The sequence below is a fragment of the Winogradskyella sp. HaHa_3_26 genome (assembly GCF_019278425.1).
Taxonomy (GTDB): Bacteria; Bacteroidota; Bacteroidia; order Flavobacteriales; family Flavobacteriaceae; genus Winogradskyella; species Winogradskyella undariae.
Genome location: NZ_CP058981.1, coordinates 1,564,214 through 1,679,556, shown reverse-complemented (window position 1 = coordinate 1,679,556; position 115,343 = coordinate 1,564,214). Strand labels below are relative to the sequence as shown.

Sequence of the window (115,343 nt, the reverse complement as noted above, 5' to 3'; positions counted from 1 at the left end):
AAAGTATTAGAGCCTTATGGTTTTTATGAATTTGATTATGTAGATGATGATGGTTGGCCACACTACAAAGTATTGGCGCAATTGCCACACCTTAGAGCTGGTGAACAAAGTGTACTGATGAAAGAAGCTATTGTCAATTACTTTGTAGAATCAGAGTATATAAAATAACAATTTATAATTTTATGAGGTTTTAGTTTTTAATATTGATTAGAGTTGCTCTTAATAGGGTAAAAGAAGTATTATTAAATATAAATATTCAATAAGGTTTTTACATAAAATCACTAAATTTGCCTCCTACTTTTACATACTATGATAGACAAGATAAAAGAACTTATAGCAGAAGCAGAAGCTTTTAAAGCACAGTCAAAAGAAGAAGTTGAAGCTTTTAGAATTAAATATTTAGGCTCAAAAGGACATTTGAAAGCGTTTTATGGCGAATTAAAAAATGTGGCGAATGATCAAAAAAGAGAATTCGGGCAAATTATTAATGAGCTTAAAACTACGGCAGAAGCTAAAGTAAACACTTTAAAAGAAGCTTTAGAAAGTGCAGATGAAGACAAAGGAATCTATGGTGATTTATCTCGACCTAGTGAACCTATTGCTTTAGGTGCACGTCACCCAATTTCTATTGTGAAAAATGAAATTATAGATATATTTTCTCGTGTTGGTTTTAATGTAAGTGAAGGACCAGAGATTGAAGATGATTGGCATAATTTTACAGCATTGAATTTGCCAGAATACCATCCGGCAAGAGATATGCAGGATACGTTCTTTATTCAAACGGATCCAGATATTTTATTACGTACGCATACCAGTTCGGTACAAGTACGTTATATGGAAAACAATCAGCCTCCAATTAGAACAATTTCTCCAGGTCGTGTATTTAGAAATGAAGCTATCTCTGCACGTGCACATTGTTTCTTTCATCAAGTAGAAGGTTTATACATTGATAAGGATGTCAGTTTTGCAGATTTAAAGCAAACACTTCAATATTTTACAACTGAAATGTTTGGGAAATCTAAAATTAGATTGCGTCCATCATATTTTCCATTTACAGAACCTAGTGCAGAAGTTGATGTGTATTGGGGACTAGAAACTGAGACTGATTACAAAATTACTAAGGGTACAGGTTGGTTAGAAATTATGGGATGCGGTATGGTAGACCCTAATGTTTTAGAAAATTGTGGTATTGATTCAAAAGTATACTCTGGATTTGCATTCGGAATGGGAATTGATCGTATAGCAATGTTATTAAACCAAATTAGTGACATTCGTTTACTAAGCGAAAACGATGTTCGCTTCTTAGAACAGTTTAAAAGTTCACTTTAACCGTTAAATATCTTATCGGTAGCTTGTTTTGCGATGTTTAAAGGTCGTAAAGCATTCTTTCTTTTAAAAGAATTAGATTCCATTCTAATCAAAATATTCTCAAGGGTTTTTATAGCATTATTGATATAAGAACCCTTGTTTAGCATTACACATTCTGCATAAGCACCTTGTGTAGCATCGCTAATTTCTGCTCTGGTTGGAATTCCGGTTTTTGCTAAATTTTCAAGTACTTGAGTAGCCCAAATTACAGGAATATGTGCCGCTTCACAAATCCATAATATTTGGTTCTGTACTTCAGAAATTCGTTCAAATCCAACTTCAACAGCAAGATCTCCACGAGCAATCATTACTCCAATTCTGTGGTGTTTCATGCCTTCTAATAATATTTCTGGTAAGTTTTCAAAAGCTTCAGCATTTTCAATTTTAAAGACAACGCCTATATCTTTTGCTTTTTGTTTTTTTAACTGTTCAAATAAACATTCTACATCTTCTTTGTTTCGTACAAAAGAGTAGCCTAGTAAATCTGCATTTTCGCAAGCAAAAGGTAAGTTTTTAATATCCTGCTCGGTAAGCGCAGGTAATTTGTATTTGGTATGTGGCAGATTGATACCTTTTTCTGATGATAATTTAGATTTATAGCAATCTGTAATTAAAAGTTCAACATCTTTTTTAGATTTAGAAAGCACTTGAGCTTTTATCATTCCGTCATCAAAAAACACAACATCGTCTACTTTAATTTCATCAACGATTTCATGTAGCATGACTCCAATTTCCGCTTTTTCAATTTGTGTATTGCTATTATCAAATTTAGAGGCTTTGCCTTTGGTTCTTCGTTTTGTTAGAATGATATGATCTCCTTTTTTTATAGGAATACTTTTTCCTATTTTTCCATTATCATTTCTAATTTCAATAGTTGATGTTCTAAATTTTGGACCTGCTAAGTCCATATAAATTTTAATATTAAAATTGGTCTGGTTGTTAATTTCCTTAATGTAAGTGACCATTTGTGTCCATTCTTCTATTGTATCATGACCTAGATTTATTCGGGCTATTTCCATGCCGTTTTCGGCCATTTCTCTAATGATAGATTTGTCCTTTGCTGCCGTATTAGGTAAAGTGACCATAATTTCAGCAAAATGCTTTGTGCGTGGTCTTTTAAATAAAACATTAGCATTTTTTTTAACTAGTTTTTTACTCTTTTTATAACCGATTAATTCCATTTTAGGAGATTCTGGCTGTGGCAACCCTTGGAGTAGTTTTAGATTTCTTACAACGTTAAAAATGTTGCTATAAACGTAGCCTTCAGATGTTCTTATTGAAGAGACACCAACTTCAGATAAGTTATCTTGGTATTTTCTTAAATCGAAAGTTCTAAGGATTAAGTAACGACACAGGTTTTTTGCACTAAGCTTATAGTTGTCGTGAATTTTCTCTGTGATTTTATTAATATTATCTTCATTTTCTTCTATAGTGTGAAGAATATTTTCTAGTCCGTTGGTTAATTTACCCAATTTCATAAGACGCAAATTTTAATATTTTATTTATCTGAAATATAAGACATAAAGGTAGTCATGATGTTGAAGGTATTTCATGATTTCCATCATAAACAAAGGCCATATCTTTGTGGATATGGCCTTTGTTTTCTTTCAATTATATTTAAAATATTCAGCGATTAAAACTCAACTGTATCTGGGGTTAATCCTGATGCTCCAATATTTTCCATGGCATCAATTGCAATCATATCTGCTTCTGAAATTTCAAAATCAAACACATTAAAATTTTCTTCTATGCGATGCGGTGTTACAGATTTTGGTAAAGGAATTACATGGTTTTGTAAAGCCCAACGAATACAAACCTGAGCCACTGATTTATTGTATTTCTTAGCAATGTTTTTCAATATTTTATTATCTAATACGTCGCCACGACCAAGTGGGCTCCAACCTTCAACTTGAATATTGTTATCTGTACAAAACTTTACGCAGTCTGGTTGTGTAAATCCTGGGTGATATTCTATCTGATTTATAGAAGGTTGAATTTTAGCTGTTTTCATTAAAGGTTCTAAATGATGCGGCATAAAATTACTTACACCAAGGCTTTTAATTTTTCCTTCATTGTATAGTTTTTCCATGGCTCTCCATGTTTCTGCATTTATCTCTTGCCAATTTTCAAACTGATGTGCTGCAGCTGGCCAATGTATAAGATACAGGTCTAAATAATCGAGTTGTAAATCTGTTAAGGTTTTTTCAAAAGCTTTTAATGTGCTTTCGTACCCACGTTCAGCATTCCATAATTTACTGGTTATAAAAAGATCTTTGCGTTCAACATCACAGGCTTTAATCCCTGCGCCAACACCTTCTTCATTTGCATAAATTGCTGCTGCATCAATATGTTTATAACCAATTTCTACAGCTGTTTTTATTGATTTTATAGCTGTTTCTCCATCGGGTGTTTTCCAGGTTCCGAAACCTAAAGATGGAATTTTAATACCGTTGTTAAGTGTGAAATATGTTTTCATTAGTAATCTATTTTTATCTAATTCCTTTTATTTTTAATTCTGTATGAACATCTTGAGCTCCGTGAATTTCTTTTCCAAACATCACCTGAATATCATATGTAATATTGTATTCTTTTAGAACTTCATCAATGTTATCTTTTTTGCTTTTAGCGATCTCAATGTCTTGTCGGTATGTGTTTAATGTTCCAAATGCTTTTCCGAGTAAGGTAATCCCGATAACTATAATCGTTATTGTTACTGAGGATATAATTCTGCTTTCTAAGGTGAATTTACCAAATAAAAATCCTCCGATTATTACTGCGATTCCCATTACGGCAAATACAACAAAATAGGTGTAGGTTAAAAGCTTTTTTCGCTTATAATTTTGGTAATCTATGTTAACATATTCTAGTTGATCTTCAAACTTTTTATTTAGTTCGATTTTAGAACAAGTTTTATTAAATTCTGGTTTTAGATTGTTTAAACTGCAAGTTGTACCAATTTTTAGACTTGTTATTTTGTGGTCGCATAAACGACAATGTCTTGCTAAATCCATTAAATGATAAGTTGAATTTTTATATGGATAGAATTAAATAGTATTCATCATCATGTTCTCCAAAAACGAAATGAAAATTCTCGTTTTTGTTTATTTTATCAAAAGCATTTTTGTCATTTAGTTCATTAAATACTTCATGAATGGCTATAATTCCTTTGAGTTGAAAACATTTTGCTAGCTCTCTGTCTTCGGTAATTAAAACCCCATTTTCATAATAAGATTTCCCTAATTTCTTTTTTACAAATGGATTAAAGAATTGAGTTTTTATACCTTTAATTTGTTCTAATCCGTCAGCGAAATCATAAGAGAATCCCATTTTAACCTTTACATGTTTAATGGTTTCTTTCTTCCAATTAATAATTCCGTATAGTTTGGTTTTTTGATCTTTTTCTTGCGGAAATTCGTGCTCAAATAAGATGGCATCTAATTTTTGTTCTGGGTTTATCCCTTCTTTAGGATTTGTCCATCTCTTTTTAATTTTCTTTACAACCTTCTTTTTTAAGTCGCTTTTGTATTCATCAAAATCATAAGACATTAATTTATTAAAGACTTTTTCAGTTTTTTTAAATTTATTGGATGACTGATATTCAGAAATAGCGATTTCTAATTCACTTTTTAATTGGTTACCAATTTCTTCATTAGACAACATAAGCAAGGTAAGTTTAAATTAGGATTAATACGCTTTAACGTGTTGAAGACCTAATTTAGTAAATAAATATTGAATAGAAAATATATAGTTCACTTCTATTGGTACCAAAGACTAGTTAATGAACTACTTCTGATTTTTAAATAAATTTAAAAACTATACATTATTAGTTATGAGTTAAACATATTTATGCCCCTGTTTTCAGGGGTTTTCGTTTTACTAAATTAAGGGTTTTGCTGAAGAGTTAAGTTCTATATATTTGCATCGAAATGTAAGAAACATAATTAATTATGTTAAACATTACAAGCTTATAAATTAGCTGTTGTTTTAAATTAAAACCATTACGAATGTCTATAAATTAACTAAAATCACTTAAACAAATATGAAAATTAAATTACTAGTATTATCAGTATTCGCTTTCTGTTGTGTATTTAACGCAGAAGCTCAAAAATTAAAAAAGTTTGGAAGTTCAGTTGAAAAGAAAATTGGACCAAAAACAGTTAAAGTACCTTACACAGATGTGATCTCTTATTTAGGATATGCTTCTGAAGGAAATGAAGATGAAGTAGTTGATGGTAAAAAATTCTATTACATTTATTTATGGGTTCCTGCTGTTGCACCAGAATTGGGTGTAAGAATGCTTTCTCCTGTTGCTAAAACTAAAGTTAAAGATGCTATTAAGTCTGAGGCTTACGAAGCAAACGAATCTTCTAGTGATTATTTTGATACTTACATTACTTTAGAGCGTTCTACTATTTTGAAAAAAGAAGATATTACAGAAGAAGCTGCTAAAAGTGCAACTTGGACTACACTTGCTAAGAATGATGATAGTAGTGAAATGCCAAAGCAACCAAGTGGAAGCAGCTACAACTCTTTATTAAGATATGAAAGTGAAGTAGGTAGCCCTACAAAAGCTTTAACAGCTGGTTTATACCGTATTGGTTTTACAACTTATAAAACAGGTGAAGTTAAAGGAACATTTTTAGCAGAAGTTGCGGCTCCGGTAAAATTACCAGGTGTTGTAATGGCTAAAACTATAGAAGAACTTTTAAAAGGACTATAATACAAAAGCAGACATTCGTATTTTGTAAAACACCTCTTTATTTTTATAAAGAGGTGTTTTTAATTCTAACCATTTTTTATGTTACTGTAATTATTTTTTAGTCTTTTAGTTCTGTTATATCTCCAATTGAAATGTTATTCTCTTTAAATTTATTTATTCAATTCGCTCATTTATTTTTTCTAACCACAAATCTCTTTCGTTCACCACAAAATCATATTTATTTCCGTCATTGGTTATTATTCTAATTCCATTGTTTATTAGTTTTATCGTTTTTCTTTTACTGATTTTATCTATGTTTTTATATTCAATGTTTGTTTGCCTTATTTGAATATTGATTTTATGAGATTTAAATATCAGTTTTTTATCTGTTAGAAAAATTTTTCCACCAACGCCTTCGATTCCTTGATACAAATTTGCAGGTCCTTCAATTTCAATATTTTCATTTTCTTCTAAATCGGGTTTTATTTTTACTCCAATTTTATTAGTGAATTTACCAGCAAGCTTTTCATTTATATATGGAAATCCGATTCCGAAAAATAGTCCAAATAAGATTCCTTGAATGATTAAACTATTTACTGAATACAGTTTTTCTTCAGAAAAATAATCAAATAACCAAAGCGTCATAGAATACATAATTGTAGTTATGATTACGAATAGTATTCGGAATTTTAAGCTTGGTTTGGTTAATTTAGTACCTATTTCCATGATGTTTTTATTAATTTCTAAATTTGCGTGTCTTTATGCTTTTCTTGTACATTTGTTTTAATTACACATTAGCTTTTTCTATTATTTCAGTCATTACTTCTTTAGGGATGCTCCAGTTTAATTGCTTAAAAGGTGTAAGGTTTAGTTTCTCTGTTAACTCTCTAATAACAGAAGAATTAAAAATATCATATTCATATTTAAGGTAATCTATTTTTGAAATATTATAGTTGATGATTCCTGTAATTTTTCTATCGTTATCCGTTGGGTAGAATTTTAACTCTCCAACACTGCTAACAAGAAATTCGGCATCAACCTTAATTTTTTCAAAATCTAATTGGGCGTAAAAACTTTCAAGAAATAATAAATGAATTTTATCTAATTCATTAGTTGAGAATCTTGGAATAATAACAGAGTAGAAACTTTTTGAATTTACAAAAATCAGACATTTTTTTCTGGCAATATATAAGACTGAAGCGTTCCATTTTCCAAAAATATTTTCAACAGTTATGGTCTTATTTTCAACTCTTTTTTTTATTATTTTTTCTAGTTTTTTTGTTGTGAATATTTCTGTCATCAGTTTTTGTAAGATTTTTATGCGTAATTAAGCAGGTAAATTACAGATGGCATTAGGTATCATTTTTATTTGATTTTTTTAAGTTCTTCTGAAATTTCCCAAACTGTTTGTTTACCAAATTCGCCATAGTTGGCAATAAAATTTCCTTTAGAGTCAATAACTACACAACTAAAACAAGGGTAATGATATTTAAAAAACATTTTTTCAACAAATTGCTTACTATCCTTTTTCCATCCTTTCTTTCTTTTATAATAATATTTTAAGTTTTCATCATCTTTATAAATCCAATGATGACTGATATCACTAATTTTTTCTAAGTTTTTTAAATAGTCTTTGTCAAAAATATTCCACGTAGAGTATTCTTCCATACCATTACAATTGTCTTTACCTGGATAATAAATTATTACAATTAGTTTATTATCAATACTATCTTTGATAGCTAAATTGTCTTTTAATTCATTAAGCTGATTTTTATTCAATTTCCCAATAGGTTTTCTTCTTACTAGTAAGCATTGAACTAAAGAATCATTTTCAAAATATAAGTCAAGATATTCTCTAGAACTTTTTCCTTTTACAAATTCGCTTTTATCTATTTCTTGATGACTATCATTGAGATAAACAACTTTTTTGTCTTGTGAAAAAAGTTTAAAAGAGATTAGTAAACAAATTATAATTAGATTTTTCATTTATTTAAAATTATAGTTGATAGCGAGTCAATATACTGTTTGTTTCATTAGCTAATTTAGCAATAAATTATCTATAGTTTTGCGTCTGTAACTTTCTAATAGACTTCATAGAAATCTTTCTCTTTAGGTTTTCATTTTGGAGGTGGTGGAGGTGGTGGAATTTGCCTTAAATAATCAAAATATATTCTCAATTCAATAGTGTCGTTTACTTCTTCTTTTATCTCGTCAAATACCTGTGTTAATTTACTCAAAACCTTTTTGAGTTCCTTTCCAGTTTTATTTGTATTAATAGTAATTTCTACAAGACCATTTTTAGGGGAGTCTGGATAGTATGGAACTTTATCTTTATTTAAATAATGTCTTTTTAAAATGCGTTTCAGTTCGTTAATTGAGTATTTGTTATCTATTAGAATTGAATCAGATTTTATACGCAATATATTTTTAGACTTAATTAGTCCGTTATCATAAACGTATGGAGTAACTCTTTTTTTTATTTTTCCATCATCGAATTCTACAACCAATTTCCCATAATCTTTATCGAATGTTCCAACCTTATTTGTTATTTCTCTAAAATTTAATTGAGTAGTATCAAGTCCGATTACTTCTTTAGTTTCAACAGAAAAATTTCGATCGGTCGGATAATATCGAATTTCTGTTGTTTTGTTTTCACAACTTAAAATCAGTAAAATAGACAGTATGGACAGTGTTTTTCTCAAAATGTATGTCTAGTGTGTTTGTGGATAGAATATTGTTTGGGAAAGTAACTAAGTTCGTAATTAAATACATTCCGATTATTCCTCCTAAAAGCATTAAGGAAAAAATAATTTAACCTGTTTTGCTGTTGTGTCAGTAATTCCATTTAAGCTTGAAATTCTAAGTTGTCAATTTTGTTGATATACCTTTTAATTATTTTTAATTCAATTTCTGCCTTTTCACATTCTCCCTTTCTAATTAAGCTGAATGATTTATGAATTCTTGCACTAATTTCCTCATATTTATTTTAATTAGTAGTTGGTGTTGAATTGCTGATTTTCATTTTGTTTAATTCGGTTATATCACCTATAAAATCATTGCCATCTACTGTTGTTATAATACCTTTAATTTTAGTTTGCTCAGTGAATTGATGGAATTTCCAGTCAACATTTTTTAAACGATGTTTACCAGAATAAGCAGCAATCCATAAAGGGTAGTCATCAACATGGCCTTTTAAAACATGTTTGTAAAAGGTTAAACCTGTGTATATCATTGGTTTTCTTCCATATTCTTTTTCTGCTAGTTGTAACCAATTTAATACACCTTTTCTGAGGTTGTCTCTCCCAAATTTGCTGTCTTTTTCTATATCAAGTATGGGGATAAAATCACCCTCTTCTAATTTTACTACAGATTTGAAATTTTCAAATTGTTGTGTTGAGTTTTCGTTAGGTCTGTAGTAATGATATGCACCACGTAAATAATTGTGCTTTTTTGCGTTTTCCCAATTTCTGTCAAACTGTATGTCCTCTCCATTCTGTCCCATTGTTGCTCGTATAAAAATATACTCAATTGGGTGATGTGATGTTCTTAGTTCACTCCAATTAATTTTACTCTGATAATGAGAAATGTCAATTCCGAAAAGATATTCTGAGTTCGAGATTGCTAAGTTTTCTGGTCTTTTAGTTGTTGACTTAGCATAATTGTAGAAAATAACAGATGCTATTATTAGAAATTGAATTAGAATAACACTAATTAAGAATCTTGAATCTTTTAAAATACTTCTCTTTTCTTTTTTTACATTGGGTGTTTTTCTATTCTTTTTTGAAGTTACTATAGTCTCTTTTTTCTGGATATTTAATATCTTAGTTATAAGAGGTAGGAAGTTTTTATAAAGAATAAAAATTATTGCAATAAATAGGAGTGTTATGCCTACAAGTATTATCCAGAATCTAAGAGGATGAATTTCTTTATAATTTATTAAATAATAGTAAACGTCATTCATTTATCTGTAGTTTCTTTTGTCTTGAGAGCTCGAAAGTTAGCAAATAAAAACTGAATATAAAATCCGGTTGGATTTTTGTAATAAATATAAATACAGTGAATTATATGTGTTTTATGTTGGTTTTTAGCTGTGTTTAAGTTGTTTCGTTCATTAATTTCCTAACGGTTTGGTTAAATACCCACATTTTAATTTTCTGTTTTTTCTTATTTTGAAATTTCTTCTTCTTTTAAAGCGTATGATTTAATAATCATTACCGTTATAACAGCTAATGGGATTCCTATTATTGATAATATTATATCTCCAGTTGTACTGTTTATATAGTTTTCTATTGTTTCTGCTTTAAAAGCACTTTTTAGAGCATAATTTCCAATATAATTAGATACAATCCATAAAGTCCACCAAAGACCAATTGTCATTGTGTTGCTCTCTAAATAATCTGAATTTTTAGATTTTATTAATTGGGTTGTTTTAGTCGACATCTCTTTCATTATTTGATATGGTCTGTACAATGAAATTATTGGCACAAACCAACTTCCGGATGCCCAACCCTCAGAATGGTTGCAATTTGTTCTAATATTCAGGTTATAATAAGCTCTTCTAAACCATTGTATAAAAGTTACCGCAGAAATTATAAAAACTATAAAATATAAAATCCCTATAATTTGTTGTCTTGTGTCATTTGAGTTTAACATTTGATCCGTTACCTCTTCATTGTTTTGTAATGACTTAAGAAGGTTGTATTGTGAGTAAGAAGAAAATATTGAAACAACATCTAAAGCCATGACTATCCAAATGAATAATTGGGCGATTTTTGCTCTCTTAAAATTTGGTCTAATGGCATTGATTTTATTTTCTTTTCCTAAAACAACACGATTATCAAGGTTAAAGTCTGTACAAGTATTTTCGAATTCTATACTTTTTCCTTTTAGATTACAGATGTTTTCTTTTTCAATTACTCCTTTTTTTCGATTTAAACATTGTTTGCAATTTTCGAATTGTTCTACTGTCATTTTAGAGTTTAATATTTTATTTGTGGTAACGTATTTTTTGTTAAGCAACTAATTTAGTGAACAAACACGAGCAAAATAATATTTCGAAGTACTTTTCTAAGTAAGCAATTGTACAAGCCATAAATAAATATGGTGTTTGTAAAATCATTTTTTATTCATTTTTAGTTTTTTTTTTGAATATTTGATTTCTCATCCAAAAGAGCCAAAAATTCAGCGAGAGGTAATTTATCAGTATTTTTTTTAGAAATTAAAATTTTAATAATAGAAAAATAACCAATACCTTCTAATTGGGTTAGATAATAACGGTTAAATATATTCTCGTTGTTTGTTTTAAATAGATAGAAAGGTCTATTCTGAATTTCGAATATTTTTAAATCAATTATTGATTTGTATTCAACTCTTTTATTATCAAAATAAACAGCACTTTTTGAAAATTCTACTTTTTTTAAAGTGATAAATAAAGTGAACGTCAGTAATGCTATAGCCCAAGTTCCATAATCCCATAATCGACTTAAATTAAAAAATTGAGTAATTAAATAAGCTATTAACATCACAAACCAAGAAAGGAAGTATTTTCTGAATTTAATGTTAGATGATATTTTCTTTCTTTGTTCCATTCAAATGTTTGCTAACGTGTGTATGTATTGTTACGTGTTTAAGTAATTAATTATACACGGTGTTACAAGCTGGCTTTTCATTGTTAAATTAATTTATTTTTTTATTTCTTCGTCTTCTAGCATTTTTAAATGTAATTCAGATTCGGATACTTTTAATAATTTATACTTCTTTTTATAAATTGTTGTTTTATAATTTTTTGTAATAGTTAATATTGAATCAACCGAGATGTTCCATTCACTTGTTTCATTTCCATAAAAAGCTTTTTTATCTCCATGTAAAACAGCTGCCCAACGCTCAAACAAGATTCCGTCTTTCTTAAATTGATATGCTTGGTCTTTGCGTTTTATTCTTTTTATCTTCTTTAAAACCCAAACTCCTTGATGAAACTCTTTTTTTATCCAAATTCCTAAAAGTTTCTTATTCAGATTTTCGGTTTGGGTTGAAAAAGAAGAAAACAGAAATGAAATCAGTATTAATTGAATGATGTTCTTCATTTTTAGCTTGGTTGTAACGTGTTTCTATATGGTTAGTTGCGTGATTTAGCAATTAATTATACATGGTGTTGTGCAACGTATTTTATTATTCGTAATACTCAATTTGTCTTTCCCATATCATTTTTAAAATTCCATCAGAATAACGTTTTTTAATTATCCAATTACCGTTCTGGTCATATTCATATTTGAAGGTCAGTTCTTTTGTTTTGTTTCCTTTTTCATCAAACCAATTTTCAGTAACTGTATTACCCAACTTATCGTCTTCTGATATAATTTTTGTAATACTTTCATCAGAATTAGTTATAATTTTTTCAAGCTCTTTACCTTCATCATCATATTTGTAATTGCGTCTATGATATACACTGCTATCGGATTTATATATTATACGCTCCAATAGTTGTCTTCTATCATAAAAAGAAACTATTCTAAAAGTCCTATTTGTTTTAATTTCAGAAATTTTCATTTCTATTACGTCGCCATTATTATTAAATTTACTTTGTTGAAGTTTTAATAAATCCTTATAATTATCGTACGTTTTTATTGACACTAAGTTATTTTTAGAGTCATATTCGTAAATCATATTATTTATTTCACCATCTGACTTAAATATTTCTGCATTAACCCAATCTCCATTTTTATTTAATTTGTATTTATGAAATTGTTCAGTCATTAATAAATGATTTGAACTTTGCTTTTCTATTAGCTTGCCTTTACGGTTGAAGAACCTTTTATCAGTTCTAATTAAATATGTTGTATCTGTTTTATATCTTTCAAATTCAATTTCATAATTTTCATCTACTACGCCAATTAAAATTTCTTTTATTATTTTAATTTTAGGTTTAAGAGTATCAGGATTTGATTGAGAAAAAAGCTTTATACTAAAATTTAGAAGTATAAAGCTAAATATAAATGTTCTTTTCATTCGTTTGTTTTATGTTGCACAACGTGTTTGTGTATGATTAGTGGCGTGTTTAAGCACCTAATTTAGCAAATAAAAACCGAATAGAAAATCCGCGAGGATTTTCGTAAACAAGCTCGAACTAGCCATTAATTATACACGTTGTTCTACGCAGTTTTTATTTTATTATTAATGTCCATAATTCAGTGAGTATTGATTTTTGATTCGCTACAAACCATATCAAAGTAAATGTCATTAAGACTATTGCTCCAATACTACCAAATAAAACATTGTAACTATTCGAGTCATTCTTTTTAGGATAGTTTTTGATAATATAAACTAACCAAATTATAACGAGTATTTGAAGAATTATAAATTCTAATAGATACATAAATAAACTTCTATTTAATTCTTAATTATTAGTTTAAAGTCCGAATTTTCAATTCTCTTTTCCAATTCAGAGTATGTAATTCCGTTCAGTTCAGTTTCTCCGTTTTTTGCTCGATAAATTTCAGATTTAGTTTCTGTTCCGTTTTGATAAACCCAATTATATAAATCAGTCGAATCTTTTTGTTGTGTTCTAATATTAATTCGTTTCCAGTTTTTTTCAATTATTCCAAATTGGGATGTTGTTTTATTTACAATTAAATCTCCATTTTGTGAATCATAATATAATTCCTTTAAGTCTCCATAATGGTCTTCAATTTCCATTGAATAAAGTCCAAATCCAATAAATCCGACGACTGTAATTATTACAATACAGAAAATCAGAAGTCCATATTTTAATGCTTTGTTCATTGGTTGGTCAAATTGCGTAGAACGTGTAATAAGTTCACTATTTCCAATAAATCTAAAAATACAATAAAACTCAATATCAATAAGTGATTATAAGTTTTCAAACGGTAACAAGTAATTACAAACGGATGTAAATAGGTAACTACCGAATATTATTTGTCAGTCAGCACATCTTTGCAGTGTTGAATCGATGTAGGTTCAATAGTATTAACTGTTTAACCATTAAAATTTAGAATTATGAACACATTAAGAAACAAAGTACAGTTGATTGGTAACTTAGGAAATGACCCAGAAATCACCAATTTTGAATCCGGAAAAACATTAGCAAAATTCTCTGTTGCTACTAATGAAACGTATAAAAACCCTAAAGGAGAAAAAGTAACCGATACGCAATGGCATAATGTTGTAGCTTGGGGTAAAACGGCTCAGGTAGTAGAGAAATTTATTACAAAGGGAAAAGAAGTTGCTATTGAAGGTCGTTTAACTACCAGGTCTTGGGAAGATAAAGATGGTGTTAAGCGCTATACGACAGAGGTTGTTTGTAGCGAACTTTTAATGTTAGGCAAATAGTAGAAATATAAAAACCCAAAGAGCAATAATTACAATTGTCCTTTGGGTTTATTAGTTATGCTACTTTTTTAAGTAAATCAAAACAAGGGCATTTTTTACAACGCTTATTTTCTGATTTTTTAAATTTTTTGCAACATTTAGATTTTACATTATCTAAAGTATCTAATCCAGTAGCTTCAAGAACTTTAATACGTTCTTTCTTTAGCTTCTTATTTTTCTTTTTTTTGCCCATTGGATAAAAATCAATAGTACAAAAGTAGTTATTTATATTTAATCTAAATAATTTTTAACGTTTTAAGCTACAGGTGTTTCCGCAGCAGAATTTACAGTGAGTTGCTGAATATCTCTATCAAACAAATACAAACCACCTTTATCATCTCCAATCATTTTTACTTTATCAAGAATGGTTCTTGCTGTTGCTTCTTCTTCAATTTGTTCTGCAACATACCATTGTAAAAAGTTATGTGTGGCATAATCTTTTTCTTGTAACGATATGTGAACAAGTTCGTTAATGCTTTCAGAAACAAAAATTTCATGTTCTAAAAGTTTTTCAAACATTGATTTATAAGATTCAAAAGTCACATTAGGAGCTGTTAATTCCGAAACGTGTGCGTGTCCACCACGTTCGTTAACAAACTTTACAAGTTTTAGCATGTGCGCACGTTCTTCGTCTGATTGATCGTACATAAAATTAGAAATACCTTCTAATCCTTTAACTTCTGCCCAAATTGCCATGGCTAAATAAGCTTGAGAAGATTCTGCTTCGATTCTAATTTGTTTGTTTAATGCGGCTTCGATAGATTTTGATAACATAGTCTGGTGTTTTAATTCAAATATAAGGATTGTTCATCCCGCGATAAAATATTTGTGATAAATCGCTTTTAATATTCTCTAATATATGTGATTTTTTTTAGCACTATTAACTCTAAAAGTAAATATCTTGAGCTAAACGAAACGTATTAGCGTGTGCGGTAATAATATTTTTTATATCTCGGGAATAAGCACCTCCCATACTACACATTACAGGAATTTGGTTTTGTTTGCACTGCCCTAAAACAAAACGATCTCTAGATTTACAACCATCAATAGATAAGCTGATTTGACCTAATTTATCAGAGGCTAAAACGTCTACACCAGACAGGTAGTATATAAAATCGGGTTGCTGTTCTTCTATTAACTTTGGAAGCGTCGCTTTTAATAACTTTAAATACGTTTTATCATCGGTATTGTTTTCTAGTTCGATATCTAAATCACTTTTCTCTTTTTCAAAAGGATAATTATTTTTACCGTGCATAGAAAAGGTGAATACCGATGTGTCAGTCCTAAATATTTCTGCTGTCCCATTTCCCTGGTGCACATCTAAATCTACAATTAAAATCTTTTTAGCAAGTCCATTACTTTGAAGGTATCGTGCAGCAATAGCTTGGTCGTGTAGTAGACAAAAAGCTTCACCTCGGTCTGTAAAAGCATGATGTGTACCACCAGAAATATTCATGCCGATACCATATTTTAAAGCAAATTCACTAGCTTTTATGGTTCCGTCTGCAATAATAACTTCTCGCTTAATTAAATTTCTACTCAATGGAAATCCGATTTTACGAGCCGCTCTTTGGTTTAATGTTAAATTTATTAAATCGTAATAATATTCTGGTGTATGAACAGCCAGAATGTGTTTGTCATTTGGTTCTTCTGGTTGAAAAAAATTATCTTCATTGCAAGTCCCTTCATACAAAAGTTGTTGTGGTAACAGCTCGTACTTTTCCATAGGAAAGCGATGACCTTCGGGTATATGGTGTCTGTATATTGGGTGAAATGCTATTTTCAGCATTATTTAATACGTTTTAATTGAATTCAATTTTCATCATAACAAGCTCTAAAGTGTTAGCGATAACTAGCTTTCATAATTTCATTTGTTATTTTTAGTTAACATCTATTATTTTTTCTTCAGAAATAAATTGTGTGTCGTTAGCTATGCCTTCTATGTAAAGTTTAACTGTTTTTAGGTTTGTATTATAGATATTGAAATTGAGATTGCCTTGAGCATCTGTGCTTAAATTAGGAAACCAATCAATAACACCATATTCTTTGTAAAAGTTAGAATGATAGCTTTCGTATACAGGGGTATAAAACCTTTTGTGTGTGGTGAATGATAAAGGTATTTTGTAGGTTCTAAAAGATTTCCCATACTTTTTGTATGCTCCTATAAGAGGATCGGTATAAATTTTAATAACCCCGCTACTACCTCTTACTCCCATTCCAAATCCGGTTTTATCTACAAATATATAATCAACATTATCTAAGCGGAAGTTGTAAAAATAATCTAAATCCGAAATAAGCATATCATCTAAATAGATTTGAGGTGCGGTTTTTGGGGCTTGTATTGAAACGCTTCGTTGTGGTAAAATTGAAAGTTGACCATCAATTTGCTGCACGGTATAACCTTGACTTTGTACGAAGGCTGCAAAGTCAAAATATTGATTTCTTTTAGCATCATCGAATATTGTTATATTTCCAGGTGCGCTTCCTTTTAGTTTTTGGAGTTTTGTTGATTTTGTTTCCCCAGTAATAAGCACTTCATCTAAGATTTGGGTTTTGTCAAAAGCGGGTTGAAATCCTTTCTGAGAATAATCCATAAATACCTGTTCTTTTACAACTAACGGATCTTTTTTTAGTTTTAAATTTGGAATAATTGATGGTGTAAACTGTATATATAAACCAGGGATTTCTACTTTTCCTTTCCTGGAGAGTTCTCCAATTTTTAAGGTTTCATCGTCAAAGAAGAAAAATTCACTACGTATAAATGTTGTTTCCTCTTTAGCTAGTGAAATTACATTTGAGGGACTGTATTTTGAAGGGAATACTAAATACTGCCCCGTTTTCTTTTTATTAGCATTGGCATTGATTTTAATTCCTATTTCAAAATCATAAAGTACTTTTGGAGGGGTATTAAAAATGTTGTGCCAATCATAGCTGCTCCAACCTTGAGTAAGTAACAATTGATCTAACTCGTATTTTTTCTTGTTATTAATATTAACAAAATAATAAGCTGCATTTTCAATACTACCTTTTACATAAGGTTGTAAATAGGTGTAAGAAATAATGTTGTGATGCTGCATATTAGCTTTTGTTTCTGCAGGCAAAACGGAAATACTAAAATTATTAATTTTGGATGTGTCAATTGCTTTTATTGGTAATTTGATATGTATAGAGTCTAGGTGAGTTTTTGTAAGTACATTTCTAGATTCTATAGTATTTAAACCTTCATACTTAAAAAATAAACGTTCTAAAAGCGGATTATTCTGTGAATCAAAAAGGGTAAAAATGTTAATACCTGTAGATAGGTTATCATATTTAATAAATTTAATAACTTCTGTAGTCTCACTAAATGAAAATTCAGTGGTTTTTATGTTTTTTCCGTTATGAAAACTCAGTGTGTAGGTTTTGTTTTTTATTTGTTGAAGTGTTTCTATATTGGTTCTAAATGTGATGGCTACTTTTGATCCAAGATCAGATAGTATAAGGTTAATTCCTGTATGTTCTACAGGAGGAAAAGGGAATGTTTGTGTTTTTTTATTAACCGTTGTATGTGCTGTATAATTTGTGTTTTTATGTGGTGTAAATAAAAATTTACCAATTCCTAAAGCATTGGTTTTAAAAGATGTTAATTGATTTACAGAACCATCAGAAATATAACCTTCTAACTCAATACCAAATCCTAAACTGTCTTTTGCTACAATTCCAATCGAGTTTTCTGTGTCTGAAACAAGATGTCCGCCTTCGGGTAAAAGCTGTACATCAATGGTGTTTGTGATGGTTTTTGATGCTATTGTCGTTTCTAAATCAGTGTCAATAATTCGTATTTTTTGAGCGTAATAGTTTTGCTCATCAAAATTCCGCATCCAATTGGTATAGGCTTTAAAAGTGTAATTTCCAGAAGTAAATAAACTGTCAACAAAAAACTCACCTGGTGCTATACCTCCAAGAACTTTAATGAGTTTACTTTTTATAACTTTTTTATTTTCATCTATAATTTCACAATACAAATTTGTGGTGAGCAAAGACAGTTGTTTACTGTCTTTGTCTAAAATATATGCGTTAAAAGCAAGAACCTCTCCTTTTATAAAAGTTGATTTGTTAAGGTGAACATAAGCTAACTCTCTGGGTGCTTCAGTGTAACTATCAAATTTTGAATATAAGCTATCATTTTGAGCGTGAATTATTGTGAGTGATGACAAAAAAAGTAGAATGAATAGGCTTCTTACTGTTAACGATAAATTCATATATAAGATTTAGGATTAAAAATAGTATTTAAAAAAAAAGATATATTTTAATTTGTTAAAATACAAGAGATTATATGAAATAATTACTTTTCTAGTTTTAATTGAATTCGTTTTCTAGTCACATCAACCTCTAAAACCTTCACAATAATCTGCTGATGTAAATGCACATGTTCATTAACATCTTTTACAAAACTATCGGACAAATTAGATACATGTATTAAACCACTCTCCTTAATACCAACATCTACAAAACAACCAAAATTAGTGATGTTATTCACGATTCCGGGTAGTAATTGTCCTTCGTGTAAATCGGTAATTGTTTTTATGTTTTGATCAAAAGTGAAAACCTTAGCTTTTTCTCTAATGTCTAAACCTGGCTTTTCTAATTCTTTAATAATATCTTGAAGCGTTAACAAACCAACCTCTTGAGATACATATTTTTTTAAATCAATATTTTGAAGCTTAGATTTATTACCAATTAATTCTTGAAGTGAAACACCTTCATCTTTAGCCATTTTTTTTATAATAGCATAACTTTCAGGGTGTACAGCAGAATCATCTAACGGATTTTTAGCGCCTTTAATTCTTAAAAATGCAGCACTTTGTTCAAAAGCTTTTCCTCCTAAACGCGGTACTTTTAAAATGTCTTTTCGTGATTTAAAAACACCGTGCTCTGCTCTGTAATCAAAAATATTCTCAGCTAATTTAGAACCAATTCCAGAGACATGGCTTAATAAAGGTTTACTAGCAGAATTGATGTTTACACCAACAGCATTTACGCAGTTTTCTATAACTGTATCCAATTGTTTTTGAAGTTTGGTTTGGTCAACATCGTGCTGGTATTGCCCAACACCAATAGATTTTGCATCAATTTTTACCAATTCTGCCAGCGGATCTTGCAATCTTCTTCCAATAGAAACTGAACCACGAACGGTAACATCATAATTAGGGAATTCTTCGCGAGCAATTGGTGATGCCGAATAAATACTAGCACCAGCTTCGCTAACCACAAAAACTTCTAAATCATTTTTAAAATGAATTTTACGAATCAAAGCTTCAGTTTCTCTAGATGCTGTTCCGTTTCCTATAGCAATGGCTTCAATTTTGTGAGCTTCCGCTAAAGACGAAATCTTTTTAATAGCACCAATACTATCATTTTGGGGTGGATGTGGAAATATGGTTTCATTATGTTTTAAATTCCCTTGAGCATCTAAACAAACGACTTTACAACCACTTTTAAAACCCGGATCTATAGCTAAAACCCGCTTTTCTCCTATAGGTGATCCTAATAATAATTGTTTCAGATTTTTTGCAAAAACCGTAATCGCAGATTCGTCTGCTTTGTCTTTGGCATTATTTAAAGTTTCTTTGCTCAACGACGGAAATAATAAACGTTTATAAGCATCTGATATCGCTAATTCTATTTGATCTGCACAAGCATTCTGACTCTTTATAATTCTATTATCAATAAGTTCTAAGGCTCTAACTTCGTCAATTTCAATTTTAACACGAATAAAACCTTCGCTTTCTGCTCTTAGGATAGCGAGTAGTCTATGGGAAGGAATACGAGATAAGGACTCCGACCAATCAAAATAATCTCTAAATTTCTGTGCCTTCTCATCTTCCTTTTTCGTCTTTATAACTTTAGTAGAAATTTGAGCTTGTCGTTCTAATTGATTTCTTAAACTATTTCTAATATCTGCACGTTCATTAATCCATTCGGCAATAATGTGTCTTGCACCTTCTAAAGCTTCATCTGTCGTTTTAATATCTCCTTTAACATACTTGTATGCGATAGATTCGATATCATTTGCTTTTTGACTCATGATGATTTTTGCCAAAGGCTCTAAACCATTTTTACGAGCTGTTTCTGCTTTTGTTTTTCGTTTTTTCTTGTAGGGTAAATAGAGGTCTTCAAGCACTGTGAGATCTTGAGCTTTTTCAATTTTTTGTTTTAAATCTTCTGTTAAGACATCTTGTTCTTCTAAAACTTTTAAAATGGCTGTTTTTCGTTTCTCTAAAGCTTCAAATTGTTCTTTATATTTAACGATGTCTCCAATCTGTACTTCGTCTAAATTTCCTGTCGCTTCTTTTCTATAACGGGAAATAAAGGGAATTGTGCAGTCTTCATTTAATAGATTTATGGTATTCTTAACGGAAGTCTCTTTTAATTGCGTTTTTGATATTATAAATTGTAATAATTGTGTCATTAAAACCTGTTTTTAAGAATAAGTAAACCTAATTTATTTAAATTTAATGCTTATTCTATTTCTACAAAATTATTAAAAATACTTATGGGTAAAGAATTACAGAAACTCCCTTATACTATTACCGAAAAAGGATCGCTAGGTATCCTTGCATTAGGTGATATAGGATTGAGAGCATGGAGAAAAGTAAAGAACGAAGCACAACAAAAGAGGAAAAATGAAGAAAAAAAGTAAAGTGCTATTAATTGGTTGGGATGCTGCGGATTGGAAAATTATAGGACCATTATTAGCAAAAGGACAAATGCCTTCCTTAAAAAAACTTATTGACAAAGGTGTTTATGGTAATATGGCAACAATGAATCCACCATACTCCCCTATGCTTTGGTCTACCGTTGCAACAGGGAAAACACCAGACAAACATGGAGTTTTAGGGTTTTTAGAGTTAATGCCAGATTTAAAAGGGGTTAGGCCTGTAACTGTAAAATCAAGAAAATCTAGAGCATTATGGAATATTTTTCATAATCAAGGTTTAAAAAGTAATCTAGTAGGTTGGTGGCCAAGTTTTCCTGCCGAACCTATAAATGGCGTGGTGGTTACTGATAAATTTCAGAAGGTTAATATCAATCCCAATAAAAAAAGTCCTATTGTAGAAGGTACAATTCACCCAGAAAGTTTGGTGGAAAGTTTGCATGATTTACGTGTGCATCCTTCTGAAATAACCGAAGCCCATATTTTACCTTTTATACCTAAAGCAGGAGAAATAGACCAAGATAAAGACCAAAGTTTACAAACGTTTTCTAAAATTATGGCTGAAAATGTGTCTTTACACGCAGCTGCTACTAATTTAATGCGGACTACCGATTGGGATTTTATGGGGGTTTATTATGATTTTATAGATCATTTTTGTCATGCATTTATGAAATTTCATCCACCTAAATTAGGGCCTATTCCTAAAAAAATATTTGAACTTTATAACGATTGTGTTTTAAGTGCTTACCGATTTCAGGATATGATGTTGGGGAGAATGTTAGAGTTAACAGATGATGATACTACCATTATTGTAATGTCTGATCATGGCTATGAATCTGGTAATAAACGTATTCTTGAAATGCCAAAATATCAAGCCGCTCCTTCTTTAGAGCATCGGCAATTTGGAATGTTTGTTGCAGCAGGACCCAATATAAAGAAGAATGAAAAGATTTTTGGATTAGGTCTTGTAGATGTTGCGCCTACTATTTTGCATATGTTCAATTTGCCTATCGGTAAAGATATGGATGGTAAAATTGCTTTAGATATTTTTGAAAATATAAAACCACCTAAATTTATAGACAGTTGGGAAACGGTTGCAGGTGATTTTGGAGAACATTCAAAAAATCATAATACGGATTCCTTAAGTGATCAGGAAGCAATGCAACAATTAATTGATTTAGGCTACATTGATCGTCCTGATGAAAAACTAGAGGTTTCTATTTTGAAGACAAAATGCGATTTAAAACATAATCTCGCACGTGTTTATCTAGGTAAAAAAGATTATGAAAATGCAAAATTGATATTGTTAGAACTAATTGAAGAAAAGGAACCTGTAGATGTTATTCCGTATTACATGGATTTATTGACAATTAGTATTAATGAAGAGGAATTTGATAAAGCAGAAATCTATCTTAATGAATTAAGAGTCAGGGAAAAGAAGTTTGAAATTAACACCTATTTTTCTGAAGCTAAAATTTTATTATCAAAAAATAAGGTGAATGCAGCGCTTGAGCTTTTAGTTAAAGCAAAAAACAACAAGCCTAATGGCGAAGTTTGGTTTCAAATAGGAAAAATATATACGCGCTTAGATCAGTTAGAGGATGCTAAAGCTGCTTTTGAAAATGCGCTTACGTTTGAAATTGATAATGCGCATTATCACCAAGCATTTGCTGTGGTATTAATAAGACTTGAGGATTATGAAGAAGCGGCAGAACATGCACTTACGGCTATTGAATTGATAAAATATTTTCCAGATGCACATTATACATTAGGAGAAGCGCTTGAGAAATTGGGAGATACTGAAAATGCAAAAAAAGCGTATGAAACGGCTGCTAAACTAAAAGTTAAAACGTACCATAGAGCAGAAAAGGCTATAGAGAATATTCAAGATAAAATAACAGATTCAATAGCGTTTAAAGATAAAAGCGATTTTAAGTATCGAAAAGATCAAATTGTAATAGTCTCTGGTTTGCCAAGGTCAGGAACTTCTTTAATGATGCAAATGCTTGATAAAGGAGGGATAAATGCTTTAACGGATACCAATAGAAAAGCTGATGCTTCTAACCCAAAGGGCTATTTAGAGTATGCACCCGTAATGGCTTTACACCATGACAATAGTTGGCTCGGTGAGGCACAAAATAAGTCCTTAAAAGTGGTTGCTCCTTTACTTAAATTTTTAGATCCTAAGTATCGCTACAAAGTTGTTTTTATGACTAGAGATTTAAATGAAGTTATAAAATCGCAACAAAAAATGATTGGAAAAGATGTAGATGTATTTCCAGTAAAATTATATGAAACCTATAAAAAACATTTAAAGCAAGTAGAAACATGGAAAGATAGAGAGCCAAGTGTGGAACTTATTTATGTAGATTATAAAGAGGCATTATATGATACGGTGGATGTAGTGAAAAAAGTAATTTCCTTTATTGGTGAAGAAGCTATGAATGAAGAGCAAATGAAGTCTTGCGTTGATAAGACGTTATATAGAAATAAGGTATAAAACAAAAAAAGCGTTTACTATTTAAGGTAAACGCTTTTACTTATATGTTTTGTTTAAAGTACAAGTTTCTTTTTTAAAGTAGCTTTTGTGTTAGAATCTGTTAACTCTAGTATGTAGATTCCTGTAGCTAAGGAGTTGGCTTCAATAATAAAATCATCACTAGTAGTTAAGCCGTCCATAACTTGTTTACCAGTCATATTAATTAATCGGTAATTAGTAGCTTCTGTTAAATTATATAACCCTATGCTTTTGTTTAGTGTTACAATTTTAATATCATTTAAAACACTATCTTCTATGGATAAAGTTTGTTGTCCTGCGGTAATTGGAGTATCTGGAGTATCATGATAAGCAAAATCTTTAACGGTCCAAACACTACCATCACCATCTACATCAAGGCGAGCCCATCCATAATGTGTGTTTCCAGCAATATTAAATCGTAGTCCTAAGTATCCATCGGTAATAGAGCACCAATTTCCAAAACTGCACGAGCCAAAATTTAAAGATTGAAATCCGGATGAAAATCCATTGTTACTCCAACTACTAGCACCACTTGAAATGGCTGCTCCATTACTCAACGCAAAAGGATATCTAAAATCAATACCGCCAGATCCTAAAACTTCATTACTTGCAGTTAAGGGTTCGATAAATAAATTAGCGGAACCAAATAACCCTGATTCACTATTTATTTGAAAGTCATTAGTTCCATTGTTATCTATATCCAATTGGAAAGTGTCACCAACTCCGCCTGTGAAGTCTGTAATATCATTATAAATAATAGATTGCCCATTAATATCATTAACACCAACAATGGCAGCTGTTAAAGCACCGTATTTAGCTAGTTGTTTAGATAATTTTAAAGAAGTAGTTTTTTTCATATTTATAATGTATTAAGTTTTTTAGCAAATTACATTATTTTTAAAAAATAGACACTAATAGCTGTTTTAATTTGTTTTTTTAGGTATATTTTTTAAATTTATCTTATTTAATTGTTGTTTTTTTTTGATTTTCATTAAAAAATATGCTTCTAATTATGAATCCGTTTATTGAAACCATGTTAATATTAATTGAAATAAGAGATAATGAGGGTTCTGGTTCTAAAAAGATTAAATAGTTTATTTTGTGTTGCTACGGAATTTAAAATTTTTTATAAAAAAATGAGTTTTTATTTTAGTTGTAAATTCTAAAATAAAACGCATAAATTATAATAAAGCAGGTATGCTATTGCAACTAATTTAGTTGTAAAATATAATTTTGTTATTAATTCGCATTCGCTTCTTTTTTAGCAGCATTAACCATAGCTTCATTAGGTACAATGGCAATGTTTACACGTCTGTTTTTAGAATGGCCATCTGTAGTACTATTATCGTAGATAGGTTGTTCTTCTTCAAACTAATGTGTTGTAAATCTGTCTTTACCTAAGCCTTTACTTATTAAATGATTAGTTTTCAACTTCTGCTCTATTTTTATATAAGGTTATGTTATAAGCATGGTTACCAGAGCTATCTGTATGGTCAACAACTAAAGTATTAGCCAAACTATTCAGCATTTCTTGAGATTTGGTGTTACAACTTCTCAGTATCAAAATAAACACTGTTTTGCTCATCAAAAGTTAACACAATTCCATCATCCACATGTTCTACCATTGCTCCAGGAATTTCTTCTTCAATTGTTGGGTTTGCTTATCCATTATTATTGCCAATAAGTATTCCAATTCCACCTCTTTTTTGTTTATAATATAATTTTCTTTTTTAAAGTAGCTTTTGTGTTAGAATCTGTTAACTCTAGTATGTAGATTCCTGTAGCTAAGGAGTTGGCTTCAATAATAAAATCATCACTAGTAGTTAAGCCGTCCATAACTTGTTTACCAGTCATATTAATTAATCGGTAATTAGTAGCTTCTGTTAAATTATATAACCCTATGCTTTTGTTTAGTGTTACAATTTTAATATCATTTAAAACACTATCATCTATGGATAAAGTTTGTTGTCCTGCGGTAATTGGAGTATCTGGAGTATCATGATAAGCAAAATCTTTAACGGTCCAAACACTACCATCACCATCTACATCAAGGCGTGCCCATCCATAATGTGTGTTTCCAGCAATGTTAAATCGTAGACCTAAGTATCCATCGGTAACAGAGCACCAATTTCCAAAATCGCACGAACCATAATTTAATGATTGAAATCCGGAAGAAAAGCCATTGTTAAACCAACTATTAGCTCCACTAGAAATGGCTGCTCCATTACTCAAAGCAAATGGATATGCGAAAGTAGCACCACCAGATCCTAAAACTTCATTACTTGCTGTTAAGGGCTCTATAAATAAATTTATATAAGAAGAAGAAGAGCTTACTCTTACTTCACTATTTATTTGAAAGTCATTAGTTCCATTGTTATCTATATCCAATTGAAAAATGTCACCAACTCCTCCTGTGAAGTCTGTAATATCATTATAAATAATAGATTGCCCATTAATATCATTAACACCAACAATGGCAGCTGTTAAAGCACCGTATTTAGCTAGTTGTTTAGATAATTTTAAAGAAGTAGTTTTTTTCATATTTATAATGTATTAAGTTTTTAGCAAATTACATTATTTTTAAAAAAAACACATGAATAGCTGTTTTGATTTGTTTTTTTAGTATATTTTTTAAGCTTATCTTATTTAATTGTTGGTTTTTTTTGATTTTCATTAAAAAATATGCTTCTAATTATGAATCCGTTTATTGAAACCATGTTAATATTAATTGAAATAAGAGATAATGAGGGTTCTGGTTCTTAAAAGATTAAATAGTTTCTTTTGTGTTGCTACGGAATTTAAAATTTTTTATAAAAAAAATGCGTTTTTATTTTAGTTGTAAATTCTAAAATAAAACGCATAAATTATAATAAAGCAGGTATGCTATTGCAACTAATTTAGTTGTAAAATATAATTTTGTTATTAATTCGCATTCGCTTCTTTTTTAGCAGCATTAACCATAGCTTCATTAGGTACAATGGCAATGTTTACACGTCTGTTTTTAGAACGTCCTTCTGCGGTACTATTGTCGTTTGTAGGTTGTTCTTCACCATACCAGTGTGTTGTAAATCGTCCACTACTTAAATCTTTTCCAGTTAGGTAATTGGTTACAGCTTCAGCTCTATTTTTAGATAAAGTCATATTGTAATCAGCATTACCAGAGCTATCTGTATGACCAACAACTAAAATGTTGGTATCTGGATATTCTGAAAACACACGCGCTAATTTATTAAGTGTTTCTTGGGATTTTTCGTTAATATTATATTTTTCGGTTGCAAAATAAACACCGCTTTGCTCATCAAAAGTTAATACAATTCCATCATCCACACGTTCTACTGTTGCTCCAGGAATTTCTTCTTCAATTTTTTGGGCTTGCTTATCCATTTTATTACCAATAAGCACTCCAGCTCCACCACCAACTACACCTCCAATAACAGCACCTAATTCGCTGTTATTACCGTTGCCTACATTATTTCCTATAATGGCACCTAAAAGGGCACCGCCTGCAGCACCAATTACACCTCCTTTTTGTTTGTTGTTTGCATTATCTACAGCCTTACAACCTGTAATTAGTACGAAAACTAATGATAAGGTTAAGGCTATATTCGATTTATAATTTTTCATGTGTTTATCTTTTTTTATGATTGATGTTCATTATCATTGTTTCTTTTAATGATAATTTTTTGAACATTTTGTTTTATGCTTTTGTGAAATTCATGGTAATGGTAATGGGTTTTCCATCTAGAGTCAATACTTGTTCCCATTGCATTGAAGTTTCAGAAAGTGCTGTTAAATCCATTCGGTAGCCTATATTGGTTTCCGATTTTCCTTTTTTAGTAGTGGGTTTTAATAGGAAATTATACAAGCCAGTATCCTCATCAACCTCGTCTATTGTAAACGAGAAATTACGTTGATCTGTATCGCAGTTCATTCCAGACAGTGTATAAGTTCCGGTATTGTTATTGGGTATAAATTGCCATTTACTATTTTCGAAACAGGCTTTTTCAGCATCGTTAAGAAGCGTGATTTTAAAATCTCCAATAGCAGAATATTTTACGGATGTTAATGACCAATCTCCTTTAATTGTTTTTTTGGATTGACGTACTGTTTTTGATGTGCCACAAGCCAAAAAACAGACTGTTAAGCACAATATTGCTAGTTTTTTCATAGTCTTTTAAATAATGATTTTGGTCAAAATTAGTTTAAAGACAAAGGTTTTCTTACTTGTAAAGAAAAAAATATTGATGCATTAGCAAAAATAGGAATATAAAAATAGGTTCCATTTTGTAGTCTTTACAAAATGAAACCTATATAAATTTAATACCTATGGTAAATGTAATTAGCTTATTTGAAGTCCATTATTTACACCATCGGTGTCTGGATTAACAAAGACTAAATTTCCACCTTCGTCTTCGGTCATTAAAATCATTCCTTGACTTTCTACACCTCTTAATTTTCGAGGTGCTAAGTTCACTAAAACAGTAACGCGTTTGCCAATAACATCTTCTGGTGAAAAGCTTTCGGCAATTCCAGAAACAATAGTTCGTTTATCAATACCTGTATCTACTTTTAAGACTAAAAGTTTTTTGGTTTTAGGCATTTTTTCAGCTTCAATAATGGTTCCGACACGTAAATCTAATTTTGTAAAATCTTCAAATACAATTTCGTCTTTTTGTGGCTCAATCACTTTATTTGCTGCTTCGTTCGCTTTTTTGCTAGCAATTAATTTTTCTAATTGCGCTTCTATTTGTTCGTCTTCAATTTTAGAGAATAACAATTCTGCTTTTCCTATGTGATGTAATTCAGGAATAAGAATGTCTTTAGTAGAAACATCTTCCCAACCATTGTCATTCATGTTTAAAATACCTTTTAACTTATCTGAAGTAAATGGTAAAAAGGGCTCGGATAAAACAGCTAAAGCAGAAGCAATTTGTAAAGCCACAAACATTACGGTTTTGGTACGTGCTTCGTCTGTTTTAATAGTTTTCCAAGGTTCTTCGTCTGCTAAGTATTTATTTCCTAGTCGTGCTAAGTTCATTAATTCCTGGCTCGCTTCTCTAAAACGGTAACGTTCAATTGAGCTAGAAATTACAGCAGGATATGCTTTTACAGCAGCCAAAGTTTCTTCGTCAATTTCTAAATAATCAGAAGGTGCAGGAATAATGCCATCGTAATATTTATTACTTAAAACAACCACGCGATTAATAAAGTTTCCGAAGATTGCTACCAATTCATTATTATTTCTTGCCTGAAAATCTTTCCAAGTGAAATCGTTATCCTTAGTTTCTGGCGCGTTTGCCGTTAATGCATAACGCAATACATCTTGCTGATTTGGGAAATCTATTAAATAATCTGGTAACCAAACGGCCCAATTTTTAGAAGTCGATAATTTTTGACTTTCTAAGTTTAAAAACTCATTTGCAGGGACATTTTCGGGTAAAATATAAGAGCCTTCAGCTTTTAACATAGAAGGGAAAATGATACAGTGAAATACAATATTATCTTTTCCTATAAAATGCACCAATTTAGTGTCTTCGTCTTTCCAGTAATCTTCCCAGTTTTTACCTTCGCGTTCTGCCCATTCTTTGGTAGAAGAGATGTACCCAATAGGAGCATCGAACCAAACATAAAGGACTTTTCCTTCGCCACCTTCAACAGGTACCGGAATTCCCCAGTCTAAATCTCTAGTTACGGCACGTGGACGTAAACCATCATCGATCCAAGATTTAACCTGACCGTAAACATTAGGTTTCCAGTCTTTTTTATGCCCTTTTAAAATCCATTCACGAAGAAATTCTTCATGCTTATTTAAAGGTAAGAACCAGTGCTTAGTTTCTTTTAAACTTGGTACATTTCCTGTTATTGCTGATTTAGGGTTTATTAAATCCGTAGCATTTAAACTCGATCCACAGCTTTCACATTGATCACCATAAGCTTCTTCATTCCCACACTTAGGGCAAGTTCCTGTTACAAAACGGTCTGCTAAAAACTGATTGGCTTCTGCATCGTATAATTGTTCAGTAACCTCTTCTACAAACTCATTTTTGTTGTAAAGTGTTTTAAAGAACTCTTGAGCTGTATCATGGTGGATTTTAGCAGAGGTACGTGAGTAATTGTCAAATGAAATACCAAAATCTAGAAAAGATTGTTTGATAATAGCATGATATTTATCCACAATATCCTGTGGTGTTACGCCTTCTTTTTTTGCTTTAATGGTGATGGGCACACCATGCTCGTCACTTCCGCAAATAAAGGCAACATCATTACCTGTTAATCTTAAGTATCTAGAATAAATATCGGCAGGCACATAAACACCGGCTAAATGACCAATATGTATTGGGCCGTTGGTATAGGGTAATGCTGCTGTTATGGTATATCTTTTAGACATGTTTTTCTTGTTTTTTGAAGCTACAAAAGTACGCAATATATAAGGGATTTAGAAAAAAAATGTACTTTTACCAAAAGCAGAATTTATGACTTTTAGACCACACTTAATGGCTCTTGTTTTTGTCGTTATTTTAATGACATCATCGAAAATACAAGCCCAAATAGAAACTAATAAATCTATTGAAATGACTTCAGAATTAATTCAACCACCATATTTAAAAGCAGGAGATACAGTTGCTATTGTAGCGCCCTCTGGAATTTTAAAAAATAGAGAAGGTGAAGTACAACATGCGATACAACTTTTAAAAAGTTGGGGATTACATGCCGTTGTTGGAGAACATGTGTTTAGTAAAGCCAATCATTTTGCGGGAACCGATGATGAACGTTGTGCCGATTTACAAAAAGCTATGGACGATCCTAAAATTAGTGCGATTTGGTGTGCCCGTGGTGGTTATGGAACGGTTCGTATTTTAGATAAGTTGAATTATACCAAATTTAAAGAAAACCCTAAATGGCTTATTGGCTATTCAGATATAACAGCTTTGCACAATCAAATGCATAAGGAAGGTTTTCAGTCGTTACATGCTTTAATGTGTGTGAGTTTACCAAACGATATAAGCACCATTAAAGAAACAGTTGCTACATTTAAATCTACCATTTTTGGTCAGCCTGTAGATTATACTTTAAAAGGCTCGGAATATAATAGGGTAGGCGAAGCATCGGGTGAATTAATAGGAGGGAATCTTACCATTTTACATACCATGTTAGGTTCTGAAGAAAGTTTAGATACGGATGGTAAAATTCTTTTTATTGAAGAAATAGGAGAATATAAATATCATGTAGATCGTATGTTACAAAGTATGAAACGTGCGGGTTACTTTGATAATTTAAGCGGACTTGTAGTTGGTGACATGACGAGAATGCGAAAAAACACAACGCTTTGGGGAACTTCTGTAGAGCAGTTGATTTTAGATGCTTTATCGGAATATGATTTTCCGATTACGTTTCATATGCCTGCGGGTCACGAAAAAGACAATCGTGCGTTGATATTAGGAAAAGAAGTAAAATTAGTTGTGGGTAAAGGACAGTCGACTATAAAATATTTAAAATAACTTTTTTTGAAATTTATAAAATAAAAACGCGCCTAAAAAATAGAGTACAACATCTATAAGGTCACTTGTATAACGTGCGTTTGTTTTTGGTAGGAATACTTCAAAATACAAAGCGAAAAAAGTGGTTAATAGCATAATGATTACTAATGGCACGTAAAGTATTTCTGTTTTTTTATAGATGCGTAAAACAGCCAAGCATAGACTTAAGACAATAGGCATACATAGAAAGTCATTCACGTAAAAATAGATCCAATTTGGTAGCGGTGTTTCAAATCGATTTGCAATATAGATAGCAGAAGCGATGCCAATACTGATTAAGAATAAAGGCTGTTTTAATATTTTCAAAGTCTTATTGTTTTCTAAAGCTCACACAGAATTTATTTAATCATTTCTTGATCTTTATGCTGCAATTGCTGTAATGAGCCAAGCGATAAATACACCAATAGCCATAAAACCTAGCCAAATAGAATGTGTGATTTTCACAAAAACGCGCACGATTAAAAATTTATGGTCTTTGTACTTTTCATAGAAAGAAGGGGAAGCTTCATTTTGAAGACGTTCGCGTTCTAAACGGTCTTTTTTGTCTTGAGCAAAGGTTAATTCGCGTCTTTTTTTATAAGACAAAAGCGTATTACATTGGGTACAATATTCTTCATTTGTATTGTAGACACCACAATTAGGACACTTAACATGACTCGCCATTTTATCAATTTTGAAATTAAATTAAAGATAGGACTAATTGTATTATTTTATGTGCTTGAAAGAAAGAGGTTTTGACTCAAACTATTTAATTGCTTATCTTTAAGAACATATAAGCGTAGTACAAGGTTTTAATTTTGAATCTAAAATTTGCGAAATTTAGATTCTTACTTTCTCAGGAATAATGGCAGAACACAATGAACTTGGTCAACTAGGAGAGCAATTGGCAACGGATTATCTTATTAAAAAAGGATATGAAATTGTGGAGCGAAATTATGTGTTTCAAAAAGCAGAGATAGATATTATAGCAAAACACAATGGTTTTATGGTTTGTGTAGAGGTTAAAACTCGAAATTCTGATTTTTTTGGAGATCCACAAGAGTTTGTAACACCAAGTAAGATTAAGTTGTTGGTAAAAGCAATGGATGAATATATTACAAGCAATGCTATTGATCTAGAAACTCGTTTTGATATTACAGCCGTATTAAAGAATAAAACAACTGAAAAAATAACGCATTATGAAGATGCTTTTTATCATTTTTAATGGCTGTTATTCTGTTTAGAATGACATTATACTAACGATAAAACCCCATTTCATCTATAAGTTTCCAAACGTCATTAGGGAGCATTGGTCTAATATTGTTTCCTGCTTTAATTTCATTTCTAATAAAAGTAGAGGAAAGTTCCATAATTGGCGCTTCAACTTTTATAACCTTAGGATGATCTTTTAATTCGTTAACAACCTTGCCTTCCGATAATCTAGGATACACATAAATACTATGATTTTCTAAAATTATTTCGTTGTTTTTCCACTTATGAAAACTCTTTAAATTGTCTTCTCCCATAATGAGAGAAAACTCATAGTTTGGGTGTTTCTCAAAAAGATATGTTAAAGTGTCAATGGTATAGTTGGGTTGTTTTAATCCAAATTCTATATCACTCGGGCGTAGTTTATCATAGTCTTTTGTAGCCAAGTGAACCATATCTAAACGTTGGTAATTGTCTAGTAAGCTACTTTTCTTTTTAAAAGGACTTAAAGGCGTTACCACAAACCAAATTTCATCTAGATCGCTATGCTCAACTAAATGATTGGCAATAGTGAGATGCCCAATATGAATAGGGTTAAACGTACCAAAATATAAACCGACCTTCATTCTTATTTCGCTATAAAATCTGCAACTAGTTTATGAGCATTTGCTAAAGCTTCATCTAAATTAGAGTTGATGACAATTTCATCGAAAAGTGGAGCAGTTGCTAATTCTGCAGGTGCTTTAGAAACACGCATGCTTATTTTGTCTTCACTTTCTTCACCACGTTCTTTTAAGCGTCTTACCAATTCATTTAAATCTGGTGGCTTAACAAAAATAGCAATTGTTTGATCTGGAAATTTTCTTTTAATACGAAGTCCGCCTGAAACATCAATATCAAAAATAACGTGTTTTCCTTGTGCCCAAATACGAGCGATTTCAGTTTTTAAGGTACCATAGAAATTGTCTCTATAAACCTCTTCCCATTCTAGAAAATCATCGTTTTTTATTCGGTTTTTAAACTCTTCTAAAGATAAATAGTAGTAGTCTTTACCGTGAATTTCGTTACCGCGCTTTTCTCTAGATGTTGCTGAAATAGAAAACTCTAAATTTAGGTCTTGCTGTTTTAATAAATGACGAACTATGGTTGTTTTTCCAGATCCTGAAGGTGCTGAAAAGACGATAAGCTTGCCTTGTTTTTCGTTTTTAATGTCTGACAAAGTGTAATGTTTTTTTGCTTACTAATGTTAAAGAACATTTAATAGCTGTTCCTTAATTTTTTCAAGTTCATCTTTCATCTGAACTACTAATTTTTGCATTGGAGCATAATTAGATTTTGAACCGATGGTGTTAATTTCTCTTCCCATTTCTTGAGAAATAAATCCTAATTTTTTTCCGTTAGAATCCTCAGAATTTAAAGTTTTTATAAAATACTCTAAGTGATTATCTAAACGTACTTTTTCTTCGGTAATATCAAATTTTTCAATGTAATAAACCAATTCTTGTTCAAAACGGTTTTCATCTACTTTTTCTTTAAGGTCAGAAACGCCTTTTTCTAAACGCGCTCTTACACCTTCAATACGTTCTGGGTCTATGGCAATTACTTCTTCAAGTAAACGTTTTAAAGTTGCAACTCTTTCTGTAAAATCTTGGTTTAAGGTTGCGCCTTCATCTTTACGGTATTCTACGATATTGGCAATGGCCTTATTAATTTCGTCACTAATAAGTGTCCATTCATCTTCATCAATATCGTCACGCTCTGTAGTGATAGCATCTGGCATACGAATGGCCATTTTCAATAGCTCTGTAGCATCACCATCTACAACTTCTTTAAGTTGCTTAATGTATTCCTTAACTACGGTTTGGTTAATTTTTGAACTTGTGTCTTCGCCTGTGATTTCAACAAAAAGAGAAAAGTCGACTTTACCTCTAACAAGATGGTTTGCAATAAGTTTTCTTATTCCTAATTCTTTTGCTCTGTACATAGAAGGCATGCGAGCGTTGAGGTCTAAACTTTTACTATTTAAAGATTTTAATTCTATTGAAATCTTTTTTGTTGGGAGCTGAAGAACAGATTTCCCATAACCAGTCATGGATTGTATCATTAAAGCATTGCAATTAAAGTTGCGCAAAGGTACAAAATTGAATGGTTTTATTATTTGATTAAATAGTTTAGCGAGAATTAAGGCGAACTAATGTAGTTTTATAACTTTGTAATTCACAACAGAAACAAAATTTATGTACAAAAAACAGTTCGAAATTCGCTGGAGCGATGTAGATGCTAATGGTCATTTAGCAAATTCTGCCTACACCAATTTTATGAGTCATGCAAGGATGTCTTTCTTTACGGAGCAAGGTTTTTCCATGCCAGAAATTATGAAACATAATGTGGGTCCTGTAGTGTTCTATGAACATATGTATTATTTTAAAGAATCTTTTTTAGGCACTCCAATTACAGTTACAATTGAAGTTTCGGGTATTAGTGAAGATGGTATGTATTTTATGTTTGAACATAATTTTTACAACCATAAAGGAGACCATTTGGCGTATTGCGAAATGCAAGGTGGTTGGATAGATCTTAAGGCTAGAAAATTATCGGGTTTACCTGAGGTTTTGTTAGATTTAGCTCATAAATTTCCTAAATCAGACAGTTTTAAGGTATTAACAAAAGAAGATACGCGTAAGCATGGCGTGAGACCAAAGCCATTAAAAATGTAAGATTTCTTAATTTATAAATATAAAACCTATGCGATTTTTTATAATTTCATAGGTTTTGTTTTTACTTAAAAACCGAATGTTGCTTAAAAGATTTTATCTGCACATTTTTAATAAACGGTTTTAAAACTTGGTTAGGTAAATATCTTTTATGTTTGCAATAACAGGTTAAATCTTCGGGTTGTGCGCCAAGTGTGCTTTTTATTTCAGAAGCGGTTCTTCCTAGATTAATTTTTGTCGATTTTGTAGTAATTCCTAATCTAACGTAATCATTTAAAATACGAGGATAAATAGCAAATTCTTTATTTTTATCGTAGTCGATACCAATAAAATGGGCATCGAGATGTCTGTCGTTTTGCATTGCTGATAAAAAACCGACTAATTTTTGGTCTAGAAAATATCCTTTGACTATAAACTGGTCTTTAAAGGCTTTTTTAAGGTGAATGTAAGTTTCTAAATTTAGAATTTGAGCATTAAAATCAGCGTTAGCAATAGTATTTTGGTAAAGTTCTTGAAGCTCGTTTTTATGTTCTATAATATCTTCTTCAGTAAAAAGAAGCTCTTCTAAATTTTTACTTTTAGCATCTGCTCTATTGGCTTTAACGCGGTATTTCGATTTTAAAGCTTTAGTGTAATCTTCAAAAGAATACCATTCTGGTTTTAAAGTAATAATCATATTAGGCTCCACTTGCATGGCGGCGTAATCTAAAGTTTTAAGTTGGTTGGTTATAGGGAGCGATTCATTTTTAAAATCTTTAATAAAAGTTGCACTCAGCTTTTTTGTGTTTTTAGCCCGTAGTTTCACGCCATCAGCCAAAGCTTTAAAGGTTGAAATTTTATCCTCACCATCTTTTAAAAACGTACCATATTCACCACTTAAAAATACATTCCCGCAGAATAGAACTTTAATGTGATTATTACAAAACATGTTATTAACCGTACATCTCAATTTATTAGACATACTAATGTTTTTAGTGATGGTTTTAATACCGATGGTTACAATTTGCGTATTTGCAAAGGCAATGGCTTGCTTATTTTTTAAAATGAAAATATAATTAAAAGAAATATCTGTGTTGGCAGACTCAAAAGCTTTTAAAAACTCAGGTGAATAGTAAATATTGGTACAGCATTTAACGCTATCCCAATAAGATTGAGGAATAGCGTTTACCGTTGTAAAAACTTCAGATGTTATTTGCAAATTAGTTTCAATTTTTGATGAAGCTGATATTATTGTGAAAAAAGATTACACTTTGTTTTATCCGTGTATCGCTACTTTGGCAGCTTCTACAGTTTTTTTAGCATTACCGATAAAAATAGAATCTTTAAATAAAATTACAGGACGTTTTAAAAATGTATAATGTTCTAAAATGTAGTTTTTATAGTCTTCTTCCGTTAGAGATTTATTTTTTAAATCTAATTCTTTGTATAGCATAGCGCGTTTGCTAAATAAGCTTTCGTAGCTATCGGTTAAAGCTCGCATCTGTTCTATTTGCTCCTTTGTAATGGGTTCTTTCTTTATATCTTGAAGTTGAAAATCTTCAGGTAAATTAAGTTCCTTAATAATTCGGCTACAAGTGCTACAGCTGCTGAGGTAAAATATTTTATTCATAATAGTGAATTTCTAATTTTTCAAAATGCAAATTAACCTTAATTATAATGAAATTTAATTACATTTAAAAAAATTATCAATTTATGGATTGGACCTTCGGCATAACTCTTAAAACCAAAGAAGATTATACCAAAGGTGTTTTTAAAACCTATTATGAATATACGGTTGGCATGAAAAGTACATTGCATAATGTGGAAGAAGCCATTGAATTCAATAATTTTCATGAAGGTATGCATTTAGGTTATATTTTAGCACTCAGAAAATCACTATAGTTTTATGGATTACTATTCAATTACCACTATTTTAATCGTTTTGTCGGCTCTTTTTGGTTACATAAATGAGCGTTTTTTAAAACTACCAATCACTATTGGCTTAATGGTAATCACCATTGCGTTTACAGTGGTTGTCGTTGTTATTGGGCAATTTGATGATACATTGTTACTACAAGAAAAAGAATTTATCTCAATGATAGATTTTGAAACGGTCTTGCTTGATGTAATGCTAAGTTTCCTCTTGTTCGCAGGTGCTTTACATACTAATTTTAATCAGCTTAAAGTACAGCGATGGCCCATTTTAGCTTTTGCAACTTTAGGTGTTTTGGTCTCTACATTTTTAGTCGGAATTGCAATGTTTTATGTGCTGCAAATAATGGGTTTAAATATTGATTTTATTTACTGCTTGTTATTTGGTGCATTAATATCTCCAACAGATCCAATTGCGGTTTTGGGTATTTTGAAAAAAGCAGGAGCACCAAAAAAATTGGAAACTAAAATTGTTGGAGAATCATTGTTTAATGATGGTGTTGGTGTTGTGGTGTTTCTAACCATTTTTGCGATTGCAGCTAAACCAGATGCGGCTATTGAGTTATCAGATATCGCAACTTTATTTGGGCAAGAAGTTATAGGAGGAATTGTTTTAGGTTTATTGTTGGGGTGGATTACTTATCAACTCATGCGTTCTATTGATAGTTATGAAATTGAAGTTATTGTAACACTTGCGGCAGTAATGGGAGGAACAATGTTAGCACATCAATTTCATTTATCTGCACCTTTAGCTATGGTTACAGCAGGTTTAATTGTAGGTAATGATACGGTTCGTAATTCAGCCATGTCTGAAACAACAGAGCTTTATGTAGATAAATTTTGGGAACTTGTAGATGTTTTACTTAATACTATTTTGTTTGTAATGATAGGTATGGAAATGTTAGTTTTAACCTTAGATGGTAAATTTATCTATGCCGGTTTATTAGCGATACCTATTATATTAATGTGTCGTTATATTTCGTTATTTATACCCATAAAGTTTTTCTCAAGACGTTTAGATTTTGTGCCTAAAACAAACTTAATTATGACTTGGGGCGGATTACGAGGTGGAATCTCTATAGCATTAGCCTTAAGTTTAACTGAAAATATGCATAGAGAATTATTCCTCGTTATAACTTACGTTGTGGTTGTGGTGTCAATTATAGGTCAGGGTTTAACTGTTGGGCCTTTAATTAGACGATTAACACGCGGTAAAAATTAATGAAGTTTTAAATACGATTCTACTTTTTCAAACGGAATCATAAACTCTGTATAACCTAAATCATAAGAAGTAACTTCGTAAACGTTGTAAATTAATATTAAACCTTCTTCACTGAATCCTATGTTTTCTGGGAGTTGAAAAGGTTTTCCAAAGAAGAAATTTTCAATAGTAATGTTGTCGTCATCTTCTTTTAAAGAGGCTATAAATTCAGATTCGGAAAGCTTTGTAAAACCATCAATATCGTTGATTATTGCATTTATGTCTAAAACTTGACCTGTTTTAGTGTCAATGTTTAATAATTTTACCTGGTCATTACCATGAGCACCACCTTTAAATTCGTAAGTGCTAATTGCTATTGTAATAACATCTTCAGACTGGTAGGTTAATTCTGTTTCGATATTTAATTCCCATACTGGTTCAGTTACATCTGGGTAATCAGAGGTGAACTTTAAGTATTCATCATTAAAGTTTTTTAATACTGTTTCTAGATCAGAATCCTTGTCTGATGAATTTACAGTTTCAACTATTGCGTTTTCTATTGTTTTATTTACAGTTTCACTTAGCGCTTTATTCTTTTCAGCTTCGTCAAAAGCCACAGTGATATTAGCTTCGTATGCTGTATCAATATTGTGCGTCTTAAACTCTAATGGTTTTACCGCTTCGTCACAAGCACTAAAAAGTACTAAGACAATTATAAAAGGGAATATGTATTTCAAGGTCATTTTCGTTTTGTTAAACATGATATAAAGGTATTGTTTACTTTTTAATACAGCGAATTATCTTTTAATTTTGTGTGGCTTCATTCATTATTTTTTTAACTTGATTAAAAAGGTTGAAGCATTTAAAATTTTTAATATACAAGTATGAAATTCAATACAAAAACAATACATGGAGGTCAAGAGCTAGATGCAGCTTATGGTTCTGTAATGCCTCCTATTTATCAGACATCAACTTTTGCGCAATCTACACCTGGAGGTCACAAAGGGTTTGAATACGCGCGTTCTGGTAATCCTACGCGTCATGCTTTAGAGCAATCTTTAGCGAGTATTGAAAATGGGACTTATGGCTTAGCTTTTGGATCGGGATTAGCAGCGATAGATGCAATTTTAAAATTGTTAAAACCAGGTGATGAGGTGGTTTCTACAAGTGATTTATATGGAGGAACCTACAGGTTATTCACTAAGATATTTGAAGATTTTGGTATTGTTTTTCATCTCGTGAATATGAATAACGTTGAAGCTATTGAAGATTATATCAATTCTAATACAAAATTAATTTGGGTAGAAACGCCAACCAACCCAATGTTAAATATTATAGATATTAAAGGTGCTGCTAAAATTGCAAAAAAGCATAAAATATGGTTTGCTGTAGATAATACATTTGCTACGCCTTATTTACAACAGCCTTTAGATTTGGGGGCTGATATTGTAATGCACTCAGCGACCAAATATCTTGGTGGTCATAGTGATTTGGTAATGGGAGCTTTAATTGTTAAGGACAAAGATTTGGCAGACCGTTTATATTTTATTCAAAATGCAAGTGGTGCTATTTGTGGGCCTCAAGATGCTTTTTTGGCTTTAAGAGGAATAAAAACGTTGCATGTCCGTATGCAACGTCATTGTGAAAACGCTAAAGCTGTTGCTGAATATTTAGCGAATCATCCTAAAATTGAAAATGTGTATTGGCCAGGGTTTACAAATCACCCGAACCATAATATTGCAAAATTACAAATGAAAGGTTTTGGTGGTATGGTGTCATTTACTACCAAAGGAAATAACTATGAAGAAGCTATTAAGATTGTTGAGAACTTGAAGATTTTTACTTTAGCAGAATCTTTAGGTGGTGTAGAATCTTTAGCGGGGCATCCGGCAAGTATGACGCATGCTGGTGTTCCTAAGGCAGAACGTGAAAAAGCAGGTATTGTAGATTCTATGATTCGGTTAAGTGTAGGTATTGAAGATGAAGACGATTTGCTTAGTGATTTAGGGCAAGCTATCGGAAGTTAATTTCTACAACCAGTTATAAAAATGAAAAAAGCCAAATCATATGATTTGGCTTTTTTAATATTGTAAAGTGAGTTTTTAGTTCAAGTAAATAATATACCCAAAGTTTAACCAAACAAGCCAGTCATTCGTTTTGTTAGATGCTAATTGATGATCTAAACCATCTGTTTTATCATCAAAAAAGCTTTGAACTCTAAAATCAATCATTAAATCTGAAAGTGTAGTCAGTTTATATCTTACACCAACACTACCTACGATAGAAAGTGTAGATCCGTTTTCGTCAGTTATCGATCCAGGTTCCCAACCAGGATAGAAATTATCTGCATTATATATGTTTTGATCTCCGTAAGTTGTTGTAACACTAGGGCTAAATGCTACATATTGTGCTCCCAAACTTATAAAAGGAGCAAATTTATCACCACCTCTACGTCCGTATGCGAAAGATTTAAGACTCCTAGGGTAAAATTCTAATTGTGCGCCTAAATTCAAATTTTGTGCTTCTCCAGAATGTGCTCTTAATTTTTCACCGGCAACACTATTCTTATCTGCCCACTGTCCGTAATGATCAAGTGTTGTTTTGTTCCAAGATAATTCTGCACGTACTTTAAAGTGATCTCTAAAATAACTATTTCTGAATGATCGGCTGTAGTTGGCGATATAATCAAAGTTCATGTAGTAAACAATACCAATACCAAAACCAACGTTACCTGAATTTGTGCCGAAATCGTAACGTTCTCCAAAGTCAGATTGGTAAGCTACAGGACCAGCTATAATACCAATCTCACTAGAAAAGCCTATCTGCGAATAGCTAAATTGCACAGATAATATTAGTGCTAAAGCAAAGAGTAATTGTTTTATTCTTAGTGTCATGTAATTCTAAAATTGAAGCGCTTACCAAGCAAATATATGTAAACCCGATAAATTAGCAAGCAAACCCGATTAAATGTTTATTTTTTCGGTTTTTTGATAAAATTTGATCTTGTTTCATTAGGAATAAATATCTTTAGAAGATTATAATAATAAAATTGATATTTGTCTTGTTCTAAAAGAATAAGGGTACAATATATTAAAATATTCTTAGAATAATTTATCCTAAATATTTTGCCAAATATAGATTAATATTTAGAAATGTTCAATGTTATAGTTAATTTCAAAATTAAATTATAGTTAAATGAAAAAAGAAATAGACGATTTTTTAGCTAAAGTAGAGGTGAGAAATAGTCATGAGCCTGAATTTTTACAAGCTGTTCATGAAGTTGCAGAATCTTTAATCCCTTACATATCAAATAATCAAGTGTATAACGGTAAAAATATTCTTTTACGAATGGTTGAGCCTGAAAGGTTAATTTCTTTTAGGATTACCTGGGTAGATGATAAAGGCGAAATACAAGTTAATAGAGGTTATAGGATTCAAATGAATTCTGCAATCGGACCTTATAAAGGAGGTCTACGTTTTCATCCTTCTGTAAATGCAAGTATTTTAAAGTTTTTAGCATTTGAACAAGTGTTTAAAAATGCTTTAACAACACTTCCTATGGGTGGAGGAAAAGGAGGAGCTGATTTTGATCCTAAGGGAAAGTCAGATGCAGAAATAATGCGTTTTTGTCAAGCATTTATGAGTGAATTATACAGGCATATAGGTCCAAATACTGATGTTCCGGCAGGTGATATTGGTGTTGGTGGAAGAGAGATTGGTTATATGTTTGGAATTTATAAAAAACTAAAAAATGAGTTTACCGGGATTCTAACAGGGAAAGGACCAACTTGGGGAGGTTCATTAATGCGACCAGAATCTACGGGTTATGGAGTGGTTTATTTTACTCAAAATATGCTGAAGCTTAAAAAAGAAACATTAGAAGGTAAAAGTATAGTTATGTCTGGTTCTGGTAATGTCGCACAGTTTGCTGCAGAAAAAGCCATTGAATTAGGTGCTAAGGTGCTTACATTATCGGATTCTGGTGGGTATATTTTAGATGAAGAAGGTATTGATACAGAAAAATTAGGTTATATAAAAGAACTGAAAAATGTAAAACGTGGTCGTATTAGTGATTATGTTGAAGAATTCCCTAAAGCAAAGTATTTTGTAGGGGAAAGACCCTGGTCTGTAAAATGTGATATTGCTTTACCGTGTGCGACTCAAAATGAATTAAATGGAGATGAAGCAAAACAGTTAGTAAGTCATGGCTGTATTTGTGTTGTAGAAGGTGCTAATATGCCTTCAACACCAGAAGCTATTCAAGTATTTCAAGAAGCTAAATTGTTATTTGCGCCAGGTAAGGCTTCAAATGCAGGAGGCGTTGCTACTTCTGGCTTAGAGATGAGTCAAAATTCACTTCGTTTAAGCTGGTCTAAAGAAGAAGTTGATACACGTTTAAAAGCTATTATGGAAGCTATTCATCAATCTTGTGTTTCATACGGAGAAAATAAAGACGGTTCTATAGATTATATAAAAGGAGCAAATATTGCTGCTTTTGTTAAAATTGCAGATGCTATGTTAGCGCAAGGTGTTGTCTAATAAAATCGGTCTCATAATTAAAAGCTTCTGTTTTCGCAGAAGCTTTTTTTTATATATAATATATGAATCAGACAAAATTATCGTTAGTATTAAATATATTTGAGCAAACCTTAATATACTAATGTCTAACACTTATTTAAAAATCTTAATCCTTGTATTTGGACTTACGGCTTCAAGTTATAGTCAAGATTATTCATCGTTATGGCAAAGCCATTATTCTTATAATGCTATTGTTGATGTTGTTAGTGGTGAAAATAAAATATTTGCAGCGGCACAAAATGCTGTTTTCGAATATAATACACTAACTCATGAGCTTAAGACTATTTCTTCCGTAGAAGGTCTATCGGGTGAGCAAATTACCACAATTTATTACAGTGAGTTTTATCAGTATTTACTTATTGGTTATGAAACGGGATTAATAGAATTGTATTCTGAAACAGATAATTCTGTATTTACTGTGGTAGATATCTTAGATAAACAAAATATTACACCAGCAAATAAAGGTATTAATCATTTTTTTGAAAACGAAGGTCTAATCTATATTTCTACAGATTATGGAATTTCTATTTATGATTTAGAGCGTTTAGAATTTGGTGATACTTATTTTATAGGGAGTGGAGGTTCTCAGGTTACAGTTAAGCAAGTTTCAATTTTAAATAATGAAATTTATGCGGCTTGTATTGATGGGAATGGTTTAAAAAAAGCAGATTTAACGAGTCCTAACTTAATAGATTATAATCAATGGGAAACTGTTTTTGCAGGAAGTTTTTATACCGCGAATGCCATTAATAATAAGATGTATTCTGTTGGAAGTAATAAAATGATTTATGAAATTAATGGAGCTTCAGTAATAGGGTTATTTAGTTTGCCTTTGTTACCTGTAGATGCAGATGTGACAGACTCCAATCTTGTTTATTCAACAACAGGAGGTGTGCGTTTATATGATGAAAATTTACAGCTTGTACAAAATTTTGAACCCTCAGAAGATTTTGATACTGATTTTACCTCAGCTACAGTTTTAGAAGATGAGGTGTTTATTGGTACGGCAGCTTTTGGGGTTTTAACTAATAGTATTTCTACCCCCTCTATTTATACCCAAATTAAACCTAGTGGTCCTATAGATAATAATATTTTTAAATTAAATGCAACGACTCATACGGTTTGGGCTACTTATGGAGAATACTCTGATGTACTTAATCCATATCCTTTAACCTCTATGGGGGTTAGTTATCTTTATAACGATGTTTGGGATGACATACCCGTTGATAGTCTTTTTAATGCTGTAGAATTAAATGAGATTACACCTAGTATATTTAATCCTAATCAGGTGTTTATTAGTTCTTTTTTTAATGGTTTGGTAGAAATTAATGATTTTGAAGCTACCAATTTGTATAATGAAGCTAATAGTGGATTAGAGTCTTTATTGGTGTCGGGAGATCCTGATTATGTAGATGTAAGAGTTTCTGCAACCGACTTTGATAGCAGTGGGTTGTTGTGGGTAATATCTAGTAGAATTGAAAGTCCGTTAAAATCTTACGACCCTAGTTCTGGAACTTGGAGGTCTTACGATTTTTCGAATTTGATTGATCCGCCAAGTGAAGAAGAAGGTTTTTTTGATATGGAGATTGATAATAATGGGACCAAATGGATTGGGTCTTACGATAATGGATTAATTGCTTATAATGAAAATATAACAACAAACCCGCTACGTAATATTAATTCTGAATCTCAAAATGTAGATCCATATTCTCGTTTTTTAAGTTTGGCTATAGATAATAGTAATCAATTATGGACAGGTTCTACAAATGGACTGAGAGTGTTATATAATACATCTGGGTTTTACGATAATACCAATCCTAGTTTAAGTTCTATCATTATTTTAGAGGATGGTATTGCAAAAGAATTGTTAGAGGGTGAATCTATAATCGATATTAAAGTTGATGCTTCTAATAATAAATGGATAGGGACTTTAGATTCTGGTGTTTTCTATTTGTCTCCAGACGGGCAAACGACTATTTATCACTTTACGAATGATAATTCTCCGTTGCCATCTAATCAGATTAGAGATATTTCTATAAATGAAGATGATGGTATTGTTTATATCGCTACAGCAAAAGGTTTATTGTCTTTTAAAGCTGGTGGTTCTGCGGTACAATCTAGTTTAGAAGATGCTTTTGTTTATCCAAATCCTGTACGTCCAGAATACAATATTCTTGGTTTTAGTGATCTTAACGATGTTACTAAAGGCGTAAAAATTAAAGGACTTACAGAGCGTGTAAATATTAAGATTACGGATATTGAAGGTAATTTAGTTGCAGAAGCTCAGTCTAGTGTTAATTTAAGATCGTCTAATGCTAATTATAATTTTGCTATCGATGGTGGGACAGCGATATGGAATGGTAAAAACCTCGCTAATAATGTGGTTAGAACGGGTGTTTATGTCATCTTAATTTCAGATTTAGATACTTTTGAAACCAAAGTGCTTAAGGTGCTTATAGTTAAGTAAAAGATGCTTTCAAAAAACAACAGCATTGTCCTTTCAAAATTAAAATTTAGAGATCACGATCTTATTGTAAAGTGCTATACCGAACAACGTGGTGTGGTAAGTTATTTGTTAAGAGGTGTTTTAAAATCTAAAAAAGGACTATCTAAAACCGTATATTATCAAGTTTTATCACAGCTTCAACTCGATGAAACTTATAAACCTAATCAGTCTCTTCATTATATAAAGGACGTTAAGTTTAATTACATCTATAAAACTCTTCACACTAATATTTATAAAAGTTCTATCGTATTATTTTTATCCGAAATACTTTCAAATGTGTTAAAAGAGGAAGAAAAAAATGAAGACTTATTTGGCTTTATAGCAGCAGCACTTCAATATTTAGATAATGAAGATCAGTTCTCAAACTTCCACCTCTTATTTCTTTTAAAATTAACACGTTATTTAGGGTTTCAGCCTGAAAACATCAATAATAATTATCCTTTCTTCAATTTAGAATCTGGTATTTTTGAAGCTACTAATCATGGTATTTACTCTGTTTCTGGTGAAAATTTAATACTGCTAAAACGCTTATTAGGCACAAATTTTGATGCTTTAAATACCGTAAAAATTAATGCAACGCAAAGGCAAACATTTTTAAATATGTTATTGCATTATTTTGAATTACAATTAGGGAGTTTTAAAAAACCGAAGTCCCTTCAGATCCTTAACGAGGTATTTCATTAGGCTATTTATTTCTGATTTTTATATGAATTATGAGTTTGCAAGTGAGGCACAAAATTACTTATAGTATTTTTTTATTCTTTTTGTTACAGTTGACTTTTGGGCAAACTGTAACTATTTTAGAGGAAGGAAGTCATACTCCAATTCCAGGCATTACGATATACAATATTGATCAAAGTAAAATTGTATTAACGGATATAAATGGGGAAGCTTCACTGTTGGTTTTCGATGCTAATGAAATTCTGTTTTTAAAGGATTTTTTATATGAAAGTCAGCAATTAAGCAAATCAGAAATTATTAAAAATAAAGGGGTTGTATATCTTAAGTCAAAAGTAGAGGGCTTAAATGAGATTGTAATTTCGGCCTCAAAGTTTGAACAAAATAAGCGAGATATACCGCAGACAATCGTTAGTGTTAATGCTAAAAGCATAGCATTTGCTAACCCGCAAACAGGTGCAGACGTTTTAGAAAACACAGGTCATATCTATATTCAGAAAAGTCAAATGGGAGGAGGAAGTCCTATGATTAGAGGTTTTTCTACCAATCGACTTTTAATTACAGTTGATGGCGTCCGTATGAATAATGCCATTTTTAGAGGTGGTAACCTTCAAAATGTGATTGCGATAGACCCTTTTGCTTTACATCATACCGAAGTAACACTTGGTGCAGGTTCTGTGGTTTACGGAAGTGATGCCATAGGTGGTGTAATGAGTTTTTATACCAAAAAACCACAATTATCTAATTCTGATGCGCTAGAATTTAGTGCCAATGTATTAACCCGATATGCTTCTGCAAATAAAGAAAAGACAGGACATTTAGATTTTAATCTGGGTTACAAAAAATGGGCATTTTTAAGTAGCGTGAGTTATACTGATTTTGATGATTTACGGATGGGATCTCATGGACCGGATGATTATTTAAGGCCCGAATATATTACACAACAAAACGGAGAGGATGTTATTGTAGCAAATTCAAATCCCAATGTGCAAACGCCAACGGGTTACTATCAAATAAACTTAATGCAAAAGGTACGTTATAAGCCCTCAAATACTTTAGATTTCGATTTAGGACTTTATTATTCAACAACTTCAGATTTTTCAAGATATGATAGGTTGCTTCGTTATAAAGATGATCATTTGCGTTCTGCAGAATGGAATTATGGACCACAACAATGGTTTATGGGGAATTTTCAGTTGACTAAATTAAGCAGTCGTTCTAATTTGTATGATAAGATTCAGACCACATTAGCTTATCAAAATTTTAAAGAAAGTCGTATGGATCGTGATTTCGGATCTAGCACACGATATGTAAGTGAAGAAAATGTTGATGCTATTTCCATTAATTTAGATTTAGAAAAGCGTTTCAATTCTAAAACATCGTTGTTTTATGGGGTAGAATATTTATATAATAAGGTAGGTTCTGAGGCTGAAGCTCAAAATATAGACACTAATTCTACAGTTTTAGATGTTACGCGTTATCCAGATGGTGCTACATGGCAATCTTTTGCTGCTTATACCAGTTTTAAATATAAACCAAACTCCAAATTTGTGTTTCAGTCGGGTTTACGTTACAATCAAGTTTGGTCTAAAGCCAATTTTACGGCGAATAATGTTTTTTTAGATCTTCCGTTTAATGAGGCTAAAGTGAATACAGGTGCACTAACGGGTACGGCAGGGATTACATGGTCTCCGAGTGCTATGATTCAATGGAAGTTAAATGCATCTACAGCATTTAGAGCTCCGAATATTGATGATATTGGTAAGGTATTTGATTCTGAACCTGGATCGGTAGTTGTGCCAAACAAAGATTTAAAAGCTGAATATGCCTACGGAGGAGAATTAGGTTTGAAACTAGATTTTAACAACAAAGTTATTTTAGACTTAGCGACGTATTATACCTTTTTAGATAATGCTTTGATTCGAAGAGATTATGAATTAAACGGAGAAACAGAAATCGTATATAATGGCGAATTAAGTACGGTTCAAGCCATGCAAAATGCTTCTAAAGCTTGGATTTATGGTTTTGAAGCTGCTCTGGAAATTAATTTTGCAAAGGATTTAAAATTACGTTCGCAGTATAATATTATTGGGGGTACAGAAGATAATAATGGAATTGAAGAACCAATACGACATGTGGCTCCAAGTTTTGGACGCACGCATTTAATTTGGGAAAGAAAAAAGTTACTCTTTGATGCTTTTTTAGTTTATAATAATGAATTATCATTTAATCAATTATCGCCATCAGAAATTGAAAAAGATTATTTGTATGCTTTAGATGCTGATGGAGATCCTTATTCGCCTTCTTGGTACACGCTAAATTTACGAACACAATATCAGTACAATACTCAGCTTAGTTTTACGGCAAGTTTAGAAAATATAACAGATCAGCGTTATAGACCTTATTCTTCAGGGTTATCGGCTGCTGGTAGAAATTTAATTTTGGCTTTAAAGTATCGTTTTTAGGATTTGTTTGAGAAGTAATGATTAGTGTTTCTGTATTGGATTCCTGCTTTCGCAGGAATGACAAAAGGGATGAATTATTTAGTTCAAACTTATATAATGTAATCGTTTTTTTTATTTTGGCATGGGTACGGACTGACTACGGCTTATGTACGGAGTATCTACGGACTATCTATGGAGTGTCTGCGATATACTTAAAATTAGTGTTTTTAATTTAAAGTTATGGTGTTACTGTGTATTCCTGCCTTCAGAGGAATGACAGGAGGTGTCATGTTTTCTTTATGTGATTCCTTATACTTCGGAATGACAAATATGTGAATTTTCTTATTCTGGGGTTTCTTTTGTTTTGAGTTTTATCGAATAGATGTTTTTGATTTGTCTTAAAACGAAGAAAGCGGTTGTGTTGGTTGATTGTTTTGGTGTAGTGGATTCCTGATTTCTCAGGAATGACAAAGGAAATGACAGAAGAATATGAGTTTTCTATTCTCGTAAGATTGGATTGGTTCTCGCTATTTAATTGCTTTTATTATGGTAACAAAAAAAAAGAGGTTTCAATTGTGATTTGAAACCTCTTTTGGTATTTTCTGTTGTTATATTTTCTTGCTTCTTACAGGAATGTAGTTAGTGTTGTTTAATGGCTTTTTTACTAATGACTTGTCCGTTAGATAAGGTAATTTTAGCGATATAAGCTGCTTGGCTTAGTTTAGATAAATCATAAACTTCAGTTGCGTTATTACCTTGTAAATTATAGATGATCCGTCCTGTAACATCCATAATGTCTACGTGTTTTATGGTGTGTGGGTTTCCAACTCTAAACTCCACATTACCATTTTGTAGTTCTGTAATAGTAATGTTATTTGCGTTAATAAAATTATCATCGATAGATAATGTTGTTGGTGTAAATACAATTTCGAAACGCTCATTAAATGTACCGGCATCTAAGCTAAAAGTATAGGGCTGTGTACTTAAGTTGTGTGTAAATCCTAAGGTGTTGTCTTTTAGATATATGTTTTGGTTATCCGTTTCAAATAAACCATCGGCCGCATGTATTCCAAGTGTGTAGTTAGACGCCATTGTTGTCTTTATACCTAAAGGAATGACGTCTGTAATTTGAAAAGGTAACTGAAGCCCTTGAATTTTGTAAGCCTTGTTTTCTATCATAGTATAGAAGTTATTTGTGTTACTTAATTCAGTATCGGCGTCATACATTCTGTCTGCTTCATCTGTTGCATTTTCTATATAACCCACTAAAATACGTTCTAGTGATTCTCCTTCTGGTATTAGGTCTAGCCATATTCTGTGTTTTTCAGTGTTTGCATTTCTATAAAAACCATCGTTGCTTAATCCTGTTCCTCGCATTGCATTATTAAAAATTACATTCTCAGTAGCTTCAGATCCATCTACCATGTTAACCATGAACCCTTGTGCAGCAGCTATATTTCCGTCAAATGTGTTAGGGCCTAATCCAGAACCGCTACTATTGTAAGTTAAATAATCATCTCCATAATTTATAGCGAAATTCTCATAATAGGGGTCTGTATTGGTTGTGCTAGGTAGTGATCCATGTGTCCAGATATTAACATAGCCATTTAGGTTGGTATTAGTCAATAAGAAATCTTCCGCACTTATTGCTGAAGGGTATGGGTTACCTAGTAGATTCCAGTTGTCATCAATTGCGTCTGAATCATCGTAAGTGGGATTAGTACCTCTTGAAATAGGTACATTATACGTTCCGTTTAAAGGTATACCATTATTGAAAGTCGCTGTGTAATCCGTAAGTGTTGTGCCAAAAGCATCTGGACCTCTAATGATATAACCTACGCCAGGATCCATTGTGTTATTAGCTGCGGATTCCCAATTTCCTTGGCTACCGTTTGTGTTAGTTGTTGTTGGGTTCCATTTGTAAATTTTATTAGTGGGTGAATCTGGTGATACATCATCGGTGTTAAATCCTTCCACAGGAGAAGACCAATACACATAATCTAGTTTGCGTATTGATGTTGTGCGCTCCATGCTTATGTTTCCTGTGTTGGTGTTGGTGTTGTCTATTTGTATTAACGATCCATTGTTTTCTATGTTAAAGGTTCCGTTGTTAGTGACGTTGTAATAGACTTCGGCATATTCGTTATCTGTAATTGTTAGTGTTTTTCCACTGTTAATGATTAAACGACATGCGCTGAAGCTGCCTTGTATAGAAGTGTCATAGTTTCCATTAAGAATAACGGCGCTGTTAATTGTTGGTATTGTTGACCAGTTTGTACCATCCCATTCAGAAACGAAGACCTCAAGTTTAACTGCGTTAGACGCTGTGAAACAGGTAGCGCTATTTTCTCTTAACTGACAATAGTATTGGTAACCATTTAAACTAGAGCTGTCTATGACGTTTAGTGTTGCTGATTGTTGCCCTGTGTAGTTTGTGTTACCAGAAAGTATTTCTATCCATGTAGATGTTCCTGGAGTATTATAGTACCATTGGTAGGCTAATTCTTGTGTGTCATCTGATTCGTTGTAGCTTTCTGTACCATTAATTGTAAAACTGGCAGAAAATTCACAAGCAAAGTCAGCGTCTAATGGTTGTAAGGTTATTGTTGGTGCTTCGCCAGTAGAAAAGTCGTAAATACCAACATCTGTATAACTTATAGGTGTAAAACCATCCCAATCATTAGTGTCCCAGGTGGTGCTAGGTGCTGTAATGCCTGAGTTCTTTCTTCTGTAAACATAATCATTGGATGCTACTGTAAACGGGTTTCCTGTTGTTTCTCCCCATAAATCTACCCAAACTTCAGGATTAACGCCATCATCAAAATATAATCTAATATTATCATCTTCGTTAATTCCACCTACACCACTAGTTTGGTTTGCTGTATGCCCCCCTTCTGGATCGGTAGCATTAGTCCCTCCTACAGCCAATAGATATATACTGTTGTTGTTTAACGTATAGGTATTTAGTAACACTGTTGATGATGCTATGGGATCCCCATTATTATGAATACGTATCTCATAATTACTTAGATCTATATTAGTGCCTGTACCATTGTATATTTCAATATAAGTATGTCCTCCACTTCCTGCATCTGTTATTTCGCTGATAAAAAGATCGGTAGGTATGGTACCTGTGCTTCCTTCACAATTTTCAATCAATTGATCAATGACTGTAAATGTTTCTGTACTTAAACAGCCTAAATCATCAGTTATTTCAATACTTCCTGAGGCTGCGCCTACAGGGATGGTGATTTCTAGTTCAGAAGTAGAAATTACGGTTACAGTTGCTGACACACCATTTACAGTAGCTGTGGTTGCGCCTCCAAAATTAGCTGTGCTCGATGTTATGTCTACTACTGTGCCTACAGGTCCGTTATCAGGTAAAAATGTTAGCGTTCCAGAAGGGCAATCTCCATTTCCTTGCACATTAAACGTGTATGGATCTTCGTCTGCATCGTTACTTCTAATGGTTATGACTGCGGTTCTTAAGTTAACACCTGTAGGTGAAAATGAAATCTCGAAATCTATCTCGTTTCCTGATGCTATTGTAGAAACGCCTGGATTTAATGTAATAGCAAATTCTGCCGCATTAGAGGATGTGATGCTTGTTACATTTAGATCTGCAGTACCTTCGTTATGTACATGGTATGTTTTTGGAGCCGAAGTATCGCCCATTACAGTCGCCGCAAAAACGGTATTCCTTCCTGTACTTGCGGCAGCTCCATTTACTATTGATGCACTTGTGTTACGTTCGATATCAATTTCTGGCGCTGGTGTGAATCCAAAACCTGTAAGATTAACAGAACAAGGATTTTCATCAGCATCATTGTTATTAATTGTTAATGTTCCATTTCTTGTTCCGTTTGTAGATGGTGTAAATCTAATTGTAACGGTTTGTGAGTTTCCAGTTGTTAAAGTGAATGGAGTACTTAGCGGAGATACAATAGTATAATCGCCTGTAATGCCCAAAGAGGAAATTGTTAAGTCTAATTCGCCACTATTTTCAATATCAAATGTTATATCAGAAGTGGTAGCAATTGCAATATTTCCGTAATCTATAATAAATCCGCAGTCTTGGTTGGTTGCGGTGTTATCTACTAATTGTAATTCTGGTTTTGGGACGTTACAATTAACAACACCCGGAGTTCCATTTCCTGTACCTAAATTATCCCAATTTGCAGTAGGTTTATTATCGTTAGAGCAATCTGTAAATTCATAGTTTTTATTGTCAGCAAATTTATTAGAGCTACTTCCTGCTTCATCTATTATAGTTGAACCTTGTTTTAAAACTACATATCCTGTTGAATTTAAACTAAAACTTGTTGAAGGAACGAAATCTGGAGTAATAGTAGAATATGAAGTTCTTACTGCTATTACATAAGCTGAGTTAGCGGCTATGCTTCCTGTTAAATTTAAAGTTCTTTCTAAAGTTGAAGCATTATAATATAATAACGTCCAGCCGGATAAATCGACAGATGTTGATCCAAAATTAGCTAATTCGATATATTCATTATTGAAACTTCCGCCATAACCACTTCCTGCAAATTCAGTAATAACAATTTGAGGAGCTACATAAACAGTAAAACTCACGCTTATGGTATGCGCAGCAGTGACATTGTTAAAAGTATAAGAAGTTAAAGCTCCAACTGAGACTCCATCAACTAAAACATCATCTACGGCATAACCACTATCAGCAGTTATAGTAAAAGTTTCATCATCTCCGCAACCAACACTTGTGCTACCACTTGGGCTAATAGAGCCATTAGCACCTGCGGATGCTGTAATGTTATTTGTGTCTTGGGTGTAAACTGCTGTTATTGTGTGATTTGCGGTAACATTAGTAAATGTATAAGGTGTTGTGCTGCCTACATTGGAGCCATCTACAACCCAGTTTGTAAAGGTGTAACACGCGTCTGGTGTTGCTGTAAAAGATTGATCGTCTCCATCATCTACTACTGTTGTACTTGGAGAAATAGTACCGCCTGTTGCCTGGGTTACGGTTATTAGGTTTCCTGAAGTAGGTGTTCCGTTTAATACAATATTATCAAAACCAGCATAGTCACTACCACCATTTTGTTTTGCTTTTAGAATTAAATATACAGAGGTTGTTAGGTCGTTGACATTATGAGTTATAGTATTCCATCCACTTGTATTGTCATCCAAATTAGTAACATTAGCAGTTCTCACTCCATCTTCCCATATTTCATAGCCTAAATCATCTCCAGTATCAAACGCAATTATATTATAATCGAAAGTGATCGTTACACCTGTGTATGCAGAAACATCATAACTAGGAAATGTAATGGTTTCCCAACTTCCGCCACCACAATTTCCGTCTAAGTCTCTGATTCCCCAAAATCGACTGCCATCATTGGGGTTTATGGAAGAAAGGGATGTGGAATAATCCCATATGTCTGAACTGATATTACAAGCGGGTGTTGAAAAGGTTAAAGGCGCCCATGTGTCACCAGATACTTCAAAACTTTGAGTTGCTATCTGTCCATACCCAGACAAAACAAAACATAAAAAGGCGATAAGGGAAAGTGCGTAGTTTTTTACCATAGGGATAGTTGAGGGTTAGTGACTGACAAATGTATTCTAATATTAGATTCGGTTAATGTCTTGTAAGTTATGTATTTATTAACAATAGGAGATTGTGTTTTTGCAACTTACCTATTAAGTGTGTGATAAATCGGTTAAACGGTAATTTAACATTGTGATAAATTCGATGTTTTAACATTTAGTGGTTTGTGATTGTTATTTATTTAGGGTTTTGACTGCATTATATGTTGCAGCGCTATCTTTTGTTTTGGGATTCTATTGTACTTTTGAAATCTATGGATTTAAGTAAAAGCTATACGGTAGCGGAGGCTCAAAAAAAACTAGAGCATTATTGTGCTTACCAAGAGCGTTGCCATAAAGAAGTGCGGCAAAAGTTGAGAGATATGGGTATGATCCCTGAGGTTATAGATCATATTACGGTACACTTAATTGAACATAACTTTTTGAACGAGGAACGTTTTGCTAAGGCTTTTGTACGTGGGAAGTTTCGGATGAAAAAATGGGGTAAAAACAGGTTGGTACGTGAGTTGAAGTTTAGAGCTATTTCTAAGTATAGCATGGATGTGGCACTTAAAGAAATTGATCTTGATGATTATGAGCAGACGTTAGATGACTTGGTGCAAAAGCGCATTGCTCAGGTTAAGGAACCTAATGTTTATAAGAAGAAAAAAAAGGTGGCGGATTATTTGTTGTATCGGGGGTGGGAATCTGCTTTGGTTTATGATAAAATTAATGCGTATTTGAAATAAAAATGGACTGTTTGATAGGAGTGGATTTTAGATTTTGGAGGTGAGACATTTCGACTGCGCTCAATGTGACAATAGGAATACGCTCAATGTGGCAAAAAGGATTGTTATTAATGAGATATTTGGACTGTGTTTAATTTGAGAACTAAGAGATTTTAGTTTTTTTGAAGTCTGGGTTTGGGATTTATGATATTGGTTGGTTTAGTATTTTAGATTTTGGGAGGTTAGACATTTCGACTGCGCTCAATGTGACAATAGGAATACGCTCAATGTGGCAAAAAGGATTGTTATTAATGAGGTGTTTCGATTGTGTTTAATTTGAGAACTAAGAGATTTTAGTTTTTTTGAAGTCTGGGTTTGGGATTTATGATATTGGTTGGTTTAGAATTTTAGATTTTGGAGGTTAGACATTTCGACTGCGCTCAATGTGACAAAAGAATTATACTTAATGTGGCAAAAAGGATTGTTATTAATGAGGTGTTTCGATTGTGTTTAATTTGAGAACTAAGAAATTTTAGTTTTTTTGAAGTCTGGGTTTGGGATTTATGATATTGGTTGGTTTAGTATTTTAGATTTTGGGAGGTTAGACATTTCGACTGCGCTCAATGTGACAATAGGAATACGCTCAATGTGGCAAAAAGGATTGTTATTAATGAGGTGTTTCGATTGTGTTTAATTTGAGAACTAAGAGATTTTAGTTTTTTTGAAGTCTGGGTTTGGGATTTATGATATTGGTTGGTTTAGAATTTTAGATTTTGGAGGTTAGACATTTCGACTGCGCTCAATGTGACAATAGGAATACGCTCAATGTGACAAAAAGGATTGTTATTAATGAGGTGTTTCGATTGTGTTTAATTTGAGAACTAAGAGATTTTAGTTTTTTTGAAGTCTGGGTTTGGGATTTATGATATTGGTTGGTTTAGTATTTTAGATTTTGGAGGTTAGACATTTCGACTGCGCTCAATGTGACAATAAGAATACACTCAATGTGGCAAAAAGGATTGTTATTAATTTGGTATTTGTAGTTAATAACAAAACAAAGAGGTCGACTAAATAATTAGTCGACCTCTTTGTTTTATATGTGTTGGTAAATGTTTATAAATTAAACGTCATACCAAGGTTTAATGAAAATTGGTTATTAATATCTATATAATCGTCTGGGTCGTATTTTGCTAAAGGAAAGTTAGCTTCTGTATACACACCAAAACCTTCTGTAAAGAAATAACGTGCCCCAACGTGACCACCAAAATTCTTAAGACTTAAATTTAATCCAGGATAAAGATCAAAGTTTTCATCGATGTTTATAACGTTACCTAAGTTAGCGTTAAAACGCGCTTTTAAATCAAAACGATCTCCAAAGTCAAGATCTTTAATTCCAGTAGCGCCTCCTAATGCATAAGAAGAAGATACACCTACAGAGATGTTTTCGCCTAAACCGTGATCGAAACTTACATTAACACCTGTAGCGTAATCTTGGAAATTAGCACCTACTTGGAATTTTTGATCTCCTTTACCTTCAAAGGCTTGTGCGTTACCAAAACTAAAAGCTAATAAAGCAACTGCAAGTAAAATATTTTTCATGTTTTTCATTTTAAAATAAGGGTCAAATATACAAATAGTATTTTATTTATGTCAGAAAATTAGAGGAATCACTTATGTGTTTCTGAGGGCTTTTTTATTTTTCCAATCGATCCATTTTTGACCTTTTATATATCGCATTACATTATCTATGTTACGCATTATAAAAAGGTTATAAATAGCTTTGCTTAAATTTTTAGGGTTCTGAGCAATGCCCCGTAAGCTCATAGAAAAGCCAGGGGTAAGGTAACGCATGTAATGCCAGTAACCTTCTGGTATGTATAAAATTTCTCCATGGTTAAGGTTGCACACCCAACCTTTGGCGTGTTTTAAGTTGGGCCATTTTTCTAAATCTGGATTATGGAAATCGATATCTTCTCTGGTGATTAATGAATAAGGAACTTTATATAAATACTTATTTTGTTTCTGGTCGAATAAAATGCATTGCTTTTTACCTTCAAAATGAAAGTGAAAAATATTAGCTAAGTCAATATCATAGTGCATAAAGGTGTATGAATCCTTTCCTCCAAAAAATAACATGGGTAGTTTTTTAAATAGTTGCAATCCGAAATCAGGAAACTGAAAGTCTTTTTGAAGTTGCGGCACTTCCTTTAGGATATTCCATAAGAAAATGCGGTATTTAGTAGGTTCGCGTTTCAGTAAATCTACATAATCACTCATTTTCATTTCAGCATGTGCTTCATTGAATTTGTTATTGTGACTTATGGGTCTGTTGTCATAAAGCGGTACCGTTTTGTCGCCTGCGACTTCTTTAATATAATCTAAGTTCCATTTGGTATAGGCAGGCCAATCTTCTATATAGTGTTCTATAACCACGGGTTTTTGTGGTTTGAAGTAATTTTTTATAAAATCTTCCTTAGTGATGGTTTTAACACGTGGTATGTCTTGAAGATTAAGTTTCAAAAGGCGTAAAGGTTTAGAATCTAAAGTTACAAAAACCTAAGTTAAGGTTTAAAATGAAGGTAAAAGAAAAGGCTTCAAAATTAATTGAAGCCTTTTTTACTTAGAATATGTTCTCGATACAATTTACAATCCGAAAGCTTTCAGATTGTAAATCACTCGAACTGCCGTTTTGGTAGTTTAGAGTTTTCGATTTATGAAAACAAGTATTGGTTTCCTCTGCTTTAACATTAGTTCTCGATACTATTTATGACCCGAAAGCTTTCGGGTCATAAATTACTCGAACTGACGTTTCCACTTGGACAGAGATGTGATTATTCTTCAATTGTAGCATCACCTGATTCAACTGATGTTGATTCAATTGGTGTAGCTTCAATCTCTTTTTTATCTTTTCCTTTTAAATATTCAGGTAAATCCATACCAGCCATATTAAACATTTCTTGTAAAGGTGGTACTGATTTGTACATGCCAGATAAGAAGTTAGCTGTAGATGATTTTCCATCTTCTCCATTAGCGCCGCTATCCCAAACGGTAACCTTATCAATTTTAATGTTTTTAATCGCTTCAGATTGAATTTGCACTAATTCTGGTAATTTATCCGCAATCAATAATAATACAGCATCTCTACTATTATTACCGGCAGCTTTTACAATTTGCTCCATACCAGAGGCTTGCTTAGTTAATATTTCAAGCTGTCCTTGTGCTTCTGCTTGTGCTTTAAATAAAATAGCGTCTGCTTCCCCTTTTGCTTTTCTTCTAATACGTTCTGCATCTGCTTCGGCGTCAATTTCAGCTTTTTGTTTATCTATTTCAGCTGGTACAACGATATCTGCTAATTGGGTTGAGCGTACACGTTCTGCTCTTGCAATTTCGGCATTTTTTTCTGCAGCATAAGCTTCTTCTAAAGCTTTTGCAGCTTGTACTTTTTCAGAAGCGTTAGCTCGTTTTTCTGCTTCTGCTTCTTTTTCTCTTCTTAAAGCATCCGATTCTGCAATCGAGATTTTTGCTGTGTTTTCTCCATCAATAGCACGTGCATTTGCTTCCGATGTTTTAATTCTTTCATCTTTTAAAGATTCAGCTTCACCAATTTTTGCTAATGCAATAGCGCTTGCTGTTTGTACTCTTTCGTTCTGGTTTGCGTTTGCTTCACCAATTTTTGCAAGTGCATTAGCCGCTGCAATTTGAGTACGTTCGTTTTGTGCTGCATTTGCTTCACCAATTTTTGCTTTAGCATGCAACTCTGCAACTTGTGTTCTTTCATCTTGTTCTGCGTTAGCTTCACCAATAGAACCATCTCTAGTTTTCTCTGCAACTGATTTACGTGCTGCGTTAATTGCGTGAGCTGCGGCTTCTTTACCAAGAGCTTCGATATAACCAGATTCGTCAACAATATCTGTAATGTTTACGTTAATCAGTTTTAAACCTACTTTCTTTAATTCTGTTTCTACAGATTGAGAAATGTTAGTTAAAAATTTGTCACGGTCATTGTTAATTTCTTCAATATCCATAGACGCTACGACTAAACGTAACTGACCAAAAATGATTTCTTTTGCTAGTTCTTGAACATCTTGTGCTCCTAAACCTAATAAACGTTCTGCTGCATTTTGCATAACACCAGGTTCTGTAGATACCCCAATTGTAAAACGAGATGGCACGTTAACTCTAATGTTTTGTTTAGATAATGCATTAACCAAATTCACTTCAATTGAAATTGGTGTTAATTCTAAGAATTCATAATCTTGAATTACAGGAATAATAAAAGCAGCACCACCATGGATACATTTGGCAGATTGGCCTCCTCCAACTTTTCCGTATACGACTAAGATGCGGTCAGATGGACAACGTTTGTAGCGTTTTATTAAAATTAATAATGTGACTACAATAAATAAGACTACAAAAATTAGCAGCATAGGTCCGCCAAGTCCTTGTATATTAACTGTTTCTTGAATGGTTAGTAAGTTCATTTGCATATAGGTTTGATTGGTTAAATTTTAATTATGATAGTTTTTTTTGTGGGTTATTGGGTAATGCTTTGCTATTTTCAACTTTTGAAGGTTGAATTGGTTTACGTGTTCTATCTACGATGAGAATTCCGTTTGAAGTCACATCCACGACTTTAATTATAGTTCCAGATTTTAGTTCTGTTAAAGAATCGGTTAGTGCATCAAGTTCTCGCATGGATCCTTGAACACTAACAGTTACTTTTCCCATAGTTGTTCTGTCTGCACCGATGGTTAAGTAGACTTCACCAACAGCATCTAAAGCATTTTTATATTTTAAAGTTCCGCTATCCGAAAGCTTACTTATAAAGTAAAAAAGAGAGGCCATAATTACCATCATCAATAAGCCAGAAATGATAGATATGATAATCGTTAGAGGTTTTGAAAGTCCGGCATCGATACAAGTAATACCACTCCAACCAAAAATGGTAAAGAAAGCGACAAGATTTTTAAAAGATATAAATTGAAATCCGGCTTCTACATCTATTTCAGAGTCAATATCCCCAATCTCGTCAGCATCACCTCCAACAAAAGTTAATACCATAACGATAGAAAAGATGAGCGAACCTATAATGGCAACGAGCCAATATACTTGCGCTAGAAAATCTAAATTTAAGTACCATTCTGTCATGAGATTTCGTTTAAATTTTGAGTTAATAAATATACAACCATTGTAAGCTTATGCAATCTTTTTTTTTGAAAGTCAATTAGGTTACGTGTGGTAAACAATTTTGAATTTTTTAAGTGCTTTTTTTTGTTTTTTTGAAAAGATTTGATTCAAAAATTCGACAATTAAAAAAGGTGAAGTTTTGGGTTTAAGTTCGGTCGTTTTTGTGCTTATTTTTTTACTAATTTGATTTGGGTAATGATTGGTTTACAAAGTATAAGTAGCGTTTGTTGAGGTTTTGTTACAGGTAATTTGAGAAATATTTTGTTTTACAGTCTTAGGAGTTGTTGTTTAATAAGTTCTCGATACTATTTTTCGTTCCTCAAAATCACTCGAACTGACGGTCGTATTTGAAGTGATGTTTAGGGTTTTGTTTTATGATTTATGTAGTTTTTGTGGATTCTTGCTTTCGCAGGAATGACAAAATGGTTGCTTCTCGATACGATTATTTTTCTCTGCGTTACAAATAATCACTCGAAGTGACGTTTTTGTAGTGATTTTATGTTTTAGATAGAAAGGGGTTTAAAGTGGATTCCTGCTTTCTCAGGAATGACAGATTTTTATTGATTTTATAGTTTCTGTGTAAGTATCTAAGAGGCTGCTTTAAGTGATGGTGTTTATTATACTTTTCTTTTATGTTTCTATGTTTCTATGTTTTGTGTGAGTTAATGTTATGTCGTCAGTTCGAGTGCCGACGTAGGAGGTTTATCGAGAACTGATTGTTGGTTGCTTCTCGATACGATTATTTTTCTCTGCGTTACAAATAATCACTCGAAGTGACGTTTTTGTAGTGATTTTATGTTTTAGATAGAAAGGGGTTTAAAGTGGATTCCTGCTTTCTCAGGAATGACAGATTTTTATTGACTATATGGCTTTATTTTACATAAGTCTACCTTAAGTGATGGTGCTTATTATACTTTTCTTTTATGTTTCTATGTTTCTATGTTTCTATGTTTCTATGTTTTGTGTGAGTTAATGTTATGTCGTCAGTTCGAGTGCCGACGTAGGAGGTTTATCGAGAACTGATTGTTGGTTGCTTCTCGATACAATTATTTTTCACTGCGTTACAAATAATTACTCGAAGTGACGTTTTTGTAGTGATTTTATGTTTTAGATAGATAGAGGATAGAAGTGGATTCCTGCCTTCGCAGGAATGACAGATTTTTATTGACTATATGGCTTTATTTCACATAAGTCTAAAAGTCTACCTTAAGTGATGGTGTTTATTATACTTTTCTTTTATGTTTCCATGTTTTGTGTGAGTTAATGTTATGTCGTCAGTTCGAGTGCCGACGTAGGAGGTTTATCGAGAACTGATTGTTGGTTGCTTCTCGATACAATTATTTTTCACTGCGTTACAAATAATTACTCGAAGTGACGTTTTGGTAGTAATCATATATTTTGGATAGATAGAGGATAGAAGTGGATTCCTGCCTTCGCAGGAATGACAAAAGGAATGACAAAATAGAATAATTAAAAAGAAGACTTATGCGGAAACAGAAAATCCGCAAAGCATTTAATAGCATTGCGGATTTTAAAATTTTCAATTTATTTTTATAAGTGTAGCTTTAGATTCCTGCTTTTTCAGGAATGACAATTGGAATAAAAACCATTAACGGAATTTATAACGCATACCAAATAACACGTTGCTCGGAGGCATTGGTGTATAACCAGACTCTATATAATCTGCATCAAAAATATTGCTTGCTGTAACTGAAAGTTCTACTTGTTTTAGGCTCATTACAATAGAGGCATCCCAAACATTATAGGTTTGTCCGGTGGTACGTTCTGCATATTTGTAAATGATATTTTGGTTTATGTTTTTGAATAATTTAGTGCTTAATCTTGTTGTAAAATGATGTTTTAAAGTGTTTAAAGAGTAACGTGATAATTCTTCGTTTTGTTCTAAAATATTATCGTCTAAATACGCATATCCAAAAGCTAAAGTTTGTTTGTAGTTCTTCACGTTAAAATTGTAAGCAACATCTAATTCTAATCCTTTGGTATTGACTTCTGCAATGTTGGTGGCTGTGTAAATTTCATCAACCGTATTGGGTCTCACAAAATCGATAAGGTTAGTGGCATCTCTATTAAAAACAGATAGGCTTGCTCTAATTTTATGAGCATTGTATTTTATTCCGATTTCCTGAGAAAAAGCTTCTTCGGGTTCTAGGTCTGCATTACCAATGGTTCTTGGGTCGTTGTAATAGAGATCTGTGTAAGTTGGTATTCTGTAAGTAAAACCAATATTTCCGTAGGCTTTTAAATTATTGGTGATATCAAAACCAACATCTAGCCCTGGGAACCCATTAAATTTAAAATCTGAAAAATACGTTACGGCAACTCCAGGTGTAATATCTAAACGGTCATCTATAAATTGGAAACGGTGTTCTAAGAAAACGGTCGTCATAAAACGATTACGGTCTCCTAAATTATTACTGCGTAAATAGGTTTTAGACATATCAATACCAAATCCGGTAACCCCTAGTTTAGAGGTGTAAGAGGCATTCGCTTCTGCTCCTATTTTATTCGAAATATGAACATTTCTAAAGAAATTAGGTTCAAAACGTTTTAAAAGGAAAATATCTTGGTTACGTTTCCAGTAGATACGTGGTTGAATTTTAAGTTTTTCAGATTGAAACTTTGTAGTAAATGCTATTAAACTATTTTGAGTTTCTTCATATTCATTAAAATCAGGGCTTGTTGTGTAGAAGTTTTCAGCCCCAAATTTACGTTCAGAAAACGTGGTGATCATTTCAATAGCTTGCGCATTTTTATTAAACGTGCTTTTTAGAAAGTAATTAGAATTATCATAATCCGAATTACTGCGGTAGCCTTCCGAAGTCATTCTATCCACATGAAGTATGTGTGTAGAATTCTCTAATTCAGAACCCACGGTTACCGAACCATTAAGTTGTCCAAAAGAGCCCGTTTCTACACTTGCCGAAACCGAATTATCTAACGTCGATTTTGTAACGATATTGATAGCACCTGTAAATGCATTTTGTCCAAAGACACGAGCCGCAGGACCTTTAATAATTTCAATACGCTCAATCACTTCAATTGGTACAGCCGCATTTAAGGTATTGTGTCCTGTTTGCACATCATCCATTTTAATACCATCGATTAATAAAAGGGTTTGGTCAAATCCGCCACCTCTAATAAATAAATCGGCCTGACTTCCACCGGTTCCACGGCGTCTAATATCTACGCCAGCCACTTGCTGTAATAAATCTACAACGGTAATTGCAGCGCTTCTTTTAATATCTGCAGAAGTGATAATATTTATAGTTCTCGAGTTTTCTTTAAAGGGTAGGTCTATTCGTGTTGAGGTAATGACTACTTCACTTAAGGAATCTGTTTTTACTTCTTGCTCTTGTGCATTCAGCTTAAAACAAGTAATTAGAAGACATGTGAAAAGATAGATTGTATTTTTCATTAATTTAAATTTTGCAATAAATTGTTAAGGTTCAAAACTTACATTCTACATCTGATTTGGTTTTGAACGTTGCAAAAGTCGTAACTTTCCGGACGATTAAAGTAGTCCAGTTATAAAACAATGAATAGTCCGGTTAGTCAAATTATAAAACAACTCGTTACTTTTGATAAATCTATTGTGCAACCTGTATATGTGCAAGTTGCTCAGCAGATTATAAATGCAATACAACGCGGTTATTTAGATAAAGGTAGCAAATTGCCGGGAACCCGCGTCTTTAGTCAGCTATTAAATATTCACAGAAATACAGCTGTTGCTATTTACGAAGAATTAGCATCACAAGGTTGGGTGGATATTGTTGCTAATAAGGGGACTTTTGTTTTACTTCCTGAAGCCTCTGCGACTAAAATTAAAGCCACAACACAACATTTAGATCGTGCGTATACATACCCAAAAGTAGCAGGTTTTCCGTTTCAGAAGTCCTTTCATTTGGCTTCAACAGCGCAAGAAACAACTGCAAAATATACGATTAACGATGGGCAACCCGATTTAAGATTGCATCCGGTGCATCAATTTTCTAGATGGTATAGTGCTGCGATGAAGCGTAAACCACTCATTAATAAATGGAACAAAACAACGGTTTTAACGCCTTCTGTTTTTAGTACACAGCTTTGTAATTATTTGAATGCCACACGAGGTTTTCATATTAATTCGAATAATTTAATGAATACGCGAAGTACTGAGATGAATCTTTATGTGGTGTCTCAGCTTTTAATAGCGCCAAATGATTTGGTACTTGTTGGACAGTTAAGTAATTATGCATCCAACATGATTTTTCAAGAAGCAGGTGCTACAATTCGAACCATTCCGGTAGATGAAGAAGGTTTAAATGTAGACTATATACGAAAGCATTTTGTAAAACAAAGTATTCGTTGTGTGTATGTCTGTGCCAATAGAGATTATCCGACAACTGTAACTTTAAGTGCTAAGCGCCGTTTAGAGTTGTTAGAATTAGCAAAAACTTATGGGTTTGCAATTATAGAAGATGATTACGATTACGATTTTCAGTTTGATGGTTCTGCTATGTTACCTATGGCAAGTGCTAATACCAATGGTATGGTTATTTATTTGGGTAAATTAGGGCAATCGTTATTTCCTAGTTTTCATACAGGATTTGTGGTAGCGCCAGAAAATTTTATTCAAGAAGCCAAAAATTACTTGCAATTATTAGATAAACAAGGCGATTTAATACAGGAGCAAATGTTGTCCGAGCTTATTTCTGAAGGTGAAATTTACCGTCTAAAGAAAAAAAATATTGTGACTTATAAGCAACGTCGTGATTGTTTGTGTCATTATTTGACGTTTTATTTTGAGGGGATTATCATTTGGGAAAAACCTTTAGGGGGTTTGGCTATATGGTTGCAGTTTGTAGAAACCATTTCTTTAGTGAAGCTCGCAGAAGAAGCAGAGAAAGTTGATTTATTTCTACCGAAAACTATTTTATACCAAGATAAAAACACCTGTGCCATTCGTTTTGGTTTTGGACATTTAAACGAAGATGAGCTAGAAAATGTGATTAAAAAGTTAAAACTCGCTTATGATAAGGTGCTTAGTTTTTAAGCGGAAATTCGGTTTTACAATCGTCACATTTGTATTGGTAACGCGTACTGAAAGGTAAGGTTCCGGTTAGGAAACCAATAAGAAAAGAAACTAAGGATTTAAAATTAGTGATGGTAGAATAGAGTTCAATACGGTTTTTACCACAATTAGGGCAGGTGATAGGTTCTCCTTCGTTATCTACAGAATATTGTTGAATAGATTGTAAGATCTCTCTTGCTGTTTCTTCGTCTTTAGCTAAGACTTTCAATTTTATGCCACCAATGGCGTTGCTTACTAAAGGATCGGTGTCAATGGTAATGTTATCTTTTAAGAATACTTGAATGCCGTCTGATTCTAATCGGCCTTTCATAATTTCTGCTTCAGAAGAATATTGAAATCTAGCTATGGTAACAAAGGTGTCTTGCATTTTGTAAAGATAGTAAAAGACCTGCTAGGTTTTGAAAACCTGTTAGGTCTAAAAAAAAGTATTAAGCGATAGATTCAGAAGCTATTTTAGCTTTCCACTCATCCTTATCAACCCATTTAAAGTCGTTGGGAACGGTAGCGTCTAATAAATCGATGTTTAATTGTTCTGAAAGTTCATAACCCATAAGGAACGCTTCTTGGTAGTTATTAATAAAATAGAGTTCAAAATGTTTGTTGTTATCGTACCACAAATTCACTTCAAATATATAATCGCCACCTTCTATTGGTTGATGAAATACTGAAACATATTGATAGTTTTTAATAGTTTGCCACGAGCCAAATTTTATAGGACCAACTTCTATAGTTGGTCTAAATCTGGAATTAGCAATGTCTATATGGATACGTTTTCTGGAACAAAAACTGGCGCCAATACCAGCAAAATAAATAACACCTTCAAAATCTATAATTCGGATACCAAGCGGTTGGTTTGTTGTTATCCAAAGAAAAAATTTATATGCTATGATCCCGAAAGCCAATGTGAAAAATAGCGCAGCAATGGGTATTTGCCAAATTGGTCTATCACTTTCGGAAATGATGGTATTGGGTTTCATGTGTTTATATTTATTGTTTTTTTATCGGTCACATGGTACATCCATTTTATCATTTCTTTGGGTATCAAAAGCGAGTTATGGATGTTTTATGTTTCAAATATATGAAAAGACCTTAATACCTGTTAGGTTTTTAAAACCAGAAAGGTCTAATATAATAATCATTGTTTTTCAATAATAAAATTATTGTTTTTCGATAATTTATGTATATTTGTTATCGTAAAACGATAATTATGAATTCTGCAAAAACACTTTATTTGATACTAAATGTTATTATTATTCTTATTTTAATTAGCATTGGTTTAGGGATTTTTGTTTTAGCAACGACCCTCTTTGGTATAAAACAAGATTTTATTGGTTTTAGTGAGGATGTATTAATTTATAAGACGGAAGCCATGCTTTATCGTTATACCTTTTTTAAGCTTGTGGTTTATGCTGTATTTGTCGTTGCTCTTTGGAAATTAAGAAAGGCGACCAAATTGCTATTAAAAAATAATTTTTATAATACAGAACTTATGAGAGGTATGTTTGATTCGGGAAAACTTATGGTTTTTTCTTCAGTTGCTTTATGGGTTATTGATGAGGTGAGCAATAGTTTTTTTAAACGGCACGCTTTGCTTGGTTTAAGTGAAAAAACATTGGTCTATTTATTAATAATTACAATGGGATTATTTTTAATGCTAATGAGTACAGTTCTTAGAGATACTAAGGCTATGAAAGAAGAAAACGACTTAACTATATAATTATTTACAATGCGAAAATTAATCATTTTAAAAAGTTTAATAGATTTTGTTTGGATAGTGACTTGTATTCCTGCAATTCTGATATGTTTATTTCTAATGGTCTATATGTTTGTAGATCCTGAATTTCTAAATCTATTTGTTGATGTCGATGATTCTATATTTGAAACTTCTACATTACCAATTCAGATGTTTGGTTTGGTTTTTATGGTTTTAGCGCTAGCGACAATCTATTGTGTTTATCTGTTTAGAAAAACATTGCGTTATTTTCAGAAGGTAAAACCTTTTCATGAGGATGTTATTGCTAATTTTTATAAGATTGGTTATTTGCTTACTAGTGTTGGGATTGCTTCTTCTGTATTGGTTTTTGTAGGGCAAGTGGTTTTTAAAAGTGAATTTAAAATACACTTAGGCTTAAGTCCTTATTTGATGCTTATTTGTTTAGGTTTATTTTTTATGGTCTTGAGTGAGGTATTTAAGGTAGCGAAAAATGCCAAGGAAGAAAATAATTTAACGGTTTGATTATGAAAAAAATAAGGTACTCTATAATATTATTGTTTTTAGCGCTTGTTGTTTCAATTGTTGGTAATTTGACGATTTCAACATTGGCGTTATTTTTTGATACTTATATTTTGCATTTGCAACAAGGTAAACCTTCTCTAGCAACACAAGGTGTATTTTTAGCTAAAGCCTTGGCTTTGCTAATTTTTGTGTATGGTGTATTCACGCTAATTTCAAACTTAAAAATATTTGCAACAGGTGATTTTTTTAATTCGAAATTAGTAACTACTTATTATAAAGCAGGATCTCTATTTTTATTCTCTGGAATAATTGGCATTGTGATTTCGCTTATTTCCATATTTTTTATGATGAACTATGGTGATATTCATAATCAGATTTATCTTAATATAGACTCAAAAGGCTTGTATATTCTGCTTATAATTTTAGGATTATTCTTTAGACTTTTTTCTGCTGTTCTTAAGAAAGGAAATATAATTCAACAAGAAAACGACCTAACCATATAACCATGCCCATAATAGTCAACTTAGACCTCATATTAGCCCAACGTGGCATGAAGAGTAACGAACTTGCAGAACGTGTTGGTATTACAACCGCAAACTTATCGATCTTAAAAACAGGAAAGGCAAAGGCAATTCGGTTTTCAACTTTAGAAGCCATTTGTAAAGCTTTAGATTGCCAACCTAGTGATATTTTGGAGTATGTGGAAGATTAATTTAATAATTTAAAGGTTCTCGTTTTGTATGTTGTACTCTAAGTATCCTAACCTCAGATATGGTTATTTGGTAGGCAATACGATAGCTATAAACTTCAAAAGCTCTAAATGAGCCATCGTTATTTGTTCTGTATTTATCTAAAGGATAGATTTTGGGATTTTTTGAAAGCTTCTCGGTGGTATCAAAGATTTCTTTTCGTAAGGATATGGCAGATTTTAAAGAATCTTTTTTTACATAGACATAAGCTTCTTTTAGTTGCTTTAAGGCTAGTTTACGCCAAACAACTGCTACCATTTGTTAGCTATTTCTTGGGCTTTTTTATTTGTGTGAAACTCACCCTTTTCAATATCTGAAATAGCGTCATCAATTTCTGTGTTGTATTGTTCTAGACTAATTCTTTTAGAATTTTCAATGTCTTGTTTGAGAACATATTCTAATTTTTCTAAAAGTGTTTCATTGACTTCAGATAGCTGCTGAATAAACTTGTATTTTCTTGCTTCTAAATTCATAATTACAATGTTGTTAGATTATAAAGGTAAGGTTTTTCTTTTTTAATTAAACTTCACATTTTTTGAAAATTAGCAAGTCTCATTTCATGACTTTCTTTTTACCTTTGCCGTCTATGTATGCTTTAGTTGATTGTAATAATTTTTATGCTTCTTGCGAGCGGGTTTTTAATCCCAATTTAGAACAAAAGCCTATTGCTATTTTAAGCAATAACGATGGCTGTGTGATCTCGCGTAGTGATGAAGCTAAGGCAATTGGTTTGCCTATGGGAGCGCCTATTTTTAAATGGGAAAGCTTTTGTAAGGCCAATAATATTAAAGTGTTTTCATCTAATTATCCGTTGTATGGCGATATGAGTAGTCGGGTAATGCGTATACTAGAGCAGTTTACTCCAGATGTTGAAATCTATAGTATAGACGAAGCTTTTCTTCAATTTAAAGGTTTTGAAAATTATAATTTTGAAGACTACGGAGGTCAGATGCGGCAGCGTATTTTAAAATGGACCGGTATTCCTACTTCGGTAGGGGTAGCACCAACGAAAGCTTTGAGTAAAGTGGCGAATAAAATTGCACGTAAGTTTCCTGAAAAAACGAAAGGGGTCTATGTAATCGATTCTGAAGTCTCAAGAATAAAAGCCTTAAAATGGATGAAAATTGAAGACGTTTGGGGTATTGGTCTTGGTTTAGAAAAGCGCTTAAAAGCCAAAGGGTGTCATACTGCTTATGATTTTACTCAGTTGCCAGATGATTGGGTACGTAAAACGTTTTCTATAACCGCGTGGAAGCTGAAAAAAGATCTAGAAGGTATTTCTAAAATTACTTTAGATGAACCTGCAACAAAACGGTCTATTGCTACCACCCGAAGTTTTGAATATACCTATTCTGATATTGATAATATAAAAGAACGCATTTCTACTTTTGCAACCCGTTGTGCAGAGAAATTACGAGAACAAGGCTCTAGTTGCCATATGATCGTTGTGATGTTGAGTAGTGATCGGCATAAAACCGATGCCGAACAGCATAAAGTAAGCGCCATGGTTAGTTTTCCGTATCCAACGGATTCTTCCTTATTAATTAGTGTACAAGCTGTAAAGGCGGTGAAATCGATTTTTAAAACAGGAATAAAATACAAACGGGCTGGAGTTATTGTAACGGGTTTGGTTCCTACAGATAATTTTCAGTTAGACTTATTTCATAAAGAAGATCCTAAGCATAAACCTTTAATGTCCGCTATCGATACTATAAATAAAAAGTATAAAACCAATATGATAAAGTTAGGGAATCAGGATTTAGAACGTACTTGGAAAATGAGACAAGAACGTTTGTCACCTAGATACACAACTAATATTAATGATATTATTATAGTGAAATAATTGTCATTTTTACTTTTTTTAATTTGCCCATGGTAAATTGAGTCTGGGGTTTGTCAATTTAATTCCTTTTTAATTTATTGGGTTTTTGTCGTTGTAGGAATGACCAAACGAATTTTATATGTAACTAGTGCTTAAATAAGTACTAATTCTTATTTTTCATATTGTATATTTATAGACTCTAAGTTTAATTTAAAGATTACCGCTTTTGCGGCAATAAAATGATAACACACAAATCTGAAACCTTAATATTTTTTACACCTGAAGCTGTTGAAGGTGCAGGGACTAATTTTTTTGATACTGGTATTTCAGCAGGTTTTCCATCACCAGCAGAAGATTTTAAAGAGCAACGTTTGTCTTTAGATGACGAATTGGTAAAAAATAAAGAAGCTACTTTTTATGCTAAAGTTAGTGGGCAATCTATGATTGGTGCTGGTTTAGATGATAACGATTTGTTAGTTATTGATCGAAGCTTAGAGCCTGCAAACAATAAAATAGCAGTCTGTTTTTTAGATGGTGAGTTTACTGTAAAACGCCTCAGGGTCTCTAAGGGGGAGGTATGGTTGCAACCCGAAAATCCTAATTACCCCATTATAAAAATCACAGAGGATAATAACTTCTTGATTTGGGGAATTGTAACTAACGTGATTAAAAAGGTGTATTAGAAAATTATATAAATCACTTACATTTTAGTTCTATCTTTTATTAATAAATAATTTTAGTTTTTAAAACTAGCTACTACATGTAGTTTTTGTTACTTATATTTGTAGCGAATACAACTAAACTAAAATTTACATGAAGCCGATTCAGGTTAATATAAAACACTTACGAACCTTAAAAAAAATCTCTCAAGAACGTTTGGCAGATGAATTAAGTTGGAGTCGTTCAATGGTCGGGTCTTACGAGGAAGGTCGTTCAGAGCCCCCTATAGATCGTTTAATAGACTTGTCTAATTACTTTAGTATTCCTATTGATATTTTGGTTAAAAATGATTTACGTAAATCAAAAAACACTTCTTTTATAGAAATAGGGAATCAACGTGTTTTGTTTCCTGTAACGGTTAATGAAGACAATGAAGATTTAATTGAAATTATACCAACAAAAGCATCTGCAGGGTATTTATCTGGTTATGATGATCCTGAATATATAGAACAACTTCAAAAAATTAAATTGCCATTTTTACCAACAGGAACACACCGTGCATTTCCTATAAAAGGAGATTCTATGTTGCCGGTAAAAGATGGTGCTTTCATTGTCGCAAAATTTGTAGAAGCTATTGCCGATGTTAAAAACGGAAGGACTTATATTATCTTAACTAAGGATGATGGTTTGGTGTATAAACGTGTTTATATCCCGGAAGGTGATCTTGTTCATCTATTATTGAGTTCTGATAATAAATCTTATGAACCCTATTTAATTCCAAGAGAAAATATTTTAGAAATTTGGGAATTTACGTGTTGTATTAATACGCAAGAGTATGATGAAAAGGAATTGAAATTAAGTAGTATTATGACGATGTTTCAAGAACTTAAAGTAGAGCTTGAGGCTATAAAGAAGCTGTAAAAAAAGGTGAGTTTACAACATAAAAAAAGCGCGAAATAAATATTTCGCGCTTTTCTGTTTTATATAATGATTGAATTAATCTGCTAAAATAATTAGCTTATTATTCTTCATTTCTAATGTTCCAGAATTGATAGCTAACCAAACTCCTTTATCAGATTTTGTAAATTTAGCTTCAACTTCTTTCTCTAATTGAATAGTGTTACCAGCAACTTTTATATGTCCTTTTGCAAGAATAGATACAATAGGTGCGTGATTGGTTAACATTTCAAATTCACCATTAACTCCAGGAACAGCAACCGAAGTAACTTCTCCGCTAAATAATGTGTTTTCTGGTGATACAATTTCTAAATACATATTCTTTTAGTTTGCAGTCGCAGTTTGCAGTTTACAGTCGCATTAAAGAGACTGAACACTGAGTACTGCTAACTGATTTACGCTTCAGCTAACATTTTTTCTCCTGCTTCAATAGCTTCTTCAATAGAACCTTTAAGGTTAAAAGCAGCTTCTGGTAAGTGATCTAATTCACCATCCATAATCATATTGAAACCTTTAATAGTTTCTTTAATATCTACTAAAACACCTTTAAGACCTGTGAATTGCTCAGCTACGTGGAAAGGTTGTGATAAGAAACGTTGTACACGTCTTGCTCTACCAACAGCCATTTTATCTTCTTCAGATAATTCTTCCATACCTAGAATAGCAATAATATCTTGTAGTTCTTTATAACGTTGTAATAACTCTTTAACACGTTGTGCACAGTTATAGTGATCGTGACCTAAAATATCAGCTGTTAAGATTCTTGAAGTAGAATCTAATGGATCTACTGCAGGGTAAATACCTAGCTCTGCAATTTTACGAGACAATACTGTAGTTGCATCTAAGTGAGCAAACGTTGTTGCTGGAGCTGGATCCGTTAAATCATCTGCAGGTACGTATACCGCTTGTACAGATGTAATAGAACCTCTTTTTGTTGATGTAATACGTTCTTGCATAGCACCCATTTCAGTTGCTAATGTTGGTTGGTAACCTACTGCAGAAGGCATACGACCTAATAATGCAGATACCTCTGAACCAGCTTGTGTAAAACGGAAGATATTATCTACGAAAAATAATACATCTTTTCCTTGTCCTTCACCAGCACCATCACGGAAATATTCAGCAATAGTTAATCCTGAAAGCGCTACACGAGCACGAGCTCCAGGAGGCTCATTCATTTGTCCGAATACGAAAGTCGCTTTAGATTCTTTCATCCCAGCTTTATCAACTTTAGTCAAATCCCATCCGCCTTCTTCCATAGAATGCATAAAGTCATCACCATATTTGATAATACCTGATTCTAACATTTCACGAAGTAAATCGTTTCCTTCACGTGTTCTTTCACCAACACCTGCAAATACAGAAAGTCCACCGTGACCTTTTGCAATATTGTTAATCAACTCTTGGATTAATACTGTTTTACCTACACCAGCACCACCAAATAAACCAATTTTACCACCTTTTGCATAAGGCTCAATTAAATCGATTACTTTAATACCTGTAAATAAAACTTCCGTAGATGTTGATAAATCTTCGAATCTTGGAGCTTGTCTGTGAATTGGTAAACCAGCATCACCAGTTTTAGGTAAATCACCTAGTCCGTCAATAGCATCACCGATAACATTGAAAAGACGTCCGTAAACATCTCCACCAATTGGCATTTGTATTGGAGAACCTGTAGCTATAACTTCTGTTCCTCTACTTAAACCATCTGAAGAGTCCATAGCAATAGTACGTACAGTGTCTTCACCAATGTGAGATTGTACTTCTAATACTAATTTAGAACCATCTGGTCTATTAATTTCTAATGAATCATAAATCTTTGGAAGCTCTGAATCAGTAGCGAATTCTACATCGATAACTGGACCTACGATTTGTGCAACTTTACCTGTAACTTTTGACATTACTCTTATGTTTTTGTTTTGCAATTGTTTAAATATAAAAAAAGACCTGATCAATCAAATTGAATACGTCGGTTTTTCGCGCTGCAAAGATATGAGTTTTAATTTAAATACCACATCAAATTTTATGGCTTTTTTAAGCGTGAAAAACACCTTTAAATTAGAACCTTTAAATAGCTGATACTTATTAGAGTTTATTTTAATAAAGCTTAAAAATTATTTGAATAATATTTTTTAGTCTATAATTAGTTGAAGCTTCAAAACTTCATTAGTAACTTTTGAAGTGGGAGCGTTGGTTTTAATAAATAAAAAAACGGCCTAAGTTTGAATTTTATTCAACTTTAAGCCGTTTATATAATTTGTATGCTAATCGGTTTATTCTACCGTAACAGATTTCGCTAAATTACGAGGTTGATCTACATTTTTATTCAACATTACAGCAATGTGATATGATAATAACTGTAATGGTATTGTAGTTAATAAAGGTGTTAAGCACTCTAATGTTTCAGGAACTTCGATAACATAATCTGCTAATTCCTTTACGCTCGTGTCTCCTTTTGTAACAATACCTATGATTCTACCTTTTCTAGATTTTATCTCTTGAATGTTACTGACTACTTTTTCGTAATGTCCTTTTTTAGTTGCGATAACTACAACTGGCATTTGCTCATCAATTAAAGCAATAGGTCCATGTTTCATCTCTGCAGCAGGATATCCTTCTGCGTGGATATAAGAAATCTCTTTTAATTTTAAAGCACCTTCTAAAGCTACTGGGAAATTAAATCCACGTCCTAAGTATAAAAAGTTTTTAGAATCTTTATAAATATCAGCAATAGTTTTAACGTAAGCATCAGATTTTAAAGCCTCTTCAACTTTAGCAGGAATCATTTCTAATTCTATAAGATGTTGTCTAAACTCTGAGCTAGACATGGTTCCTTTAGCTCTTGCTAAACGTAATGCTATTAATGTTAATACTGTAATTTGAGTTGTAAATGCTTTAGTTGAAGCGACTCCAATTTCTGGTCCAGCATGTGTATAAGCACCTGCGTTTGTTTCTCTTGCAATTGTAGAACCAACAACGTTACATACCCCAAAAACAAATGCACCTTTAGATTTTGCTAATTTTATAGCGGCTAAAGTATCGGCAGTTTCTCCAGATTGAGAAATAGCGATTACAACATCTTTTTCTGTTATTACCGGGTTTCTATATCTAAACTCTGAAGCGTATTCTACTTCAACAGGGATTCTTGCTAAGTCTTCGAAAATATATTCGGCAACTAAACCTGCATGCCAAGAGGTGCCACAAGCAACAATTATAATACGGTCTGCTGCTAAGAATTTTTTCATGTTATCTTCAACACCTACCATTTTAATAATCGCTTCATTACTTAGAAGTCGACCTCTAAAGGTGTCTAAAATAGCACTAGGTTGTTCATATATTTCTTTAAGCATGAAGTGTTCATAACCTCCTTTTTCTATTTGCTCTAAATTTAATTGAAGTTTTTGAACATAAGGATCAACAAGGTTATCGTTCTGAATTTTTCGAACTTTAATATCTTTTCCTCTTCTAATAATCGCCATTTCTTCATCTTCAAGATAGATGGCATTTTTAGTGTATTCAATAAAAGGAGAAGCATCACTTGCAATAAAAAACTCATCATCACCAACACCTATTGCTAATGGGCTACCTAATTTAGCAACAACAATTTCGTTTGGTTTGTTTTTGTCGAAAACAGCAATAGCGTAAGCTCCTACAACTTGGTTTAGGGCTACTTGAACTGCTTTACCTAATTTAAGATTTTCGTTTTTCTTTACGTCTTCAATAAGATTAATTAAAACTTCAGTATCCGTATCTGATTGAAACGTGTATCCTCTTTTAATTAATTCTTGTTTTAAAGAGTCATAATTCTCAATTATTCCGTTATGGATAATTACTAAATCTCCTGAATTAGAAGTATGTGGGTGAGAATTTACATCATTAGGGACTCCGTGAGTAGCCCAACGTGTATGACCAATACCTAAAGTTCCTTTAGTAGAAATCTCATTTTCAATCTTTTCTTTAAGGTCAGAAACTTTTCCTTTTGTTTTTGAAAGTTTAATATTTGTGCCATCATATAAAGCAATACCTGCACTATCATAACCACGGTATTCTAATCTTTGTAGTCCTTTTATAATAATAGGGTAGGCTTCTCTATGGCCAATGTATCCAACAATTCCACACATAGGTTTTTTTTTAAATTATTTTGGTCTGTATAATATATTTCTAAATACACACGTTTTGTTTCGTCTGTTGTATTATTACCGTGTAACATGGTTCCAACAAAACTTAGGATAATTAAACCAACTGACAGAACCTGTAAAGCTAGTTTGTTTTTTCTCATAGTTTATTTTAACCCTTTAATACGGTTTTTGTATAAAACTCGGTGTATGGATCTGCAAATTCTTCAATTGAATAATAGTCCAATACAGGTTTTTCTAAATCGTTTAAATAAGTATCTAATTCTTCAGGTAATTCTTCAGATCCTCTAATGATTGCGTCAGAATTATCTATCGCTACTTTCATTAGGTTAACATAATTAGGTTGTTTTAATAGTTCGGTTGCATCAGCATTCAATCCGTCAAAACCAACTTTAGAGATCATGTCTTTATCTAACGTTCCTTCGAAGTTTTGATTGTATACAGAGGTTACTATTTTGCTTTCAGTAAATAAAGGTTCTGTTTTGTAAAACTCCTTTAAGTATAGTGGTAATAAGGAAGCAAGCCATCCATTAACATGAATAATATCTGGTGCCCAGTTTAATTTTTTAACAGTTTCTATAACTCCTTTTGCAAAGAAAATAGCACGTTCGTCGTTATCCGGAAATAATTTTCCGTTCTCATCCGTTAAAGTCGCCTTTCTCTTAAAATAATCTTCATTATCTATAAAGTAAACCTGAATACGTTCTTTAGGGATTGATGCTACTTTTATTATTAGTGGCATATCTAGATCATTAATCACTAAATTAATACCTGAAAGTCTAATAACTTCATGAAGCTGGTGTCTTCTTTCATTAATGTTACCAAAGCGAGGCATAAATATTCTTATCTGACCTCCTTGTTTGTTTACCATTCTCGGTGCTTCAAAGGACATTGAAGAAATTTCAGTTTCTGGTAAATATGGAACTACTTCCGAGGACACATATAATATTCGTTTATCTTTCATAAATCTACAGCTTTTGTAATTATTAGTAAAAACATGCAAAATTACAAAAATTTGGGCAGATTGCTAGTATTATATTATGTTTGCACGCGTAAATTTTTTGTTACACAGTGAAAAGATTTTTAAATAAAATTGATTTGTCACAGCATATAGATGCTTTGAAGACAAAAGGAAACTCAATAGGATTTGTTCCTACAATGGGTGCGTTACATGAAGGACATGTATCATTAGTTGCTAAAGGTTTAGATGAAAACGACTTTGTTGTTGTGAGTATTTTTGTTAATCCTACGCAGTTTGATAACCCCGAAGATCTCGTTACATATCCTAGGAGTGTTGATGCAGATATTGCATTGTTAAGCGGATTAAGTGATACTAATATTTTAGTTTATACACCCTCTATTGAAGATATTTATGGAGATCAGGCAGTATCTGAATCTTTTAGTTTTGATGGTTTAGAGCACGAAATGGAAGGCGCTTTTAGAAAAGGTCATTTTGATGGTGTTGGTACTATTGTAAAGCGTTTGTTTGAAATTGTAAAGCCTGATTATGCTTATTTTGGAGAAAAGGATTTTCAGCAATTACAGATTATAAAGAAAATGGTAGAGTTACACCATATACCAGTTAAAGTTATTGGATGTGTGATTCATAGAGCCGAAGATGGTTTAGCTATGAGTTCTAGAAATGCTAGATTAACACCAGAACACAGAACTGTAGCTCCATTTATTTATAAAATAATTAATACTGCAAAAGTAAGGTTTGGCACAGAAAGTGCACAACTAGTAACGGAATGGGTTAATGAGCAATTTAAAAAAGAGTCTCTTTTAAAGTTAGAGTATTTTGTGATTGCTGATGTAGCGACCTTAAAGCCGGTAAAAGAAAAATCAACAGAAAAGACATATAGAGCATTTATAGCGGTATATGCAGGTGATATTAGATTAATAGATAATATCGCTTTAAATTAATTACTTTTGTAGCATGCAAATTCAAGTTGTAAAATCAAAAATTCATCGTGTAAAAGTTACAGGTGCAGAGCTTAATTATATCGGTAGTATTACTATCGACGAAGATTTAATGGAAGCAGCAAACATTATACAAGGTGAAAAAGTTCAGATTGTTAACAATAACAATGGTGAACGTTTAGAAACCTACTGTATCCCTGGACCACGTAATAGTGGCGAAATTACTCTTAATGGAGCTGCGGCTAGAAAAGTAGCTGTAGGTGATACTCTTATTTTAATTACTTATGGTATCATGGATATTGAAGAAGCCAAAGTATTTAAACCTTCTTTAGTATTTCCTGATGAAGCTACCAATCTCTTAAAATAGACTGGTGGGTCAACCTAAAACCATCCTAAAAGTTGTTTTTCCTTTACTCTTGGGAGTTGGATTGGTGTGGTATTCTTTGTCTAAAATTTCATTATCTACCTTAGTTCAGTATTTTAAAGATGCTGATTATAGTTGGATTCTCCTTGGCGTGTTTTTTGGAGTTTTAAGTCATGCTTCTCGTGCCTATCGTTGGCTTTTTATGGTAGAACCTCTAGGGTTTAAGCCTCGGTTTGCAAATAGCTTTATGGCTGTATATTCTGCATATCTTATAAATTTCACGATTCCTAGAGCAGGAGAAGTTGCTAGAGCAACCATCTTAACTAATTATGAAGGGATTCCTTTTGATAAAGGTTTTGGTACTATAGTAGCAGAGCGTATTGCAGATACCATTATGCTTCTTTCTATAGTGGCTATCGCTTTTTTTTTAGAGTTCGAATTTATCTATAATTTTTTTGCAGATAAATTTAATCTTTCCTCTTTAATATTAGGAGGCTTGCTGCTTATTGTAGCGGCTTTAGTCATTCTTCTATTTATTACAAAGAGTAGGTCTAAGCTTGCTTTAAAGATTAAATCATTTGTTGTGGGACTTCTAGAAGGTGCGCTTAGTATTTTTAAGATGAAGAAAAAATGGGCATTTATTGGTCATACTTTATTTATTTGGGTAATGTATGTGCTTATGTTTTATGTTACCAGTAATGCTTTACCAGAATTAAATAACATTACATTAACCCCTGTTCTTATAGGTTTTATACTTGCTAGTTTTAGTATTGCAGCAACAAATGGTGGTATTGGTTCTTTTCCAGAAGCTGTTGTTATTGCTTTTTCTATATTTGGTATTGCAGAAGATCCAAGTAGGGCTTTTGGGTGGATTATGTGGTCTACACAAACCTTAGTTATTATTGTTTTAGGTGGTTTATCGTTATTATATTTACCTATTTACAATAGAAAAAATAGAACATTATAAAATATTTTTTACCTTTCTATAAATTTATTAGTCTATGTATACTATAAAGAATTATTCCGTATTTATTATCATGCTTTTTATAGGCTTACATATCCAGTCTCAAGCTATTTATAAAACTATTGATTCTGATAGGCTTGGTGGATCTCGCGAATTAAAAATTCAGTTACCTAGAAATTATAATCCAGAAGAAAAGCATTCTTATCCTTTAATTATTGTTTTAGATGGCGATTATTTATTTGAACCTATTGCGGGTAATATAGACTATCAGTCTTATTGGGAAGATATTCCAGATTGTATTGTTGTAGGTGTTAATCAATCAGAGACAAGAGAAGAGGATTTCTTTTATGGTAAAGAAGCTTTTTTTCCTTTAGAAACCGGAGCTGCATTCTATGAGTTTATTGCTGCTGAATTATTGCCATTTATTGAAGATAACTATAACGCCTCTAACTTTAGAATTGTTGTAGGGCATGATTTAAGTGCCAACTTTATAAATTATTATTTATTTAAAGACGATCCTATATTTAGAGGATATGTGGCACTAAGTCCAGATTTTGCTCCAGAAATGATGGGGAGATTAAAAGAACGTTTATCTATATTAGAACATGAAACGTTTTATTATATGGCAACTGCAGATGCCGATATAAGAGCTGTAAGAACAGCGGTTTTAGAAGCGGATGCTTTATTTACAGGTATAGAAAATGAAAATTTTCTTTATCGATTTGATGATTTTGATGATGCCAATCACTATTCATTAGTTGGACAAGGAATTCCTAAAGCTTTAAATCAGATTTTTACACTTTTTAAACCAATTAGTGCTAAAGAGTATTCAGAAAAAGTTCTCACTTTTGAAGGGACTCCGTTTGAGTATTTAACAAAAAAGTATGACGATATTGAACATTTCTACGGTTTTGAGAAAAAATTAATTGAAAACGATATTAGAGCTATTGCCGCAGCGAGTAATAAAAAAGATGATTCAGAGTCTTTAAAGTCACTTTCTAAATTAGTTAACAAAACCTTCCCTAAGTCTATGTTAAGTGCTTATTATTCAGGGTTGTATAATGAGAAGTATGGAAGCTTAAAAAAAGCATTACTTCTTTATAAGTCGGGTTTACTCTTAGAGCCATCTCAAAGTATTACTAAAGATATTATGCTTGATAAGATGTATGAAATTCAAGATGAAATAGATAGGTAGTGTATTTCATCGAAAAAAAGAAACAACTTGACGATTTTTAGTGATAATTGAGTATGTTTGAATTCCCGAATTTAAACCTACTTATTATGAGAAAAAATGTTCTTATAGCCCTTGCTTGTCTATTTTGTGCAACTTCTTTTGCGCAAATTACATACCGGACAATTTCTTCGTCAAAATTGTCTACTGAACGTAAATTAAAAATAAAACTTCCTAAGGATTATGATTCTAAATCGGATCAAAAGTATCCTGTAATTGTTGTATTTGATGGTGATTATTTATTTGAACCGGTAGTTGGTCAAGTAGATTTTCAAACTTATTTTGATAATATGCCAGGCTCTATAGTTGTTGGTGTTATGCAAGGTGAGGATCGTTTTTATGATGCTTATTATGATCCTGCAACAGGTTTGCCAACAGAATCGGGTTTAAGATTTCACGATTTTATTTCAGAAGAATTATTACCTTATATAGATAAAAAATACAACACAAGTAAATTTAGAGTTGCCGTTGGTCACGATACGATGGGGAATTTTATTAATTCGTATTTATTTAAAGAATCACTTGCTTTTCAGGCCTATGTATGTATTAGTCCAGATTTTGTAGGGTCTTTAAATAATTTCGTGTCAAAACGTTTATCGCTTTTTAAAGATGATATTTTTTATTACATGGCAACATCAGAAAAAGATATTCCTCAAATACGTGAAAGCATACTTTCTACTAATGAACAAATTAAAACATTAGATAATCAGCACTTAACATATTATTTCGATGATTTTAAAAATGAAACTCATTATACTTTAGTAACAGGAGCACTTGCTAGATCTTTTGAAAAGATTTTTGACATTTACAATCCTCTTAGGGAGAAGGAACTTGAAGAAAAAGTATTGCCTTATGAAGGAACTTTAGATCGTTATTTAACAGATCGCTATGAGAGAGTAGAAAAATTATTTGGGATTAAAAAAGAAATTAGTGAGGCTGAAATAGAAAAAGTAGCAAAAGTAGCAGGGCAACGTGAAGATTTAAAATCTCTTGTTAAATTAGGTCACTTAGCTAATAAACTTCACCCAGAATCTTTGTTGGGGACTTACTATTTAGCGCAATCTGCTGAAGAATTAGGGAAAACTAAAAAAGCCAAAAAACTTTATGAATCTGCATTAACATTAAACGATGTAAGTCATATTAATAGAGATTTCATTTTTTCTAAAATAGATGAGCTTACAGTAACTGATTTAGATGAAGAAAGTGATGAAATTGAAGATGAAGAATAGAAAACATCAATTCTCTACCGATTATCTATTACAATATTTATACGATAATATTAAATTGTATTTGTTTACTAATTGGCAATCCAGGTTGGCAACACTTAAAATTTTAGCAATTGTGAGTTGGTTGAAAGACATCAACTAAAATTGTTTTAATTTAGTCGTTTTAAATTTTAAAACAGATTCCTGTTATCTAGGGAAGTGAACATGGCTAAAGTAAAAACAACCTTTTTCTGTCAGAATTGTGGCAGTCAATATGCTAAATGGCAAGGACAATGTACCTCTTGTAAAGAGTGGAACACAATTGCAGAAGAAGTAATCCAAAAACCTGAGAAGAGCGATTGGAAATCACCAACGACTTCTTCAAAGCGTACTACAAAACCCTTATTAATTAATGAAATTGACACCTCTAAAGAGGCGCGTTTAGATATGCGTGATGGTGAATTTAATAGGGTGCTTGGAGGCGGAATGGTATATGGCTCTTTAACACTTTTAGGTGGTGAGCCAGGAATTGGGAAAAGTACATTATTACTTCAAATAGCCTTAAAATTACAATATAAAACCCTCTATGTTTCTGGTGAAGAAAGCCAAAAGCAGATAAAAATGCGTGCAGAACGTATCAATCCAATTAGCAGTAATTGCTATATTCTTACCGAAACAAAAACACAAAATATCTTTAAACAGATTGAAGCGTTAGAGCCAGATATTGTTATTATCGATTCTATTCAAACGTTGCATAGTGATTATATTGAATCTTCTGCAGGGAGTATTTCTCAAATTAAAGAGTGTACTACCGAACTTATAAAATTTGCTAAAGAAACGGCAACTCCTGTTTTATTAATTGGACATATTACGAAAGACGGAAATATAGCAGGACCAAAAATATTAGAACACATGGTAGATACGGTGCTTCAGTTTGAAGGAGATCGTAATCATGTCTTTAGAATTCTTCGTGCTAATAAAAACAGATTTGGATCTACTAATGAGCTTGGTATTTACGAAATGCAAGGCTCTGGTTTGCGTGAAGTTTCTAATCCATCCGAAATTTTAATTTCCGAAAAAGATGATGAGCTTTCTGGTAATGCTATTGCGGCAACTCTTGAAGGTATGCGGCCTTTAATGATTGAGGTTCAGGCCTTGGTAAGTACAGCGGTTTACGGAACACCACAGCGTTCTGCTACTGGTTTTAATGCAAAGCGTCTTAATATGTTGTTGGCTGTTTTAGAAAAGCGAGCAGGATTCCGATTGGGAGCGAAAGATGTTTTTTTAAATATAACAGGTGGTATAACTGTTGATGATCCGGCTATTGATTTAGCGGTTGTTGCTTCCATTTTATCCTCTAATGAAGATGTTGCTTTACCAAGAGAATATTGTTTTGCTGCCGAAGTCGGTTTGTCTGGAGAAATCCGCCCTGTACAACGTGTAGAACAACGCATTCTTGAAGCCGAAAAATTGGGGTTTTCTACTATTTTTGTTTCTAAATATAATAAAATAGCTCTTAAAAATTCAGTAATTAAAATTCAATTGATCTCTAAGATTGAAGATTTGGTAGGTTTTTTGGTTTAAGTTTTCTTATTTTCGATTTAAAAGGAGCGATTAGTTTTAGGTGCTTGATTCAAAGTATTCTCTTTTTATTTGTCTATTGATAAATGTTTTTTATATCCGATTAGATTGATTTTTATGCAGTTAATCTATGTTATGTGTTTTTTGTCGAATAAAAAAATGCATTTTGCCGGATAAAAATGCATTTTGTCGTGTTTTTTAATTAATATTGGTATCGGTAAATATGTGCCGATATGTAATTAATTGATAATAAACACTTTGTATATATTATGTTGACAAAAAACAATTGGAGGCTTTTATTTATGCTTTTTTTTATGTCCTTTGGGACTCATGCTCAGGCTGATTATTCTACTTTATCTGATGGTGAAACTGTTATTGTAAAGAATGAGTTTTTTAATTATGGGGTTAATATCAGTACGGGGGGGACTACTTCTCAAGATCCTACTTTATCATCAGGTGATTCTTGGGATTTTACAGCAACTGTTAACAATGGACGTATTGATTATTCTAGTGAAAAAGTGGGTTCTTCAGCAAATAGTTTAAGAATTACAGACTGGTGGAATAATACAGATTACGTAGAGTTTAACGAGGTAAATATATCTAGTGAAACCGATGTTCAGTTCTCTATTGCTTATGCGACTAACAATCAATTAGGTAGTGGTGATAAATTAAATTTAATTTATTATTTAGATAATGTCGCTACGACAGTTGTTTTAGTTCAAGGAGGAAATGGTGAGGTGAATTTTGATTCTTCTTCAAATAATGGAACTTCTCAAAATAACCCTTTTACATTAGATCTACCAGATAATGCTACTTCTTTTAAATTTAAGATAGAATTGGATGCTGATTCATCTGGAAGTAATGAAATGGTTTATATAGATGATGTGTATTTAACTTCTGGTTCTGGTTCTGGTTCTGCCTCTGGGGATGGAGATTCTGTAGAGAATGATTATTGTGAGCCCGAAGAAGTTGATAATAGTAATATTTATTTTATATCTAATGTTGATTTAAATGGTATTGATTATACAACGACAGGTCATACAGGAGAGTATTATGATTATACAGATATAGGGCAATCAGGAATTTTAAACTTAGGAGAAATACAAACGGGTTCTGTAACTGTTACTCTTAATGATTGGAATGAAAAAAACAACCTAATATCTTTATGGGTTGATTTTAATCAAAATGGTGATTTTGAAGATGATGGTGAGTCTTTTGATTTTCCATTTATAGGGGAGAGCAATGAAACTATGGTTATACCAATTAGTTTTTTAGTTCCAGAAGATGCAACTATAGGAGAAACAAGGCTTAGAGTAACTCTAATAGGGGAAGTTTCTTCCTCTCTTGTCTATGATTCATGTCGTCTTGGTTATAGGTCAGGCGAAATAGAAGATTATAATGTTAATATTTTACAAAGCTATTGTACACCAGATAGTGATTCAGAAGGGACTCATTACCTTACTAATGTTACATTAGAGGGGGATACAAGTGATATTGATAGCGACTCTGGAGATGATGGCGGGTATGCAAATTATTTTAGCAATGGTCAGTATGCAGATTTGTCTATGGGGACTGAATACTCACTTGAGGTTTCTTCGGGTGCTAATACGGAAAATTTGAGTTCTACGGTTTTTATCGATTATAATCAGAATGGTGTTTTTGATGCTGATGAGAATGTGTCTTTTATAGAAGATATTTATGATAGTGGGAATTCTATGAACTTTACTGTGCCTGTTACAGCCATTGAAGGAGTAACGGTAATGCGTGTAGGTATTAAAAATTATTATAGAAATACGGATTACCCTTGCGGTAACAACGATAATGCAGCAGAAGAATTTGAAGACTATAAGGTTTTTATTGGTAGTGAGTTAAATACGTCAGATAGGGATGGAGATGGAGTTGCAGATAGTGCAGATGTAGATAGTGATAATGATGGTATACTAGATATAGATGAAGGTGCTTTATGCGATGAAATAACTCAAAGCCTGTCTTATGAATTTTACGATATAAATGCCTCACCAAGTGTAGGCAATATTCCAACTACGGGAGCCACAGCAACAGGGAGTGTTTCTGAAATTAATGTAGACAATCTGTGGAATATGGTTACGCCAGGAGAGAGTAATGATTTTGCCATTCGATATACTGGTTATATTACTATTAGTACAGAAGAAACATATACGTTTTATACAAGTTCAGATGATGGTTCTAAATTATTTATTGACGGCAATGAGATCGTTGATAATGATGGGGATCATGCTTTTCAAGAAAGATCGGGAACTATTACACTAGCTCCGGGGAATTATCCAATTACTATATTATTCTATGAGAGAACTGGAGATGAGACTTTAAATGTGTCTTATTCTAGTGCAACTATTTCTAAAATGTCTATTCCTTTTACTGTATTGTCAGAAAACAATTGTAAGGATACAGATAGTGATGGAATTCCAGATTATTTAGATTTAGATTCAGACAATGATGGTATCTACGATATTGAAGAAGCAGGTAATGGAAATTTAGATACCAACAACGATGGTTTAATTGATAGTAACGATGCTTCGTTTAACGATAGTAACAATAATGGAGCAGACGATGCAGCGGAAACTACAACACCAATAGATACTTCTGGTGACGGTAATTACGATTTTCAGAATATAGATAGTGATGGTGATGGTTGTTATGATGTTATAGAATCGGGTCATGTAGATAGTAATGCAGACGGACAAGTAGATGGTGCGGGCAGTAGTGTTAGTGGGTTAATTATAGGTGCTTCAACGGCATACACAGGTACAACTACAAATGTGACTACAGCAATAGAGGTTACTGTAGATGACACAGCTTTAGTGGGTCAGTTGGTCTTAGCGGGAGTATCTGCAAGTTTTACTGTAACTAACGTAACTGCAACAAGCACAACTGCATTTACAACAGGGGGTTTGCCAGATTATTCAAATAGTCCCACAGATGTAAGTACAGCTTTAATATACCAATGGCAGTTAAATGGTGTTAATTTAACTGACGGAGGTATTTATACAGGTGTCACATCAGTTAGTTTAAACATTTCAGATGTTACAGGATTAGATGGTAGTGTATACACTTTAGTAGTGACACATGCGGATAATTTATGTGTTCAAATTGAAAACAGTGCCACTCTTAATTTAGATGTAGATACGGATGGTGATGGTATAGGGGATGCTACAGATTTAGATAGTGATAATGATGGTATAACAAATGTAGATGAAGGTGTTGTATGCGATGAAATTAGTAATAGTCTAGCTTATGAGTTTTATGATATAAATGTTACACCAAGTGTAGACAATATCCCAACTACAGGAGCTACAGCAACAGGTAGTGTGTCTGAAATAGATGTAGATGCACTTTGGTCTATGATTACACCTGGAGATGATGATAATTTTGCTATTAGATATACGGGTTTTATTTCTATTAGCACAGATGAAATATATACATTTTATACAAGTTCTGATGATGGTTCTAAATTGTATATTGATGGCAATGAGATTGTTGATAATGACGGAGATCATATTATACAAGAAAAATCTGGAACTATTATACTAACTCCAGGTACTTATCCAATTACTATATTATTTTATGAGAGAAGTGGAGACGAAACTTTAAGTATATCTTATTCGAGTGCAACTATTTCAAAAACAGTAATTCCTTTTTCGGTATTGACAGAAAATATTTGTACCGATACAGATAATGATGGAATTCTAGATTATTTAGATATAGATTCAGATAATGATGGTATACCAGATAATATTGAGGCACAAACAACAGGGGGGTATATTTCTCCAAGTGGTAGTGGAACATCAATGGTAGATTTAAACAACGATGGTATTGATGATAATTACGAATCTGGTTTTACAAGTTTAGAAGATACTGATGGTGATAATATTCCAGATTATATAGATTTAGATAGTGATAATGATGGGACTCCAGATATAGAAGAAAATGGAATGGCTAATACGCTATCAGATAATGATACCGATGGAGATGGATTAGATGATAATTTTGAGGGGAGCAATGTTTCTGATTCGGATGTTAATGATGAAATAGATAATCCTAGTGCGTCTATTTTACCAGACACAGATGGTGATTTAGTCTTAGGAGGGGATTTAGACTATAGAGATGAAATTGATATGTATTTTTCTTCAGCAACAGTAAATTTTGATGGAGAAAATGATTACCTAGAAACCGATCCTTTTATTACTGATTGGGATAAAGGAACCATTATGGCTTGGGTAAAAATTGAGTCTAACACAGCGACGGGAAATTTAAGTGTTAACTATAGTATTGCTGGTCAGCAATACATGCGACTAGTAATAACAAAAGGAAGACAGCTTTCATTTCTTGTTTATACTCAAGCGCAAGTTACAGCATCTAGTAATTACCCCAATAGTCTTTATGTAACATCTGATGTTAGTGAAATGGAAAATGATGTTTGGTATCATGTTGCTGGTGTTTTTGATTCTACATCAAATTCTCTAAAATTATATCTTAATGGTGAATTATTAAATACAGTAATAGATGCTGACTTAAACTCTACATTACTTACCAAAAATTATAACGGTACGGATCACATTTATTCTACTAGGCCATTTGTAATTGGTAGATATCCAACAAATACAAATCCGGCTGGATCTGACCATTTTAATGGAGAAATTGATGAGGTTAGAATATTTGATGAAGCTTTATCTGCAACTCAAATACAACAAATGGTATATCAAGAAATTGAAAATAATAGCGGTATTCTAAGAGGTAAAATTATTCCTAAAAACATTCAGGATTTGCAGAGTTTAGAACAAGTATCTTGGAGTAATCTTCAAGCCTATTATCCAATGTCTAATATTTTAAAATCAGAAGTGCAAGATGAGTCAGGTTACACACATGATTTAGAAATGTATAATATTAATGAAGTACAGTTGCAAACGGCACCTTTACCATACGTCACAAAAGCAGATGGTGATTGGACAGATGCAAATACTTGGTTGCATGGTGATGTGTGGGATATTACTACAAAGGCAGGTAACGAAGATGATGCAACAATTTTAGAGGTTAAACATAATCTTAATGTATCTACAAGTCAAGGTATGATTGGTTTAATCGTAGATGAAGATAAAAATTTTTCTATAAAAGAAGATAGTGGCTTGTATAATAATTGGTATTTAAAATTAGATGGTAGTATTGATTTAGAAGGAGAATCTCAATTAATTCAAACAGAAAATAGTGATTTATTTGTTTCAGATACTGCAAAATTAGAACGCGATCAACAAGGAACGGCTAATTTATATGCTTATAATTATTGGTCATCTCCAGTGCATTCAAGTGATGCTATAACTAGTTCTATTGTAACTTCAGCTGTAACTTATAGTGTTCAAGATGTGTTGTATGACGGAACAAATTCGACTTCACCAGGTGATATTACTTATGTTTCAGGTAATGATGGGGCAATATCTCCTTTTTCTATTGCAAAGCGCTGGTTATATACATATGAAAACTTACTGTCAAATACGTATTCTGCTTGGCAACAAATAACGCCTGGTGAAGACTTAAAAGTTGGTATAGGTTATACGATGAAAGGTGCAAGTTTACTAGAAGAAATAGAGGATCAGAATTATGTCTTTATAGGGAAGCCTAATAATGGAGAGATTAAGCGTAATTTATTTTCAGGAAATAGTTATTTGGTTGGAAATCCGTATCCTTCTGCAATTGATGGTTATCAATTTATATTAGACAACGAAAATGTTATAACTGGTACGCTTTATTTTTGGGAACATTACGGAGGAGATTCTCATTATTTAAGTGGGTATCAAGGTGGTTATGGGTTGTATAATCTTTCGGGTTCAATACCTCCTTTAGAAGATGTTGAGAGTTCATCTGCAGAGCCAAATGAAGATGTAAGTCAAGAAGGGGAATCAACCAAAACACCAAAACGTTACATTCCTGTAGCTCAAGGCTTTTTTGTTATATCTCAAGATGGCGGAGATATAGAATTTAATAACGGGCAGCGTAAGTTTGCAAAGGAATCTGAAGATGTTTCAGTGTTTATGAGATCAAGTTCTAACAATGTTACAGCTGATTCAGATTCACAAGGGTTAGAAGATATGCGTCCTAAATTTAGAATAGGGTATAAGTCTCCTAATAACTACAAGCGTCAATTACTGTTAACTGTTGATGAAAATGCAACTTCAGAGATGGATTGGGGTTTTGATGGTGAGTTAAATGAAAGTAATGTAGAAGATATGTTTTGGAAGATAGAAAACGAGAGCTATCTTATTCAAGGTATAGATGCTGTTTTAAACACTACAATTTTACCATTATCTGTAAAAACAAGTGAAGGTGGAATTATTGAAATTAGTATTGATGCTTTAGAAAATGTTTCTAATGATATAGAAATTTATTTACAAGATGATAATGTTTATCATGATTTAAGAGCAGGGAATTATTTAGCTACAGTAGATGCTGGTGTTATCAATGACCGATTTAATATTGTTTTTGAAACTCCTGAAATACTTTCAATAAACGAAAATACTTTAGATAATGAATTGTTAATGTATTATGATACTAATCATCAGTCTTTCGTTATCTCTAATAAAGAAAATAGATTGATTAAAAATGTTAGGGTTTATAGTGTTTTAGGTAAGAAAATAAAGACTCAAAAAGTCGATTCTAATAGGGTTAATATAGAGTTGCCTGTTTCTTTACAAACCGGAGTCTATCTTTTTGAAGTAGAAGCAGAAAATACGAAAACAACTAAAAAAATATTGATTCCATAAGTTTTAATTTCTTAAAGACATAATTAGTGAAATTCAGATACAGATCTCACCGGTTTTTAAAGCCTGTGAGATCTTGTTATGTTTACCAATTATTATCTTATAATATTTCCCTAAAATTCTGTAATTTCGCACCTCGAAAATAAAACAGAATAATGAGCACAAAGTTCCCTGAATACAAAGGACTTAACTTGCCAAACGTTGCAGATGAAATCGGTAACTATTGGGAAGCTAACGATATCTTCGATAAAAGTGTAACCACAAGAGAAGGAAAACCACCTTTTGTTTTTTTTGAAGGACCTCCTTCAGCAAACGGTTTGCCTGGTGTACACCACGTTTTAGCACGTGCGATTAAAGATATTTTTCCACGTTATAAAACCATGAAAGGTTTTCAAGTTAAACGTAAAGCAGGTTGGGATACACATGGTTTACCCGTAGAACTTGGCGTAGAAAAGGAACTTGGTATTACCAAAGAAGATATTGGTAAAAAGATTACTGTAGAAGACTATAACGAAGCGTGTAAAAAAACCGTTATGCGTTATACGGATACTTGGAACAACCTTACCAAAAAAATGGGTTATTGGGTAGATATGGACGATCCGTACATTACCTACAAATCTAAATACATGGAAAGTGTATGGTGGTTGCTCAAACAGATTTACGAAAAAAACTTAATATATAAAGGGTATACCATTCAGCCGTATTCACCTAAGGCAGGGACAGGTTTAAGTTCACACGAATTGAATCAACCTGGAACCTACCAAGATGTAACAGACACAACGATTGTTGCGCAGTTTAAAGCTAATGCAGAATCCTTGCCAGAATTTCTTCAGAATGAAGGTGATATTTTCTTTTTAGCATGGACAACAACACCGTGGACGCTTCCAAGTAACACGGCATTAACGGTTGGACCTAAAATAGACTATGTTTTAGTTGAAACTTATAATCAATACACATTTAAACCTATGAATGTGGTTTTGGCTAAGAATTTAGTCAATAAACAATTTGATGGAAAGTTTAAGAAAGTTGAAACAAAACCAGAATTAATTGAGTATAAAGAAGGCGATAAAAAAATCCCTTTTTATGTCGTTAAAGAATTCGTTGGAAAAGATTTAGTAGGGATCACTTACGAGCAATTATTACCATATGCTTTACCAAACGATAATCCTGAAAATGCTTTTAGAATCATCTCTGGAGATTTCGTAACGGTTGAAGATGGTACAGGTATCGTACATACAGCACCAACATTTGGAGCAGATGATGCCTTGGTTGCCAAACAAGCCTCACCAGAAATTCCACCACTTTTAGTAAAAGATGATAATGGTAATTTAGTGCCATTAGTAGATTTACAAGGAAAGTTTAGACCAGAAATGGCTGAATATGCAGGTAAGTATGTAAAGAACGAATATTATGATGATGGTGAAGCACCAGAACGTTCTGTAGATGTAGAGCTAGCTATTCAATTAAAAACAGAAAATAAGGCTTTTAAAGTCGAAAAATATAAGCATAGTTACCCAAATTGTTGGAGAACCGATAAACCAATTTTATACTATCCGTTAGATTCTTGGTTTATTAAAGTCACCGATGTTAAAGGGAGAATGCACGAGTTAAATACGTCTATTAACTGGAAACCAAAATCAACGGGTGAAGGCCGTTTTGGAAACTGGTTAGCAAACGCAAACGACTGGAATTTATCGCGATCTCGTTTTTGGGGAATTCCATTACCAATTTGGAGAACAGAAGACGGAAAAGAACAAATTTGTATCGGTTCTGTTGCAGAATTAAAATCAGAGATAGCAAAATCTGTAGAAGCAGGTGTAATGTCTGAAGATATATTCGCTGAATTTGAAGTTGGTAATATGTCTGAAGCAAATTACGAAACTATCGATTTACACAAAAATGTAGTCGATAAAATTATTTTAGTTTCAGCATCAGGTCAGCCAATGAAACGCGAAAGTGATTTAATTGATGTTTGGTTCGATTCGGGTTCTATGCCTTATGCGCAATGGCATTACCCATTTGAAAATAAAAACTTAATTGATAATAAAGAAGCATTTCCTGCAGACTTTATTGCTGAAGGTGTAGATCAAACCCGTGGATGGTTCTATACACTTCATGCCATTGGAACTATGGTTTTCGATTCTGTAGCCTATAAAAACGTCGTGTCTAACGGATTGGTTTTAGATAAGAATGGACAAAAGATGTCTAAGCGTTTAGGTAACGCCGTAGATCCTTTTGAAACACTATCTAAATACGGAGCAGATGCCACACGTTGGTATATGATTAGTAACGCTAACCCTTGGGATAACTTAAAATTTGATAGCGAAGGTATTGCTGAGGTGAGTCGTAAGTTTTTTGGAACACTTTATAATACGTATTCATTCTTCACATTATATACCAATATTGATGGTTTTAATTATAGTGAAGCAGATATTCCTTTAGAGGAACGTCCAGAAATTGACCGTTGGGTACTTTCAGAATTAAACACATTAATTCAGCGTGTGGATGAATATTATGCAGAATATGAACCAACAAAAGCGGCACGAGCTATTTCAGACTTTACACAAGATCATTTAAGTAACTGGTACGTGCGTTTAAGTAGAAGACGTTTCTGGAAAGGCGATTACCAAACCGATAAAATTTCGGCATACCAAACACTTTATACGTGTATGGAAACCATTGCAAAACTTGGTGCTCCAATAGCCCCTTTCTTTATGGATCGTTTGTATTTAGATTTAAATGCTGTAACCAAAAAAGAAACCTTTGAAAGTGTACATTTAGCAGATTTCCCAGTTGCAGATACCAATGTTATGGATACTGTTTTAGAACGTAAAATGTATAATGCACAAACCATTTGTTCCTTAGTATTATCATTAAGAGCTAAAGAGAAAATTAAGGTGCGTCAGCCACTTCAAAAAATAATGATTCCGGTTCAGAATCAACAACAAAAAGAAGAGATAGAGGCTGTTTCTGAGTTAATTAAACATGAAGTTAACATTAAGGAAATTGAACTTTTAGAAGACGCTTCTGATATCTTAGTAAAACAGATAAAACCTAATTTTAAGACTTTAGGTCCTAAATTTGGTAAGGATATGAAGCTGATTGCTAATGTAGTAAGAGGTTTTGGTGCTGATGATATTAAGAATATTGAGCAAAATGGAACTATAGACGTTGAGATTAACGGAAAAAATATTACTTTGGGTCTTGATGATGTGGAGATTACATCGCAAGATATTGAAGGATGGCTAGTAGCTAATGAAGGCGCTTTAACAGTGGCTTTAGACGTTACGATCAACGAAGATTTACGTGAAGAAGGCATTGCTAGGGAGTTAGTAAACCGTATTCAAAACCTACGTAAAGACTCAGGATTTGAGCTTACAGACAGAATTGACGTACAAATTCTAAAAGAAGACCAAATTGTAAAGGCCATATCTTCAAATGAAGCGTATATTAAATCTGAAACATTAACAGAAGATTTACAAATTATGGACACTTTAAACAATGGTATAGAAATTGTATTTGACGATGTCAATACCAAATTGTTTATTAAAAAACATTAATACTATGGCTACAGAAACTAAAATTAGATATGCTGATAAAGATTTAGAAGAATTTAGAGTAATACTTCAAGATAAAATTAAAAAAGCAGAGCACGACTTACAGCTTATTAAGAGTGCTTATATGAATGACTTTGATAATGGGACTGATGATACATCTCCTACATTTAAAGCCTTTGAAGAAGGAAGTGCAACAATGAGTAAAGAATCTAACTCGGCATTAGCAATTCGTCAAGAAAAATTTATTCGCGATTTAAAAAACGCGATTATTCGTATCGAAAATAAAACGTTTGGTATTTGTCGTGTTACAGGAAAACTGATTAACAAAGAGCGTTTAAAGTTAGTGCCACATGCCACGTTAAGCATTGAGGCAAAGAACATGCAATAAGTTTCTGTAAAAACAGAAATCTTATTTAATTGAGATTATATTTTGAATACCACTAAAATCATAAAACCTTTAGGTTATACTTTTATGGCTTTAGTCTGTGATAATAAAAGACCTTATCGATTTTTACAATCGGTAAGGTCTTTGTGTTTTATAATGGTGCTCTTTTTTTCGGTCTTTATTTCGTCAGCTCAAAATAGGCTTGAAAAACAATTGTCTGCCGCGCAAATAGAAACGATTACCATTAACGGAGATCAGATTTTTAATATTTCGGTTTCAACATCAAAAACAAATCATATTAGTGTAATTTCTACTTTAGATGGCGAATATCAAAATGATTTTCAGATCGTTTTAGAAGAAGAGAATCATACACTTTATTTAAGTTTAGAGCATGTGTCGTTATTTGATATTCCAGATGATAAACGAAGTGCACATAAAGTTATAGCAGCAACTTTACAGTTGGTAATTCCGGAAAAATTAGCTGTAAATATTATAAGTGATATTGGTTCTGTAGATTTAGAAGGGAATTTTAAATCGCTTTATATTGAATTGTTAAGCGGAAAATGTAATATGGAAGGTACATCTAATATCGCTACAATTAATACAATAGAAGGGGATATTGACGTTATTGCAGAAGGGGTTTTTGAGGCGGATTCTAATCATGGTGAAATTTCTATAGATGCGCTTTTTAATTCAGATTCTATATGGAAGTTAAAATCTATTAAAGGAAATATTACAGTTGCAAAGCCCAATTAATCCTTTATTTTTACTTAAAATCATTGCATGTCTTTAAAGAAAGCCTCATTTGTCGTTATTTTAATTTTATTGATAGACCAAATCAGTAAAATTTATATAAAAACTCATTTTCAGTTAGGTGAAGATGTTACTGTTTTTTCTTGGTTTAAAATTGCTTTTATCGAAAACGACGGCATGGCTTGGGGAACCAAATTGAGTGATTTTACCACTTTAATTTCCGATAGATCAGCAAAATTGTTTTTAACATTATTTAGAATTGTCGCTGTTACAGGTATTGGGTTTTGGTTGGTAAATGTTACTAAGCAAAAGAAATCTAAAACCTTGGTGTTTGCTATTTCAATCATTTTTGCAGGAGCTTTAGGTAATATTATAGATTCTGTTTTTTACGGTGTTTTATTCAATGACAGTATAATGCAAGTGGCCACATTTTTACCTGAAAACGGTGGTTATGCTGGTGTTTTTCATGGTAATGTGGTAGATATGTTATATTTTCCTATTTGGAGTGGTGTAATGCCAGATAATTTGCCCTTAATTGGCGGTAAGTATTTTTCTTTTTTCGATCCTGTTTTTAATGTTGCCGATATGGCCATTAGTACAGGAATAGGCATTTTAATTGTGTTTAATAAGAAAGCATTTGAAGAACCTGCTAAAATTGAAACACCCGATTTGGAGTTACACAATAATCCAACTTAATATCATTTTCTTCAGCCTCAAAGGTTTCGTATTCAACATCAAAAAAAGACAGACCGATTTTTAGAGTTTCAGGTTTGCAATTGGCTAAAAAACGATCGTAAAATCCTTTTCCATAACCAATTCTTTGTCCTGTTTTATCAAAAGCTAAAAGTGGTATAAAAACTACTTCTAATTGCGATGATGGAATTTCTATACCATCAACCGGTTCTGGGATGTTGTATTTATTCTTTTTAATTCTGGTATTATCCATAAGCAAGTAGTGCGTCATGGAATAATCTTCAAAATTACTTTTAGAGATAATGATGTTCTTGTCCTTCCCAGAAAGAATATTTAAAATGTAATCGGTATTAATTTCCTTTTGTTCTTCAATAGTTAAGAAAATATGAAAAAAGGTTTTACTCCAAATATCTAATTTTAATAATTTATTAGCGATCTCTAGACTAAAATCTTCTACTTGATTTTCGGTTAGTTCTTTTCTTAATTGCTTATATTTTTTTCGGAGTTCCGATTTTTTCATGCTTTAACTTTTGTTGAAATATGAAAAATAGCATCGCCTTGGTATATGATTGGAGATTCGTTTATATTAAAAATATAACCATCATTTGGTGCTTTAACAAAATGATTAAAACTACCATAAGGATCTGTAATATTACCTAATACATCTCCTTTTTTAACTTCAGAATTAATTACCACCGTAGCTTTAAACATACCGGAATATTTAGCTCTAATCCATTTACTATCTAAAAGGCAAATACAAGGATTTTTAGCTTGTGAAGCTTTAAAGTTTCGATTAAGCATATTTAGATGATATAAAACACGTTTAATACCATTAACACCTATGTTGGTAATTGTGTTGTCAATATTAGAGGATTTTCCACCTTCAAAAAGTAGAATCGGAATTCCGGCTTTCTGACACGTTTTTCGAAAAGATTTACTGATATTATTAGAATAAAAAATAAAAGGTGCTCCAAAAACCTGAGCTAATTCTTCTAATTTATCGTCATCTTTAGTAATGCGTATATGAGCAGAATTAAAACGATCGGCTCCACCGGTATGAAAATCTAATACCAAATCTGCATGTGGTAAAATTTCAGTAACTAATTTATTAGCTACTCTACTGGCTAAAGAACCGCCACTTACACCAGGGAAAACACGATTAAGATCACGACCATCTGGAAATAGACGATCTAAGTGAATAAAGCCAAATACATTGATTACCGGAATGCAAATAATAGTACCGCGTTTGGGTTTATTAATTCCTTTAGAAATAATTTGACGTACAATCTCTACACCATTAACTTCGTCCCCATGGATACCTGCTGTAATTAAAACAACAGGTCCTGGTTTTTTAGAACGCTCAATAATTACAGGAACATCAATAGTGTTTTGCGTATGTAATTTAGCAACATTAAAGTTGACTTTGGCGCTTTGTCCTAAGCCTACATCTTTGCCTAAAATTCGTAATATATCGGGTTCGTCCATGTAAATATTTTATGCCCTAAGGACATTATTTTCTATTGCGTTCAATAAATGTGATAATTGCTTTTGCTATATTTTTGTGGGTTGCACCTTCAATGCCTTCTAGTCCTGGAGTAGAGTTTACCTCTAATAGTAAAGGACCACGTTCAGATTGCAACATATCTACACCACAAACGGGTAGTTTTAAAACCTTAGCTGCATTCATAGCTAATTTTAGTTCATCTTCATCTAATTTTATAATATTAGCAGAACCACCACGATGCAGGTTAGATCTAAATTCGCCTTCTTTACCTTGGCGTTTCATAGCACCAACAACTTGGCCATCTACAACTAAAGCTCTTAAATCGGCACCTTTAGCTTCCTTAATAAACTCTTGTACAATAACTCTTGCTTGTAAACCATTAAAGGCTTCTAAAACAGATTCTGCTGCGTTTTTAGTTTCAGCTAAAACTACACCAAGCCCTTGTGTACCTTCTAATAATTTAATGATAACAGGAGTTCCACCAACGTAATTAATAACTTCTTCAACGTCTCTAGAATAGTTTGTAAAAACTGTTTTTGGCATTCCAATACCAGCTTTACTTAAGCGCTGTAAGCTTCTTAATTTATCACGAGATCTTGTAATAGCATCAGATGCAGCAATAGTAAAAACACCCATTTCTTCAAACTGTCTTACTACAGCACAACCATAAAAAGTTATTGACGCTCCAATTCTAGGAATAATAGCATCGACATAATCTAAGTAACGATCTTTATAGTAAATGGTTGGTTTTTCCTTTTCTATAATAATGTCGCATTTTAAAGGATCAATAATTTCAATTTTATGACCTCTCTTTTCGCCTTCTTCGATTAATCGTTGAGTAGAATAGAGTTCTGCATTGCGCGAAAGAATTACTATGTTCATTTAATTAGGGTTTGTTTAAAAGATTCGTTTTCTAGATCGACATCGACCAAATATTTGTGTTTTAAGAATTGACGACCAATGAGCACAGGAAATTTCATGTCTGATCTAGTGCTTAAAGTTAGGTTAATCTTATACTTTTTTCCAAAGAATATTACAGTTGTTTTTATTTTGTAACGATTTTCTTTAAAACCGTTACTACTTTTGACATCTGTATAGGTGTAAGTGTCAAAAACAACTTCGTCACTTTTAAAATTAGGATGTCCTTTACTTTCAAAAATACAGTAAAGTTTACCATCTTCTTCTCTAACTTTAGAGCAATGAATGGCAGATGTATAAGCACCTGTGTCTATTTTAACATCGATAGTGCTGAGTTTTAGTTCTGGAAAATCGACTTTGTCAACACGGCCTAAGGTTTTTTTTGTCATGTTTAAATTTTATAAAAATGAGGCGCAAGGTAATCATAAAGTGTATTAAATATACATAGTTATTATTACCTTTGGTTAAATGCCAGAATCTCCATTAGACATACAAATAAAAACCCTTCCACACCAGCCTGGTGTCTATCAATATTTTGATGCAGACGAGCGTTTAATCTACGTTGGAAAGGCTAAAGATATAAAAAAACGAGTAAGCAGTTATTTTAATAAGCATCACGATTATGGTAAAACCCGTGTTTTGGTTAAAAATATTGTTTCGGTAAAACACATTGTTGTAGAAACCGAAAACGATGCATTACTGCTTGAAAATAACCTGATAAAAAAATATAAGCCTAAATATAATGTGCTTTTAAAGGATGATAAATCGTATCCTTGGATTTGTGTTAAAAAAGAGCGTTTTCCTCGCGTGTTCCCAACACGTCGTGTTATAAAAGATGGTTCAGAATATTTTGGACCTTACACAAGTATGAAAACTGTAAAAACACTATTAGGTCTAATAAAAGGTTTGTATCAATTAAGAACTTGTAATTATGATTTATCTGAATCTAAAATTAATTCAGGAAAATATAAAGTTTGTTTAGAATACCATTTAGGAAATTGTTTAGGGGCTTGTGAAGGTTACGAAACAGAAGAAGAATATCAAGCAAATATTATTGCTATAAGAGAAATTTTGAAAGGGAATTTTAAAGACTCTTTACAACAATTTAGAATTCAGATGCGTCAGCATGCAGAAGCCATGCAATTTGAAGATGCACATAAAATTAAAGAAAAACTTGAGGTTTTAGAAAACTACCAAGCCAAGTCTACCATTGTAAATCCTAAGATTAGTAATGTCGATGTGTTTTCTATTATTAGTGATGAAGGTTATGCTTATGTTAACTTTTTACAACTGAGTTATGGTTCTATTATTAGATCGCACACTTTAGAATTAAAAAAGAAATTACAAGAAACGGATGAGCATTTGTTAACCTTGGCTATAACTGAAATTAGACAGCGATTTAATTCTAATTCAAAAGAAATTTATGTGCCTTTTAAGGTTAATTTAGGTGGTGATATAAAAATAACAATCCCGAAACTTGGAGATAAAAAAAGTATCTTAGATTTATCCGTTAGAAATGCGAAGTATTACCGAATGGATAAGATGAAGCAGATAAAAATTGTGGATCCAGACCGGCATGCTAACAGAATTATGGCACAAATGAAGGCTGATTTGCTTTTGCCTGAAGAACCAAGGCATATTGAATGTTTTGATAACTCTAACATTCAAGGGACAAACCCAGTTGCTGCTTGTGTAGTTTTTAAAAACGGAAAACCTAGTAAAAAGGATTACCGTCATTTTAATATTAAAACAGTTGTGGGTCCTGATGATTTTGCGTCTATGGAGGAGGTTGTTTACAGGCGTTACAAGCGTTTGTTAGATGAAGATGAACCATTGCCACAGCTTATTATTATTGATGGTGGAAAAGGGCAATTATCATCAGCTTTAAAAAGTTTAGACGCTTTAGGTTTGCGTAATACCATTGCCATTATTGGTATTGCTAAAAGGTTAGAAGAATTGTTTTATCCAGATGATCCTATTCCTTTATATTTAGATAAGAAAAGTGAAACGTTAAAGGTGATTCAGTTTTTAAGAAATGAAGCCCATCGTTTTGGGATAGAACATCATAGAAATAGAAGAAGTAAAGGCGCTTTAACTACAGAGTTAGAAAATATTTCAGGTGTTGGTGAGCAGACAATTGTTGATTTAATGAAGCAATTTAAAACCGTAAAACGAATTGCTAACGCTAAATTAGACGAACTCGAAGCTGTTGTTGGAGTGTCTAGAGCAAACAAAGTATATAATTATTATCATAAAGAAGAAACTTAATTTTAAAGATATATCACTTAGGTTTTTTAGGGTCTAGATTAAATAGAATGAAAAAAAAACATCTCATAACGTTATTATTTCTAATTATACTTTTTTCATTAAGAGCACAAAATAGCACAACACAATCAGAGCCTAAAGTTGGTTTAGTTTTAAGTGGAGGTGGAGCAAAAGGGTTTGCTCATATTGGTGTTTTAAAGGTTATTGATAGTTTAAAAATAAAAATAGATTATGTTGCCGGCACAAGTATGGGAGCTATTATAGGTTCTTTATATGCGTCAGGTTATTCAGGAAAACAACTCGAAGAAATTTTTGAATCTCAAGACTTTGAGGCTTTAATCAATGATAATTTTTCAAGAGCTTCTAAATCATTTTATGAACGAGAAAATGCTCAAAAATATGTAGCTAGCTTACCTTTTGATAAATTCAAAATTACCTTACCATCGGCATTATCTCGAGGGCAAAACGTTTATAATCTATTATATCAATTAATGCTTCCTGTTGATGATATTAGTGATTTTAGTCAACTTCCGATCCCTTTTTTCTGTGTCGCTACAGATATGGAAACAGGAGAATCTCTTATTATGGACAAAGGAAAGTTAGCAGAAGCTGTAACTGCAAGTGGGGCTTTACCTTCATTATTTCAACCTGTTGTTATAGGTGGAGATGTTTTAATTGATGGAGGTGTAACTAATAATTTTCCAGTAGAAGAACTTAGAGCTAAAGGGATGGATGTTATTATAGGAGTCGATGTTCAAGATCCGTTAAAAGATCGAGAATCTTTGAAATCTGCTTTAGATATCTTACTTCAGATTAATAATTTTCGCACTATAGATGCTATGAAAACTAAAGCGAAATTAGTAGACATTTATATCAAACCAGATATTTCTAACTTTTCTGTAATTTCTTTTGATGAAGGAAAAGATATAATTACACATGGAGAAATAGCCGCAAAAACACAATTAGCTAAACTTCATGAGTTAAAAAGTATACAGAAAAACTATAAAGAGCATGCTAAGCTAGAGGTTATAGATAGCCTTAGAATTAATAGTGTAAATATAGATGGTAATGACCGTTATACACGGTCTTATATCTTAGGGAAATTAAAGTTTAAAGGGGAAGAAAAAATAAGTTATTCAGATTTTAGACAAGGAATAAATAACCTTATTTCTACAAATAATTTTGATGCCTTTAGGTACCGTTTAAAGCCAACAGAAGATAAATATGAATATAATCTTGTAGGTGAAGCAATAGAGTCTCAGGCTTCTATGTTTTTGCGTTTAGGTATTCATTATGATGGACTTTATAAAAGTGCACTTCTTGCTAACCTTACTAAAAAGAAGTTGTTTTTTAATAATGATATTGCTTCATTAGATGTTATTTTAGGAGATCACTCGAGGTATAATTTTGATTATTTTATTGATAAAGGGTATTATATTAGTTTAGGGGTTAAGTCTCGCTATAATCAGTTTAATAAAAGTGTTACTTCTAGTTTAATTTTAGATGAAAATTCTCCTATACTTACCGGTTTAAATAAAATTGATGTAGAGTTATCAGATTTTACCAATCAAGTGTATTTGCAAACTATATTTAGAAAAGATTTTTCTTTAAAAGTAGGAGCTGAACACAAGCGACTTAAAATAACCTCAGAGACTATATTTAATGAGGATGAAGGAGAGGAGATTGTTTTTGAAAATACAGATTATTTTAGTGTCTTTGGAGAACTGAAATTTGATAATTATGATAATTTCTACTTCCCGAACAGTGGGTTTTATTTTAATGGAAACTTTCATTTATATTTAGACGCATCAGGTTTTAATACCAATTTTTTAGATTTCTCAATAGCTAAAGCAGACCTTGGTTATGTATTTAGTTTTAATGATAAATTGTCCTTAAAAACGGAGGCTAATGGTGGTTTTAAAATTGGTGGTGCTTCTTCAAGTTTACTAGGGTTTGGATTAGGTGGTTATGGCTTTAATTTTATAAATAATTTTTACTCGTTTTACGGGTATGATTATTTAAGTTTAAGTGGTGATAGTTTTATAAAGACAACGTTTACGCTAGACTATGAGGTTTTTAAAAAGCACCATATTATATTGGCAGCAAACTATGCAAATATAGATGATGGTATTTTTGAGAGTGGAGAATTTCTTTCTTTGCTTAATTATAGTGGTTATGCTGTTGGTTACTCTTTAGAAACTTTTTTAGGCCCATTAGAAGGTAAGTACAGCTATTCTCCAGAGACAGGTGAGAGTAATTGGTTTTTTAACCTTGGATTTTGGTTTTAATTTAATAGAAATATAGAGCAAAAAAAAGACTGCCTTTTGGCAGTCTTTATAATATGAACTATAATTAAAATAGTATTATTTATTCTTGAGTAGCTTCTGCTGCATCATCTGCACCTTCTTCTTCATCATCATCATCAGTATCTACAACTGCTAATCTACTACGTCTTACTTGGCAAATAACAGTGTTATCTGGGTGCATAAATGTGTAGTCTTCATTTTCAAGTGAAGTAATGTAAAGTTTACTACCAACTTTTAATGGTGTAATATCTACTTCAATAAAATCTGGAAGTTTAGATGGAATTGCTTTTACTCTTACTTTACGTAAAGGTACTCTTAATACACCACCATTTAAAACACCTTTAGATGATCCTACTGTATGTAAAGGAATCAACATTGAAATAGGCTTATCTTCAAAGATTTGATAGAAATCGATGTGTAAGATTTTATCTGTTACTGGATGAAATTGAATTTCTTGCATCATGGCGTTGATAGTATCGCCATTATCTAGAGTAATCACAACTGTATGCGCGCTAGCTGTATATACAAGTTTTGAGAATGCCAGTTCTGGTGCTGAGAAATGTAAAGGCTTGTCTCCTCCGTATATAACGCAAGGAACCTGACCAGCATTACGTAAGGCTTTAGAAGCTTTTTTTCCTACGCTTTCTCTTTGAGATCCGTTAATTGTAATTGATTTCATTTTTGAAATGTTTGTTTGTTAAATTTTAATTACCTCATTTTGAGGGGTGCAAATTTAGATATTTTATATGAGAATACTAGTGTTAGTTGTCTGTTTTTTACTAATGTCTTATTTGTCTATGGTTTAAGATGATAGAATACTTAAAAACAGAATAAAATAAGGCATTAATAAAGCAGTCAATTACATTACAAATTTGTTGCTAATAGATTGATTGTGGTGTACGTTATCCATTACTTCTGCAAATAAATTAGCACAACTTAAAACTCTTAATTTTTTACTTTCTTGTTTTAAAGGAATAGAATTAGTTACAATTAATTCTTCAAGTTTAGAATTCTCAAGTTTTGTATAAGCATCTCCAGATAAAATGGGGTGTGTACAAATTGCTCTTACACTTAGAGCGCCACGTTCCATCATTAAATCGGCTGCTTTTGTCAGTGTACCTGCCGTGTCTACCATATCATCAACGAGGATAACATTTTTTCCTGTTACATCTCCAATAAGTTCCATGTGAGAAATTACATTAGCTTTTGCACGTTGTTTGTAACAGATTACAACATCGCTTTTTAAAGCTTTAGAATATGCATAAGCACGTTTAGATCCACCCATATCTGGTGAAGCTATTGTAAGATTATCTAAGTTTAAACTTTTTAAATAAGGTAAAAATACAGTAGAAGCAAATAAGTGATCTACAGGTTTTTCAAAGAACCCTTGAATTTGATCAGCGTGTAAATCCATTGTAATTATACGAGTTGCACCAGCTACTTCTAACATTTTAGCGACTAATTTTGCAGCGATAGGAACTCTAGGTTTGTCCTTTCTGTCTTGTCTAGCCCAACCAAAATAGGGCATAACTGCAGTAATGTGTCTTGCAGAAGCACGTTTAGCTGCATCGATCATTAAAAGCATTTCCATTAAATTCTCTGGGCCAGGATGCGTAGATCCAATAATAAAAATACGAGTTCCACGTATAGATTCTTCATAAGAAGGTTGAAATTCGCCATCACTATAAGTAGAAGTAATAACGTTTCCTAGTTTAACTCCATACGCTTTTGCGATTTGTTCAGCTAAGTCTTGACTTTGAGCACAAGTAAAAATTTTGGCTTCTGTGGTTTCGTAAGACATTTGTTTTTAGGGTTTTAGTTGTGGTTTGTTGTGTTTTTTATGTGTTGCCAAATTTAGAAAATTATTTTGCGTGAAAAAATTATAAAACCTACTATTTTTTGATGTGTTGCCCGAATTAATTTCTTACTTTTGCGGTCCTATAATTTGCTCAAGTGGTGGAATTGGTAGACACGTTGGATTCAAAATCCAATGTCGCGAGACGTGCGGGTTCGATTCCCGCCTTGAGTACAAAGCTTTGTAAATAGTATTTACAAAGTTTTTTTTTGTCTAAATCTTAAAGCCACTAAACAAAACATTGCTCGCAAAGTCCTTGTATTAGTATCTGAGAAACTTCTACTTTTCGGTTTGGTATATGGGGAATAGGCATGTTTATAGATAAACAATCTACCTTGCCACACTTTAAACATTGAAAATGTGGATGAACATCTTTATGTTTTGATGCAGAACAACCATTACACTTTGCATACCATTTTAGTCCATCTTTCCCTAAAAAAGAATGCAATACACCATCTTCTTCAAGTCTGTCTAATACACGATAAATCGTTGTTTTATTAAACTTAGAATCAAGTTGTTCAATTAATTGTTTTGCAGAAATAGCTTCCTGACCTTGGTTAAATTCGTTAAGTAATGCTTCTACCGATTTTGTTTTTCGTATCACTCCCATAATACAAATATAATGCAACTAAGTTGCGATAACAAATTTTTTGTTTAAGTTTGCAACTGAGTTGCATTAATGTGTGTTTATGATATTTACAAAACAAAAATCAGACGAATTGGGTGCTATGGCAAGTGCGCTTTGCCTTGTTCATTGCGTTGCTACACCTTTTTTATTTATTGTTCAAAGTTGTTCTGTAGCAACTTGTAGTAAAACGCCAACATGGTGGGGATTTATAGATAGTTTTTTTCTTATTATTTCTTTTTTTGCCATTTATCGTTCTGCACAAACCTCAGGTAATAGCTGGGTAAAACCTGTATTATGGGTAAGTTGGGGATTATTGTTTTTTATTATTGTCAACGAAAAAATAGCTTGGTTTTCTATACCTGAATACTGGATTTATATTCCTGCAATAGCGTTAATTGTATTGCATTTATATAATAGAAAATATTGCCAATGTAACTCTGATAAATGTTGTACAAATGAAGGATAAAGAAAATATAATAATTACAGGAGATCATCATCTTTCAGCAAATATTCAAACACCATTACGTAAAGATGCGTTTGAAAAAACGGATGCTGAAAAGATTGAAAATATTCAATATCATTTTAAAAAGATAATGGAAGAATTAGGTTTAGACCTAACAGACGATAGTTTGTCTGGCACGCCATATCGCTTTGCTAAAATGTATGTAAAAGAGTTGTTTTATGGTTTAAACCCTGCAAACAAACCTAGGTTATCTACGTTTGAAAATAAATACAATTATAAAAAAATGTTAGTGGAGCAGCATATCACTATCAATTCTGCTTGCGAACACCATTTTTTACCTATAACGGGTTATGCACATGTGGGTTATATTCCTAAAGATAAAGTTGTAGGACTTTCTAAAATTAATCGTCTTGTCGATTATTATTCTCGTCGGCCTCAAGTTCAAGAACGCTTAGTGCTTCAGATTTTACAAGATTTACAAAACGCTTTAGAAACTGAAGATGTCATTGTTTCGGTAACTGCAAAACACCTTTGTGTGTCTTCAAGAGGTATAAAAGACCAAAGCAGTTATACAACAACTTTAGAATATGGCGGACGTTTTTCAGAGACTGCAATTCGACAAGAGTTTTTAAATATTGTAGCACAAGAGACACCTTAAATAAGGAGGTGATAAAGTTATAGCAATTACAAATAAGTCCATTTTTATAGATATCAATTATTAGTTATATGAAAAAATTACCTGTAACGGTTTTAAGTGGTTTCCTAGGTTCAGGAAAAACCACATTGTTAAATCATATTTTACATAACAAACAAGGTTTAAAAGTTGCTGTAATTGTTAATGATATGAGCGAAGTGAATATCGACGCACAATTCATTGAAAACGAAAACACATTATCTAGAACCGAGGAGACGCTTGTAGAAATGTCTAACGGCTGTATTTGTTGTACACTTCGTGAAGACTTAATGATAGAGGTTGAAAAACTAGCGGCTCAAAATAAATTTGATTATTTGCTCATAGAAAGTACGGGTATAAGTGAGCCTATTCCTGTTGCACAAACCTTTTCTTTTGAAAGCGAAGATGGTAAAATTGATTTAAGTCGGTTTAGTTATATAGATACTATGGTTACGGTTGTGGATGCCTTTAATTTTTTAAAAGATTTTTCTAGTGCCGATTATTTAACCACTAGAGCACTTACAGATATAGAAGGGGATGATAGAACTATTGTAAATCTATTAACCGACCAAATTGAGTTTGCTAATGTGATTATCATTAATAAAATAGATTTAGTTAATGAGGAGCAACTTAAAGAACTTAAAAGCATTCTTCATAAATTAAATCCAGAAGCAGAAATTCATCTTACTAATCAATCAAATATAGCTTTAGGTGCTGTAATAAATACGGGATTATTTGATTATGACAAAGCAGAAGCTTCTGCGGGTTGGGTAAAAGAACTTGAAAATGAGCATACTCCCGAAACCGAGGAATATGGTATTAGTTCTATTGTTTTTAGACGTCGAAAGCCCTTTCATCCAGAACGTTTTTTAAATTATTTAAATTCAGGTTTTCCTCAAAATATTATTAGGAGTAAAGGATTATTTTGGATGGCTTCAAGATCTAATCAAGCCTTAATATGGAGTTCTGCGGGTGGATCTTGTAAAGCGGATTCTGCTGGAGTTTGGTGGGCATCTATGCCTTTTTCAGAGCGTATAGATTACAATGCGTTTAATGAGAATCAAGCAGATATCGAATCTAATTGGGATGTATTGTATGGAGACCGAAAAATAGAATTGGTATTTATTGGCCAATATTTAGATAAGGCAGCTGTGATGGCACAACTTGAATCTTGTTTGCTTACAGATCAAGAGGTTCTGTTGTGGGAAAATAATAGGTTCCCTCAAGAGGATCAATGGCCTGTAGTTAGATAAAGAAGATTAATTTTAAAAATGGTACAAACGCGTAATCTTACATTTCAATATAAAAAAAAGGATGCGATGTTTCGTTTTCCTGATATCAGTTTAGAGAAGCAAGAACACTTGCTCATTTTGGGAGCGTCGGGTATAGGTAAAACGACTTTATTGCATCTTTTAGCGGGGGTTTTGCAACCGTCTTCTGGTATTATTTTTATAAATGAAGAAGATGTAACCACATTACACCAGCGGAAATTAGATCAGTTTAGAGGGCAAAACATAGGACTTGTTTTTCAAAAAAAACATGCTATTACCTCTTTAAATGTGCTCGAGAATTTACAAGCACGTTTGTATTGTAGTAAAAAACCTGTCAATCAAAATAAGATTGATGCTTTATTGTCTCAATTAGATTTATTACAGCATAAAACCAGTAAAATAAATGCCCTTAGTGAGGGGCAATTACAGCGTCTCGGTATAGCATTAGCTGTAATACATCAACCACAACTTATATTGGCTGATGAGCCTACCTCTAGTTTAGATGATAAAAATTGTAAAAAAGTTATAGAATTATTAATAAAACAAGCAGCACAAACTGAAGCTAGTTTAATTGTCATTACTCATGATCATCGAATAAAACCCTATTTTCAAAATACCATAACGTTATGAATATTTGGAAAATTAGTATACAAAACATAAAAACAAAACCTTTATATACATTTTTAAGCATTTGTATTTTAGCACTTAGTATTACGCTTCTTTTAGGAATAGAACAGTTAAAACATAGTTTTAAAAACCAAATAGAAACTAATTTAGGAAAAATAGATTTAGTTATTGGAGCCAAAGGCAGTCCGTTACAATTGGTTTTAGCATCCGTATTACATTTAGACAATCCAACAGGGAATATTTCATATAGTGAAGCTAAAGAAATAGGAAAAAACCCAAGAATTAAGTCGGCAGTGCCTATTTCTTATGGTGACAATTACAAAGGTTTTAGAATTGTAGGAACTACTAATGATTTTCAAAAAATATATCAAGCCGAATTAGAAACAGGGCGTCATGTAGAGAAATCTATGGAAGTGGTTTTGGGAGCTACTGTTGCAAAAACATTAAATATTAAAGAAGGAGATACTTTTTTAAGTTCTCATGGTTTAGTGGAAAATAGTGTGGATGTTCATGCTGATGAATTAACTGTGGTTGGTATATTAAAACCGACACAAAAAGTAATAGATCGCTTAATTGTTACTAATTTAGAAAGTGTTTGGGATGTGCATCATCATGAAGAGGAGGTAGATGAAAATCAAACGGAGCACCATCACCATCATTATGAAACAGCGGAAGAGGAAAAGGAAATCACTTCATTATTAGTTACCTTCAAAAGTCCTAGAGCGCTTTTAACTTTTCCTAGAAAAATTAACGAAAGTACCAATATGCTTGCTGCTTTACCCAAGTATGAACTTCATAAATTATATGAATATACAAGTGTCGGTTTTCAAACCATTTCTTGGATTGCCTATTTAATTTTAGTGATGTCGTGCTTAACCATTTTTATCAGCTTGTATAAAATGGTAAAAGAGCGCGCTTTTGATTTGGCTATTTTACGAACTTATGGTGCTAGCAATTTCCAGTTAATAAAAATGGTGTTGTATGAAGGTGTACTTATAGCTTTTTTAGCATTTGCCCTTGGCTTTTTACTCGTTAAAATAGGATTAAATTATGTAGTTGATTTTATAGCCTCTAAGAGCCAGCGAAATATACTTCAAGAATTGCCTTTTCAAGAGGTCTTACACTTGGGAGGTCTTGTACTTTTAATGGTGATTTTTTCTGCAACATTAGCTTTATACCCGATTATAAAAATGAATATTTCAACAATTTTAAGTCATGAAAAATAACCTTCTATATGTAATTGTATTTTTATCTTGCTTCTTAGGTTTTAGTCAACAAAAAATAACTTGGGAAGACTTATCAAAGGTTGATTATGAAGATAGATTTTTTCCTATTTATGAAGAATATTATAAGTACCCTACCTTTTTACCTTCTGTAAAGGCATTGGCAGGGAAGCAAATTGAAATTACAGGTTATTTTTTAAATATAGCACCAGAAGATGGCGTTTATATTTTGTCTAAAACACCAATGTCTTCGTGTTTTTTTTGTGGTCAAGGTGAGCCAGATACTGTAATTGAACTTCAATTTAAAGAAGCGCCAAACTTTAAAACAGATGCTGTTGTGGTTATGACAGGTAAATTAGTATTAAATAGAGAAGATGTAGATCATTTTATTTTTATTCTTGAAGACAGTAAAGGAGAACTTGTAGATTAATTATTATACCATATTAAAATGAACAGAAGAAATTTTTTTAAAAATGGGTCACTATTTGCATTAGGGACAGCACTATTGCATCCTTTTGATAGTTTAGCTAATGAAATTGGCCATGACGTTACGGATAAAAATAAAAAAGCAAAGAACATTATTGTTGTTGTAAGTGATGGTATGAGTACTGGTACGCTAAATATGGCCGATTTGTATCTCTCTAGAAAAACAGGTGTTGGTTCTAATTGGTTAGACTTATATAAAAAGAATAAAGTGAGTAGAGCGCTTATGGATATGGCATCGGCAAGTTCTATTGTCACCGATTCTGCTGCAGCTAGTTCATCTTGGGGTGGTGGAGTGAGAATTGAAAATGGCGGTTTAAATGTTAGTAAAAGTGGAGAAGCGCATCTTCCTATTTGGCAGAAATTCAAGACATCTGGAAAAAAGGCTGGTTGTGTCACTTCGGTTCCTATTACACATGCAACGCCTGCTGGTTTTTGTGTGAATTCTAAATCTCGAAATGCACAACAAGATATTGCAGAAAAATATTTAGAACAGAAGTTTGATGTGATGATGGGTGGTGGTGGTGATTATTTTTCTTCAGATAAAAGGAAAGATAAAAAAGACATGTATCAAGAGTTTAGGTCTAAAGGTTATCAGGTTGTGAGCACAAAACAAGCTATGCTTTCAGCAGAAACAAACAAGCCTATTTTAGGTGTTTTTAATGATAATGCTCTTCCGTATGCTATTGATAGAGATAATAATAAAGAATTGGTTCAAAACATACCAACACTTGCTGAAATGACTAAAAAAGCCATTGAAACCATGAAAGATCATTCAGAAGGTTTTGTGTTACAGGTTGAAGCAGGGAAAGTAGATTGGGCTGCTCATGGTAACGATATTGTTGGATTAATACACGATCAAATTGATCATGATGAGGCTATTAAAGTCGCTATGGATTTTGCAGAACAAGATGGGGAAACCTTAGTTATTATAACTACAGACCACGGTAATGCAAACCCTGGTGTTATTTATGGATCTGATGCTAATGATAATTTTGACTCTATTCAAAACTATAAGCATACTAACGAATGGATTTTAAATGGTATTGGTAAGGAAACATCTATATCTCAAATAAAGGAAAGAATAGATTATGCCAATAATATTGCGCTATCAAACGAAGAGAGTAAGCAATTATTAGATTATTACAAGGATATACCAAAAGCAGATGGACTTTATAACCCAAAGCATCTTCCTTTTAATATCTTGGCTAGAATGCAAAAACCGCATAATTCAGTAGGTTGGATAAGTATGCAACATTCTGCTGATTATGTTGAATTAGCTATATATGGACCAGGAAGTCATCTGTTAAAGCCGTTTATAAAGAATACAGATTTACATTATTTAATGCTTGAAGCTGCTGAAATAGAAAATAAATTTTAATCTTTTTATTTTGAAACTTATTGAATTCGAATAAAATAGATGATAATTTTATATAGTGCTGTAGTAGTTAAATAATTGATTTATTCATGAATTACTAGAAATGGAATATCCGTATGGTAACTAATTTTTTCAACTCTAGAGTGAAATAAAATACTTTGAAAATAATTTAAGTTTTTTGCAACCATTGCAATCATATCAATCGATTTTTGCTCAACAAAAGACTGTATGGCATCTTCTACTTTTTTACATTCTAAATTTTGAAAGCTAGGTTTGTATTCTTCAAAATAAGTAGAAATTATATCTAGGTTTGTAAGCTGTTCTGCATTTAGTTTAGCTTCTCTTCTTTGAATATGAACAATACTTAGGTTTGCTTTAGACGCTTTTAAAACATTTGTTAGTGGTTCTAAAGTTTTTAAATCGTATGCCAAATTAAAATCAGAAGGAAATGCCACTTCTTTGATTTCGTTATATTTTGCACATTCGGGTACAACTAATGTTGTGCATTTTACTTTGGTAATAACATCGCCTGTATTGCTGCCTACAATATATTTTTTTAAACCAGAAGCTCCTTTTGTACCCATTACAAGGGTATTTATTTTTTTTTCTATAACATGTTTTCTTATAGATTCTAAAAAGAATCCATACTCTGTTAAGGTGTAAAAATGATGATTATCGTTAGCTTTATCTACTTCGTGTATTCTTTTTAATAAGGATGCTAACCTCTGTTTTGAAGGTTGGGTGTATAAATCATTGATTTGTTCTGCTGTTGGGGTTGTGTTACTATCACCCCCTATAAAGCTATCTGTGATGCATACGTTAAGTATGTAGAAATTACATTTTACAGATTTATAAAAGTCGATAGCATACAAAATTGCATTCCATGAATTTTGAGAAAAGTCTGTAGGTAGTAAAATATTCATCGTATCGATTTCTTAATATATACAAATCTATACGGATGAACAGTATTAAAATATGATATTGGTCACTAATGAAAAATAGACTTAGAAAATTAATGGATATCTTGTAATTTTTGAAGGTCTAATACTTTAATTGTTCGGCCTTCCATTTCTATAATTCCTTGTTTCTTAAAATCGGACATGGTTCTTATTAAAGTTTCTGTAGCAATACCAGCAACACTAGCAAGATCATTACGAGAGATTCTAATAGGATCTTCTGGTTTTGCATTTATTTTTTCAGCAAACCTTAAAATTGTAGCAGCGGTTTTTCGTTTTACAGAACTGTATGCCATTTGAAGTAATTGATCTTTTATACCCGTTATACCATCGGATAATAATTCAATAATTTCTAATGTTATTTTATGATTTTTATCTAATACTTCTTTGAGTTCTGATTTAGAAACGCCTACCATTTCAACTTCCGTCATAGAGGTTGCGCTTTCTTTATATGGAATATTTTGGGTAAAAGAGGTGTAACCAAAAATATCATCTTCTTTATGAAGTGCTGTGGTTAACTCTTTTCCTTCTTCATCATATTTAAAACATTTTACCACTCCACTTAATATAAGGTAGATGTAGTTGGAGTTTTTTCCTTCTTTGTAGATGCTTGCGCTTTTTTTGTATTTAAAAACGGTTCCGTTGTCGTCAAAGAAGTTTTTTAAATCATTAAGTGTTTTTAGTTCGTCTGTACCATCTTCAACGGTGTTCTCTTCCGTAGTATTTTGGTAAGACTCACGTTCTTCTTTTAAGATTGCAGCTTTTGCTATTCTACTTTCAATAGCGCTTATAATTTCATCTTCGCTAAAAGGTTTTGTAATATAATCGTCTGCACCTAAGTCCATTCCTTTTCTTACATCTTGACGTTCCGTTTTGGCTGATAGAAATATAAAAGGGATAAATTTTGTGTTACTGTTTTTAGATAATTCTTCGAGTACACCATAACCATCGAGAATAGGCATCATAATATCACAGATAATAATATCTGGTAAGTGCTCATTACTCATCTCTATTCCTAATTTTCCATTAGCAGCTGTTATAACATTGTAGTCTGAAAGCTCTAATAATTCAGCTGTATTTTCTCTTAATACCGTATCGTCTTCTATCAGTAATACTGTTTTCATATCTGTGCTTTGTTAGGAAGTTTAATCGTAAAAGTAGATCCTATATTTTCTGTGCTTTCAAAGGTAATACTTCCGTTTAAATTTTCTAAATGGTCTTTTACAATATTCAGTCCAATTCCGGTTCCTTGCATTAATAAGGCATTTTCAGCTCTAAAATAACGATTAAAGATGTTTTTTTGATCGACTTCAGGAATCCCAATACCGTTATCTATAACTTTGAATGTTGTATCGGTTTCGTCTTGTGAAATTTCAATATTTATAATGGTATGTTCAGATGAATATTTAATAGCATTATACATAAGATTAGACAAAGAAAGTTCTACAATTTTTTCATCTTGATACAAGGATAGATCATCTATGTTTTCGGGATAATTAATATGTTGACCATCTTTTAATAACATATTAGCATTGTAAATAACCTCATTTAAAACTTTACTAAGCTTAAAATTTGTGAATTTATAATTGATTTTACCTTTCTCTAATTTTTCAACAGAAAGAAAATCATTTAAAATAGTGTTGAGGTATTGTACTTTATCGGTAATCGTTTTTATGTGCTTTTCTCTCTTCTCTTGTTGTTCTGTTAGTTTATATTTATTCAACAAAATAGTTGAGGTTAAAATACCGCTTAAGGGAGTTTTAAACTCGTGAGATACCATTGAGAGGAACTTTGTTTTTAAATCGTTAAGTTCTTTTTCTGCAGCTAAGGCTGTTTTTAGTTCGTCAGTTCGTATCTCAACTGTTTTTTCTAAAGTTTGAGTATAATTTTTTTGTTCTGTAATATCTAAGATGATAGCCACGTAGACATCTTTGTTTCCAAATTGAGAACGTTGAAGATGAACGTTTGCAGGATATGTTGTTCCTGATTTACGTTGGTGAAGGGTTTCAAATTCAAGTTTTTCAACAGAACCCTTTTTTAATACTTCAATTTCTTTTCTAAATTGAGCTTCGGTATAATCAGGTTTAATGTCTAAGGGGGTCATTGCACTTAATTCGCTCATGTTATAACCCAAGTTTTTTTGAGCGCCATAGTTTACATTAATAAACAATAAGCTATTAGCATCAAATACGTAAACCTCATTTAGAGACTCGAGAATTATATTTGCTAAATGATTTTTTTCTTGCTCAAGCTTTTTACGCTCTGTAATGTCTATGACTAAAGCCATAATATAATTACCTCCAAAAAGGCTAAAAGGATTTAAACTGGCTTCAATAGGAAAAATACGGCCATCTTTTTTAGCTCCATTAATATCACGGCCATTACCCATGCTGCGTTTTTTGTTGTCTTTTACAAAGCCTTTAAAATGGTGACCATGATTTGCGCGGTGGTTTTGTGGGATTAAAATATTTAGATGTTGGTTATTTAGTTCGTTTTCTGCGTAACCGAACATTTGTTCACCAGCCTTATTCACTTTTACGATATTTTGTTTCTCGTCAACAATTACAACACCTTCTGAGACAGAGTTTAAAAGAATATTAAAAATTTCTTGATTTTGTTGAAACATCTTAAAAATGATTGGTTTTAAAATAAGATAAAGATAAAAATCCTATTCAATATATCAAGACTACAAGTATTAACTTGTAACAGTTCTTATTAACATATTTAAAGTGTTCTTTGTGTTGAAAACTTTATCATGAGTTTTTTTAAGGATTACGCTCTAAAACACGAGCTTTTTTAAACGTTTACTAATCTTATTGCAAATTGTATATCTATTTAGTACTCGCACAAATGAATCGTTATTCTTATTAAAAATGTTAATTTGCATACTAAGACCATTTGATCCCAAAATAGTATTGCAATTTTATGATTCGTGATTTTATATTTATTATCGTTTTTATCACTCTAGGAGGTGCTTCTGGTCCATTAAAAGAAAATCTAAATTTCGATATTGTTCATAAAGGAAATGTGATAGGGAGTCTTAATGCAACTAAAACAATAAAGGATTCTAAGATTTATTATAAGACTTCTACAACTATTAAAACTAGAATTATAAAAGATGTTAGTGTTAATTACAAATACAATGTTGTCTTTAATGATGATTTGCTAGAAACATCTGTTGTAGATATTACGGTGAATGGAAAACCACATGCCAAAACACATACTAAAAGAGTAAAATCAGTTTATCAAGTAGTAAAAGACGATAAGAATGAAGGGATTTTAGAGACTTCTATTTATAATGCCACTATTCAACTTTATTTTGAAGAACCTAAAAATATTATGCGCTGTTATTCTGAGCAAGCTGGAGATTTTAATACACTAGAAGCCTTGGGGAATCATTCGTATAAAAAAGTAAATTTAAAAGGAAGAGAAAATATTTATTATTATAACAAAGGTGTTTTAGAAAAGGCAACGATTGATGGGGGATTAATTAAATTTGAAATTATTGCTAGAAATAAATAACACTTTGGTTTCTTATTAAAATAGTACTATTAATATTTTAAAGTGCTGTAAAATTATTTCGTTTTAATTATTTAACATCTGTTTAAAACCAAGCTTGTACATTTGTAACAGAACTAAAAACCGGAAGTATGAATATAGGATTAGTATTATCTGGAGGAGGAGCCCGTGGAGCCGCTCACATAGGAACAATTAAAGCATTAGAAGAAGTTGGGATTTTTCCAACACATATTGCAGGGACCAGTTCTGGAGCTATAGTTGGTGCTTTATATGCGG

The 115,343-nt window shown here is 32.3% G+C and carries 105 protein-coding genes and 1 tRNA gene (2 of these 106 running past the window's edge); 48 read left to right on the top strand and 58 right to left on the bottom strand.

Annotated elements, in window-relative coordinates:
* Positions 1-168, top strand: the end of a protein-coding gene (locus tag H0I32_RS07250) for a hypothetical protein (RefSeq protein WP_179312354.1). Its footprint begins 189 nt before the window's first position; the window shows 168 of its 357 coding nt (coding positions 190-357); the start codon falls outside the window, past its left edge; its stop codon occupies positions 166-168.
* A 141-nt stretch (positions 169-309) separates the two neighbouring features.
* On the top strand, positions 310-1,329 hold the full coding sequence (gene pheS, locus H0I32_RS07245; RefSeq protein WP_173587424.1) for a phenylalanine--tRNA ligase subunit alpha: 1,020 nt from the start codon (positions 310-312) through the stop codon (positions 1,327-1,329).
* On the opposite strand, the gene H0I32_RS07240 is transcribed toward pheS, so the two are convergent.
* The 4 genes from H0I32_RS07240 to H0I32_RS07225 all read right to left on the bottom strand — a co-directional run bounded on the left by H0I32_RS07240 (position 1,326) and on the right by H0I32_RS07225 (position 5,028).
* Positions 1,326-2,846: a pyruvate kinase gene (locus H0I32_RS07240; protein WP_179312356.1), complete on the bottom strand. Its 1,521-nt coding sequence runs from the start codon at positions 2,844-2,846 to the stop codon at positions 1,326-1,328. The genes pheS and H0I32_RS07240 overlap by 4 nt on opposite strands.
* Before the next feature lie 155 nt (positions 2,847-3,001).
* Positions 3,002-3,844 carry an aldo/keto reductase gene (locus H0I32_RS07235; protein ID WP_179312358.1) on the bottom strand — a complete coding sequence of 281 codons (843 nt, stop codon included), beginning with the start codon at positions 3,842-3,844 and terminating at the stop codon, positions 3,002-3,004.
* A gap of 13 nt (positions 3,845-3,857) precedes the next feature.
* A complete protein-coding gene (locus H0I32_RS07230; RefSeq protein ID WP_179312360.1) occupies positions 3,858-4,379 on the bottom strand; it encodes a hypothetical protein in 522 nt (173 codons plus the stop codon).
* Between the two features lie 19 nt (positions 4,380-4,398).
* Positions 4,399-5,028: a hypothetical protein gene (locus tag H0I32_RS07225; protein WP_179312362.1), complete on the bottom strand. Its 630-nt coding sequence runs from the start codon at positions 5,026-5,028 to the stop codon at positions 4,399-4,401.
* 379 nt (positions 5,029-5,407) lie between these two features.
* Between H0I32_RS07225 and H0I32_RS07220 the strand changes: the two genes are divergently transcribed.
* Positions 5,408-6,088, top strand: coding sequence for a Lipl32 family lipoprotein (locus H0I32_RS07220; RefSeq protein WP_179312364.1), 681 nt, complete (start codon positions 5,408-5,410; stop codon positions 6,086-6,088).
* 153 nt (positions 6,089-6,241) lie between these two features.
* Here H0I32_RS07220 and H0I32_RS07215 read toward each other — a convergent pair whose 3' ends face one another.
* From H0I32_RS07215 to H0I32_RS07170, 10 genes are all read right to left on the bottom strand, one after another.
* Positions 6,242-6,793 carry a GRAM domain-containing protein gene (locus H0I32_RS07215; protein ID WP_218747120.1) on the bottom strand — a complete coding sequence of 184 codons (552 nt, stop codon included), beginning with the start codon at positions 6,791-6,793 and terminating at the stop codon, positions 6,242-6,244.
* A 61-nt stretch (positions 6,794-6,854) separates the two neighbouring features.
* Positions 6,855-7,367 (bottom strand): DUF6933 domain-containing protein, encoded by a 513-nt coding sequence (locus H0I32_RS07210; protein ID WP_179312366.1) that lies wholly within the window; start codon positions 7,365-7,367, stop codon positions 6,855-6,857.
* A gap of 65 nt (positions 7,368-7,432) precedes the next feature.
* Positions 7,433-8,053, bottom strand: a complete 621-nt coding sequence (locus H0I32_RS07205; protein WP_173587417.1) for a hypothetical protein — start codon at positions 8,051-8,053, stop codon at positions 7,433-7,435.
* Between the two features lie 131 nt (positions 8,054-8,184).
* Positions 8,185-8,769, bottom strand: a complete 585-nt coding sequence (locus tag H0I32_RS07200; protein WP_246293549.1) for a hypothetical protein — start codon at positions 8,767-8,769, stop codon at positions 8,185-8,187.
* Positions 8,770-9,053: 284 nt separating this feature from the next.
* Positions 9,054-10,028, bottom strand: a complete 975-nt coding sequence (locus H0I32_RS07195) for a GH25 family lysozyme (RefSeq protein WP_173587415.1) — start codon at positions 10,026-10,028, stop codon at positions 9,054-9,056.
* A 203-nt stretch (positions 10,029-10,231) separates the two neighbouring features.
* Positions 10,232-11,038: a DUF4328 domain-containing protein gene (locus H0I32_RS07190; protein WP_179312368.1), complete on the bottom strand. Its 807-nt coding sequence runs from the start codon at positions 11,036-11,038 to the stop codon at positions 10,232-10,234.
* A gap of 161 nt (positions 11,039-11,199) precedes the next feature.
* Positions 11,200-11,655 carry a hypothetical protein gene (locus H0I32_RS07185; protein ID WP_179312370.1) on the bottom strand — a complete coding sequence of 152 codons (456 nt, stop codon included), beginning with the start codon at positions 11,653-11,655 and terminating at the stop codon, positions 11,200-11,202.
* A 93-nt stretch (positions 11,656-11,748) separates the two neighbouring features.
* On the bottom strand, positions 11,749-12,150 hold the full coding sequence (locus H0I32_RS07180; protein ID WP_179312372.1) for a hypothetical protein: 402 nt from the start codon (positions 12,148-12,150) through the stop codon (positions 11,749-11,751).
* A gap of 85 nt (positions 12,151-12,235) precedes the next feature.
* Positions 12,236-13,072 carry a hypothetical protein gene (locus H0I32_RS07175; protein ID WP_179312374.1) on the bottom strand — a complete coding sequence of 279 codons (837 nt, stop codon included), beginning with the start codon at positions 13,070-13,072 and terminating at the stop codon, positions 12,236-12,238.
* A gap of 381 nt (positions 13,073-13,453) precedes the next feature.
* Positions 13,454-13,846 carry a hypothetical protein gene (locus H0I32_RS07170; protein ID WP_179312376.1) on the bottom strand — a complete coding sequence of 131 codons (393 nt, stop codon included), beginning with the start codon at positions 13,844-13,846 and terminating at the stop codon, positions 13,454-13,456.
* A 234-nt stretch (positions 13,847-14,080) separates the two neighbouring features.
* Here H0I32_RS07170 and H0I32_RS07165 point away from each other — a divergent pair, with 234 nt between their 5' ends.
* Positions 14,081-14,413 (top strand): single-stranded DNA-binding protein, encoded by a 333-nt coding sequence (locus H0I32_RS07165; protein WP_173589447.1) that lies wholly within the window; start codon positions 14,081-14,083, stop codon positions 14,411-14,413.
* Positions 14,414-14,468: 55 nt separating this feature from the next.
* On the opposite strand, the gene H0I32_RS07160 is transcribed toward H0I32_RS07165, so the two are convergent.
* From H0I32_RS07160 to H0I32_RS07140, 5 genes are all read right to left on the bottom strand, one after another.
* Complete coding sequence (locus tag H0I32_RS07160) at positions 14,469-14,645, bottom strand: hypothetical protein (protein WP_179312378.1); 177 nt, start codon at positions 14,643-14,645, stop codon at positions 14,469-14,471.
* Between the two features lie 62 nt (positions 14,646-14,707).
* Positions 14,708-15,226, bottom strand: a complete 519-nt coding sequence (locus H0I32_RS07155) for a ferritin (protein WP_173589448.1) — start codon at positions 15,224-15,226, stop codon at positions 14,708-14,710.
* Between the two features lie 112 nt (positions 15,227-15,338).
* Positions 15,339-16,241 (bottom strand): histone deacetylase, encoded by a 903-nt coding sequence (locus tag H0I32_RS07150; RefSeq protein WP_173589449.1) that lies wholly within the window; start codon positions 16,239-16,241, stop codon positions 15,339-15,341.
* Positions 16,242-16,332: 91 nt separating this feature from the next.
* On the bottom strand, positions 16,333-18,693 hold the full coding sequence (locus tag H0I32_RS07145) for a hypothetical protein (protein WP_179312380.1): 2,361 nt from the start codon (positions 18,691-18,693) through the stop codon (positions 16,333-16,335).
* A gap of 83 nt (positions 18,694-18,776) precedes the next feature.
* Positions 18,777-20,903 carry a Tex family protein gene (locus H0I32_RS07140; RefSeq protein WP_179312382.1) on the bottom strand — a complete coding sequence of 709 codons (2,127 nt, stop codon included), beginning with the start codon at positions 20,901-20,903 and terminating at the stop codon, positions 18,777-18,779.
* Between the two features lie 84 nt (positions 20,904-20,987).
* Here H0I32_RS07140 and H0I32_RS07135 point away from each other — a divergent pair, with 84 nt between their 5' ends.
* Both H0I32_RS07135 and H0I32_RS07130 read left to right on the top strand, forming a co-directional pair.
* Entirely contained in the window at positions 20,988-21,134 is a 147-nt protein-coding gene (locus H0I32_RS07135; protein WP_173589452.1) for a hypothetical protein, read from the top strand.
* Positions 21,118-23,649 (top strand): alkaline phosphatase family protein, encoded by a 2,532-nt coding sequence (locus H0I32_RS07130; protein WP_179312384.1) that lies wholly within the window; start codon positions 21,118-21,120, stop codon positions 23,647-23,649. Before H0I32_RS07135 ends, H0I32_RS07130 begins: the two co-directional genes overlap by 17 nt.
* Before the next feature lie 53 nt (positions 23,650-23,702).
* Here the strand turns inward: H0I32_RS07130 and H0I32_RS07125 are convergent, their stop codons facing one another.
* The 6 genes from H0I32_RS07125 to metG form a co-directional block, all read right to left on the bottom strand.
* Entirely contained in the window at positions 23,703-24,524 is an 822-nt protein-coding gene (locus H0I32_RS07125; RefSeq protein ID WP_218747119.1) for a T9SS type A sorting domain-containing protein, read from the bottom strand.
* 563 nt (positions 24,525-25,087) lie between these two features.
* The gene (locus tag H0I32_RS07120; RefSeq protein ID WP_218747118.1) at positions 25,088-25,231 is read right to left on the bottom strand and encodes a hypothetical protein; all 144 of its coding nucleotides are present in this window, start codon (positions 25,229-25,231) and stop codon (positions 25,088-25,090) included.
* A 146-nt stretch (positions 25,232-25,377) separates the two neighbouring features.
* Positions 25,378-26,208, bottom strand: a complete 831-nt coding sequence (locus H0I32_RS07115; RefSeq protein ID WP_218747117.1) for a T9SS type A sorting domain-containing protein — start codon at positions 26,206-26,208, stop codon at positions 25,378-25,380.
* Positions 26,209-26,589: 381 nt separating this feature from the next.
* Positions 26,590-27,291, bottom strand: coding sequence for an OmpA family protein (locus H0I32_RS07110; protein WP_179312387.1), 702 nt, complete (start codon positions 27,289-27,291; stop codon positions 26,590-26,592).
* 73 nt (positions 27,292-27,364) lie between these two features.
* Positions 27,365-27,835, bottom strand: a complete 471-nt coding sequence (locus H0I32_RS07105; protein ID WP_179312389.1) for a lipocalin family protein — start codon at positions 27,833-27,835, stop codon at positions 27,365-27,367.
* A gap of 171 nt (positions 27,836-28,006) precedes the next feature.
* Complete coding sequence (metG, locus tag H0I32_RS07100; RefSeq protein ID WP_179312391.1) at positions 28,007-30,091, bottom strand: methionine--tRNA ligase; 2,085 nt, start codon at positions 30,089-30,091, stop codon at positions 28,007-28,009.
* A 49-nt stretch (positions 30,092-30,140) separates the two neighbouring features.
* Between metG and H0I32_RS07095 the strand changes: the two genes are divergently transcribed.
* Positions 30,141-31,166, top strand: a complete 1,026-nt coding sequence (locus H0I32_RS07095; RefSeq protein ID WP_246293551.1) for an LD-carboxypeptidase — start codon at positions 30,141-30,143, stop codon at positions 31,164-31,166.
* Here H0I32_RS07095 and H0I32_RS07090 read toward each other — a convergent pair.
* Both H0I32_RS07090 and H0I32_RS07085 read right to left on the bottom strand, forming a co-directional pair.
* The gene (locus H0I32_RS07090) at positions 31,158-31,511 is read right to left on the bottom strand and encodes a hypothetical protein (RefSeq protein WP_173589458.1); all 354 of its coding nucleotides are present in this window, start codon (positions 31,509-31,511) and stop codon (positions 31,158-31,160) included. The genes H0I32_RS07095 and H0I32_RS07090 overlap by 9 nt on opposite strands.
* 54 nt (positions 31,512-31,565) lie before the next feature.
* Positions 31,566-31,868, bottom strand: a complete 303-nt coding sequence (locus H0I32_RS07085; RefSeq protein WP_179312393.1) for a hypothetical protein — start codon at positions 31,866-31,868, stop codon at positions 31,566-31,568.
* Positions 31,869-32,049: 181 nt separating this feature from the next.
* On the opposite strand from H0I32_RS07085, the gene H0I32_RS07080 reads away from it, so the two are divergent.
* Positions 32,050-32,409 (top strand): YraN family protein, encoded by a 360-nt coding sequence (locus H0I32_RS07080; protein ID WP_173589460.1) that lies wholly within the window; start codon positions 32,050-32,052, stop codon positions 32,407-32,409.
* Positions 32,410-32,440: 31 nt separating this feature from the next.
* On the opposite strand, the gene nadD is transcribed toward H0I32_RS07080, so the two are convergent.
* The 3 genes from nadD to H0I32_RS07065 are packed head-to-tail and all read right to left on the bottom strand — an operon-like array spanning position 32,441 to position 34,497.
* Positions 32,441-33,019, bottom strand: a complete 579-nt coding sequence (gene nadD, locus H0I32_RS07075; RefSeq protein ID WP_179312395.1) for a nicotinate (nicotinamide) nucleotide adenylyltransferase — start codon at positions 33,017-33,019, stop codon at positions 32,441-32,443.
* Positions 33,020-33,021: 2 nt separating this feature from the next.
* On the bottom strand, positions 33,022-33,612 hold the full coding sequence (gene gmk, locus H0I32_RS07070; protein WP_179312397.1) for a guanylate kinase: 591 nt from the start codon (positions 33,610-33,612) through the stop codon (positions 33,022-33,024).
* 27 nt (positions 33,613-33,639) lie between these two features.
* Positions 33,640-34,497 (bottom strand): YicC/YloC family endoribonuclease, encoded by an 858-nt coding sequence (locus tag H0I32_RS07065; RefSeq protein ID WP_179312399.1) that lies wholly within the window; start codon positions 34,495-34,497, stop codon positions 33,640-33,642.
* Positions 34,498-34,630: 133 nt separating this feature from the next.
* Between H0I32_RS07065 and H0I32_RS07060 the strand changes: the two genes are divergently transcribed.
* Positions 34,631-35,110: an acyl-CoA thioesterase gene (locus tag H0I32_RS07060; protein WP_179312401.1), complete on the top strand. Its 480-nt coding sequence runs from the start codon at positions 34,631-34,633 to the stop codon at positions 35,108-35,110.
* Positions 35,111-35,171: 61 nt separating this feature from the next.
* On the opposite strand, the gene H0I32_RS07055 is transcribed toward H0I32_RS07060, so the two are convergent.
* Both H0I32_RS07055 and H0I32_RS07050 read right to left on the bottom strand, forming a co-directional pair.
* Positions 35,172-36,305: a hypothetical protein gene (locus H0I32_RS07055; protein WP_179312403.1), complete on the bottom strand. Its 1,134-nt coding sequence runs from the start codon at positions 36,303-36,305 to the stop codon at positions 35,172-35,174.
* Between the two features lie 57 nt (positions 36,306-36,362).
* Positions 36,363-36,716 (bottom strand): arsenate reductase family protein, encoded by a 354-nt coding sequence (locus H0I32_RS07050; protein ID WP_179312405.1) that lies wholly within the window; start codon positions 36,714-36,716, stop codon positions 36,363-36,365.
* 83 nt (positions 36,717-36,799) lie between these two features.
* Here H0I32_RS07050 and H0I32_RS18070 point away from each other — a divergent pair, with 83 nt between their 5' ends.
* Both H0I32_RS18070 and H0I32_RS07040 read left to right on the top strand, forming a co-directional pair.
* On the top strand, positions 36,800-36,988 hold the full coding sequence (locus H0I32_RS18070) for a DinB family protein (RefSeq protein WP_246293552.1): 189 nt from the start codon (positions 36,800-36,802) through the stop codon (positions 36,986-36,988).
* 4 nt (positions 36,989-36,992) lie between these two features.
* Positions 36,993-38,240 (top strand): cation:proton antiporter, encoded by a 1,248-nt coding sequence (locus H0I32_RS07040; RefSeq protein WP_173589467.1) that lies wholly within the window; start codon positions 36,993-36,995, stop codon positions 38,238-38,240.
* On the opposite strand, the gene H0I32_RS07035 is transcribed toward H0I32_RS07040, so the two are convergent.
* A complete protein-coding gene (locus H0I32_RS07035) occupies positions 38,237-38,956 on the bottom strand; it encodes a DUF3298 and DUF4163 domain-containing protein (RefSeq protein WP_179312407.1) in 720 nt (239 codons plus the stop codon). The genes H0I32_RS07040 and H0I32_RS07035 overlap by 4 nt on opposite strands.
* Before the next feature lie 147 nt (positions 38,957-39,103).
* On the opposite strand from H0I32_RS07035, the gene H0I32_RS07030 reads away from it, so the two are divergent.
* Positions 39,104-40,246 (top strand): cystathionine gamma-synthase, encoded by a 1,143-nt coding sequence (locus tag H0I32_RS07030; protein ID WP_179312409.1) that lies wholly within the window; start codon positions 39,104-39,106, stop codon positions 40,244-40,246.
* 75 nt (positions 40,247-40,321) lie between these two features.
* On the opposite strand, the gene H0I32_RS07025 is transcribed toward H0I32_RS07030, so the two are convergent.
* Positions 40,322-41,113, bottom strand: a complete 792-nt coding sequence (locus H0I32_RS07025; protein ID WP_173589470.1) for a THC0290_0291 family protein — start codon at positions 41,111-41,113, stop codon at positions 40,322-40,324.
* Positions 41,114-41,414: 301 nt separating this feature from the next.
* Here H0I32_RS07025 and gdhA point away from each other — a divergent pair, with 301 nt between their 5' ends.
* From gdhA to H0I32_RS07005, 4 genes are all read left to right on the top strand, one after another.
* Complete coding sequence (gene gdhA / locus H0I32_RS07020) at positions 41,415-42,758, top strand: NADP-specific glutamate dehydrogenase (protein WP_179312411.1); 1,344 nt, start codon at positions 41,415-41,417, stop codon at positions 42,756-42,758.
* A 121-nt stretch (positions 42,759-42,879) separates the two neighbouring features.
* A complete protein-coding gene (locus tag H0I32_RS07015) occupies positions 42,880-45,264 on the top strand; it encodes an ABC transporter substrate-binding protein (RefSeq protein WP_179312413.1) in 2,385 nt (794 codons plus the stop codon).
* Between the two features lie 3 nt (positions 45,265-45,267).
* Positions 45,268-45,987 carry a DNA repair protein RecO gene (gene recO, locus H0I32_RS07010; protein WP_179312415.1) on the top strand — a complete coding sequence of 240 codons (720 nt, stop codon included), beginning with the start codon at positions 45,268-45,270 and terminating at the stop codon, positions 45,985-45,987.
* Positions 45,988-46,016: 29 nt separating this feature from the next.
* The gene (locus tag H0I32_RS07005; RefSeq protein ID WP_179312417.1) at positions 46,017-48,446 is read left to right on the top strand and encodes a TonB-dependent receptor plug domain-containing protein; all 2,430 of its coding nucleotides are present in this window, start codon (positions 46,017-46,019) and stop codon (positions 48,444-48,446) included.
* Between the two features lie 618 nt (positions 48,447-49,064).
* On the opposite strand, the gene H0I32_RS07000 is transcribed toward H0I32_RS07005, so the two are convergent.
* Positions 49,065-53,987, bottom strand: a complete 4,923-nt coding sequence (locus tag H0I32_RS07000) for a choice-of-anchor D domain-containing protein (protein WP_179312419.1) — start codon at positions 53,985-53,987, stop codon at positions 49,065-49,067.
* A gap of 275 nt (positions 53,988-54,262) precedes the next feature.
* Between H0I32_RS07000 and H0I32_RS06995 the strand changes: the two genes are divergently transcribed.
* Complete coding sequence (locus H0I32_RS06995) at positions 54,263-54,736, top strand: regulatory protein RecX (protein WP_179312421.1); 474 nt, start codon at positions 54,263-54,265, stop codon at positions 54,734-54,736.
* Between the two features lie 1,092 nt (positions 54,737-55,828).
* Here H0I32_RS06995 and H0I32_RS06990 read toward each other — a convergent pair.
* The 5 genes from H0I32_RS06990 to H0I32_RS06970 all read right to left on the bottom strand — a co-directional run bounded on the left by H0I32_RS06990 (position 55,829) and on the right by H0I32_RS06970 (position 63,338).
* Positions 55,829-56,314 (bottom strand): DUF6646 family protein, encoded by a 486-nt coding sequence (locus H0I32_RS06990; protein ID WP_179312423.1) that lies wholly within the window; start codon positions 56,312-56,314, stop codon positions 55,829-55,831.
* A 72-nt stretch (positions 56,315-56,386) separates the two neighbouring features.
* Positions 56,387-57,235 carry a cupin-like domain-containing protein gene (locus H0I32_RS06985; protein ID WP_179312425.1) on the bottom strand — a complete coding sequence of 283 codons (849 nt, stop codon included), beginning with the start codon at positions 57,233-57,235 and terminating at the stop codon, positions 56,387-56,389.
* Positions 57,236-57,546: 311 nt separating this feature from the next.
* Positions 57,547-59,196 carry a flotillin family protein gene (locus H0I32_RS06980; protein ID WP_173589723.1) on the bottom strand — a complete coding sequence of 550 codons (1,650 nt, stop codon included), beginning with the start codon at positions 59,194-59,196 and terminating at the stop codon, positions 57,547-57,549.
* Between the two features lie 31 nt (positions 59,197-59,227).
* Positions 59,228-59,863, bottom strand: a complete 636-nt coding sequence (locus tag H0I32_RS06975) for a hypothetical protein (protein ID WP_179312427.1) — start codon at positions 59,861-59,863, stop codon at positions 59,228-59,230.
* Positions 59,864-61,511: 1,648 nt separating this feature from the next.
* Positions 61,512-63,338 (bottom strand): TonB-dependent receptor plug domain-containing protein, encoded by a 1,827-nt coding sequence (locus H0I32_RS06970; RefSeq protein ID WP_179312429.1) that lies wholly within the window; start codon positions 63,336-63,338, stop codon positions 61,512-61,514.
* 120 nt (positions 63,339-63,458) lie between these two features.
* Between H0I32_RS06970 and H0I32_RS06965 the strand changes: the two genes are divergently transcribed.
* The gene (locus H0I32_RS06965; protein WP_179312431.1) at positions 63,459-64,955 is read left to right on the top strand and encodes a PLP-dependent aminotransferase family protein; all 1,497 of its coding nucleotides are present in this window, start codon (positions 63,459-63,461) and stop codon (positions 64,953-64,955) included.
* On the opposite strand, the gene H0I32_RS06960 is transcribed toward H0I32_RS06965, so the two are convergent.
* The gene (locus H0I32_RS06960) at positions 64,945-65,361 is read right to left on the bottom strand and encodes a DUF2007 domain-containing protein (protein WP_179312433.1); all 417 of its coding nucleotides are present in this window, start codon (positions 65,359-65,361) and stop codon (positions 64,945-64,947) included. The two genes, H0I32_RS06965 and H0I32_RS06960, sit on opposite strands and share 11 nt — an antisense overlap.
* Before the next feature lie 61 nt (positions 65,362-65,422).
* Positions 65,423-65,971: a hypothetical protein gene (locus H0I32_RS06955; RefSeq protein ID WP_179312435.1), complete on the bottom strand. Its 549-nt coding sequence runs from the start codon at positions 65,969-65,971 to the stop codon at positions 65,423-65,425.
* 230 nt (positions 65,972-66,201) lie between these two features.
* Here H0I32_RS06955 and H0I32_RS06950 point away from each other — a divergent pair, with 230 nt between their 5' ends.
* The 4 genes from H0I32_RS06950 to H0I32_RS06935 are packed head-to-tail and all read left to right on the top strand — an operon-like array spanning position 66,202 to position 67,942.
* Positions 66,202-66,711, top strand: coding sequence for a DUF2975 domain-containing protein (locus H0I32_RS06950; protein WP_179312437.1), 510 nt, complete (start codon positions 66,202-66,204; stop codon positions 66,709-66,711).
* A gap of 9 nt (positions 66,712-66,720) precedes the next feature.
* Positions 66,721-67,230 carry a DUF2975 domain-containing protein gene (locus tag H0I32_RS06945; protein ID WP_179312439.1) on the top strand — a complete coding sequence of 170 codons (510 nt, stop codon included), beginning with the start codon at positions 66,721-66,723 and terminating at the stop codon, positions 67,228-67,230.
* Between the two features lie 2 nt (positions 67,231-67,232).
* On the top strand, positions 67,233-67,733 hold the full coding sequence (locus H0I32_RS06940) for a DUF2975 domain-containing protein (protein WP_179312441.1): 501 nt from the start codon (positions 67,233-67,235) through the stop codon (positions 67,731-67,733).
* Positions 67,734-67,735: 2 nt separating this feature from the next.
* Positions 67,736-67,942 carry a helix-turn-helix domain-containing protein gene (locus H0I32_RS06935; RefSeq protein WP_179312443.1) on the top strand — a complete coding sequence of 69 codons (207 nt, stop codon included), beginning with the start codon at positions 67,736-67,738 and terminating at the stop codon, positions 67,940-67,942.
* Between the two features lies 1 nt (position 67,943).
* Here H0I32_RS06935 and H0I32_RS06930 read toward each other — a convergent pair whose 3' ends face one another.
* Both H0I32_RS06930 and H0I32_RS06925 read right to left on the bottom strand, forming a co-directional pair.
* Entirely contained in the window at positions 67,944-68,237 is a 294-nt protein-coding gene (locus H0I32_RS06930) for a type II toxin-antitoxin system RelE/ParE family toxin (protein WP_179312445.1), read from the bottom strand.
* Positions 68,231-68,452, bottom strand: coding sequence for a hypothetical protein (locus H0I32_RS06925; protein ID WP_179312447.1), 222 nt, complete (start codon positions 68,450-68,452; stop codon positions 68,231-68,233). Before H0I32_RS06925 ends, H0I32_RS06930 begins: the two co-directional genes overlap by 7 nt.
* A 113-nt stretch (positions 68,453-68,565) precedes the next feature.
* Between H0I32_RS06925 and H0I32_RS06920 the strand changes: the two genes are divergently transcribed.
* From H0I32_RS06920 to H0I32_RS06910, 3 genes are all read left to right on the top strand, one after another.
* Positions 68,566-69,822: a Y-family DNA polymerase gene (locus H0I32_RS06920; RefSeq protein ID WP_179312911.1), complete on the top strand. Its 1,257-nt coding sequence runs from the start codon at positions 68,566-68,568 to the stop codon at positions 69,820-69,822.
* A 218-nt stretch (positions 69,823-70,040) separates the two neighbouring features.
* Positions 70,041-70,484, top strand: coding sequence for a LexA family protein (locus H0I32_RS06915; RefSeq protein ID WP_179312449.1), 444 nt, complete (start codon positions 70,041-70,043; stop codon positions 70,482-70,484).
* A 130-nt stretch (positions 70,485-70,614) separates the two neighbouring features.
* The gene (locus H0I32_RS06910; RefSeq protein WP_173588231.1) at positions 70,615-71,382 is read left to right on the top strand and encodes an XRE family transcriptional regulator; all 768 of its coding nucleotides are present in this window, start codon (positions 70,615-70,617) and stop codon (positions 71,380-71,382) included.
* A 75-nt stretch (positions 71,383-71,457) separates the two neighbouring features.
* Here the strand turns inward: H0I32_RS06910 and H0I32_RS06905 are convergent, their stop codons facing one another.
* The 4 genes from H0I32_RS06905 to H0I32_RS06890 all read right to left on the bottom strand — a co-directional run bounded on the left by H0I32_RS06905 (position 71,458) and on the right by H0I32_RS06890 (position 76,521).
* Positions 71,458-71,736: a F0F1 ATP synthase subunit epsilon gene (locus H0I32_RS06905; protein WP_179312451.1), complete on the bottom strand. Its 279-nt coding sequence runs from the start codon at positions 71,734-71,736 to the stop codon at positions 71,458-71,460.
* Between the two features lie 77 nt (positions 71,737-71,813).
* Positions 71,814-73,322, bottom strand: a complete 1,509-nt coding sequence (gene atpD, locus H0I32_RS06900) for a F0F1 ATP synthase subunit beta (protein ID WP_179312453.1) — start codon at positions 73,320-73,322, stop codon at positions 71,814-71,816.
* A gap of 372 nt (positions 73,323-73,694) precedes the next feature.
* Positions 73,695-75,542 (bottom strand): glutamine--fructose-6-phosphate transaminase (isomerizing), encoded by a 1,848-nt coding sequence (gene glmS, locus H0I32_RS06895; RefSeq protein WP_173588234.1) that lies wholly within the window; start codon positions 75,540-75,542, stop codon positions 73,695-73,697.
* Positions 75,543-75,708: 166 nt separating this feature from the next.
* Positions 75,709-76,521: a glycogen/starch synthase gene (locus tag H0I32_RS06890; RefSeq protein WP_179312455.1), complete on the bottom strand. Its 813-nt coding sequence runs from the start codon at positions 76,519-76,521 to the stop codon at positions 75,709-75,711.
* A 107-nt stretch (positions 76,522-76,628) separates the two neighbouring features.
* On the opposite strand from H0I32_RS06890, the gene panC reads away from it, so the two are divergent.
* From panC to H0I32_RS06835, 11 genes are all read left to right on the top strand, one after another.
* A complete protein-coding gene (panC, locus tag H0I32_RS06885; protein ID WP_179312457.1) occupies positions 76,629-77,480 on the top strand; it encodes a pantoate--beta-alanine ligase in 852 nt (283 codons plus the stop codon).
* Between the two features lie 13 nt (positions 77,481-77,493).
* Entirely contained in the window at positions 77,494-77,844 is a 351-nt protein-coding gene (panD, locus tag H0I32_RS06880) for an aspartate 1-decarboxylase (RefSeq protein ID WP_173588237.1), read from the top strand.
* Between the two features lie 4 nt (positions 77,845-77,848).
* Positions 77,849-78,808, top strand: a complete 960-nt coding sequence (locus H0I32_RS06875) for a YbhN family protein (RefSeq protein WP_179312459.1) — start codon at positions 77,849-77,851, stop codon at positions 78,806-78,808.
* Between the two features lie 34 nt (positions 78,809-78,842).
* Positions 78,843-80,000: an alpha/beta hydrolase gene (locus H0I32_RS06870; RefSeq protein WP_218841322.1), complete on the top strand. Its 1,158-nt coding sequence runs from the start codon at positions 78,843-78,845 to the stop codon at positions 79,998-80,000.
* A gap of 86 nt (positions 80,001-80,086) precedes the next feature.
* The gene (locus H0I32_RS06865) at positions 80,087-81,265 is read left to right on the top strand and encodes an alpha/beta hydrolase (RefSeq protein WP_173588239.1); all 1,179 of its coding nucleotides are present in this window, start codon (positions 80,087-80,089) and stop codon (positions 81,263-81,265) included.
* Between the two features lie 201 nt (positions 81,266-81,466).
* Entirely contained in the window at positions 81,467-82,825 is a 1,359-nt protein-coding gene (gene radA, locus H0I32_RS06860) for a DNA repair protein RadA (RefSeq protein ID WP_173588240.1), read from the top strand.
* A 266-nt stretch (positions 82,826-83,091) separates the two neighbouring features.
* Positions 83,092-89,613: a PA14 domain-containing protein gene (locus H0I32_RS06855; RefSeq protein WP_179312461.1), complete on the top strand. Its 6,522-nt coding sequence runs from the start codon at positions 83,092-83,094 to the stop codon at positions 89,611-89,613.
* A 152-nt stretch (positions 89,614-89,765) separates the two neighbouring features.
* On the top strand, positions 89,766-93,170 hold the full coding sequence (gene ileS, locus H0I32_RS06850; RefSeq protein ID WP_179312463.1) for an isoleucine--tRNA ligase: 3,405 nt from the start codon (positions 89,766-89,768) through the stop codon (positions 93,168-93,170).
* 4 nt (positions 93,171-93,174) lie between these two features.
* Positions 93,175-93,555, top strand: coding sequence for a TraR/DksA family transcriptional regulator (locus H0I32_RS06845; protein WP_179312465.1), 381 nt, complete (start codon positions 93,175-93,177; stop codon positions 93,553-93,555).
* 42 nt (positions 93,556-93,597) lie between these two features.
* Positions 93,598-94,308, top strand: a complete 711-nt coding sequence (locus tag H0I32_RS06840; protein ID WP_179312467.1) for a hypothetical protein — start codon at positions 93,598-93,600, stop codon at positions 94,306-94,308.
* Between the two features lie 27 nt (positions 94,309-94,335).
* Positions 94,336-95,001, top strand: coding sequence for a lipoprotein signal peptidase (locus H0I32_RS06835; RefSeq protein WP_179312469.1), 666 nt, complete (start codon positions 94,336-94,338; stop codon positions 94,999-95,001).
* Here the strand turns inward: H0I32_RS06835 and H0I32_RS06830 are convergent.
* From H0I32_RS06830 to H0I32_RS06815, 4 genes are read right to left on the bottom strand one after another with little or no spacing between them, the layout of a single operon-like run.
* Positions 94,955-95,518 (bottom strand): 5-formyltetrahydrofolate cyclo-ligase, encoded by a 564-nt coding sequence (locus tag H0I32_RS06830; protein WP_179312471.1) that lies wholly within the window; start codon positions 95,516-95,518, stop codon positions 94,955-94,957. The genes H0I32_RS06835 and H0I32_RS06830 overlap by 47 nt on opposite strands.
* Positions 95,515-96,483, bottom strand: coding sequence for a succinylglutamate desuccinylase/aspartoacylase family protein (locus H0I32_RS06825; RefSeq protein ID WP_179312473.1), 969 nt, complete (start codon positions 96,481-96,483; stop codon positions 95,515-95,517). Before H0I32_RS06825 ends, H0I32_RS06830 begins: the two co-directional genes overlap by 4 nt.
* Positions 96,484-96,508: 25 nt before the next feature.
* The gene (rimK, locus tag H0I32_RS06820) at positions 96,509-97,384 is read right to left on the bottom strand and encodes a 30S ribosomal protein S6--L-glutamate ligase (protein WP_173588248.1); all 876 of its coding nucleotides are present in this window, start codon (positions 97,382-97,384) and stop codon (positions 96,509-96,511) included.
* Positions 97,381-97,809 carry an ATP-dependent zinc protease gene (locus H0I32_RS06815; protein WP_179312475.1) on the bottom strand — a complete coding sequence of 143 codons (429 nt, stop codon included), beginning with the start codon at positions 97,807-97,809 and terminating at the stop codon, positions 97,381-97,383. Before H0I32_RS06815 ends, rimK begins: the two co-directional genes overlap by 4 nt.
* Positions 97,810-97,888: 79 nt before the next feature.
* On the opposite strand from H0I32_RS06815, the gene uvrC reads away from it, so the two are divergent.
* The gene (gene uvrC, locus H0I32_RS06810) at positions 97,889-99,688 is read left to right on the top strand and encodes an excinuclease ABC subunit UvrC (RefSeq protein ID WP_179312477.1); all 1,800 of its coding nucleotides are present in this window, start codon (positions 97,889-97,891) and stop codon (positions 99,686-99,688) included.
* A gap of 47 nt (positions 99,689-99,735) precedes the next feature.
* Positions 99,736-101,973, top strand: a complete 2,238-nt coding sequence (locus tag H0I32_RS06805) for a patatin-like phospholipase family protein (protein ID WP_179312479.1) — start codon at positions 99,736-99,738, stop codon at positions 101,971-101,973.
* 79 nt (positions 101,974-102,052) lie between these two features.
* On the opposite strand, the gene H0I32_RS06800 is transcribed toward H0I32_RS06805, so the two are convergent.
* Both H0I32_RS06800 and H0I32_RS06795 read right to left on the bottom strand, forming a co-directional pair.
* Entirely contained in the window at positions 102,053-102,670 is a 618-nt protein-coding gene (locus H0I32_RS06800) for a 50S ribosomal protein L25/general stress protein Ctc (protein ID WP_179312481.1), read from the bottom strand.
* A 180-nt stretch (positions 102,671-102,850) separates the two neighbouring features.
* Positions 102,851-103,792, bottom strand: coding sequence for a ribose-phosphate pyrophosphokinase (locus tag H0I32_RS06795; RefSeq protein ID WP_179312482.1), 942 nt, complete (start codon positions 103,790-103,792; stop codon positions 102,851-102,853).
* 146 nt (positions 103,793-103,938) lie between these two features.
* On the opposite strand from H0I32_RS06795, the gene H0I32_RS06790 reads away from it, so the two are divergent.
* A tRNA-Leu gene (locus tag H0I32_RS06790) sits at positions 103,939-104,020 on the top strand.
* Between the two features lie 55 nt (positions 104,021-104,075).
* Here the strand turns inward: H0I32_RS06790 and H0I32_RS06785 are convergent.
* On the bottom strand, positions 104,076-104,456 hold the full coding sequence (locus H0I32_RS06785) for a Fur family transcriptional regulator (RefSeq protein WP_173588254.1): 381 nt from the start codon (positions 104,454-104,456) through the stop codon (positions 104,076-104,078).
* Between the two features lie 79 nt (positions 104,457-104,535).
* On the opposite strand from H0I32_RS06785, the gene H0I32_RS06780 reads away from it, so the two are divergent.
* The 7 genes from H0I32_RS06780 to H0I32_RS06750 all read left to right on the top strand — a co-directional run bounded on the left by H0I32_RS06780 (position 104,536) and on the right by H0I32_RS06750 (position 110,595).
* Positions 104,536-104,940 (top strand): MerC domain-containing protein, encoded by a 405-nt coding sequence (locus H0I32_RS06780; protein ID WP_179312484.1) that lies wholly within the window; start codon positions 104,536-104,538, stop codon positions 104,938-104,940.
* Positions 104,930-105,595 (top strand): GTP cyclohydrolase I FolE, encoded by a 666-nt coding sequence (gene folE, locus H0I32_RS06775; protein ID WP_179312486.1) that lies wholly within the window; start codon positions 104,930-104,932, stop codon positions 105,593-105,595. The genes H0I32_RS06780 and folE overlap by 11 nt, the downstream gene beginning before the upstream one ends.
* A 68-nt stretch (positions 105,596-105,663) precedes the next feature.
* Positions 105,664-106,863 (top strand): GTP-binding protein, encoded by a 1,200-nt coding sequence (locus H0I32_RS06770; RefSeq protein WP_179312488.1) that lies wholly within the window; start codon positions 105,664-105,666, stop codon positions 106,861-106,863.
* A gap of 18 nt (positions 106,864-106,881) precedes the next feature.
* Positions 106,882-107,511, top strand: coding sequence for an ABC transporter ATP-binding protein (locus H0I32_RS06765; RefSeq protein ID WP_179312490.1), 630 nt, complete (start codon positions 106,882-106,884; stop codon positions 107,509-107,511).
* Positions 107,508-108,734 (top strand): ABC transporter permease, encoded by a 1,227-nt coding sequence (locus H0I32_RS06760; RefSeq protein WP_179312492.1) that lies wholly within the window; start codon positions 107,508-107,510, stop codon positions 108,732-108,734. The genes H0I32_RS06765 and H0I32_RS06760 overlap by 4 nt, the downstream gene beginning before the upstream one ends.
* Positions 108,724-109,161 (top strand): hypothetical protein, encoded by a 438-nt coding sequence (locus tag H0I32_RS06755; protein ID WP_179312494.1) that lies wholly within the window; start codon positions 108,724-108,726, stop codon positions 109,159-109,161. Before H0I32_RS06760 ends, H0I32_RS06755 begins: the two co-directional genes overlap by 11 nt.
* 18 nt (positions 109,162-109,179) lie before the next feature.
* Positions 109,180-110,595, top strand: coding sequence for an alkaline phosphatase (locus tag H0I32_RS06750; RefSeq protein WP_179312496.1), 1,416 nt, complete (start codon positions 109,180-109,182; stop codon positions 110,593-110,595).
* An 80-nt stretch (positions 110,596-110,675) separates the two neighbouring features.
* Here the strand turns inward: H0I32_RS06750 and H0I32_RS06745 are convergent, their stop codons facing one another.
* From H0I32_RS06745 to H0I32_RS06735, 3 genes are all read right to left on the bottom strand, one after another.
* On the bottom strand, positions 110,676-111,515 hold the full coding sequence (locus tag H0I32_RS06745) for a universal stress protein (protein WP_173588262.1): 840 nt from the start codon (positions 111,513-111,515) through the stop codon (positions 110,676-110,678).
* Positions 111,516-111,604: 89 nt separating this feature from the next.
* Entirely contained in the window at positions 111,605-112,672 is a 1,068-nt protein-coding gene (locus H0I32_RS06740) for a response regulator (protein WP_173588263.1), read from the bottom strand.
* A complete protein-coding gene (locus tag H0I32_RS06735; protein ID WP_179312498.1) occupies positions 112,669-114,174 on the bottom strand; it encodes a PAS domain S-box protein in 1,506 nt (501 codons plus the stop codon). Before H0I32_RS06735 ends, H0I32_RS06740 begins: the two co-directional genes overlap by 4 nt.
* Before the next feature lie 299 nt (positions 114,175-114,473).
* Here H0I32_RS06735 and H0I32_RS06730 point away from each other — a divergent pair, with 299 nt between their 5' ends.
* Together H0I32_RS06730 and H0I32_RS06725 are read left to right on the top strand one after the other, a co-directional pair.
* Positions 114,474-115,070: a DUF6134 family protein gene (locus tag H0I32_RS06730; protein WP_179312499.1), complete on the top strand. Its 597-nt coding sequence runs from the start codon at positions 114,474-114,476 to the stop codon at positions 115,068-115,070.
* 128 nt (positions 115,071-115,198) lie between these two features.
* Positions 115,199-115,343, top strand: the beginning of a protein-coding gene (locus H0I32_RS06725) for a patatin-like phospholipase family protein (RefSeq protein ID WP_173588266.1). The gene runs 623 nt beyond the window's last position; 145 of the gene's 768 nt are visible here — the first part of the coding sequence; it begins with the start codon at positions 115,199-115,201; its stop codon lies beyond the right edge, outside the window.

Excerpts from the sequence above, each read along its gene's own strand:
- pheS (WP_173587424.1), top strand. The coding sequence starts at position 310 with ATGATAGACAAGATAAAAGAACTTATAGCAGAAGCAGAAGCTTTTAAA.
- H0I32_RS07240 (WP_179312356.1), bottom strand. The coding sequence starts at position 2,846 with ATGAAATTGGGTAAATTAACCAACGGACTAGAAAATATTCTTCACACT.
- H0I32_RS07235 (WP_179312358.1), bottom strand. The coding sequence starts at position 3,844 with ATGAAAACATATTTCACACTTAACAACGGTATTAAAATTCCATCTTTA.
- H0I32_RS07230 (WP_179312360.1), bottom strand. The coding sequence starts at position 4,379 with ATGGATTTAGCAAGACATTGTCGTTTATGCGACCACAAAATAACAAGT.
- H0I32_RS07225 (WP_179312362.1), bottom strand. The coding sequence starts at position 5,028 with ATGTTGTCTAATGAAGAAATTGGTAACCAATTAAAAAGTGAATTAGAA.
- H0I32_RS07220 (WP_179312364.1), top strand. The coding sequence starts at position 5,408 with ATGAAAATTAAATTACTAGTATTATCAGTATTCGCTTTCTGTTGTGTA.
- H0I32_RS07215 (WP_218747120.1), bottom strand. The coding sequence starts at position 6,793 with ATGGAAATAGGTACTAAATTAACCAAACCAAGCTTAAAATTCCGAATA.
- H0I32_RS07210 (WP_179312366.1), bottom strand. The coding sequence starts at position 7,367 with ATGACAGAAATATTCACAACAAAAAAACTAGAAAAAATAATAAAAAAA.
- H0I32_RS07205 (WP_173587417.1), bottom strand. The coding sequence starts at position 8,053 with ATGAAAAATCTAATTATAATTTGTTTACTAATCTCTTTTAAACTTTTT.
- H0I32_RS07195 (WP_173587415.1), bottom strand. The coding sequence starts at position 10,028 with ATGAATGACGTTTACTATTATTTAATAAATTATAAAGAAATTCATCCT.
- H0I32_RS07190 (WP_179312368.1), bottom strand. The coding sequence starts at position 11,038 with ATGACAGTAGAACAATTCGAAAATTGCAAACAATGTTTAAATCGAAAA.
- H0I32_RS07185 (WP_179312370.1), bottom strand. The coding sequence starts at position 11,655 with ATGGAACAAAGAAAGAAAATATCATCTAACATTAAATTCAGAAAATAC.
- H0I32_RS07180 (WP_179312372.1), bottom strand. The coding sequence starts at position 12,150 with ATGAAGAACATCATTCAATTAATACTGATTTCATTTCTGTTTTCTTCT.
- H0I32_RS07175 (WP_179312374.1), bottom strand. The coding sequence starts at position 13,072 with ATGAAAAGAACATTTATATTTAGCTTTATACTTCTAAATTTTAGTATA.
- H0I32_RS07170 (WP_179312376.1), bottom strand. The coding sequence starts at position 13,846 with ATGAACAAAGCATTAAAATATGGACTTCTGATTTTCTGTATTGTAATA.
- H0I32_RS07165 (WP_173589447.1), top strand. The coding sequence starts at position 14,081 with ATGAACACATTAAGAAACAAAGTACAGTTGATTGGTAACTTAGGAAAT.
- H0I32_RS07160 (WP_179312378.1), bottom strand. The coding sequence starts at position 14,645 with ATGGGCAAAAAAAAGAAAAATAAGAAGCTAAAGAAAGAACGTATTAAA.
- H0I32_RS07155 (WP_173589448.1), bottom strand. The coding sequence starts at position 15,226 with ATGTTATCAAAATCTATCGAAGCCGCATTAAACAAACAAATTAGAATC.
- H0I32_RS07150 (WP_173589449.1), bottom strand. The coding sequence starts at position 16,241 with ATGCTGAAAATAGCATTTCACCCAATATACAGACACCATATACCCGAA.
- H0I32_RS07145 (WP_179312380.1), bottom strand. The coding sequence starts at position 18,693 with ATGAATTTATCGTTAACAGTAAGAAGCCTATTCATTCTACTTTTTTTG.
- H0I32_RS07140 (WP_179312382.1), bottom strand. The coding sequence starts at position 20,903 with ATGACACAATTATTACAATTTATAATATCAAAAACGCAATTAAAAGAG.
- H0I32_RS07135 (WP_173589452.1), top strand. The coding sequence starts at position 20,988 with ATGGGTAAAGAATTACAGAAACTCCCTTATACTATTACCGAAAAAGGA.
- H0I32_RS07130 (WP_179312384.1), top strand. The coding sequence starts at position 21,118 with ATGAAGAAAAAAAGTAAAGTGCTATTAATTGGTTGGGATGCTGCGGAT.
- H0I32_RS07125 (WP_218747119.1), bottom strand. The coding sequence starts at position 24,524 with ATGAAAAAAACTACTTCTTTAAAATTATCTAAACAACTAGCTAAATAC.
- H0I32_RS07115 (WP_218747117.1), bottom strand. The coding sequence starts at position 26,208 with ATGAAAAAAACTACTTCTTTAAAATTATCTAAACAACTAGCTAAATAC.
- H0I32_RS07110 (WP_179312387.1), bottom strand. The coding sequence starts at position 27,291 with ATGAAAAATTATAAATCGAATATAGCCTTAACCTTATCATTAGTTTTC.
- H0I32_RS07105 (WP_179312389.1), bottom strand. The coding sequence starts at position 27,835 with ATGAAAAAACTAGCAATATTGTGCTTAACAGTCTGTTTTTTGGCTTGT.
- H0I32_RS07095 (WP_246293551.1), top strand. The coding sequence starts at position 30,141 with ATGACTTTTAGACCACACTTAATGGCTCTTGTTTTTGTCGTTATTTTA.
- H0I32_RS07085 (WP_179312393.1), bottom strand. The coding sequence starts at position 31,868 with ATGGCGAGTCATGTTAAGTGTCCTAATTGTGGTGTCTACAATACAAAT.
- H0I32_RS07080 (WP_173589460.1), top strand. The coding sequence starts at position 32,050 with ATGGCAGAACACAATGAACTTGGTCAACTAGGAGAGCAATTGGCAACG.
- nadD (WP_179312395.1), bottom strand. The coding sequence starts at position 33,019 with ATGAAGGTCGGTTTATATTTTGGTACGTTTAACCCTATTCATATTGGG.
- H0I32_RS07065 (WP_179312399.1), bottom strand. The coding sequence starts at position 34,497 with ATGATACAATCCATGACTGGTTATGGGAAATCTGTTCTTCAGCTCCCA.
- H0I32_RS07060 (WP_179312401.1), top strand. The coding sequence starts at position 34,631 with ATGTACAAAAAACAGTTCGAAATTCGCTGGAGCGATGTAGATGCTAAT.
- H0I32_RS07050 (WP_179312405.1), bottom strand. The coding sequence starts at position 36,716 with ATGAATAAAATATTTTACCTCAGCAGCTGTAGCACTTGTAGCCGAATT.
- H0I32_RS18070 (WP_246293552.1), top strand. The coding sequence starts at position 36,800 with ATGGATTGGACCTTCGGCATAACTCTTAAAACCAAAGAAGATTATACC.
- H0I32_RS07040 (WP_173589467.1), top strand. The coding sequence starts at position 36,993 with ATGGATTACTATTCAATTACCACTATTTTAATCGTTTTGTCGGCTCTT.
- H0I32_RS07030 (WP_179312409.1), top strand. The coding sequence starts at position 39,104 with ATGAAATTCAATACAAAAACAATACATGGAGGTCAAGAGCTAGATGCA.
- H0I32_RS07025 (WP_173589470.1), bottom strand. The coding sequence starts at position 41,113 with ATGACACTAAGAATAAAACAATTACTCTTTGCTTTAGCACTAATATTA.
- gdhA (WP_179312411.1), top strand. The coding sequence starts at position 41,415 with ATGAAAAAAGAAATAGACGATTTTTTAGCTAAAGTAGAGGTGAGAAAT.
- H0I32_RS07015 (WP_179312413.1), top strand. The coding sequence starts at position 42,880 with ATGTCTAACACTTATTTAAAAATCTTAATCCTTGTATTTGGACTTACG.
- recO (WP_179312415.1), top strand. The coding sequence starts at position 45,268 with ATGCTTTCAAAAAACAACAGCATTGTCCTTTCAAAATTAAAATTTAGA.
- H0I32_RS07005 (WP_179312417.1), top strand. The coding sequence starts at position 46,017 with ATGAGTTTGCAAGTGAGGCACAAAATTACTTATAGTATTTTTTTATTC.
- H0I32_RS07000 (WP_179312419.1), bottom strand. The coding sequence starts at position 53,987 with ATGGTAAAAAACTACGCACTTTCCCTTATCGCCTTTTTATGTTTTGTT.
- H0I32_RS06995 (WP_179312421.1), top strand. The coding sequence starts at position 54,263 with ATGGATTTAAGTAAAAGCTATACGGTAGCGGAGGCTCAAAAAAAACTA.
- H0I32_RS06990 (WP_179312423.1), bottom strand. The coding sequence starts at position 56,314 with ATGAAAAATATTTTACTTGCAGTTGCTTTATTAGCTTTTAGTTTTGGT.
- H0I32_RS06980 (WP_173589723.1), bottom strand. The coding sequence starts at position 59,196 with ATGAACTTACTAACCATTCAAGAAACAGTTAATATACAAGGACTTGGC.
- H0I32_RS06975 (WP_179312427.1), bottom strand. The coding sequence starts at position 59,863 with ATGACAGAATGGTACTTAAATTTAGATTTTCTAGCGCAAGTATATTGG.
- H0I32_RS06970 (WP_179312429.1), bottom strand. The coding sequence starts at position 63,338 with ATGAAAAATACAATCTATCTTTTCACATGTCTTCTAATTACTTGTTTT.
- H0I32_RS06965 (WP_179312431.1), top strand. The coding sequence starts at position 63,459 with ATGAATAGTCCGGTTAGTCAAATTATAAAACAACTCGTTACTTTTGAT.
- H0I32_RS06960 (WP_179312433.1), bottom strand. The coding sequence starts at position 65,361 with ATGCAAGACACCTTTGTTACCATAGCTAGATTTCAATATTCTTCTGAA.
- H0I32_RS06955 (WP_179312435.1), bottom strand. The coding sequence starts at position 65,971 with ATGAAACCCAATACCATCATTTCCGAAAGTGATAGACCAATTTGGCAA.
- H0I32_RS06950 (WP_179312437.1), top strand. The coding sequence starts at position 66,202 with ATGAATTCTGCAAAAACACTTTATTTGATACTAAATGTTATTATTATT.
- H0I32_RS06945 (WP_179312439.1), top strand. The coding sequence starts at position 66,721 with ATGCGAAAATTAATCATTTTAAAAAGTTTAATAGATTTTGTTTGGATA.
- H0I32_RS06940 (WP_179312441.1), top strand. The coding sequence starts at position 67,233 with ATGAAAAAAATAAGGTACTCTATAATATTATTGTTTTTAGCGCTTGTT.
- H0I32_RS06935 (WP_179312443.1), top strand. The coding sequence starts at position 67,736 with ATGCCCATAATAGTCAACTTAGACCTCATATTAGCCCAACGTGGCATG.
- H0I32_RS06930 (WP_179312445.1), bottom strand. The coding sequence starts at position 68,237 with ATGGTAGCAGTTGTTTGGCGTAAACTAGCCTTAAAGCAACTAAAAGAA.
- H0I32_RS06925 (WP_179312447.1), bottom strand. The coding sequence starts at position 68,452 with ATGAATTTAGAAGCAAGAAAATACAAGTTTATTCAGCAGCTATCTGAA.
- H0I32_RS06920 (WP_179312911.1), top strand. The coding sequence starts at position 68,566 with ATGTATGCTTTAGTTGATTGTAATAATTTTTATGCTTCTTGCGAGCGG.
- H0I32_RS06915 (WP_179312449.1), top strand. The coding sequence starts at position 70,041 with ATGATAACACACAAATCTGAAACCTTAATATTTTTTACACCTGAAGCT.
- H0I32_RS06910 (WP_173588231.1), top strand. The coding sequence starts at position 70,615 with ATGAAGCCGATTCAGGTTAATATAAAACACTTACGAACCTTAAAAAAA.
- H0I32_RS06905 (WP_179312451.1), bottom strand. The coding sequence starts at position 71,736 with ATGTATTTAGAAATTGTATCACCAGAAAACACATTATTTAGCGGAGAA.
- atpD (WP_179312453.1), bottom strand. The coding sequence starts at position 73,322 with ATGTCAAAAGTTACAGGTAAAGTTGCACAAATCGTAGGTCCAGTTATC.
- glmS (WP_173588234.1), bottom strand. The coding sequence starts at position 75,542 with ATGTGTGGAATTGTTGGATACATTGGCCATAGAGAAGCCTACCCTATT.
- H0I32_RS06890 (WP_179312455.1), bottom strand. The coding sequence starts at position 76,521 with ATGAAAGATAAACGAATATTATATGTGTCCTCGGAAGTAGTTCCATAT.
- panD (WP_173588237.1), top strand. The coding sequence starts at position 77,494 with ATGCAAATTCAAGTTGTAAAATCAAAAATTCATCGTGTAAAAGTTACA.
- H0I32_RS06870 (WP_218841322.1), top strand. The coding sequence starts at position 78,843 with ATGTATACTATAAAGAATTATTCCGTATTTATTATCATGCTTTTTATA.
- H0I32_RS06865 (WP_173588239.1), top strand. The coding sequence starts at position 80,087 with ATGAGAAAAAATGTTCTTATAGCCCTTGCTTGTCTATTTTGTGCAACT.
- radA (WP_173588240.1), top strand. The coding sequence starts at position 81,467 with ATGGCTAAAGTAAAAACAACCTTTTTCTGTCAGAATTGTGGCAGTCAA.
- H0I32_RS06855 (WP_179312461.1), top strand. The coding sequence starts at position 83,092 with ATGTTGACAAAAAACAATTGGAGGCTTTTATTTATGCTTTTTTTTATG.
- ileS (WP_179312463.1), top strand. The coding sequence starts at position 89,766 with ATGAGCACAAAGTTCCCTGAATACAAAGGACTTAACTTGCCAAACGTT.
- H0I32_RS06845 (WP_179312465.1), top strand. The coding sequence starts at position 93,175 with ATGGCTACAGAAACTAAAATTAGATATGCTGATAAAGATTTAGAAGAA.
- H0I32_RS06835 (WP_179312469.1), top strand. The coding sequence starts at position 94,336 with ATGTCTTTAAAGAAAGCCTCATTTGTCGTTATTTTAATTTTATTGATA.
- H0I32_RS06830 (WP_179312471.1), bottom strand. The coding sequence starts at position 95,518 with ATGAAAAAATCGGAACTCCGAAAAAAATATAAGCAATTAAGAAAAGAA.
- H0I32_RS06825 (WP_179312473.1), bottom strand. The coding sequence starts at position 96,483 with ATGGACGAACCCGATATATTACGAATTTTAGGCAAAGATGTAGGCTTA.
- rimK (WP_173588248.1), bottom strand. The coding sequence starts at position 97,384 with ATGAACATAGTAATTCTTTCGCGCAATGCAGAACTCTATTCTACTCAA.
- H0I32_RS06815 (WP_179312475.1), bottom strand. The coding sequence starts at position 97,809 with ATGACAAAAAAAACCTTAGGCCGTGTTGACAAAGTCGATTTTCCAGAA.
- uvrC (WP_179312477.1), top strand. The coding sequence starts at position 97,889 with ATGCCAGAATCTCCATTAGACATACAAATAAAAACCCTTCCACACCAG.
- H0I32_RS06805 (WP_179312479.1), top strand. The coding sequence starts at position 99,736 with ATGAAAAAAAAACATCTCATAACGTTATTATTTCTAATTATACTTTTT.
- H0I32_RS06800 (WP_179312481.1), bottom strand. The coding sequence starts at position 102,670 with ATGAAATCAATTACAATTAACGGATCTCAAAGAGAAAGCGTAGGAAAA.
- H0I32_RS06795 (WP_179312482.1), bottom strand. The coding sequence starts at position 103,792 with ATGTCTTACGAAACCACAGAAGCCAAAATTTTTACTTGTGCTCAAAGT.
- H0I32_RS06785 (WP_173588254.1), bottom strand. The coding sequence starts at position 104,456 with ATGGGAGTGATACGAAAAACAAAATCGGTAGAAGCATTACTTAACGAA.
- H0I32_RS06780 (WP_179312484.1), top strand. The coding sequence starts at position 104,536 with ATGATATTTACAAAACAAAAATCAGACGAATTGGGTGCTATGGCAAGT.
- folE (WP_179312486.1), top strand. The coding sequence starts at position 104,930 with ATGAAGGATAAAGAAAATATAATAATTACAGGAGATCATCATCTTTCA.
- H0I32_RS06770 (WP_179312488.1), top strand. The coding sequence starts at position 105,664 with ATGAAAAAATTACCTGTAACGGTTTTAAGTGGTTTCCTAGGTTCAGGA.
- H0I32_RS06765 (WP_179312490.1), top strand. The coding sequence starts at position 106,882 with ATGGTACAAACGCGTAATCTTACATTTCAATATAAAAAAAAGGATGCG.
- H0I32_RS06760 (WP_179312492.1), top strand. The coding sequence starts at position 107,508 with ATGAATATTTGGAAAATTAGTATACAAAACATAAAAACAAAACCTTTA.
- H0I32_RS06755 (WP_179312494.1), top strand. The coding sequence starts at position 108,724 with ATGAAAAATAACCTTCTATATGTAATTGTATTTTTATCTTGCTTCTTA.
- H0I32_RS06750 (WP_179312496.1), top strand. The coding sequence starts at position 109,180 with ATGAACAGAAGAAATTTTTTTAAAAATGGGTCACTATTTGCATTAGGG.
- H0I32_RS06745 (WP_173588262.1), bottom strand. The coding sequence starts at position 111,515 with ATGAATATTTTACTACCTACAGACTTTTCTCAAAATTCATGGAATGCA.
- H0I32_RS06740 (WP_173588263.1), bottom strand. The coding sequence starts at position 112,672 with ATGAAAACAGTATTACTGATAGAAGACGATACGGTATTAAGAGAAAAT.
- H0I32_RS06735 (WP_179312498.1), bottom strand. The coding sequence starts at position 114,174 with ATGTTTCAACAAAATCAAGAAATTTTTAATATTCTTTTAAACTCTGTC.
- H0I32_RS06730 (WP_179312499.1), top strand. The coding sequence starts at position 114,474 with ATGATTCGTGATTTTATATTTATTATCGTTTTTATCACTCTAGGAGGT.